87 protein-coding genes (1 of these 87 running past the window's edge) are annotated in these 115343 nt (G+C 72.5%); 41 read left to right on the top strand and 46 right to left on the bottom strand.

From position 1 onward, the window contains the following. Positions 1 to 817: the 3' portion of a serine hydroxymethyltransferase gene (gene glyA / locus Vau01_RS24565; RefSeq protein WP_203996744.1), read on the top strand. 518 nt of this gene lie to the left of the window's left edge; 817 of the gene's 1335 nt are visible here — the last part of the coding sequence; the start codon falls outside the window, past its left edge; it ends in the stop codon at positions 815 to 817. Here glyA and Vau01_RS24560 read toward each other — a convergent pair. The 5 genes from Vau01_RS24560 to Vau01_RS24540 are packed head-to-tail and all read right to left on the bottom strand — an operon-like array spanning position 807 to position 5992. Beyond that, positions 807 to 2558 (bottom strand): ankyrin repeat domain-containing protein, encoded by a 1752-nt coding sequence (locus Vau01_RS24560; RefSeq protein ID WP_203996742.1) that lies wholly within the window; start codon positions 2556 to 2558, stop codon positions 807 to 809. The genes glyA and Vau01_RS24560 overlap by 11 nt on opposite strands. 1 nt (position 2559) lies before the next feature. Further along, positions 2560 to 3171 carry a hypothetical protein gene (locus Vau01_RS24555; RefSeq protein WP_203996740.1) on the bottom strand — a complete coding sequence of 204 codons (612 nt, stop codon included), beginning with the start codon at positions 3169 to 3171 and terminating at the stop codon, positions 2560 to 2562. A 33-nt stretch (positions 3172 to 3204) separates the two neighbouring features. Beyond that, positions 3205 to 4302 (bottom strand): hypothetical protein, encoded by a 1098-nt coding sequence (locus tag Vau01_RS24550; protein ID WP_203996738.1) that lies wholly within the window; start codon positions 4300 to 4302, stop codon positions 3205 to 3207. Positions 4303 to 4335: 33 nt separating this feature from the next. Beyond that, a complete protein-coding gene (locus Vau01_RS24545; protein ID WP_203996736.1) occupies positions 4336 to 4764 on the bottom strand; it encodes a hypothetical protein in 429 nt (142 codons plus the stop codon). A 31-nt stretch (positions 4765 to 4795) separates the two neighbouring features. Continuing rightward, the gene (locus Vau01_RS24540; RefSeq protein WP_203996735.1) at positions 4796 to 5992 is read right to left on the bottom strand and encodes an NHL domain-containing protein; all 1197 of its coding nucleotides are present in this window, start codon (positions 5990 to 5992) and stop codon (positions 4796 to 4798) included. Between the two features lie 85 nt (positions 5993 to 6077). On the opposite strand from Vau01_RS24540, the gene Vau01_RS24535 reads away from it, so the two are divergent. Then, complete coding sequence (locus Vau01_RS24535) at positions 6078 to 6659, top strand: hypothetical protein (protein ID WP_203996734.1); 582 nt, start codon at positions 6078 to 6080, stop codon at positions 6657 to 6659. 202 nt (positions 6660 to 6861) lie between these two features. Here Vau01_RS24535 and Vau01_RS24530 read toward each other — a convergent pair whose 3' ends face one another. Beyond that, a complete protein-coding gene (locus Vau01_RS24530) occupies positions 6862 to 9135 on the bottom strand; it encodes an MMPL family transporter (RefSeq protein ID WP_203996843.1) in 2274 nt (757 codons plus the stop codon). 224 nt (positions 9136 to 9359) lie between these two features. Here Vau01_RS24530 and Vau01_RS24525 point away from each other — a divergent pair, with 224 nt between their 5' ends. Next, positions 9360 to 12764: a PQQ-dependent sugar dehydrogenase gene (locus Vau01_RS24525; RefSeq protein ID WP_239151815.1), complete on the top strand. Its 3405-nt coding sequence runs from the start codon at positions 9360 to 9362 to the stop codon at positions 12762 to 12764. Here Vau01_RS24525 and Vau01_RS24520 read toward each other — a convergent pair. Then, positions 12752 to 13303: a dihydrofolate reductase family protein gene (locus Vau01_RS24520; RefSeq protein ID WP_203996732.1), complete on the bottom strand. Its 552-nt coding sequence runs from the start codon at positions 13301 to 13303 to the stop codon at positions 12752 to 12754. The genes Vau01_RS24525 and Vau01_RS24520 overlap by 13 nt on opposite strands. Before the next feature lie 108 nt (positions 13304 to 13411). Here Vau01_RS24520 and Vau01_RS24515 point away from each other — a divergent pair, with 108 nt between their 5' ends. Then, positions 13412 to 14629: an alpha/beta hydrolase fold domain-containing protein gene (locus Vau01_RS24515; protein ID WP_203996731.1), complete on the top strand. Its 1218-nt coding sequence runs from the start codon at positions 13412 to 13414 to the stop codon at positions 14627 to 14629. A 3-nt stretch (positions 14630 to 14632) separates the two neighbouring features. On the opposite strand, the gene Vau01_RS24510 is transcribed toward Vau01_RS24515, so the two are convergent. Next, entirely contained in the window at positions 14633 to 16075 is a 1443-nt protein-coding gene (locus Vau01_RS24510; protein ID WP_203996730.1) for a glycoside hydrolase family 30 protein, read from the bottom strand. 81 nt (positions 16076 to 16156) lie between these two features. Beyond that, positions 16157 to 16438, bottom strand: a complete 282-nt coding sequence (locus tag Vau01_RS24505; protein ID WP_203996728.1) for a hypothetical protein — start codon at positions 16436 to 16438, stop codon at positions 16157 to 16159. Positions 16439 to 16535: 97 nt separating this feature from the next. Here Vau01_RS24505 and Vau01_RS24500 point away from each other — a divergent pair, with 97 nt between their 5' ends. Further along, a complete protein-coding gene (locus Vau01_RS24500) occupies positions 16536 to 16955 on the top strand; it encodes a hypothetical protein (RefSeq protein ID WP_203996726.1) in 420 nt (139 codons plus the stop codon). A gap of 39 nt (positions 16956 to 16994) precedes the next feature. On the opposite strand, the gene Vau01_RS24495 is transcribed toward Vau01_RS24500, so the two are convergent. Next, on the bottom strand, positions 16995 to 20144 hold the full coding sequence (locus Vau01_RS24495) for an AfsR/SARP family transcriptional regulator (protein WP_203996724.1): 3150 nt from the start codon (positions 20142 to 20144) through the stop codon (positions 16995 to 16997). A gap of 131 nt (positions 20145 to 20275) precedes the next feature. On the opposite strand from Vau01_RS24495, the gene Vau01_RS24490 reads away from it, so the two are divergent. After that, positions 20276 to 20881 (top strand): response regulator transcription factor, encoded by a 606-nt coding sequence (locus Vau01_RS24490; protein ID WP_203996722.1) that lies wholly within the window; start codon positions 20276 to 20278, stop codon positions 20879 to 20881. A gap of 6 nt (positions 20882 to 20887) precedes the next feature. On the opposite strand, the gene Vau01_RS24485 is transcribed toward Vau01_RS24490, so the two are convergent. Continuing rightward, positions 20888 to 23176 carry a sensor histidine kinase gene (locus Vau01_RS24485; protein WP_203996720.1) on the bottom strand — a complete coding sequence of 763 codons (2289 nt, stop codon included), beginning with the start codon at positions 23174 to 23176 and terminating at the stop codon, positions 20888 to 20890. Positions 23177 to 23417: 241 nt separating this feature from the next. Here Vau01_RS24485 and Vau01_RS24480 point away from each other — a divergent pair, with 241 nt between their 5' ends. Next, positions 23418 to 24575 carry an epoxide hydrolase family protein gene (locus Vau01_RS24480; protein WP_203996718.1) on the top strand — a complete coding sequence of 386 codons (1158 nt, stop codon included), beginning with the start codon at positions 23418 to 23420 and terminating at the stop codon, positions 24573 to 24575. Between the two features lie 55 nt (positions 24576 to 24630). Then, positions 24631 to 25221, top strand: a complete 591-nt coding sequence (locus Vau01_RS24475; RefSeq protein WP_203996716.1) for a TIGR03086 family metal-binding protein — start codon at positions 24631 to 24633, stop codon at positions 25219 to 25221. An 80-nt stretch (positions 25222 to 25301) separates the two neighbouring features. Here Vau01_RS24475 and Vau01_RS24470 read toward each other — a convergent pair whose 3' ends face one another. Next, a complete protein-coding gene (locus Vau01_RS24470; protein ID WP_239151814.1) occupies positions 25302 to 28097 on the bottom strand; it encodes an AfsR/SARP family transcriptional regulator in 2796 nt (931 codons plus the stop codon). Positions 28098 to 28346: 249 nt separating this feature from the next. On the opposite strand from Vau01_RS24470, the gene Vau01_RS24465 reads away from it, so the two are divergent. From Vau01_RS24465 to Vau01_RS24450, 4 genes are read left to right on the top strand one after another with little or no spacing between them, the layout of a single operon-like run. After that, the gene (locus tag Vau01_RS24465; protein ID WP_203996714.1) at positions 28347 to 29024 is read left to right on the top strand and encodes a response regulator transcription factor; all 678 of its coding nucleotides are present in this window, start codon (positions 28347 to 28349) and stop codon (positions 29022 to 29024) included. Continuing rightward, a complete protein-coding gene (locus Vau01_RS24460; protein WP_203996712.1) occupies positions 29014 to 30363 on the top strand; it encodes a sensor histidine kinase in 1350 nt (449 codons plus the stop codon). The genes Vau01_RS24465 and Vau01_RS24460 overlap by 11 nt, the downstream gene beginning before the upstream one ends. A 58-nt stretch (positions 30364 to 30421) precedes the next feature. Then, a complete protein-coding gene (locus Vau01_RS24455; RefSeq protein ID WP_203996710.1) occupies positions 30422 to 30760 on the top strand; it encodes a PepSY domain-containing protein in 339 nt (112 codons plus the stop codon). Positions 30761 to 30813: 53 nt separating this feature from the next. Next, positions 30814 to 31491 carry a DUF4232 domain-containing protein gene (locus tag Vau01_RS24450; protein WP_203996702.1) on the top strand — a complete coding sequence of 226 codons (678 nt, stop codon included), beginning with the start codon at positions 30814 to 30816 and terminating at the stop codon, positions 31489 to 31491. Here Vau01_RS24450 and Vau01_RS24445 read toward each other — a convergent pair. Beyond that, entirely contained in the window at positions 31463 to 34354 is a 2892-nt protein-coding gene (locus Vau01_RS24445; RefSeq protein ID WP_203996701.1) for an AfsR/SARP family transcriptional regulator, read from the bottom strand. The genes Vau01_RS24450 and Vau01_RS24445 overlap by 29 nt on opposite strands. A gap of 208 nt (positions 34355 to 34562) precedes the next feature. Here Vau01_RS24445 and Vau01_RS24440 point away from each other — a divergent pair, with 208 nt between their 5' ends. Further along, entirely contained in the window at positions 34563 to 35432 is an 870-nt protein-coding gene (locus Vau01_RS24440; RefSeq protein ID WP_203996700.1) for a hypothetical protein, read from the top strand. Between the two features lie 111 nt (positions 35433 to 35543). Further along, the gene (locus tag Vau01_RS24435) at positions 35544 to 36584 is read left to right on the top strand and encodes a glycoside hydrolase family 5 protein (protein WP_239151813.1); all 1041 of its coding nucleotides are present in this window, start codon (positions 35544 to 35546) and stop codon (positions 36582 to 36584) included. Between the two features lie 48 nt (positions 36585 to 36632). On the opposite strand, the gene Vau01_RS24430 is transcribed toward Vau01_RS24435, so the two are convergent. From Vau01_RS24430 to Vau01_RS24420, 3 genes are all read right to left on the bottom strand, one after another. Further along, complete coding sequence (locus Vau01_RS24430; RefSeq protein ID WP_203996699.1) at positions 36633 to 39839, bottom strand: Calx-beta domain-containing protein; 3207 nt, start codon at positions 39837 to 39839, stop codon at positions 36633 to 36635. Positions 39840 to 39970: 131 nt separating this feature from the next. Further along, a complete protein-coding gene (locus Vau01_RS24425) occupies positions 39971 to 40471 on the bottom strand; it encodes a hypothetical protein (RefSeq protein WP_203996698.1) in 501 nt (166 codons plus the stop codon). 60 nt (positions 40472 to 40531) lie between these two features. Beyond that, positions 40532 to 41635, bottom strand: coding sequence for a glycoside hydrolase family 53 protein (locus Vau01_RS24420; protein WP_203996697.1), 1104 nt, complete (start codon positions 41633 to 41635; stop codon positions 40532 to 40534). A gap of 243 nt (positions 41636 to 41878) precedes the next feature. Here Vau01_RS24420 and Vau01_RS24415 point away from each other — a divergent pair, with 243 nt between their 5' ends. Beyond that, positions 41879 to 43282 (top strand): hypothetical protein, encoded by a 1404-nt coding sequence (locus tag Vau01_RS24415; RefSeq protein ID WP_203996695.1) that lies wholly within the window; start codon positions 41879 to 41881, stop codon positions 43280 to 43282. A gap of 6 nt (positions 43283 to 43288) precedes the next feature. Here Vau01_RS24415 and murJ read toward each other — a convergent pair whose 3' ends face one another. Then, positions 43289 to 44836 (bottom strand): murein biosynthesis integral membrane protein MurJ, encoded by a 1548-nt coding sequence (murJ, locus tag Vau01_RS24410; RefSeq protein WP_203996841.1) that lies wholly within the window; start codon positions 44834 to 44836, stop codon positions 43289 to 43291. A 52-nt stretch (positions 44837 to 44888) separates the two neighbouring features. Further along, positions 44889 to 45392 carry a DinB family protein gene (locus Vau01_RS24405; protein WP_239151812.1) on the bottom strand — a complete coding sequence of 168 codons (504 nt, stop codon included), beginning with the start codon at positions 45390 to 45392 and terminating at the stop codon, positions 44889 to 44891. A gap of 261 nt (positions 45393 to 45653) precedes the next feature. Between Vau01_RS24405 and Vau01_RS24400 the strand changes: the two genes are divergently transcribed. Next, entirely contained in the window at positions 45654 to 47069 is a 1416-nt protein-coding gene (locus Vau01_RS24400) for a M6 family metalloprotease domain-containing protein (RefSeq protein WP_203996693.1), read from the top strand. Positions 47070 to 47077: 8 nt separating this feature from the next. On the opposite strand, the gene Vau01_RS24395 is transcribed toward Vau01_RS24400, so the two are convergent. Then, on the bottom strand, positions 47078 to 48298 hold the full coding sequence (locus tag Vau01_RS24395) for a serine hydrolase domain-containing protein (protein WP_203996692.1): 1221 nt from the start codon (positions 48296 to 48298) through the stop codon (positions 47078 to 47080). 199 nt (positions 48299 to 48497) lie between these two features. Between Vau01_RS24395 and Vau01_RS24390 the strand changes: the two genes are divergently transcribed. Continuing rightward, positions 48498 to 49202 carry a GbsR/MarR family transcriptional regulator gene (locus Vau01_RS24390; protein WP_203996690.1) on the top strand — a complete coding sequence of 235 codons (705 nt, stop codon included), beginning with the start codon at positions 48498 to 48500 and terminating at the stop codon, positions 49200 to 49202. On the opposite strand, the gene Vau01_RS24385 is transcribed toward Vau01_RS24390, so the two are convergent. Further along, positions 49162 to 50238, bottom strand: a complete 1077-nt coding sequence (locus Vau01_RS24385; RefSeq protein ID WP_203996688.1) for a sensor histidine kinase — start codon at positions 50236 to 50238, stop codon at positions 49162 to 49164. The genes Vau01_RS24390 and Vau01_RS24385 overlap by 41 nt on opposite strands. Beyond that, entirely contained in the window at positions 50235 to 50897 is a 663-nt protein-coding gene (locus Vau01_RS24380; protein ID WP_203996686.1) for a response regulator transcription factor, read from the bottom strand. The genes Vau01_RS24385 and Vau01_RS24380 overlap by 4 nt, the downstream gene beginning before the upstream one ends. Before the next feature lie 88 nt (positions 50898 to 50985). On the opposite strand from Vau01_RS24380, the gene Vau01_RS24375 reads away from it, so the two are divergent. From Vau01_RS24375 to rph, 3 genes are read left to right on the top strand one after another with little or no spacing between them, the layout of a single operon-like run. Then, on the top strand, positions 50986 to 52440 hold the full coding sequence (locus tag Vau01_RS24375) for a DUF1349 domain-containing protein (protein WP_203996685.1): 1455 nt from the start codon (positions 50986 to 50988) through the stop codon (positions 52438 to 52440). Next, on the top strand, positions 52437 to 53081 hold the full coding sequence (locus Vau01_RS24370; protein WP_203996683.1) for an ABC transporter permease: 645 nt from the start codon (positions 52437 to 52439) through the stop codon (positions 53079 to 53081). Before Vau01_RS24375 ends, Vau01_RS24370 begins: the two co-directional genes overlap by 4 nt. 20 nt (positions 53082 to 53101) lie before the next feature. Continuing rightward, entirely contained in the window at positions 53102 to 55603 is a 2502-nt protein-coding gene (gene rph, locus Vau01_RS24365) for a rifamycin-inactivating phosphotransferase (protein ID WP_203996838.1), read from the top strand. Positions 55604 to 55666: 63 nt separating this feature from the next. On the opposite strand, the gene Vau01_RS24360 is transcribed toward rph, so the two are convergent. From Vau01_RS24360 to Vau01_RS24350, 3 genes are all read right to left on the bottom strand, one after another. Beyond that, on the bottom strand, positions 55667 to 56653 hold the full coding sequence (locus Vau01_RS24360) for a pectate lyase family protein (RefSeq protein ID WP_203996681.1): 987 nt from the start codon (positions 56651 to 56653) through the stop codon (positions 55667 to 55669). 233 nt (positions 56654 to 56886) lie between these two features. Further along, positions 56887 to 57315 carry a hypothetical protein gene (locus Vau01_RS24355; RefSeq protein WP_203996679.1) on the bottom strand — a complete coding sequence of 143 codons (429 nt, stop codon included), beginning with the start codon at positions 57313 to 57315 and terminating at the stop codon, positions 56887 to 56889. Then, positions 57315 to 63542, bottom strand: a complete 6228-nt coding sequence (locus tag Vau01_RS24350) for a DNRLRE domain-containing protein (protein WP_203996677.1) — start codon at positions 63540 to 63542, stop codon at positions 57315 to 57317. Before Vau01_RS24350 ends, Vau01_RS24355 begins: the two co-directional genes overlap by 1 nt. 506 nt (positions 63543 to 64048) lie before the next feature. Here Vau01_RS24350 and Vau01_RS24345 point away from each other — a divergent pair. Then, positions 64049 to 65020: an alpha/beta fold hydrolase gene (locus Vau01_RS24345; protein ID WP_203996670.1), complete on the top strand. Its 972-nt coding sequence runs from the start codon at positions 64049 to 64051 to the stop codon at positions 65018 to 65020. Between the two features lie 25 nt (positions 65021 to 65045). Here the strand turns inward: Vau01_RS24345 and fxsT are convergent, their stop codons facing one another. Genes fxsT through Vau01_RS24315 form a run of 6 tightly spaced genes read right to left on the bottom strand, consistent with a single transcriptional unit; the run spans position 65046 to position 74103 of the window. Further along, the gene (gene fxsT / locus Vau01_RS24340; RefSeq protein WP_203996668.1) at positions 65046 to 68933 is read right to left on the bottom strand and encodes an FxSxx-COOH system tetratricopeptide repeat protein; all 3888 of its coding nucleotides are present in this window, start codon (positions 68931 to 68933) and stop codon (positions 65046 to 65048) included. Further along, entirely contained in the window at positions 68930 to 70159 is a 1230-nt protein-coding gene (locus tag Vau01_RS24335; RefSeq protein ID WP_203996666.1) for a TIR-like protein FxsC, read from the bottom strand. The genes fxsT and Vau01_RS24335 overlap by 4 nt, the downstream gene beginning before the upstream one ends. After that, the gene (locus Vau01_RS24330; RefSeq protein ID WP_203996664.1) at positions 70159 to 70824 is read right to left on the bottom strand and encodes a TIR domain-containing protein; all 666 of its coding nucleotides are present in this window, start codon (positions 70822 to 70824) and stop codon (positions 70159 to 70161) included. The genes Vau01_RS24335 and Vau01_RS24330 overlap by 1 nt, the downstream gene beginning before the upstream one ends. Positions 70825 to 70882: 58 nt before the next feature. Then, a complete protein-coding gene (locus Vau01_RS24325) occupies positions 70883 to 71653 on the bottom strand; it encodes an AAC(3) family N-acetyltransferase (protein WP_203996662.1) in 771 nt (256 codons plus the stop codon). 35 nt (positions 71654 to 71688) lie between these two features. After that, positions 71689 to 73929 carry an FxsB family cyclophane-forming radical SAM/SPASM peptide maturase gene (locus Vau01_RS24320; protein ID WP_239151811.1) on the bottom strand — a complete coding sequence of 747 codons (2241 nt, stop codon included), beginning with the start codon at positions 73927 to 73929 and terminating at the stop codon, positions 71689 to 71691. Positions 73930 to 73932: 3 nt separating this feature from the next. Continuing rightward, the gene (locus Vau01_RS24315; RefSeq protein ID WP_203996655.1) at positions 73933 to 74103 is read right to left on the bottom strand and encodes a hypothetical protein; all 171 of its coding nucleotides are present in this window, start codon (positions 74101 to 74103) and stop codon (positions 73933 to 73935) included. Positions 74104 to 74243: 140 nt separating this feature from the next. Here Vau01_RS24315 and Vau01_RS24310 point away from each other — a divergent pair, with 140 nt between their 5' ends. Continuing rightward, on the top strand, positions 74244 to 74846 hold the full coding sequence (locus Vau01_RS24310) for a hypothetical protein (protein WP_203996653.1): 603 nt from the start codon (positions 74244 to 74246) through the stop codon (positions 74844 to 74846). On the opposite strand, the gene Vau01_RS24305 is transcribed toward Vau01_RS24310, so the two are convergent. From Vau01_RS24305 to Vau01_RS24280, 6 genes are all read right to left on the bottom strand, one after another. Further along, the gene (locus Vau01_RS24305) at positions 74839 to 77070 is read right to left on the bottom strand and encodes an aminotransferase class III-fold pyridoxal phosphate-dependent enzyme (protein WP_203996651.1); all 2232 of its coding nucleotides are present in this window, start codon (positions 77068 to 77070) and stop codon (positions 74839 to 74841) included. The two genes, Vau01_RS24310 and Vau01_RS24305, sit on opposite strands and share 8 nt — an antisense overlap. After that, entirely contained in the window at positions 77067 to 78128 is a 1062-nt protein-coding gene (locus tag Vau01_RS24300) for a threonine aldolase family protein (protein WP_203996649.1), read from the bottom strand. The genes Vau01_RS24305 and Vau01_RS24300 overlap by 4 nt, the downstream gene beginning before the upstream one ends. Before the next feature lie 48 nt (positions 78129 to 78176). Then, the gene (locus tag Vau01_RS24295) at positions 78177 to 79433 is read right to left on the bottom strand and encodes an LLM class flavin-dependent oxidoreductase (protein WP_203996647.1); all 1257 of its coding nucleotides are present in this window, start codon (positions 79431 to 79433) and stop codon (positions 78177 to 78179) included. An 8-nt stretch (positions 79434 to 79441) separates the two neighbouring features. Next, entirely contained in the window at positions 79442 to 80554 is a 1113-nt protein-coding gene (locus Vau01_RS24290) for an LLM class flavin-dependent oxidoreductase (RefSeq protein WP_203996646.1), read from the bottom strand. Positions 80555 to 80630: 76 nt separating this feature from the next. After that, positions 80631 to 81425 carry a DUF1684 domain-containing protein gene (locus Vau01_RS24285; protein WP_203996645.1) on the bottom strand — a complete coding sequence of 265 codons (795 nt, stop codon included), beginning with the start codon at positions 81423 to 81425 and terminating at the stop codon, positions 80631 to 80633. 44 nt (positions 81426 to 81469) lie between these two features. Continuing rightward, the gene (locus tag Vau01_RS24280) at positions 81470 to 84196 is read right to left on the bottom strand and encodes an AfsR/SARP family transcriptional regulator (protein WP_203996643.1); all 2727 of its coding nucleotides are present in this window, start codon (positions 84194 to 84196) and stop codon (positions 81470 to 81472) included. A gap of 87 nt (positions 84197 to 84283) precedes the next feature. On the opposite strand from Vau01_RS24280, the gene Vau01_RS24275 reads away from it, so the two are divergent. The 6 genes from Vau01_RS24275 to Vau01_RS24250 all read left to right on the top strand — a co-directional run bounded on the left by Vau01_RS24275 (position 84284) and on the right by Vau01_RS24250 (position 91360). Continuing rightward, complete coding sequence (locus Vau01_RS24275; RefSeq protein ID WP_203996641.1) at positions 84284 to 86368, top strand: NPCBM/NEW2 domain-containing protein; 2085 nt, start codon at positions 84284 to 84286, stop codon at positions 86366 to 86368. 42 nt (positions 86369 to 86410) lie between these two features. Beyond that, positions 86411 to 87241: a DUF6597 domain-containing transcriptional factor gene (locus tag Vau01_RS64660; protein WP_203996639.1), complete on the top strand. Its 831-nt coding sequence runs from the start codon at positions 86411 to 86413 to the stop codon at positions 87239 to 87241. Positions 87242 to 87294: 53 nt separating this feature from the next. After that, a complete protein-coding gene (locus Vau01_RS24265; RefSeq protein ID WP_203996638.1) occupies positions 87295 to 88608 on the top strand; it encodes an FAD-binding oxidoreductase in 1314 nt (437 codons plus the stop codon). Positions 88609 to 88626: 18 nt separating this feature from the next. After that, the gene (locus Vau01_RS24260; RefSeq protein ID WP_203996637.1) at positions 88627 to 89220 is read left to right on the top strand and encodes a dihydrofolate reductase family protein; all 594 of its coding nucleotides are present in this window, start codon (positions 88627 to 88629) and stop codon (positions 89218 to 89220) included. Beyond that, positions 89217 to 90125 (top strand): NAD-dependent epimerase/dehydratase family protein, encoded by a 909-nt coding sequence (locus Vau01_RS24255; protein ID WP_203996636.1) that lies wholly within the window; start codon positions 89217 to 89219, stop codon positions 90123 to 90125. The genes Vau01_RS24260 and Vau01_RS24255 overlap by 4 nt, the downstream gene beginning before the upstream one ends. 188 nt (positions 90126 to 90313) lie before the next feature. Further along, positions 90314 to 91360: a calcium-binding protein gene (locus tag Vau01_RS24250; protein WP_203996635.1), complete on the top strand. Its 1047-nt coding sequence runs from the start codon at positions 90314 to 90316 to the stop codon at positions 91358 to 91360. A 45-nt stretch (positions 91361 to 91405) separates the two neighbouring features. On the opposite strand, the gene Vau01_RS24245 is transcribed toward Vau01_RS24250, so the two are convergent. Next, complete coding sequence (locus Vau01_RS24245; RefSeq protein WP_239151810.1) at positions 91406 to 93991, bottom strand: ATP-binding protein; 2586 nt, start codon at positions 93989 to 93991, stop codon at positions 91406 to 91408. A gap of 168 nt (positions 93992 to 94159) precedes the next feature. Between Vau01_RS24245 and Vau01_RS24240 the strand changes: the two genes are divergently transcribed. Together Vau01_RS24240 and Vau01_RS24235 are read left to right on the top strand one after the other, a co-directional pair. Further along, positions 94160 to 95215, top strand: coding sequence for a class I SAM-dependent methyltransferase (locus Vau01_RS24240; RefSeq protein ID WP_203996631.1), 1056 nt, complete (start codon positions 94160 to 94162; stop codon positions 95213 to 95215). A 27-nt stretch (positions 95216 to 95242) separates the two neighbouring features. Further along, positions 95243 to 95629, top strand: a complete 387-nt coding sequence (locus tag Vau01_RS24235) for a Rid family detoxifying hydrolase (protein ID WP_203996630.1) — start codon at positions 95243 to 95245, stop codon at positions 95627 to 95629. Here Vau01_RS24235 and Vau01_RS24230 read toward each other — a convergent pair. Genes Vau01_RS24230 through Vau01_RS24220 form a run of 3 tightly spaced genes read right to left on the bottom strand, consistent with a single transcriptional unit; the run spans position 95589 to position 98579 of the window. Then, a complete protein-coding gene (locus tag Vau01_RS24230; protein WP_239151809.1) occupies positions 95589 to 97094 on the bottom strand; it encodes a tripartite tricarboxylate transporter permease in 1506 nt (501 codons plus the stop codon). The two genes, Vau01_RS24235 and Vau01_RS24230, sit on opposite strands and share 41 nt — an antisense overlap. Before the next feature lie 19 nt (positions 97095 to 97113). Further along, positions 97114 to 97590, bottom strand: coding sequence for a tripartite tricarboxylate transporter TctB family protein (locus Vau01_RS24225; RefSeq protein ID WP_203996629.1), 477 nt, complete (start codon positions 97588 to 97590; stop codon positions 97114 to 97116). Next, positions 97587 to 98579: a tripartite tricarboxylate transporter substrate binding protein gene (locus Vau01_RS24220; protein WP_203996628.1), complete on the bottom strand. Its 993-nt coding sequence runs from the start codon at positions 98577 to 98579 to the stop codon at positions 97587 to 97589. The genes Vau01_RS24225 and Vau01_RS24220 overlap by 4 nt, the downstream gene beginning before the upstream one ends. Positions 98580 to 98674: 95 nt before the next feature. Between Vau01_RS24220 and Vau01_RS24215 the strand changes: the two genes are divergently transcribed. The 5 genes from Vau01_RS24215 to Vau01_RS24195 all read left to right on the top strand — a co-directional run bounded on the left by Vau01_RS24215 (position 98675) and on the right by Vau01_RS24195 (position 104492). Then, positions 98675 to 99571, top strand: a complete 897-nt coding sequence (locus tag Vau01_RS24215) for a LysR family transcriptional regulator (protein WP_203996627.1) — start codon at positions 98675 to 98677, stop codon at positions 99569 to 99571. A 61-nt stretch (positions 99572 to 99632) separates the two neighbouring features. Then, positions 99633 to 100547 carry a 5-dehydro-4-deoxyglucarate dehydratase gene (gene kdgD, locus Vau01_RS24210; RefSeq protein WP_203996626.1) on the top strand — a complete coding sequence of 305 codons (915 nt, stop codon included), beginning with the start codon at positions 99633 to 99635 and terminating at the stop codon, positions 100545 to 100547. A gap of 2 nt (positions 100548 to 100549) precedes the next feature. After that, the gene (locus Vau01_RS24205; RefSeq protein WP_203996625.1) at positions 100550 to 101872 is read left to right on the top strand and encodes an enolase C-terminal domain-like protein; all 1323 of its coding nucleotides are present in this window, start codon (positions 100550 to 100552) and stop codon (positions 101870 to 101872) included. Beyond that, positions 101869 to 102984 (top strand): L-talarate/galactarate dehydratase, encoded by a 1116-nt coding sequence (locus Vau01_RS24200; protein WP_275423955.1) that lies wholly within the window; start codon positions 101869 to 101871, stop codon positions 102982 to 102984. Before Vau01_RS24205 ends, Vau01_RS24200 begins: the two co-directional genes overlap by 4 nt. Beyond that, entirely contained in the window at positions 102984 to 104492 is a 1509-nt protein-coding gene (locus Vau01_RS24195; protein WP_239151808.1) for an aldehyde dehydrogenase (NADP(+)), read from the top strand. Before Vau01_RS24200 ends, Vau01_RS24195 begins: the two co-directional genes overlap by 1 nt. Before the next feature lie 4 nt (positions 104493 to 104496). Here Vau01_RS24195 and Vau01_RS24190 read toward each other — a convergent pair whose 3' ends face one another. From Vau01_RS24190 to Vau01_RS24175, 4 genes are read right to left on the bottom strand one after another with little or no spacing between them, the layout of a single operon-like run. Then, positions 104497 to 105105: a hypothetical protein gene (locus tag Vau01_RS24190; RefSeq protein ID WP_203996621.1), complete on the bottom strand. Its 609-nt coding sequence runs from the start codon at positions 105103 to 105105 to the stop codon at positions 104497 to 104499. Between the two features lie 25 nt (positions 105106 to 105130). Further along, on the bottom strand, positions 105131 to 106213 hold the full coding sequence (locus Vau01_RS24185; RefSeq protein ID WP_203996619.1) for a hypothetical protein: 1083 nt from the start codon (positions 106211 to 106213) through the stop codon (positions 105131 to 105133). After that, positions 106214 to 106786 (bottom strand): methyltransferase family protein, encoded by a 573-nt coding sequence (locus Vau01_RS24180; RefSeq protein WP_203996617.1) that lies wholly within the window; start codon positions 106784 to 106786, stop codon positions 106214 to 106216. Positions 106787 to 106807: 21 nt separating this feature from the next. Beyond that, positions 106808 to 107404, bottom strand: coding sequence for a CGNR zinc finger domain-containing protein (locus Vau01_RS24175; RefSeq protein ID WP_203996615.1), 597 nt, complete (start codon positions 107402 to 107404; stop codon positions 106808 to 106810). Positions 107405 to 107425: 21 nt separating this feature from the next. On the opposite strand from Vau01_RS24175, the gene Vau01_RS24170 reads away from it, so the two are divergent. Together Vau01_RS24170 and Vau01_RS24165 are read left to right on the top strand one after the other, a co-directional pair. Beyond that, positions 107426 to 108538 carry a DNA glycosylase AlkZ-like family protein gene (locus Vau01_RS24170; protein ID WP_203996613.1) on the top strand — a complete coding sequence of 371 codons (1113 nt, stop codon included), beginning with the start codon at positions 107426 to 107428 and terminating at the stop codon, positions 108536 to 108538. Between the two features lie 4 nt (positions 108539 to 108542). Further along, entirely contained in the window at positions 108543 to 109208 is a 666-nt protein-coding gene (locus Vau01_RS24165; protein WP_203996611.1) for a response regulator transcription factor, read from the top strand. Here Vau01_RS24165 and Vau01_RS24160 read toward each other — a convergent pair. Then, a complete protein-coding gene (locus Vau01_RS24160; protein ID WP_203996609.1) occupies positions 109193 to 109426 on the bottom strand; it encodes a hypothetical protein in 234 nt (77 codons plus the stop codon). The two genes, Vau01_RS24165 and Vau01_RS24160, sit on opposite strands and share 16 nt — an antisense overlap. 56 nt (positions 109427 to 109482) lie before the next feature. Here Vau01_RS24160 and Vau01_RS24155 point away from each other — a divergent pair, with 56 nt between their 5' ends. The 4 genes from Vau01_RS24155 (at position 109483) to Vau01_RS24140 (ending at position 115075) form a co-directional block, all read left to right on the top strand. Further along, on the top strand, positions 109483 to 110829 hold the full coding sequence (locus Vau01_RS24155) for a sensor histidine kinase (protein ID WP_203996608.1): 1347 nt from the start codon (positions 109483 to 109485) through the stop codon (positions 110827 to 110829). 69 nt (positions 110830 to 110898) lie between these two features. Next, positions 110899 to 111759 (top strand): PrsW family glutamic-type intramembrane protease, encoded by an 861-nt coding sequence (locus Vau01_RS24150; RefSeq protein ID WP_203996606.1) that lies wholly within the window; start codon positions 110899 to 110901, stop codon positions 111757 to 111759. Beyond that, entirely contained in the window at positions 111756 to 112763 is a 1008-nt protein-coding gene (locus Vau01_RS24145) for a lysylphosphatidylglycerol synthase domain-containing protein (RefSeq protein ID WP_203996603.1), read from the top strand. Before Vau01_RS24150 ends, Vau01_RS24145 begins: the two co-directional genes overlap by 4 nt. Then, a complete protein-coding gene (locus Vau01_RS24140) occupies positions 112760 to 115075 on the top strand; it encodes a phosphatidylglycerol lysyltransferase domain-containing protein (RefSeq protein ID WP_203996598.1) in 2316 nt (771 codons plus the stop codon). Before Vau01_RS24145 ends, Vau01_RS24140 begins: the two co-directional genes overlap by 4 nt. On the opposite strand, the gene Vau01_RS24135 is transcribed toward Vau01_RS24140, so the two are convergent. Further along, on the bottom strand, positions 115012 to 115343 hold a 332-nt coding region (locus tag Vau01_RS24135), incomplete at its 5' end, for a response regulator transcription factor (RefSeq protein ID WP_203996594.1). The two genes, Vau01_RS24140 and Vau01_RS24135, sit on opposite strands and share 64 nt — an antisense overlap.

Genomic DNA, 115343 nt, shown 5'->3' with positions numbered 1-115343 from the left:
GGACCGCCACACCATCGACGTCGACGCGCTGGCCGACCTCGCGCGCACCGTCCGCCCGACACTGATCACCGTCGGCGGCAGCCTCAACCTCAACCCCCATCCGGTCCCGGCGGTCCGCGAGATCGCCGACTCCGTCGGCGCGAAGGTCCTCTTCGACGCCGCGCACCTGTGCGGCCTCATCGCCGGCGGCGCCTGGCCCAACCCGCTCGACCAGGGTGCGCACCTGATGTCGATGAGCACCTACAAGAGCCTCGGCGGCCCGCCCGGCGGCCTGCTCCTGGCCAACGACGCCGACCTCGCGCAGCGGATCGAGGCGATCGCCTACCCCGGGCTGACGGCGAACTTCGACGCCGGCAAGACCGCCGCCCTGGCGCAGACGATGCTCGACTGGACCGTGGCCGGCAAGGCGTACGCCGACGCCATGGTCCGGACCGCCGCCGCCCTCGCCGACCACCTCACCGCCGCCGGCGTCCCGGTGTACCGGCCCGGCGGGTCCGCGACCCGGTCGCACCAGTTCGCCGTCGAAGCCGCCCGCTACGGCGGTGGGCAGACCGCGGCCGCGCGACTGCGCCGCGCCAACCTCCTCGCGTGCGGCATCGGCCTGCCCGTCGCGCCCGTTGCCGGCGACCTCAACGGGCTGCGCCTGGGCACCCCGGAACTCGCCCGCCTCGGCATGACCGCCACCGACATGCCCGTGCTCGCGGGGTTCGTGGCCCGCGCCCTCACCGGCGCCCCGGAGGCGGTCGCGGACGAGGTCACCGCGTGGCGCGGCCGGTTCCGCGACGTCCACTTCACCACCGACCGGCCTACTGTCTGACGGTTCCGGTGGCCGGATCCAGGTGGACCAGGCCGTCGCGGCGGCCGACCGCGATCAGGCGGCCGCCGTCGACGAAGTGGGCGCCGCGCGGGGTGGCCGGGTGTCGCGGCGACCGGCCGGCGCGGGCGTCGACGCCGACCGACCACACGGGCGTGCGGGTCTCCCGGTCCAGGAGGGTGACCCGCTCGGGTTCGCGGGTGTGCGGGAGCGAGGTGAACGACGTCGGTCCGGACACGACGAGCCGGCCGCCGGCGGCGAAGTCCATCGTGTGGACGCGGTGGTCGAGGGACCCGAACGTGTCGATCTCGGTCAGGTCGGCGCGCAGGGTGTCGAGGACGCTGACGTCGTCGTCGACGATCCAGGCGACGACGAGGGTGCCGTCCGGCGCGAAGCCGACCCGCTCGACGCCGTGGTAGCCGCCGGTCTCGGCCACGATCCGCCGCCCGGTGACGTCGACGACGGCCAGCCCGTCGCCGCCGCCGGGTGACCACCAGCCGACGGCGAGCAGCCGGCCGTCGGGCGAGAACGCGACCGAGTCGGAGGCGGGGATGCCGTCGAACACGGCGACGAGGTCGTCGAGGCGGTCCCAGCGACGCAGTTCCGGCGGCTGGTTCTCGCCGGCGCCGAGGGCGAGGAGGGTGCCGTCGGGCGAGGCGTCGAGCGCGACGAAGTAGGGCCGGTCGGTCGCGGTCGGTTCTGCCGTGTCGTGGGACCAGCGGACGAGAACGCCTCCGCTCGTGGCGGTCACCGCTTCGGCGCGGTGGGGGTGCCGGGCGCAGGCGAACTGCGGCCCGTCCGTTCCACTGACGCGGAGTGCGTCGGGCGGCAACGCGTTCTCGGCGACCTCGCGCATCCGGGCGCGGAGGGCGAGCCTCTGCTCGTTGTCGCGCAGCACGCTCGGCGGGCGCCGCAGTCGGTGGATCGGCGCGGTCCCGTCGACGTCGCGGTGCGCCACGTCGGCGCCCGCGGCGATCAGCACCTCGACGACCCGGACGGCCTCGTCGTGGTCCTGGTACGGCTCGGACAGGAAGTGCGTGCGCTCGGCCAGCGGCGTCCACCCCCGCCGGTCGGTCGCGTCGACCGGGATGCCGGCCGCGATCAGCGTCCCGATCACGTCGGGCCGGGACGCGGCGTGCAGCGGCGTACGGTTCGCCCGGTCGGTCAGGTGCGGGTCGGCGCCGGCGGCGAGCAGCTCACGAACGGCCCCGACGCCCCGTGCGGTGAACAACGGCGTGCGCCCGTCGCCGTCGCGGATGTTCGGGGACGCGCCGGCGGCCACCAGCGTGCGGACCATCTCCGCGGACGTGGCGAGGTGCAGCGCGGTGCTGCCCGTTCGGCCGGGCAGGTGCGGGTCCGCGCCGTGCTCCAGCAGCACCGCCACGGCACCGACCCGGTCGCGCGGCACGAGCAGGTGCAACGGCGTCAGGCCACCCCGGCCGCCCGAGTCGACCACAGCCCGACCGGTCGGCGTGTCGAGCAGCAGCCGGGCGACATCGGCCGTCGCCGCGTGATGCAGCGCCACCCGTCCCCGCCGGTCCCGGCTCCGCGCCGGATCGGCACCGGCCGACAGCAGCAACGCCACGGTCGCCGCCGACCCGCTGTCCGCCGCGGCGCCCAGTGCCGTCTCCCCCCACGCGTTCCAGGCGTCGACCGCCGCGCCGGCGTCGAGCAGGCGGCGGACCTCGTCGACGTCGCCGGCGTGGGCGGCGCGGTGCAGCGGCGGATCGTCGGCGGTGAACACGTCAGCAGCGTTCGGGAAGCGTGTCGAGGGGGCGTCCGGTGGCCGGATCCAACCGCAGCTCGAACCGCTCGCGGTCGTGCCTCGGGTACGGCGACGGTGGACGGTCGGCCACCACCACGACCAGGTCACGACCGTCGAACGTCACCACCGGGTTGCCGCCCGGCCGGCCGAGCCCGCCGGCCACCCGCGCGCCCGGACCGCGGCCGGTCCAGGCGAACATGCACCGCGCCCCGCTGTCGGCCACGTGCACCACGACCGCGCGTTCCCCGTCGGGCGAGCGGGCCAGCTCCCGGTGGCGCGCCGCCGGCCACTCCGGCGACGCCGTGACCCAGAGCTGGACCGCGCTGAGGGCGACCGTGAACCCACCCACCACCCGCCTGCCGACCTGATGACCTGACCAACGCCCCACCGCGGCGACCGCGCAGCCGAACACGGCGCTCGCCGTCAACCCCACCGCCGGAAGGAACAGGACGCGCTCGACGACCACCAGGTGCCACGGATTCCAGATCGCGAGCCACCCCACCACGACGGTCAGGACGATCACGCCCGTCGCGATCCGCCCGGTCACCCGCCCGGCGGTGGATCGTGTCGGCCCCGTATCGACGTCCCCCATGACCGCATCGTGCCACGCGGCCGCATCGGCCTCCTACCGGTCCGGCGCCAGGGTGTTGTCGTTGAAGTCCCCGGCCTTGGCGGTGCTGATGTCGGGTCGCGGCACCACGTACGGGCCTTCGGTGTTGCTCGACATCGACGCCGACCGTGACGTCGACAGCTCGCCCCACATCTGGTGGAACATCGTCTGGACCTTGTGCTCGTCCCCGGCGGTCTTCGAGCTGATCCGGCCCAGCGCCTGGGAGACCTTCAGGGCGACCTCCTGGGCCGTCGGTGCGCTCACCTCGAACTGCGCGGCCGGATCCGGGGTGAAGCCCTGGGAGATCGTGCTGGTGACGATCAGGGCGATGCCGATCCACATGACGGGTCCGCTGGCGGCGGTCAGGATCGTGCCGACGGAGATGCCGATGAGGGTCGCCCAGGTGTGCGCCTCGGGATCCCGGGCGTTGTTGAGGGCCTGCACCGCCTTGATCGACGTGTCCAGGAGTTTGAGGACCTCGAGACGCTGCCTGACATAGACGGACTTCGCCAGCTCGAGTCCGTCGTGGGTGCCCTTGGCGACCCCGCTCATGTTGTGCGAGACGGTCTGCAGCGGGTTGACGAAGTTGTCGAGGAAGTTGATCTGGAAGGTTCCCTTCCATTCCTCCATGTCACCGCGCACCGAATCGATCCGGGCGATCGCGCTGCGTTGGGTGGAGCCGCTGCCGGGTCGTGCCTCGTCCTGGCTGCCACCGAACCAGCTCTCGATCTGGCGCATGTTGTCGATCATCGGGTTGAGGGCGTCGGGATCCGGCTCCCTGAACTGCTCGAAGGCGGGCACGACCCACTCGTAGTACTCGTTGCGGATCTGGTTGCGGTAGCCCTCCATCTCCGCTTCGGGGATCCGCGTGAGGGTCGGTGCCCCGCCCACCTGGCTGGGCTCCTGGTAGAAGCCGTCGTGGACGATCACCCCGGGCTTGCCGGCCAGGTCGGGGTGGGCCGCCGTCCACTCCTTCTCCAGGGCGTTCCGCCAGGACTCCAGATCCTCGATCGTCTGCCTGATCAGCTCGGCTTTGAGCTTGTGCGCCTGGGACATGAGCGTGCCCGTGTATGCCGCCCCGGCCACTTCCGCCGGTGTCTCGACCTGTCCCATGTGGACGGTTCCCTCCGTGTCGGGCCGACCGCGTCAACGGGGCAGGATCGGCGTGCCGGGGGCGTCGTCCCCGACGGGTGGACTGGACTCCGGGTTGGGCTTGTGCAGAGCCGGGTCGTTGAGGAACTTCGCCAGCTCGTCCGAGCCGTCGGTGTCGGCGGCGATGATCGCCTGCGTCCCCAGCCGCACACCGGCCGCCGCCTCCAGCACGGTCCCGCCGATCTGGGCGTACATCTCCTGGAGCTCGTCCCGCAACTGCGCCCACGCGGCACCGATCGCGCTGACCATCACGCTCGACCCGGGGTAGGCCGGTGCGTTGAGCCCGAACCCGCCCTCACTGCCGGCCGCGGCGCCGGCGACGAGCCGGTTCGCGTCGTAGTAGATGTCGGCGATCCGGGGCAGGTGCACCTCCGACACCCGCCAGAGGTGGTACAGCTCGCCACCGGTCACGTCTCCGGCCATCGTCTCCCCGTCCCCTCGTCCTGTGGTCCTTTCATCGGACCCGGTGCGCCCGCCGGCGCTGCGCGGCGACGACCACCGCGACGCCGACGACCAGAACCACCGCGCCCGCCGCCACCACCCACCACAACCACCACGGCGAACCGTTGTCGTCGCCGTCGGTCAGGGGTTCCACCCGCATGAGGTAGACCTGACGCAGGCGGCGGTCGGCGACGTAGACCTCGCCCGACGCGCCGACGGCGATCTGGTCGACCGAGTCGCGGGCCGGCACCGGCAGGGTCAGCGTGCCGTCGGCGTCCATCCGTTGGAGGCCGTGGTCACCGAGCAGATACACCGTCCCGCCGTCGGTCGCGACCCCGTACACCGACCGCAGCGGGGTCTCCGGCGGCGGCCATTGCGGCGTCGTGGCGGTCTTCCACCGGTGATCCCCCACCGGGCCCGAGTAGACGACGGTCGACAGCGTTCCGTTCGCCAGCCGGCGCACCGTACCGGCGTCGGTGATCCAGAGCGTTCCCGCCGCGTCGACCGCGAGGCTTTCCATCACCGGCAGGGCGACCTCGAGCGCGCTGCCGCCCGCGGCGTCCTGGGCCGCTTTCCCGCTGCCGGCGACGGTGGAGATCATTCCGTCCGGCCGCACCGCACGGACCCGGCCGTGCAGTTGATCGGCGATGTAGACGGTTCCGTCGGGACCCGCCGCGACGGCGCGGGGCGGGCCGATCCCGGCCCGGGTCGCCGGCCCGCCGTCGCCGGTGTCGCCGTTGACCCCCGTGCCCGCGAACACCGACAGCCGACCGTCCGGTGTGACCGCGAAGACGCGCAGCAGTGCGACGTCGGCGATGTAGAGCGTCCCGTCGGGACCCACGGCGAGGCTGTACGGCCGGCCCAGGGCCGCCTCGGTTGCCGGCACCGGACCGGTGGGCACGGCCGACGGCGACGGCGCGGGCAGTTGCGGGGCACCCGCGACGGTACGGATCCGGCCGTCGCGACCGATGGCGCGCACGTTGCGCGCCGTGGCATCGCTGACGTACACGGTGCCGTCGCGGCCGACGGCCACACCGGGCGGCTCGGCGAACGTCGCCTCCCGGGCCGGGCCGCCGTCGCCGGAACTGCCCGCCGCGCCGGTACCGGCGAAGATTTCCGGCCCGCCGGGCGCCCCCTGCGCCGTCCCCGGAATCAGCGCGGTACAGGCGCCGACAGCGGCGAACACGACGAGACGCCGAATAGGACGCACGTAAGCTGTGTAACACACGACAGCAAGAAACGCCGCCCCGTCGGGTACCGCTCGATACAGTGACCACGGTCATTGGAGGTGTCGGGTGGAGGACTACGGCGAACTTCTCGACAGAATGGTCATCACGGTCACCTCGCCCGACGGAAACATCCGGGCGACAATCAACAACGCCGTCCGGGTCGACGTCGAGTTCCTGCCCGGTGCCTTCCCGCGGTACGACGAGTATCGGCTCGGCCAGCAGCTCGCCCGCCTCGGCGTCAACACGTTCATCGGCTTCAAGCGCGGCCGCACGGAGGCGTACCGCCGGTCCTACGCGATGTCCGCCGAGGAGGCGGAGCGCGCGGGGCGGCCGAGCACCGATCCCCGCCGGGTCCGCTACGAGGAACAGCTCGACCGGCTCCGGGGTGAGGGCAGGTCCGCCGGCGGTGTCATTCAGGTGACCACGGTCGGAATGCTGCGCTGGTCGGTGGAGATCCGCCCCGGATCGATCCACCGGCTCGGCGAGGAACGATTCCTCGCCGAGATCCATTCGGCCCTCGATTCGTTGCTGACCGACCGCCAGTTGAAAATCATCATGTTGAAGGCCGATCATTTCGATCTCGGCATCCCCGGGCCGTTGCTCGAGCGGATGCGCCGCCTCCAGGCGCTGAAACAACGCGGACGCTGACCGCACCCACGCGTCGCCACCGGCGGACCACAACAACGTGTGGAACAGCTTGATGTCACCGCGACAATGCGGTTGTTCACGTGGTGGCTGTCGCAACCGTCCCAACGAGTCGATCTTGCAGTTGTGCCCGCCCTTTCGCCGGAATTCGCCCGTTTTTCGGCGAGCACAACTGCAAGATCGGCGACGTTGGGTCCGCTCGCGCCTAACGGAGTGCGCGGTACCTGGCCGGCGTGCGGGCGGCCGGGATCCGCGCGCCCGACGGCTCCGGACGCGATACGAACCAGTGCTCGTGCAGCCGGCGCAGTGGCGCCGGCGCCCACCAGTTCCACTCGCCGAGCAGGCTCATCAGCGCCGGCAGCAGCAGGCCGCGGACGACCGTGACGTCGAGCAGCAGCGCGACCGCCATCGCGAACCCGATCTCCTTGACCGCGATCAGGTCGCCGAGCAGGAAACCCAGGAATACCACGCCGATACACAACGCGGCGGCGGTGACCACCGGCCCGGACTTCTCGATGCCGGCGCGGACGGCGTGGTCGCTGTCCACCCCGGGGCCTGACTCTTCCTTGATCCGGGCGAGCAGGAACACTTCATAGTCCATCGAGAGCCCGAACACGAAAACGAACAGCAGAACCGGTGTGGTGACGTCGATCGCGCCCCACGACTCGAAGCCGAACACCGCGTCGCCGACTCCCCACTGGAATACGACGACCAGGACGCCGAGCGTGGCGAGCAGGGTGAGCGCGTTCATCAGCAGCGCCTTGAGGGGCAGCACCAGCGATCCGGTCAGCACGAACAGCAACACGGTCGTGGACAGCAGAATGACCAGCAGCGCGACGGGGAACCGGCCGGCCACCGAGTCGCGGTAGTCGACCAGTTCCGCGGCGGCGCCGCCGACGAGCACCGGGAACGGCGGGTCCAGCGCCCGGATCGCGCGCACGACGTCACGCGAGGTTTTGCCGGCGGTCTCGCCCTCCGGCGTGACGTCGATGATGGCCGCCGGCGCGACGATGTCGGGGCGCGGCTGCATCCGCAGGACGCCGTCCAGCGCGTTGAGCGCGTTCAGGAAGTCGCGGACCTGGGCGCCGGCCGGGTCGGCGTCGACCACCACGACGATCGGGTCGGCCCGGCCGCCGCTGAAGTCACGGTGGACCGTCTCCTGCACCTTGCGGGCCTCGGCCGAGGCGGGCAGTGCGCGGGCGTCGGAGTTCTCCAGGTTGACCCCGAACACGAACGGCAACGACAGCGCGAGCAGGCCGGCCGCGACGGCGAGCGCGACCGGCCCCGGCCGACCCTGTGCGAACGCGGCCAACCGCACGAGCAGACCCGCGCCGCGTTCAGGCAACGCGGCCGAAGACGCGCGGCCACGCGGCGCGGCCGCAGACGCACGGCCACCCGGCGCGGCGCCGCGGCCACGTAGCGCGGCAACGACCGTGCGGCGGAACGCGTGCACGCGGGTCGAATCGCCGGCGGCGGGGATGCGGCGGTGGGCCACGGCGATGAGGGCGGGGACGGCGGTCAGGCCCGCCAGGGTGGCCAGCAGCACCGCGACGGCGCCGCCGCGCGCCATCGCGCCGAGCAGGGGTTCGGCGAACGCGGACAGGCCGGCCATCGCCGTGGCGACGGCGAGTCCGGCGATGAGGACGGTGCGGCCGGCGGTCGCGGTGGTGCGGGCGACGAGGTCCGCGACCGGGGCTTCCGGATCGGCGTCGCGCTCCTCGCGGAACCGGGCGATGACCAGCAGCGCGTAGTCGACGGCGAGCCCGATGCCGAGCAGCGTGACCACGTTGACGGTGAACTCGCTGACGTCGGTGAGCGTGGTCAGTCCGAACAGGCCGAGCAGCGTCACCGACACGGTGGCCAGCGCGGCGACCAACGGGATCGCGCCGGCGACGAAGCCGCCGAGAATCAGCACGAGTACGACCAGGAGGACGACGATCGCGACCGACTCGCCGAGAGCCGCGTCGGCGATGGCCTGGTCGGCGAACGCGCGTTCTGCGAGCGTCTCGCCGCCGACCAGCACGACGGGTGCGTCGATGCGGTGCAGCGCGGCTGCCACCGCGTCCGCTATCTGCTCTTGCCGTTCCTCGGTCAGGTCTCGCGACAGCTCGACCCGGATCAGCGAACTCCGGTTGTCGGCGCCGACCCGCCCGCCCGGAGCGCTGTACAGGTCCTCGACCTCCGCGACGCCGTCCATCGCGCGGAGCTGGCCGGTGACGGCCGTGATGTCGTCGACCAGCGCCTGGTCGAACACGTCGCGGCCACCGACGACGGCGACGACCACCGGACCCTCGGGCTGCAACTGGTCGACCCGCCGGTCCGCGCGCTGCGACTCGGCGTCGGGCCGCAGGCTGTCGGTGGTGGTCAGCCGGTCGAAGACCCGACCTCCCAGGACCATTCCGGCGACGACCAGGACAAGCCAGGCACCGAGCACCGGCCACCGCCAGCGGGCGCACCGACGGCCGAGCGCGGTGAGCATCACCGGGGCATGCAAGCACCTTCGGATCCGGCGCGCCACCAGGCATCCGGGCGGCCACGGCCGCCGATCGACGGGCAGGTCCGACCGGTCGACGAGCGGTCGAGTCGGACAGCCGACGCTTTGGGGATTCTGAATCCCGTTAGCATTCCTCAACTTTCGGGGGTCACTCCGACCGGGGACCCGCGAATGGGAGGGGAATGCCCGTGTTTCGGCGTGGATTCGTCGTGTTGGCAACCGTTATCGCAATAGCGACGTTCGTCGGCCCGTCCCCCGCGTCCGCGGTCGCGTTGCCGAGCGGGTTCCAGGAGCAGATCGTCTTCAGCGGCCTCAGTTCGCCGGTCGACCTGGAGTTCGCGCCGGACGGGCGCATCTTCGTCGCCGAGAAGGGCGGCCGGATCAAGGTCTTCGACGACCTCGCCGACACGACCCCGACGGTGTTCGCCGACCTGTCGGCAAACGTGCACAACCAGTGGGACCGGGGTCTCCTCGGAATGGCGCTGCCGCCCAACTTCCCGGCCGACCCGTACGTCTACGTGCTGTACACCTACGACGCGCCGCCCGGGCAGACCGCACCGGTGTGGAACGACGTGTGCGTCAACGCGAACGACGGGCGCTGCGTGGTCACCGGGAGGCTCTCCCGCCTTTCAGCCAACGGAACCGAGCAGGTGCTGCTGCACGACTGGTGCCAGCAGTTCCCGAGCCACTCCATCGGTGACATCGCCTTCGGCGCCGACGGGATGCTCTACGTCGCCGCCGGTGACGGCGCGAGCTTCAACGTCGTCGACTACGGCCAGCTGCCGTCCGGGGCGCCGACCAACCCGTGCGCCGACCCGGCCAACGAGGGCGGGGCGCTGCGGTCGCAGGACATCCGCACGCCGGGCGACGAGACCCAGCTGGACGGCGCGCTGCTGCGGCTCGACCCGGTCACCGGCGCGGCGGCGGCCGGCAACCCGAACATGAGCTCCGCCGACCCGGACACCCGCCGGATCGTCGCGCACGGCCTGCGCAACCCGTACCGGATCACGATGCGACCGGGCACCAACGAGACCTGGATCTCCGACACCGGGTGGAACACCTGGGAAGAGGTCAACCGGGTGGTCAACCCGATCGCGGGCGTCACCAACTTCGGCTGGCCGTGTTACGAGGGCAACGCCCGGCAGTCCGGATACGACAGCGCCAACCTGCCGATCTGCGAGACGCTCTACACCGCGCCGGCGGGGACGACCACCGCGCCGTTCGTCGCCTGGAACCACGCCAGCAAGCTGGTCGCGGGCGAGGCCTGCCCGACCGGTAGCTCGTCGTCGACCGGCGTGGCGTTCTATCCGACGGCCGGCGGTCCCTATCCGGCCGCGTACAACGGCGCGGTCTTCTTCGCCGACTACTCGCGCCGGTGCATCTGGGCGTCGCTGCCGTCCACGCCGGGCGGCCTGCCCGATCCGGCGAACCTGCAGACGTTCGTCTCCGACGCCGCCAGCCCGGTCGACCTCCAGGTCGGCCCCGGCGGCGAGCTCTACTACGCCGATCTGGGCGGCACGATCCGCCGGATCCGGTACTTCCCGGGCAACCAGCCGCCGAGCGCGGTCATCCAGGCGACGCCCACGCAGGGCCCGACGCCGCTGACGGTGACGTTCAACGGGACCGGTTCCACCGACCCGGATCCGGCTGACGAGGGTCGCCTGCGCTACGCCTGGGACTTCACCGACGACGGGGTGACCGACTCCACGTCGCCGACGGCGACGTTCACCTACACCGCGGCGGGCTCGTACACCGCGCGGCTGACGGTCACCGACACGTTGAACGCGACCCACACCAGCACGGTGACCGTGACGCCCGGGAACGACGCGCCGACGGCGGTGATCGACACGCCGGCGGCGGGCACGACGTGGAAGGTCGGCGACACGATCGCCTTCTCCGGCCACGCCACCGATCCGCAGCAGGGCACGCTTCCCGCGTCCCGGCTCGACTGGGGCCTGGTGATGCACCACTGCTCGACGCCGGACAACTGCCACGCGCATGACATCCGCACCTGGACCGGCGTGGCGTCCGGGTCGTTCGTGGCGCCCGACCACGAGTACCCGTCGTATCTGGAACTCAAGCTCGTGGCCACCGACCAGGAGGGCCTGTCGCACACCGCGACGCGCCGGCTGGACCCGAAGACCGTCAACCTGACGTTCGCCACCGTGCCGGCCGGACTGCAGCTCGCCGTCGGCTCGACGTCGGGCGTCACGCCGTTCTCCCGCACGGTGATCCAGGGCTCGACCAACTCGGTGTCCGCGCCGTCGCCGCAGGGTTCCTCGACGTTCGCGTCGTGGTCCGACGGCGGGGCGCAGACCCACGTCGTCACCGCGCCCACCGCGGCGACCACCTACACCGCGACCTACACGACAACCCCGGCGCCGCAACGGATCGGCTACACCCAGGTCGGCGCGTCGACGGACACCGGCGACATGAACCACATGAACGGCTCGCGGTTCGTCACCGGGTCCGAGCCGGCGACGGTCACGTCGATGTCGGTGTACGCGAAGGCCGTGCAGGCGGCGCCGAACAACCAGTACCAGCTCGCCGTCTACGCCGACGCGAACGGCTCGCCCGGTGCCCGCGTGGCCACCAGTCCGTCGGGCACGCTGACGGCCAACTCGTGGAACACCCGGCCGGTCACGGCGGCGCTGGCGCCGAACACGGCGTACTGGCTCATGTACAACACCAACGGCGACAACAACATGAGCTACGACGCCGGAACGGCGAACCAGGGCGCGTGGAGCGCGTCCACGACGTCGTTCGGCACCTGGCCTTCCTCCTTCGGGGCCGCCAACCGGTGGACGGCGAAGTTCTCCATCTACGCGACGACCGGTGCGGACACCGCCGCGCCGACGGTGAGTTCGACGACCCCGGCCGGCGGCGCCACCGGGGTGGCCCCGACCGCGCCGGTCACCGTCCGGTTCAGCGAGGCCATGGCGGCGGGCACCATCACGCCGGCGAACCTGGAACTGCGCGGTCCGGGCGGCACGCTGGTCAACCGGACGGTCAGCTACGACGCGGCCAACCAGGCGGCGACGATCACGCCGGCGGCGGCGCTGGCCGCGTCGACCCAGTACACGGTGACCGTCCGCACGGGCGTCACCGATGCGGCGGGCAACGCGTTGGCGGCCAACCACCAGTTCTCGTTCACCACGACCGACCCGAGCGCCCCGCGGTTCGGCTACGACCAGGTGGGCGGCACGCTGGACACCGGCGGCATGAACTTCATGAACGGCTCGCGGTTCGTCAACGGCGCCACGGCGCTCACGGTGAGCCGGATCTCCGTCTACCTCCGGACGGTGCAGGCCGCCAACCAGTACCAGGTGGCGATCTACACCGACGTGAACGGCTCGCCGGGCACGCTGGTGGCGTCGAGCGCGTCCGGCACGCTGACCGCGAACTCGTGGAACAGCATGCCGATCGCCGCGACGCTGGCGCCGAACACGGCGTACTGGCTCATGTACAACACCAACGGCGACAACAACCTGAGCTACGACACCGGCAGTGCCAACCAGGGTGCCTGGAGCCAACCGCGGCCGTTCGGCACGTGGCCGGCGTCGTTCGGCACCTCCACCCGCTGGACCGCGAAATACTCGATCTACGCCTCGTAGTTCCGGGAGTAGTGGAGCAGGAGACAGCCGCCGGAGCGGTCGGCGTCGACGAGGCTGAAGCGACGCAGGTCTCCGTCGTCGTCGAACAGGCGGCGTCCGCGGCCGGCCAGGCTGGGCGCGACGACCAGGCGTAGCTCGTCGACGAGGTTCTCGCGGAGCAACGACCGCGCCAGGGTGATGCTGCCGTGGATGCCGATGTCGCCGCCGGCACGGCGTTTCAGGTCGGCGACGTAGCCGGCCGCGGGAGCGGTCACGTGGGTGGTCGCGGACCAGGCGTCGCCCGGAGCGGTGGCGGAGAACAGGATCTTCGGGGTGGTGTTGATGAAGTCGGCGAAGGGTTGCATCGTGGCGGTCGGCCAGTACGGGACCCACTTCTCGTAGGTCCGCCGGCCCAGCAGCACGGTGTCCTGCCGGGCGACGACCTGGGTGAGGTTGTCCATCAGACGTTCGTCGGCGTCGACGAACCAGTTGCCTTCGCCCGGTTCCTCCGCCACGCCGTCCAGGGACATCAACTCGTAGAGCACTACGTTTCGCGTCATGTCACCACCGTCGCCCGCGGTCACCGGAAGGGGAAGGTCGGATACCGCAAGACGCTGTTACCGGTTTCGCAAGACCGACCCGACCGGTTGTCGGTGATACTGGGGATCATGGCCGGTGTCCTGCCCTTCTCGCCGCGCACCGACGTGGAACTGAAGCACCTGCGGGCGTTCGTGGAGGTGGCGGACGGGCTCAGCTTCAGCCGCGCCGCGGAACGGCTGTACATCTCGGCACCGGCCCTGAGCCGGCAGATCCGGACGCTGGAACGGGTCGTCGGCTGCCAGCTGTTCCAGCGCTCCACCCATCAGGTGGAGCTGACCCTGGCCGGGGAGGCCCTGCTCGACAGCGCGCACCAGGTGCTCGCCACGCTGGAACGCGGCATTGCGGCGACCCGCGCGGTCGGCGGCCAACTCGACGCGCGGATGAGCGGGTTGTGGGAGCCGGTCGTCGACGCGCGTGGCCTGGGCGACATCTCCGCGCAACGGCTGGCGCTGGAAGCGATGATGGCGCAGTTCCCCCCGCCGCCGGAGACGTCCGTGATCCCGGTCAACGCGGGCGGCGTGCCGGGCCTGCGCCTGTCCCCGCCCGATCCACCCGACGACACGGTGCTGCTCTACCTGCACGGCGGCGGCTTCGTGATGGGGTCGGCGTTCGGCTACCGGGCCACCGTCGCGGCGCTGATCGCACAGACCCGCACGGCGGCGATCGTGCCCGACTACCGGCTGGCGCCGGAACATCCGTTCCCGGCCGCCGTGGAGGACGCGTACGCCGCCTACGGCTGGCTGCTGGGCAGCGGCGTGGACCCGGGCAGCGTCGTGGTGGCCGGCGACTCCGCCGGCGCCGCGCTCGTCACCCTGCTGCTGGTGCGCCTGGTGGCCGAGAACATGCCGCTGCCGGCGCTCGCCCTGATGCTGTGCCCCTGGCTGGATCTGAGCCGCAACGCGCTGACCGACCGGCCCGATCTGGGGGCCGGAAGCGGCCTCACCGCCGACCAGTTGCGCGGCTTCGTCGACTCCTACACGAACGGACACCCGCTCGACGATCCCGCCATCAGCCCCCTCTACGCCGACCTGTCCGGGCTGCCGCCGATGCTCGTCCAGGCCGGCACCGGCGACCCGCTCCTGGACGACGCCCGAAAACTGGTCGACCGCGCCACCGCCTGCGGAGTGGACGCGAGCCTGGAGCTCTACCCCGTCGACACCCACAACTTCCCGCTGTTCTGGTCGTTCCTGCCGGAGGCGACGGACGCGATGCGCCGCGCGGGAGAGCGGGTGGACGCCGCGCGCGCGGCCCGCGTCTCCCCGCACCGCCGCACCGACGCGTCGTGAGACCTACCGGAGCACCAGCGTCGTCAGCGATCTGGCCGGCAGCTGCGCCGACACGCGGTGTCCGCCGGGCACCCGGGATCCGCCGATCCGTTCCAGCGAGTGGGTCTCGTCGGTCAGATAGGTCGTCGCGTGGTGTATTCCGACGTCGGTGGTGAAAGTGGTATTCACGGTCGCGGTGCCGGCGTTGAGAAGCTCGACGACCATCGAGCCGTCGGCGTTGCGGAAGGCGGTCAGTTTCACGTCGGGGTCGGCGACGGTTGCCGGCACCCGCACGGCACCGGGCCGGACGAACCGTGAGTAGCCCGCGAAGGCCCACAACCGTTTCGAGACGCGGTACCCGTCGCCCGCTGTGGCGATCTGGATGAACGCGCGGGTGGCGCCGAGCGAGGCGCCGACCCAGGAGACGTACCCGGTGGCCCGGCCCACGGCGAACGCCTCGTGGATGCTCTCCGCCATGGAGAACCCGGACGCCGGTGTGCCGTCGTCCCACGCCTCGTTCCAGACGTTGCCGTTCGGGGTCCACTCCGACATCCACACCCGCGCGTCGGTAGGCAGCGGGCCCGAGGCCCGGCTGGCGTAGAAGTGCGCGGTGTGGGTCTTCACGTACCGGTCGGCGGCCGGGTCCGCCTCGATCGCGGCGCTGTACGGCGCCTGGTGCTCCCAGCCGAAGGAGTCGCAGCACACCAGCTGGGTGCCCAGACCCGACCGGCGCAGCGTCGGACCGAACACCTTGATGAAGTCGACGGCCTGCTCCGGGGTGAAGCGCATCGAGGCGTACGAGGCGGTCCAGTCCGGCTCGTTGGTGAAACCGATGTCGGTGATCCGGATGCCTTCCTGCCGGTAGAAGCGCAGATACCGCACCAGGTAGTCGGCGTACGCCGCACGCCAGTCGCCGCTGGCGCAGGCGGTGCCCGGCACGCCGCACAGTTCCCCGCCGTTGGCGTCGGTGCCGTTGGTCTTCATGAACCCGGGCGCGCTCCAGGCGTCGGCGAAGAAGCGCCGCACGCCGTACGCCTGTGCCTGCTTGACCAGCCACACCTGCGCGCCGTCGTCGCCGTCCCAGACGTACTGCGGGACACCCGCCGGTCCGCCCGGGTCGGTGGGAAGGATGGTCTTCATGTGGTCGTAGACGTCGTCGGTCGACGAGCCGACGCCGATGCGCAGGATCGAACTTCCGGCGCCCGTCTCGCGGCTGAACAGCAGGTCGAGAATGGCCCGCGTACTTTCCGGGGACAGGCCACGATCGCCGCGGATGAGCGTCGAGCGTTGGAACGGCGACGCGAAACCGAGCCCGTCGATCGGCTGGAGCCGCTGCCGGAAACCGATGGTGCCGGCGACCCCGCCGGCCGGCGCTCCGGCCGGCGTCGACGCTTCGGCCGGAGCCACGCCGAGGGCCAGAACCGTCGTGGACGCCAGAGCGCATGCGATCGTCGCGCGCACCTTCATCTCAACCCCTGCCGGTTGACCAATCCATCGAAAAGTTTCGATATCTTCTCGAAAGAGGCTATCCGCGGCCGGATCCGCTCGTCAACCTCGGGCCCGGCGGAGGGTCTGAATCAGGTCCCAGGTCGGCTTGAAACCCGCGCTGGCGGGGTCGAACGGATGGGCGGTGAACGCCGCCAGTTCGATCGTCCGGTGCGCCTCCTCCAGATCGCTGCCGCTGTGGGAGTGCCGGTGGCGCAGCACGAGCCCGACCGCGAGCATTCCCAGGAGGCTGGCCCGCCGCGGATCGTCGGGATGGGCGTCCGCCACGGCCTGGCGCAGCCGGGATACGCCCTCGTCCAACGGCCTCGCGCATCGCCGCGACATCCGCGAACCGGTTGTACCGCAGGTTCAGGGCGACGGCCAGGAGATAGGCCCGGCTCGCCCGGTCGGTGTCGGCGGCGCCGGCCAGCGCCGCCCGGCGTTGTTCCACGACCCGGTTCAGCGCCTGTACGCCCGGGTGTGCGTGGCCGGCGGCGTCGTGGTCGGTGCCGGTGCCGGCCTGGTCGCGGCGACCGTGGCAACGGCTCCGACGCGCCATCGGGTGGCGGTCGGCGTCGCGTACCTCTCCGCCCTGGTGATCGGCTGGATCTGGGGCCGGTTGCTGACGGCGACGGTCGCACCGCTGCTGCTGCGCAACGGTCAGCGGATGGCCAGGGTCGGCTACGTCGCCGTCCAGACGACGGTGTTCGCCGTCAGCGCCGCCGTCCCCTACGGCAGCACCGCGTGGGGGGTGGTCGCGGGTCTGCTGGTCGCGGCGCCGTGGTGGATCAGCGCCGCGGTGGAGAGCCGCCGGCCGGTGCCGGCGTACCCGGCGGAGTGGACCCGCTTCGACAGCGGCTGACCGTGCGCCTGCCGACCGGCTTCATCCGGCCGGCGGGGATCAAACCGCCGTGAAGCCACCGGTGCGCATGCTCGTCCCATGGATCCGGACGGCGGCCAGGACGCGGCGGGCGCCGGGCTCGACCAGGGCCTGGCCCCGCTCCCGGGCGAGCCGGAGCGCCGAACGGGCGTGGTCGCGCGCCAGGTCGACGGCGCCGAGGTCGAGGTGGGCGTGCGCCACCTCGCTCAGCGCGGCGGCCTCGACCAGGAGGTGGCCGCTGTCCCGGGCGGTGCGGAGGCCGACCTCGGCGTAGTGGAGTGCCGAGTCCGGGTCCCCGTTCCCGCGGTACGCGGCGGCCAGGACGAGCGCGACGGACGCCACGGCGAACTGGGCGTGGACGGTGTCCGCGAGCCGCAGTCCCTCGTGGCCGAGGGTGATCGCCCGGGGATGGTCGCCGAGCATGCTCCAGGCGGCGGCGGTGTACTCGTGGGCGCGGGCCTGTGCCCGGACGTCGCCGATCTCGCGGCCGCGGCGCAGTGCCTCGTCGGCATGGGCCATCGCCGGCCGGGGGCGGCCGGCGTCCACCTCGATCTCGGCGAGGTTGAGCAGCGACGCGGTCTCTCCGAAGCCACGGCCGGAGGCCCGGCAGTAGGTGAGGACGAGCGTGTGGTCGACGGTCGCGTCGTCGAGCATCCCGAGCGCCTGCCGGGCGTTCCCCCGGCCGTGGACGGCACGGTGCACCGCTTCGCGGTCGCCGGCGGTGCGGGCGAGGGTCAGGGCCCGTTCGTACCAGTCGACGGCGGTCCGCGGCCGGCCGCTGAAGAGGTGGACGGTCCCGGACAGGTTCAGGGCGGCGATCTCGACCTCGAGGTGACCCGCGGCGCGGCTGACGGTGAGGGCCTCGCCGTAGCAGCGGAGCGCCTCCGCGGGTCGACCCATCCGCCAGTACGCCCGACCCGTGTTGCACAGCGCGTCGCCCTCGGCGCGGGTGTCGCCCAGGTCACGGGCCGCGCGGAGCCCGGCGAGGTAGTGGTCGACGGCCGGGTCGTAGTGGTGCAGGTTGTACTGGATCGTCCCCAGCAGCGCGCGCAGGGAGGTTTCCGCGGACCGGTCACCGCGCTCCCGGGCGGCGTCGAGCGCGGCCGTGCAGGCGGTGACCGCCTCACCGGCGGCGCCCCGGCTGGCGAGGTAGCCCCACAGCGCGTCGGCGAGCCGCCAGGCGCGTCCGCACACCGCGGGACGGACGGCGGCCCACCGGATCGCGGCGACCAGGTTCGGCCGTTCCTGGTCCAGCCATTGCAGCGCGGTCGCCTCGGTGGCCAGCGGGAGGCCCCGGCCCCCCGGCGCCGACGGGGGGCCGGGGTGTTGGTAGAGCAGGCGGGCCGCGTCGGTCGCGGTGTCGATGAAGAAGTCGATCAGCGTGACGACGGCGTCCTCGGCCGAGCCGTCGGCGGCGGCGCATTCGGCGGCGTACTCCCGGATCAGGTCGTGGAGCTGGTAGCGGCCGTGCCGCGGACGGTGCACCAGGTTGGCCGCCACCAGCCGGTCGAGGGCGCGCCGCACGTCCGCGTGCGCCGCACCGGTCAACGCGGCCGCCGCCGGCACTCCGACGTCCGGACCCGGCACCGGACCCAGCAACCGGAACAGCCGCCGGTCGTCGTCGGACAGGCGTCGGTACGACAGGTCGAAGGCCATGCGTACGGCCGAATGCTCGTCGCCGTCGATGGTGAGTTCGGTGAGCCGGCCCGGCGTGGTCATCGCGGCCGTGTACTCGCCGATGCCCCGGTGCGGATCGGCGGCGAGGTTGGCGCCGGCGATCCGGAGGGCGAGCGGAAGGTGGGCGCAGGCCCGGGCGAGTCCGGCCAGCGCTTCGGGTTCGGCCGCGGCCCGGTCGGCACCGAGCAGGTCGGTGAGGACGGCCGCGGACTCGGTCTCGGTGAGCACGTCCAGCGGCACGTGGTCGGCGCCGGGATGCACGGCCAGGCCGCGCAGGTCGTTGCGGCTGGTGACGAGGACGACGCAGCCGGGCTGGCCGGGCAGCAGCGGACGCACCTGCTCGGCGTCGATCGCGTTGTCGAGCAGCAGCAGCATCCGCTTGCCGGCCACCGCGCTGCGGAACAGGGCCGCCCGGGCCTCGACGTCGCCCGGGACCGGGTCCGGCCGGATGCCGAGGGCGGTGAGGAAACGGGTCAACGCCGCCGCCGGGTCCATCGGCGGGTCGACGGCGAAGCCCTGCAGGTCGACGTGGAGCTGGCCGTCGGGGAACCGGGGCGCGATCCGCCGGGCGACGTGCACGGCGAACGCGGTCTTTCCGACGCCGGGCGGACCCGAGATCACCACTGTCCACGGCCGGTGCGGTTCGTCGGGCAGCGTCAGGAGCGAGGCGACCGGGTCGGTACGGCCGACGAACCGGTGGACGTCCGCGGGTACCTGGCAGATGGTGGTCGGCAGCGTTGTCGCGGCGGCGGCATCGGCGGCGTCGGCCAGCGCCAGGCGGTGCACGCGCTGGATCTCCGCGCCGGGTTCCACGCCCAGCTCGTCGGTGAACTTCCGGTAGACGTCGCGGTAGGTGTCCAACGCGTCCGCCCGCCGGCCGGACCGGTGCAGCGCGTGGATCAGGTACGCCCAGAACGTCTCCTGCCACGGCTGTTCGCGGGTGAGCTCGGTGAGTTCCCCGATGATCTCCCGGTGCCGGCCGAGGTCGAGGCTGAGCCGGACCACCCGTTCCCGGGCGCGGAGCCGGTCCTCGCCGAGTCGCGCCGCCTCTTCCCGCTGCAGGGCGGCCGACGGTACGTCGGCGAGTGCCGGGCCGCGCCAACACGCCAGCGCCTCGATCAGCAGCGCCAGTTCCCGCTCACCGGCGCCGGTGCTCGCCGCACCCCGGGCCGCCTCGGTGAGATCCCGGAACCGGAGCAGGTCGACGCGGTCGGGCCGCACCCGCAGCCGGTAACCGGTCGGGCTGGTTTCGATCACGTCGTCGTCGAGGACCCGGCGCAGCCGCAGCACGAGCAGCTGGACACTCTTGCGGGCGCTGGCCGGCAGCCGCTCGCCCCACAGGCGTTCGGCCAGCCGGTCCGTCGACACCGTGGTGTTGGCCTCCAGCAGGAGGCTCGCCAGCAGTACCCGCAGCTTTCCCCCACCGACGACGACGGGCGCGCCACGCCGCGTGATGTCGAGTGGACCGAGTACCCCGAATCGCAGATCCGCCATATCGGCGGCGACCGTACCAACGAACGCTTACGCGCCGCTGACGCCGCGCGGACGGGACCGCCGTTCGGAACGATCGCCAGGTCGGGAGGCACGTATGCTCAGGGCCACATGGAAACGAGAACGGAGCCGGCGTGATCCGGGTGCTACTTGCCGAGGACGTGCGCATGCTCCGGGACGCGTTGGTCGGCGTGCTGGGCCTCGCCGAGGACATCGAGGTCGTCGGTGCGGTCGAGGCCGGTGACGCGATCGTGACGACCGCGCTGCGGGTCCGCCCCGACGTGGCGGTCATCGACATCGAGATGCCCGGGCTCGACGGGATCAGCGCGGCCGTCCAGCTGCACCAGTGGTTGCCGGAGTGCCGGACGTTGATCCTCACCGGCGTCGCCCGTCCGGGCACCCTGCGCCGCGCGATGTCGGCGCAGGTGGCCGGCTTCATGGGGAAGGACGCCGCCCCGGAGGATCTGCTCGCCGCCGTGCGGACGGTGGCCGCCGGCGGACGGGTCCTCGATCCGCAGCTGGCGTTCGCCGCGCTCGACGTCGCCGGCAACCCGCTGACCGAGCGCGAGTGCGACGTGTTGCGACTGACCGCGTCCGGTGCCGAGCCGACGGAGGTGGCGGCGCAGCTGGGCCTGTCGTACGGCACGGTGCGCAACTACCTGGCCACGGCGGTCTCGAAGCTGGGCGCCCGCAACCGGGTCGACGCGATCCGGATCGCCGGCGAGGCCGGCTGGTTGTAACGCGTTTCAGGCGGCGACGGGCACCGCGGCGTCGGGCACCGGCCCGGCCGCCCCGTCGACACGGACCTCGGCGACGAGCGTGAACCGGTCGCCCTGCCGGTGGACGGTCAGCTCGCCGCCGGTCTCGCGCGTGCGTGCCAGCAGGTTGGCCAGGCCGTTGCCGGCCGGGTCACCGACGAGGGTGTCCGGGACGCCGTCGTTGCTGACGCGCAGCCGGATGCCACCGGGAACCGGTCGGGTCTCGATGTCGCACGTCGTGGCGCGGGAGTGCCGTACGACGTTGGTGACGGCCTCCCGGAGCACGATCGCCAGCGGCGACTCGGCCGACCGCCCGGGCGTGGCGTGCAGGTCGACCGCGACCGCGATCCCGGCGGCCGCGAGCATCGAGCGGGCGCTCTCCACCTCCTCGGCGAACGACAACCCGGTCGGCTCCGCCGTGATCGACCGCAGCGAGTTCAGCGCCTCCGCGGCGACCTCGCCGGCCTCGGCCAGCCGGACCCGCGCCGTGCCGGGATCGGTGCCGGCCAGCCCCCGGGCGAGCTCGGCCTTGAGCGCGATCGCGGAGAGGTGGAAGCCGAGCAGGTCGTGGGTGTCGCGGGCGATCCGCAGCCGTTCGCGGAGCACCGCGAGCCGCTCCACCTCCCGGCGGGCGGCGACCAGTTGCTCGGCCGCGAGGGGCAGGCGGCACAGCGCGGCGATCGCGACCATGGTGAGCAACCCCCAGGCCACGGTCAGTAGCGTCCACCAGGCCACCCGCCGCAGATCGGTGGTCAGGTCGACGCCCCACGTGTGCAGCTGGTAGAGCGACGTGCCGAGCACCAGCGCGCCGGCGAGCGCCCAGGACCACGGCCGGCGCACGTGGAAGAGCACGACGCCGGCGACCGGGCCCGCGTACTGGGGCACCGGGGCGACGGGGGTTCCGACGGCGGCGATCACGCAGATGAGCACGATCTGGAGGGTGAGCGTCCAGCGCCACCACGGCGGCGCGGCGCCCCCGCGCGGCCGGACGTGGTGCAGTTGCAGCAGGCTCAGCAGCACGACCAGGGCGATGATGAGGGCCAGCCGCGCCGGGTGGACGGCGTCGTAGAAATCCGACCATCCGCCGGTGACGCGCGAGATCGTGGTGACGAGGAGGTCGACCTCGAGCACGGCCATGATCGCCCACGCCAGCCAGGGTGCGGCGGCGACCGGTCGCGGGCTGCGCGGGCCGCTCGGGCGGCGTGCCTGCACCGGTATCCGCACGTCGACCTCGCCGGTGGCGGGCTCGACCCGCAGCACTCCCCCGAGTTCCCGGACCTCCCCGGCGATCCCGTCGGGATCCGGCGTGACGGGTTCGTCGCCGGCGACGGTCACCCGCATCGAGGCCGAGCCGTCCAGCTCGATCCGGCAGCTGCGCGGTGGCGTCCCGCGCAGCGCGGCGACCACCGTGCGGCGCAGGACCGCCCCCAGCAGAGCGTCGACCGGCCGCGGCAGGTGGTCCGGCACCGGCCCGACGACCACGTCGACGCCGGCGGCGGTGAGCACGGCGCGGGCGGCGGCGACCTCGCCGGCCAGCGAGCGGTCCCGGTAGTCGTCGGCGACGGTCCGGACCTGGGCCAGCGCCTGCCGGGCCGCGGCGGCCACCGCCCGGGCCCGGTCGCGGGTCTGGTCGGGCCCGGCATGGCGCTCGGTCTGCCGCAACGTGGCGAGGACCGACACCAGCCGGCCACCCACGGCGTCCTGCAGCCGGCGGCTGATCCGCAGCCGCTCCAGCGCCACCTCCAGCGACGCGCTGGCGGTTCGCGCGGCGTCCAGGTCCCGGACCAGGGCGCTCAGGCGGGACATGCCGAACAGCAGGAACCCGTTGGCGGTCGCCACGACGACGGCGTAGGCCACGCGCGAGGCGACGACGGCGCCGCCGGTGTCGACCACGCCGGGTTCGAGCGCGATCCGGACCAGCGCGTCGCACGCCACGGCGACGGCCGTCAACGCCCACGAGAGCCGGCCGGCAAAGGTCAGAAGCACCGCCGCGACGACGAAAGCCGCGGGCGGGTCCCAATAGGCACCGAACACCGGATAAGGCCCGTAGACCAGCAGAACCTGCACCGCCAGCAGCCCGGCGGCGCGGGCGCGGGACGGGCGGCGGAACGCGAAGTGGAGCTGCACGGCGCCCATCGCCACGATGACGGCGGCACCCAGCACCTGCTCGACCGGCGTGAACCCGGGGTCCCAGCCGCCCCAGGGAACGAGGTTGGCGGCGCGGTATCCGCAGTAGATCACGACACACAGCACGATCGGGACCGTCGCGAGCCGCATCGGCCTACCGCCGGTCGGAGACACGGACACGCACCACCCTCCTCGACCGACGAGCACACCGATGTTCGCAGCTATGTGCAATCTGCACGGCCGGCCGTGCATTGTGCGCCGGCCGGCCCGAGAATCGGCACCCCGCGGCCCTGCGAAGCGCAGCCCGAATCGTGCGGCAGACACTACCTCGCGCCGTTCGACTCTGTGAACGTCTATGCAGGTCAGACACACTCACCTGGAGGCGGCCGACATGACCGACCCGACCATCACGCCGTTCCGCGTCGCGGTACCGCAGGAGGACCTCGACGACCTGGCCGACCGGCTGGCCCGGGTCCGCTGGGCCGACGAACTGCCCGAGAAGGAGGTCATCGCCGGCGGCTCCGGCGTGCCGGCGCAGCCGGGGTGGGAGTACGGCGTTCCGGTCTCCTACGTGCGCGACCTGGTCGAGCGCTGGCGCACGTTCGACTGGCGGGCGAAAGAGGCCGAACTGAACGAATACCCCCAGTTCACCACCGAGATCGACGGGCAGCGCATCCACTTCGTCCACGTGCGCTCCGAGCAGCCGGACGCCATCCCCCTCGTCCTCACGCACGGGTGGCCGAACAGCTTCGTGGAGTACCTGGGGCTGGTGGGACCGCTGACCGATCCGGGCGCGCACGGCCGGCCGGGTGCGCAGGCCTTCCACGTGGTCATCCCGTCGCTGCCCGGGTTCACGTTCTCCGGGCCGACGCGCGAGCACGGCTGGAGCGCCTGGCGGACCGCTGCCGCGTGGGCGGAGCTGATGCGCCGGCTGGGCTACGACCGCTACGGCGTGCACGGCAACGACGCCGGAGCGATCGTCTCGCCGCTGCTGGGCGAGCTGGACCGGGCGCACGTCGCCGGTGTGCACGTCACCCAGATCTTCTCCTTCCCGCGCGGCGACGAGGGCGAGTTCGACGGGCTCACCGGCGAGGAGTTCGGCGCGCTGCAGTTCGGGCAGGCGTTCGTCGAGCACGCCGTCCACGACCGGTCCCAGCAGGCCCAGCCGCAGACGTTGGCGCATGCCCTGGCCGACTCGCCGGCCGGACAGCTGGCCTGGAGCGGGCAGCTGTTCGGCACCGCGCTCGGTCCCGAGGACGTCCTGACGAACGTCGCGCTGTACTGGTTCACCAACACCGCCGCGTCGGCCGCCCGGTTCTACTACGAGAACCACCGGGCCGCGAAGACCGCCGACACCGCACCCACGACTGTGCCGATCGGTCTCGCCTCGTTCGCCTGGGACATCCACGCCGTCCGCCGGTTCGCCGACCGCGACCACCGCAACATCGTCAGCTGGAACACCTACGACCGCGGCGGCCACTGGGCCACGCACGACGCGCCCGACCTGCTCGTCGACGACATCCGCCAGTTCTTCGCCGCACTCGCCTGAGCCGCCTGACCGTTCGGCCGTCGGGGCCGAGCGGAAACCACCGAAAGGAACCATCGTGACCTTCACCGTATTGACGACCGCTCTCGACGCGCTGCGCCGCGTCACCACCGTTGCCGTCGCCACCGGCCGGCTCGACGATCCGACCCCGTGCACGGAGTGGACCGTCGCACAGGTGCTGTTCCACGCCGCCGGCGACCAGCACGCCTGGGCGGCCACCGTCGGAGCCGGCTCGATGCCGACCTACAACCCGTTCGACCCGCCGCACCGGCTCGACGCCGGCGTCGAGGAGACGGTGACCAAGGCGGTCGAGGCGGCCACCGGTGTCTGGGCCGGCATCGACCCGGCCGCGGCGTCGGTGCCCACCCCGCTGCCGCCGGTGCCGGAGTTGGCGCCCGCGCTCGCGGCCGCCGCGTGCGCGCTCGACGCCGCCGTGCACGCCTGGGACGTCGCCGTCGCCACCGGTCAGCCCACACCGTTGACCGCCGCGCTGGCCGCGGACCTGATGCCGGCTGCCCGCGCGACGGCCGAACCGCTGCGCGGCTTCGCCTACGCCCCTGCCCTGCCCGTCCACGCCGACGACGATCCGGCCACCGCCCTCCTGCGCTACCTCGGCCGTGACCCGCAATGGACCCCCGACGGCCGCTGACCGACAACCGCGTCCCGGGCCGGCCCTCGCCGGTCCGGGACGTTCGTCGGGAATGGTGCCAGTCGGCGCTGTCGTCCCGCTCACGCGCCGCTGACGCTCAGGCCGGCCAGTTGGTCCTGGACCCGGTCGGCGTCGGCGTGGCCGATCTCGCGCAGGATGTCGACGGCCCGCTGCAGGGTGCGGCGACCGACGGCGGCATCACCGGCGGCGATGTGGGCGTCACCGAGATGAGCGAGCGCGTTGGCCTGGCTGTACCGCGCACCGACCTCGCCCAGCAGGTCGACCGCCCGCTGCAGGCAGGTGATGGCCTCGTCGTACTGGCCGAGGTGGTACCGGGCGAAGCCCAACGTGTCCCAGGTGACCGCCACGCTGTAGGCGCCTCCCCCGTCGGCCTGCAGCCGTAGGGACTCCTCGCAGTAGACCACCGCCTGCCGGTGCCGGCCGAGCCGCGAATGCATCCAGCCGAGCGAGTTGAGTGCCCTTCCCTGACCGGCCCGGTCACCCCCCGCGCGGAACAGCCGCATCGCGTGCGTGGCGTGGACGATCGCCTCGTCCACCCGGTCCTGCCGCCCGAGGATCCAGCTGATCGCCCGGTGGGTGTTGGCCCGGCCGATATCGTTGCCGCGTTCGCTGTACAGGTCCAGCGCCTCGTTGAGCATCGCGAGGGCCTCGTCGTACCGGCTGAGGAGACCGTAGCCCCGGGAGAGGTTGCGCCGGGACTGCGCGCCGGCGCGACGGTCGGCCAGCCGGTCCGCCGCCGCGATCGCGACGAGCTGGGTGTCGATGATCTCGTGCCAGAACCCCCGCCGGTCGAGCGCGTCGGCGAACACCCAGGCCAGCTGCCACGCGTGCACGTCGAAGCCTTGTGCCGCCGCCGCCGGGATCATCGCCAGCAGGACGGCGTGCTCGGCGACGAACCACTCGGACGCCCGGTGGTCGTCGTCGACGGGCTCCGGGGTGACCCCGGGCCGGTGCGGCGCCACCGTGATCGGGTCGCGCTGCGCGTTCAGCAGCCTCGCCGCGGTGTATCCGCTGTGGACGTAATGGTCGACCAGGCGACCCATCGCGTCGCGGCGTTGCGGTTCCGTCTCGTGCCGGCCGGCCTGCTCGATCGCGAACGCCCGTAGCAGGTCGTGGAATGAGTACCGCCGCGCCGACGACTCCGCGATCACGTTCGCCGTCGCGAGCTCGGCGAGCAGCGGTCGCACCTCGACGAGGGGCACACCGGACAGGCTGGCGGCGGCGCGCTCGCCGATGTCCGGGCCGGGGTGCAGCCCCAGCAGCCGGAACAACCGGGCCGCGGCCGGGCTGATCGTCTGGAACGACCAGGAGAACACGGCCCTCAGGTCGGCCGCCGGATCCGGGTCCTGGAAGACGCTCAGGTCCGCCTGCGCACCGCGGATCTGCGCGGCCAGCATGCCCAGGGAGGACTCGGGCTGGAGCGCGGCGCGCGCGGCGACGACGGTCAGGGCCAGCGGAAGCGCGGCGCACCGGCCGATGACCTCGGCGGTCGCGGCGGGATCGGCGTCGACCCGCCGCGCGCCGATCCGGCCGTTGAGCAGGTGGGTGGCGTCGGCCACGGACAGTACGTCGAGGGTGACCGGATGTGCGCCGTCGAGGGCGATCAGGCTGGTGAGCCGGTCCCGGCTGGTTACGACGACCATGTTGCCCGCCGACCCGGGCAGCAGCGGGCGGACCTGCTCGGCGTCGCGGGCGTTGTCGAGTACGACGAGCATCCGCCGGCCCGACAGCAGGCTGCGGTACAGGCCCGCCTGGGCGTCCGGATCGGACGGAATCTCGTGCGGCGGCACCCGCATCGCGCCGAGGAACCCGCGGAGCACCTCGGAGGCCGACCGCGGTGTCCCGCCCGGGTCGAAGCCGCGCAGGTTGGCGTAGAGGTGTCCGTCGGGAAACAGGTCGGCGACCCGGTGCGCCCAGTGCACCGCCAGCGTCGTCTTGCCGACGCCCGCCGGGCCGCCGATCACCGTGACCGCCGGAACGGTGGTGTCGCCGACGGGTGCGTCCATGGCGTCGAGCGCCGCCTCCCGGCCGACGAAGCCCCGGATGTCGGCCGGCAGTTGCCGGGGCGCGACCCACCGGGGGGCGGGCGCGGCGGGCACCGGCGGCCCGGCCACCTCGCCGGCCAGCATCGCCCGGTGCAACGCGCGCAGGTCGGCGCCGGGCTCGATGCCGAGGTCCGAACGGAGCTTCCGGTCGATGGCGCGGAACGCCTCCAGCGCCTCGGCCTGCCGCCCGCTCCGGTAGAGCGCCAGCATGAGCTGCTGCCAGAACCGTTCCCGCAACGGCTGCTCCACGGTCAGGCCGCGCAGCTCCGGGATCAGGTCGGCGTGCCGACCCGTGCTCAGCTCGGCGTCGACGCTGCGTTCGATCACCCGCAGCCGCTCCTCGTCGAGCGTCCGGGCGTACGCCTCCAGCGACGCGGACGCCACGTCGGCGAGCGCCGGCCCGCGCCACACGGCGAGCGCGGCGCGCAGATGGACCGACTCGGCCACCGGGTCGGCATCGAGCACGGCCTCGTCGGCCCGGCCGAGCAGGTCGCGGAACCGGTGCAGGTCGAGCGCGCCCGGTGGCACGTTGATGAGGTAGCCGTCACCGTCGGTGGCGATCAGGTCGGGCCGGCCGAACCGTCGCCGCAACCGGTGGACGTAGGTGTGCACCGTGCCCCGCGCACCGGGCGGCGGCTCCCCCGCCCACAGGTGGTCGAGAAGTGTCGACACCGGCACGACCCGGTTCGCCTGCAACAGCAACGCGCCGAGCAGCACCCGGTGCTTGGCGGCCGGCACGGGCACCGGCCGGCCGTCGACCGTCGCGCACAGCGGACCGAGAATGCCGAACTCGATCTCCTGCTGTGTCACCGGTTCCCGCCTCGATAGGGACGCCAAGCAGGCGCGACGGCCGACATACTACACCGGTGTGTCCCGCACCCGCTCAGAACGACGTCATCGGGCGGAATCCGTGTGTCTCCACCGGATCCTCGACGGCGAGCAGTTCCGCTCCCAGCCGGGCCCGTGACCCTGCTCCACCATGACCGTCCACGCGTCCGGTGAGGTTCCCGGTGACGCGTTCAGGGCGGGTTCAGCCGGCTCTGCGAGAATCGGTGCGTCGTGCGTGTGTTGGTGGTCGAGGACGAGCCGCGGCTGGCAGCGGGGCTGCGGGCCGGGTTGGTGGCGGACGGGTTCGCCGTCGACGTCGCCCTCACCGGCACGGACGGGCTGTGGCTGGCCCGCGAGGAGCCGTTCGACGTGATCGTCCTGGACCTGATGCTGCCCGGTGTCAACGGGTACCGGATCTGCCGGACGCTGCGGGACGAGGGGATCTGGACGCCGATCCTGATGCTCACCGCGAAGGACGGCGAGTGGGACGAGGTGGAGGGTCTGGACACGGGTGCGGACGACTACCTGACCAAGCCGTTCTCGCACGCCGTGCTCGTCGCCCGGTTGCGGGCGCTCCTGCGCCGGGGGGCGCCGGAGCGCCCGGTCGTGCTGTCGGCCGGTGACCTGCGGCTGGACCCGGCGGCGCGGCGGGCCTGGCGCGGCGCCACCGAACTCGCGTTGACCGGCCGGGAACTCTCGCTGTTGGAGTTCCTGTTGCGCCGCCGCGGCGAGGTGCTCAGCAAGCGGGAGATCCTGGCGCACGTCTGGGATTTCGACTTCGACGGCGACGCGAACATCGTCGAGGTGTACGTGCGGCACCTGCGCGACAAGCTCGACCGGCCGTTCGGACGGTCCGCGATCGAGACGCTGCGCGGGTCCGGCTACCGGCTGGCCGCCGATGGCGGCTGACATCGGGCGGTCCGTGCGGGGCTCGGTCCGGGTCCGGATGACGGGCGTCGCGGTCGCGGTCGTCGGGGTGACGCTGCTGGTCGGCGCGGTGGCGCTGGTCCTCAGCTTGAACGCGGCCCTGGTCCGGGAGGTCCGCGCGGCGGCCATGGTGCGCGCCGCCGACGCCGTCCGCGTGGTGGCGGCCGGCGGTGACCCGAGCGCGGCGGCGGCCGGGGACGACGACGTGGTGCTGCAGGTGCTCGGCCCGTCCGGTGCGGTGCTCGACGCGACGCCGAACGTGGCCGGGGAGCCCGCGCTGGTCCGGCTCGCCCCGGGCCGGTCCCGCCGGATCGACGTGACGTTCGACGACGACGATTTCCTGGTCGTGGCCGCGGCTGCCGCGGACGGCCGGACGGTGCTGGTGGGGCACAGCCTCGACACGGTCGTCGAGTCGACGCGGACGCTGGCGGTGCTGCTGGCGGTGGGGCTGCCCGTGCTGCTGCTGGTGGTCGGCGCCACGGCGTGGCGGGTGGTCGGCTGGGCGCTGGCCCCGGTCGACGCGATCCGCGTCGAAGCGGACACGATCACCGGCACGCAGTTGCATCGCCGGGTGCCCCGTCCGTCGTCGCGGGACGAGATCGGCCGGCTGGCGGACACGATGAACCGGATGCTGGACCGGCTCGAACTGGCCCGCGCCCGGGAGCGGCGGTTCGTGGCCGACGCGTCGCACGAGCTGCGGTCGCCGATCGCCGCCATCCGCCAGCACGCCGAGGTCGCGTTGGCCCATCCCGACGCCGTGCCGGCCGCGGAGCTGGCCCGGACGGCACACGCGGAGAGCCTGCGCATGCAGGCCCTCGTCGACGACCTGCTGCTGCTCGCCCAGGCCGATGAACAGACGCTGTCGGTGCGGCGCCAGCCGGTCGACCTCGACGACCTGGTGCTGGCGGAGGCGCGGCGGGTCCGGCACGAGGCCGACCACCTGCGGGTGGACACCAGCGGCGTGTCGGCGGCGCGGATCGACGGCGACCCGGCCGCCCTGCGTCGGGTGCTGCACAACCTGGGCGACAACGCCGCGCGTCATGCCCGGCACCGGGTCGCCTACGCCCTGCTCGACCGCGACGGGTTCGCGGAGCTGCGCGTCGACGACGACGGGCCGGGCGTGCCGGCCGCCGACCGGTCCCGCGTGTTCGACCGCTTCGTCCGGCTCGACGACGCGCGCGCCCGCACCGGCGGCGGCAGCGGTCTCGGGCTGGCCATCGTCGCGGAGATCGTCGCCGCGCACGGTGGCGCCGTCGTCATCGACGACGGTCCCCTCGGCGGCGCGCGCGTGACCGTGCGCCTGCCGCTGGCGCCGGACTGATCGTTCAGCCCGGGTTCAGCACCGCGGCGCCATTCTGTGCCGAACAGGAGGTGGAACCATGAAACGGAAGACACGCATCATCATCGTCGCGGCCGCCGCCGCGCTCGCCGCCTCGGCCATTGGCGGTGGAGTGGCCCTCGGCGGCCCGGCGAGTGACGACGAGACGCCCATCACCGGGCCGGCGCGCGCCCGGGCCGAGGCGGCCGCGCTCGCCTGGACCGGCGGCGGCCGGGTGACCGGAACCGAAGCCGGCGACGAGGAGAGCTACTACGAGGTCGAGGTCACGATGCCCGACGGAAGCCAGGTCGACGTGCAACTCGACGAGGCCTTCGCCGTCGTCGGCTCCGAAACCGACCGGTCGGACGACGAATCGGGCGACGAATCGGACCCGGCGTAAGATCCGCACACGTTCCGCACAGGATGCGCACAACGACACGCGAGGATCGCCGGATGACCATCGTCGGCACTGACCGCAGGGGGCGGCGGGTCGCGCGGTCCGTCGGGGCGTTGCTCGTGAGCGCCGGGCTGCTCGCCGGCTGTGCGCTGGTCGACGACGCCCGCCGCGAGTTCGGGTCGGACACCGACCCGGAGGCGGGATCGGCGCCGCGACCGGCAGTGTCGACGACGGGTTCCAGGTCGCGACCCTCGGCGAACCCGACACCTTCATGGTCCCCGTCCACGGCCGCGCCCGGCGTGTGTCCGCCGTCGGGGGTGCTCGTGCGGATGGGCGAGGTCGACGCCGCGATGGGATTGCGGGCGGCGGGAATCGAACTGGTCAACTGCGGCTCCGTTCCCGTCACGCTGAACGGGTATCCGGACGTGCGGGTCCTCGACGTCGGCGGGGCGGCCCTTCCGGTCGCGGTCGTCCACGGGTCCGCGGACATCGCGTTGCTCCCGAACTTCGACACCCCGCCCGCGCCGGTGACGGCCGCGCCCGGCGCGCGGCTGGTGGCGGGCCTCCTGTGGCGCAATCGGGTCGACATGGGTGGTGACGTGGTCAAGGGCACGTACCTGGAGATCGTCCCCGCTCCGGGCCAGCCGGCCCAGACGATCCGCCCGGACGGACCGATCGACCTGGGCACCACCGGCCGGCTGGGCGTCAGCGCCTGGACCGCCCCGCAACGCTGAACCGGACCGTCACCCGACGGAGTTTGGCGTGGACCGGTGCGACGTGCGGGTGGCCGAGCGCGGTCAGCAGGTCGGCGGCGCGCTGCCAGGCGGCGCAGGCGGCCCGGCGCGCGCCGAGGGCGGCGTACGCGTCGCCGAGGTGGTCGACGACCTGGGCTTCGACGGAGTGGTTCCGCTGGTCACGCATCAACCGGGCGGCCCGCCGGTATCCGGTGACCGCCTGGTGGTAGTCGCCCTGGCGGTACCGGGCGTAGGCGATGCTGTCCCAGCTCAGCGCCTCGCCGAACGGGTCGGTGAGGTGCCGATGGAGCGCGATGGCCCGCCGGCAGCAGTCGACGGCCTCCGCGTACCGGCCGAGGTGACCCAGGTGCCAGCCGAGCGCGTTCAACACCACCGCCCGGCCGTAGTCGTGTCCGGCCGCCTCGAACCGGGCCAGCGCCCGCCGGTCCTCCACCAGCGCCTCGGCCGGACGGCCCTCGACGGCGTGGACGCGGGCCAGTGCCCGGTGCGCGAAGCCCTCGCCGACCACGTCGCCGAGTCGCCGGTACGCGGCGAGCGCGTGGCCGAACTCCACCCGCGCCGGGTCGAACCGGCCCGAGGCGCCGTATCCGCGTCCCAGGCCGGTGTGGGCGTGCGCGAGCGCGGAGTCGTCGCCCAGGCGTCGCGCCGCGGCGACCGCGAGTTCGGACACGGCGACCTGGCCGGCCCCGTCGCCGCGCTGGCCCAACTGGTAGAGGCTCACCCAGGCCAGTTGCCAGGTCAGCCGGTCGGCGCCGACGCCGGCCGCGGACCGCACCGCCGCCACCAGGACCTGACACTCGGCCGCGAACCAGGCGGCAGCGGCGGCCCGGTCGGCGAAGCGCTCGGCCCGTACGCCCGCGACCGGTGGCGCCGGCACGGGCCGCCGGTCCAACGGCCGCAACAGGTCCAGCGCCGCGTGCGCGGTGTGCAGGTAATGCTCCAGCAGCCGGGTCAGCGCGCATCCGCCGTCCGCGGCGCCGGACACCTCGATGGCGTAGAGCCGCACCAGGTCGTGCATCCGGTACCGCCGCGGGCTGTCCTCACTGATCAGGTTGGCGTCGACCAACTCACGCAGGACCTTCCGGACCTCACCCGCGCCGTCGCCCGTGCCGGCGGCGCTCACCGCGGCGGCCAGGCCCGTGTCCGGCCCGGGTGCCGGACCGAGCCGGCCGAACATCCGGGCGGCCGGCGCCGACAGCGCGCGCACCGAGGTGTCCAGCACCGCACGCAGGCCGAGCGCCAGTTCGCCGGCGTCGAGCAGGTCCAGGCGCGTCTCCCGGTCGGTCAGGGCGCCGGCGAGGTCGGTGAGACCGGCGGCCGCGCCCGTGGCCGCCTGCGCGGCGACGATCCCCAGCGCCAGCGGCAGCCCGGCGCAGTGCGTCAGAAGCGCGTCGACCGCCGCCGGCGCGTCCGCCAGTCGGGCCGCGCCGAGCCGGATCCGCAGGACCTGCCGGGCCTCGGCATCGGTCATCAGGCCGAGCGGCACCGGGTGCGCTCCGTGCGCCGCGACCAGGGCGGTCAGCCGTCGCCGGCAGGTGACCAGCACCGCGCATCCGGACGAGCCGGGCAGCAACGGTTCCACCTGCGCGCTGTCCCGCGCGTTGTCGAGCACGACGAGGACCCGGCGGTCCGCCAACAGGCTCCGGTACAGCGCCACCTGGGCGTCCGGGTCGCCGGGCACCGCCGCGTCGGAGACGCCGAGGGCGGTGAGGAACGACCGGATCACGACGGCCGGCGCCAGCGGGCCACCGCCGGGGTCGAACCCGCGCAGGTTCACGTACAACTGGCCGTCCGGGAAACGGTGCCGGTGCCGGTGCGCCCAGCGCAGGGCGAGCCAGGTCTTGCCGATGCCGCCCGGTCCGCCGATCACCGACAGGACAACCGCGGTGGACGGCGCGGAAAACTCGAACGCGGCGGTCAGCTCGGCGAGCTCCGCCTCCCGTCCCACGAAAGACCCCGGACACGGCGGCAACTGCCGCGGAACCGGGGCCGGAACCACCGCCGGGACCACCGCCGGAACCACCGCCGGAACCACAGCCGGATCCATGGCCGGGACCACGGCCGGAGCCGGGTCGGTCTCCGGCGGTGACAGGACCGGATCGGCGCGCAGCATCTGCTGGTGCAGCCGGCGCAGCGGTTCGCTCGGTTCGGTGCCCAGCCCGTCGGCCAGCCGTTGCCGCAGGTCCTCGAAGTGGGTCAACGCCAGCGCCCGCTGGCCGCACCGGTACAGGGCGAGCAGCGCCTGGCCCGCCAGCCGCTCGTCCAGCGGGTCCCGGGCGGCGCGCACCAGCAGGTCGGACGCCACCACCTGGTGGCGGCCCAGCTGGAGAGCGAGGTCGTCGCGGGCGCGCTCGGCGACCCGCCGCCGGTGCGTGAGTTCGACGCGCAGGTCGTTCAGCCACGACGTCTCCAGGGCACCGAACGCCGGGCCGCCCCACAACGCCAGCGCCCGTTCCAGGTCGGCCAGGGCACGGCCGGCGTCGGGTGCGGTCCGGGACCGGCGAACCAGGTCGTCGAACCGGTGCAGGTCGACGTCGAGCGGATCGAGCTCCAGCGTGTACCCGCCGTGGCACCGCTCCAGCCGGACACCGGTGACGGCAAGGATCGAGCGCAACCGGGACAGGTAGCCGTAGAGCGCGTCGCGGGGCCGCCGGGGCAGCCGGTCGCCCCAGGCCCGGTCGAGCAGCACCGGCACCGGGACCGGGTGGTTGGCCTCGACCAGCAGGACGGCGAGCACACACCGCTGGCGGTCGTGCCCGAGGTCGAGCGGGCCGGCAGCCGGCCCGGCGTGGGCGTCCACGGTGCCGAGGAGGCGGAAGCGCGGTTCACTCGTGTCGCTCACATGCCTCCCCGGAGAACCGTCGGTACCGGACCGGCACCCAGTGTGCGGCAACCGGCGGCACGGTCGATCCCGCGGTCGATGTCACCTTGCCGACGCCCGGGCCACCGGAACCCCGCCGTCGAAGGTTTCCGCAAGAACCGTCGAAGGTCGCGCACCGACGCTGGGCTCCGCCGCGCCACATGGCGCACACCACTCAGAGGAGAACCCGTTGCGAAACTACTACCGGACCGCGGCGGTCCTGGCCCTGCTGGTGGCCGGGCTCGCCGTACCAGTCACCCCGGCCGTCGCGGCCACCGCGCTCAGCGGCGTACACGAGGAGATCGCCGAGAGTCTCAAGAACTCGGACCCGAGCAAGACCAAGGTGGCGACCTGCACGACCGGCACCGTGATCGGTGGCAATGCCACCATCGTCGATGGTGACGGCAGTGTGGCGATCTCGCAGATCGAGCCGGACATCTCGACCAACACCGTGACGGTCACCGCGAAGGAGACCGACAAGACCGACGCCGACTGGAAGGTCACCGCCCGCGCGCTGTGTGCCGACAAGCCGGCGGGCCTGGACCGGGTGCACCGCATCAGCCAGACGAACTCCGACCCGAAGACCCTGTTCCCCCATTGCTCCGGCGACCAGACGCTGCTCAGCGTCGGCTGGAAGGTCGAGGACGGCAACGGCGAGATCCTGGTGAACCAGGTCGGTGTGGGCACCGACGGCGACGCGGCGACGTCGGCGTCCGTGTCGGCGCGGGAGGACGGCGACTACGACGGCGACTGGACGCTCCACGCCTTCCTGCTCTGCGCCGACCCGATCGCCGGCCAGAACGTGACGTACGCGTCCACGGAGTCCAACTCGATCGACGAGCCGAAGGCGTTCGACGCGACCTGCTCGAACGGGCAGACCGCGACCGGCGGAGCCGCGATGGCCGTCAGCCTCGACGCGGCGACCCAGACGGAACTGCTCCTCGACTCGGTGTACACGCACAGCCTCGGCGGCACGTTCAACTCGTTCCAGGCAACCGCGTACGAGGAGGACACCATCAGCGACGACTGGTACCTGTTCGTGGTCGCCGTCTGCACCTGACGGTCTCATGTTCGTCTATGTCTGTTTGTGGGCGAATCGGTTCGACCGATCGCGCAACCGTTCACAGGGGGTTAACAAGGACGACACACCCCCGTGTGGAAGGACAAGACATTGACGAACGACAAGCCCCGTCGGCGATCACCGGGTCGCGTCCTCATCGGCGCCCTGGCCGCGCTGGCGCTGATCCCGGTCGCTGTCATCAGCGGCGCATCGCCGGCCGGCGCGGCCACCAACCAGTTCCGGGGCATGAACTGGGCCGTGCTCGGTGACAACTTCAGCACCGGTCCACTGGTCCTGAGTGGACTCAGCCAGTCCGACAGCAACGCGACCGTGCGGGCCAAGGCCAACGCCCTCTACGACGACATGGCGGCGATCGGGGTCAACACCGTAAGGCTGCCGATCAACACGCACACCGTCGGCACCACCTGGTGGAACGCCTACCGGGGCGCCATCGACGCCGCCACCGCCCGCGGCTTCAAGGTGATCCTCGCGTACTGGGAGGACGGCGCCGCCTCCGGCGGCCGGATCACCAACATCGCCGCGTGGAACACCATGTGGTCCAACGTGACCTACACCTACGGGTCCAACACCAACGTCTACTTCGAGCCGATGAACGAGCCGCACGGCTACAGCTCGTCGGAGTGGCGCACCGTCGCCGCGAACTGGATGAGCTACCACTACTCGGCGGTCCCGGCCCGGACGCTCATCGGCGGCACCGGCTACAGCCAGGACCTGCGCGACATCTGCAACGACAGCCGCTTCAGCGGAACGCTGCTGTCCTTCCACCACTACGCGTTCTTCTACAGCGCGATGACGTACGACGCGTTCCGGAGCCACATCCAGACCCGCCTCGGCAACTGCGCCTCACGCGCGGTCGTCACCGAGTTCGGCGCGCCGATGTCCACCGGTCTCAACTACGCCAACGCGAGCAGCACCGACAACTTCGTGCGGCACATCCGCGCCGTCACGCAGGTCATGCGCGACAACCAGATGGGCGGCACGTACTGGCCCGCGCTCGGTGGCAAGCCCACCGGAAGCTCCGGCTACGACTACTACTCGATGTTCGCCCTCAGCGGCAGCGGCACCAATCTCAACCTGACCGTCCGCAACGCCTCCGGCCGCGACCGCATCCGGTACGGCTGGGGACTGTGACGCACCGGCGGTGGCGGCTCTCCGGCCGCCACCGCCGCGGAACCCGTGTCACGGGTCGTCGTCGACGATGGTCACCCCGGCCACCCCGAACCCGCCGACGGTGGCGTTGGTCGGCTCGGTGAACGCGATGAGCGCTGCTTCGTCGGCCTCGTCGACCGTGTCGCCCTTCACGGTCAGCGCGATGGTCTTCGACGTCTCCCCCGGCTGGAACGTCAGCGTGCCGGTCGGCGCCTCGAAGTCACCCGGGAAGACCGCGTAGCCGGGCTGCGTGAACGGCGCGTACCGCACCGTGACCGGTCGCCCGCTCGGCGCCGACAGCGTGACCGGCACCTGCACCACCGTCGTACCCGCGTCTCCCTCCACAATGGACGGTGCGAAGCCCGGCTGGACCGCGGGAAGCGCGTCGTCGTCCACAATGGACACTCCACCGACCCCACCGAACCCGCCCACCTTCGCGTTGCTGGCGGCGTAGAAGTGCACCAGCGCCATTTCGTCGTTCTCGTCCAACCGGTCACCGCGGATCGTCAGCGAGACCGTCTTGGCCGTCTCGCCGGGCAGGAACGTCAGGCGGCTCCACACCGCGTCGTAGTCCTCCGGCCAGGTCGCGCTTCCGGGTTGGTTGGTCGAGACGAACTCGGCGGTCACCGGCACGTTGACCCGCTCGGAGAGCGTCACCGGGAACTCGACGGTCTTCGTGCCGGTGTCGCCCTCGACCACGGTGGCGGCGGCCGGTACCACCAGCGCGGGCCGGAACGCCGTGTACGCGTACGCCGTCGTCGCTGCCGTGGCGGGCACCTGGGCCTCGATGACACCGGTTCGCGCCAGCGTCAGGTCGACCAGGTGGTAGGGGCCGTTGCGGGCCGCCGCGTACAACACGGCGCCGCGGAACGACAGCCGCAACTGCCGCGCGCCGGCGGCCAGCGTGCCGGTGACCTCGGCCGTGCCGAGCAGCGTGCCGTCGGCCGTCGCGAGGCCACCGGACAGCGTGTACTCGCCGGCCTGGGCCACCGTGACGTTCACGTCGAGGTTCAGGGCGTCGGCGAGCCCGTCGGGTCCGGTGGCCAACCCGGCCGTGTACGTGCCGGGCAGCGTCGCGCCGCCCGCGCCGACCGGCAGCCGGGCGAAGGCGAGCCGCTGGGTGGCGCCCTCGTGGGTGACGCTGACCGCGTGCTCACCGGTGACGGTGGGCGTGTGGGTGGCCACCGCGTCGGACCCGGACGCCGTGAACGTCAGCGGCGTCTCGGTGCCGTCGGGTGCGGTGACCGTCCCCACCAGACCGGCCGCAGCGGCGTTGACCACGCGGATCTGCCGCGCCTGGTTGGGGGCCGCGACCGGCGGTGTCACCTGCACGGCCAGCCTCGCCGCGGCGGCGCCGAACACCATCACGAGCGCGTCGGCCGGCTGGCTTCCCGGGTTGGCGAGCACCAGCGGCTGGTTCGACGCGCTCTGCACCGTGCCGCCCAGCGCGCGTCCGATCGGGTGGCTCTCGGCCCCCAGCGCGGTTCCGCCGACGGACCCGGTCAGCGCCGTCTGGTCGGTGAGGACCGCCACGTTCACCGACCCGCGACCGCCGATCGGCAGCGTGACGGTCGCCGAACCGCCGGCCGGCACGGTGACGGCCTCGAAGTGCAGCAGCGCCTGCGGATTGTCGGCGGCCGCCCGCGCCCCCGACACGCCACCGGGTACCGCGCCACACGGCCCGTAGTCGCGACCGCGCGGGACGAGGCTGCAGTACGCCCGGTCCGCCACGTCGCCGGAGGTGAGGAGGCCGGAATGGGTGGCCGGGAACTGACCGGCGGAGACGTGCCCGCGGCCGGCCAGGTACTCGACGCTCGACACCGGCACGAGGCCGTCGTTCGGGCCCACGAACGCGCCGTAGGCGAGGCACAGGATGCAGTTGGAGTCGCCGGCGATCGTCCGGTACACCACGTTCGGGTTGTCCTGGACCGACGCGTTCAGCCGGTTCTGCACGAAGTCACTCGTGAGGCCCCACAACGCGTCCTGCTCCCCCCGGCAGGGGCCGAACCGGTTGACGATCCGGCGCATGATGGTGCGCGCGGCGAGCCGCCTGGCGTACCCGGTGGGATCGGTGCTGAGGTCGCCCAGCGACAGGTTGTAGGCGCCGCACCCCACGTCGGCGATCATCGTCCCGCCGTTCGGGGTCGCGATCATCACCAGGTTGCGGACCAGCGGCGAGCGCTCGATCGCCGCGCGGGAGTCGAGCCCGCCCTTGGAGTGGGCGATGATGTCGATGGGCGTCACCCCGAGGAAGGTCGCGATGTCGGCCAGCCGTTGCTGTATCAATGACGCGTTCGCCGCGCTGCTCGCCTGCGACCCCACCCCGATCGGCCAGAGGAACGCCGTCGCGCACGGGGCCGCCTCCTCGATGGTGGCACCGGCCTGGCGGAACTCGGCCACGAGCCGGTCGAGCAGGAACGCGCGCAGCGTGTCGAAGTCGGCGGACGAACCGCCGAATCCGTGCACCAGCGCGATCGGCTTGACCCGTCCGGACACGCACGCCGGGGGCAGGGGCACCGCGGCGTGGATCAGCCGCAGCGACATGGTGCCGGCGGCGGGCTCGGCCGTGAACCGGTCGACCTCGATCCGGTACCGGCCGGTCTGGGTGAGCCGGCCCAGCGCATGCGAGATCGATCCGGTGTGGCAGCCGCTGTTGGGCAGCATCGTGCCGTCGGGTTTCCGGATGCTGACGAACGCCCAGCAGCCCGCCGTGGTCGACGACGTCGTCAGCAGGTTCAGGTTCTGGCCCGCCACCCCGTCGAACGTGACCCAGGCCTCGTCGGTGCGGCTGGCGAAGGTCAGGTTCAACGCGGTGCCCGCGACGGTGATCGCGCCCGTGTGCGTGGGCGGCACCGAGTCGAGTTCGATCGTCACGAACCCGCCGATGCCGTCGTTGTTGCGGTCGGCCTCGAACTCGATCCGCACCGGGCCGATCGCCCGCGGCGTGCCCGGATCGAAGTCGGCGCCCCACGGCACCGCGGGAGGGCCCGAGCACCCGAGCCCCCGGCTGTAGCCCTCGCCCCAGACCAGGTTGAAGAACATGTTGGAGCAGTTCGTGAACTTCAGCCGGACCCGGGCGGCGCCGTCCCACTGGAACGTCAGATCGGTCTTCTGGTGCGAGGCCAGGGTCACGGTGACCGGCGGCCCGTCGACGACGATGGTGCCGGCGGCGAGCGGTGCGGGCGCCGCGGTTGCGCGTCGCGGAACAACCGCCGCCTGGATCAGGCCTGCGACCAACAGAAGGACCGCTGAACGGACCGCGAACCGACGAGCACGCATCGACATGCGGGGATACTCCCAGGCGTCACCCCACCGGGTCCGCATGTTCGGAGACCCTTTAACAAAGGCTTAGCGTTGCCCGCGCCGGCTCAGTAGACCACGAAGATCAGGTCGTGTTCCCGGCAGAACTCGAGCCCGGCGAGCACCTCGGTCTCGAGGAACTCGCGGTCCGCCAGCTCCTCGTCGTCGGCGAGCCGCTTGCGGAGGGCGGCCAGCGTCGCCTCGATCGGGACGAAGTACATCCCGTCGGCCCACGAGTCGCCGGCCTCGACGTTGCCGGCCCCACCGGCGGTGCAGTTGGGGACGTGCAACTCGTCGTCCAGCGCCGACGGCCAGTCCCGCAGGGCGTCGCCGAATCCGCCGCCGTGCGCCAGGATCGGGGCGGCCTCCGCGTCGTCGAGCCACCGGACGGCCACCTCGCCGCTGTAGTAGGTGAACTCGACGACCCGGTCACCGACCGTCTCCCGGAACCGCCGGGTCAGGCCGAGCGCCGCGAACTCCGCCAACCAGGCCACCGCCGGCTCGGCCGGCCCCTCGGCCAGCTCGGCGTCGGCGATCATGTGGAGCATTCCCGTTCCGAAGCTGGTCACCGTTGTATCCCTTCCGGACGCCGCACGCGCGTCCGGAACTGTAGGTGATCAGCGCACGGGTCAGGGTGTCCAGACCACCGACGGGTTGACCTGGCCGGACCAGTTGAAGATGGCCATGTTGTCCCAGCCGTTGCCGCTGCCGTTGATGTTCCTCGGATCCCAGCCGTTGCCCGGCACCGCGTACCAGGTGGGCTCCCAGTAGAAGACGCCGATCGCGCCGGCGTTGCGGGCGGTGTTCTGGGTCCAGGTGAACTGCTGGGCCTGGCCGGCCCAGGTGGCGGGGATGTTGTCGCAGAGCACGGTGCCGGGGATCGAGTTGCCCGTGCCGTCGGCGTTGCCCGTGGTGAACTGGTACGCGGTCTCGGCGATGACGACCGGCTTGCCGTACCGGGTCCGCACGTCGGTGATGACGTTGTGGAGGTTCGCCAGCGTGCCGTGCCACATGCAGTAGTAGGACAGGGCGGTGACGTCCCACACCACGCCCTGCGCCCGGATCCCGTCGTAGAACCAGCGGGCGTTGGCCATGCTGTCCGCGTCGGCGGTGTGGATCATCACCTGGGTGCCGCCGTTGCACGCCTTCGTCGCGTTGTAGCCCTGCTTGAGCAGGCTCGCCAGCGGCGCGAAGTTGTTGTTCGTCACCCGGCCCTGCGGCCACAGCATGCCGACGTTGATCTCGTTGCCGATCTGCACGCTGTCCGGCGTGGTGCCCTGCGCCTTCAGCGAGGAGCAGATGTCGTACGTGTAGTTGTAGACGTCGGTCTGCAACTGGCTGAGCGAGTGTGACGCCCACGCCGACGGCGGGGTCTGCACGCCCGGATCGGCCCAGGTGTCGGAGTAGTGGAAGTCGATCAGAAGCCGCAGGCCCTTGGCCTTGACGGCCCGCGCCTGCTGGAGCACCTTGGCCTTGTTGTTGTATCCGCTGACGGGGTTGTTCCAGATCCGCAGCCGGGCGTAGTTGACGCCCTTCGACTTCAGGATGTCGTACGGGTCGGCCGCGACACCGGACGCGTTGTAGTACCTGGCGCCGAGGTCGAGCGCCCGCTGCAGGGTGGACACGTCCGCACCCAGCATGGTGAGGGGCGCCGCGCTCGCGGGCACCGGAGAGATGACCACCACGGCCGCGAGAACCACGACGGTTGCGAGGGCCCGGATCGACGGTCTCATGCCACTTCCCCACGGGTCGGTCCGGGCGGCACCGGCCGGCCGGAACTGACGGTTCGGCCCGGGGAGGAGGGGCTCGGAATCCGGACCTGGCGGGACCCGGCCGAGCCCACAAGGCCCATCGTATCGATGGACTACTATACATATCGCGCCGAAGTTGTTGTGTGCCAACGTTTGCGCGACCCTGTGACACAGTTCGTACTGCTGCGTCACGCATCAACGGCGGGCCGCCGTGCCGTTATGGGGATGCGGCCGGTCCGGGAGCGCGGGACGCTGTCGGTCGTGGCGTTCGATCTGACCGCGGTCCGGCGCGGCCTCGCGGAGAATCCCGCCCTGCCGTTCGATCTGCTGCGGCCGCTGTTGGACGCGCCCGACCGGGTGACGTGGGCGGCGCTGGCCGGCCGGTCCGACCTGACCCGGGCGGCCGTCCGCCGACTGGCCACGACCGACTCGCCGGCGGTGCGGATCGCGCTCGCGCGTAACCCGGTCGGTGCCGCGCACGGCTGGGATCTCCTCGTCGACGACGCGGACGTCGACGTCCGCACGGCGTTGGCCGATAATCACTGGCGACACGGTGACATCCCGAGGGACTTCCCGCTGCCGGAACCGGCCCAGGTACGGCTGGCCGACGATCCCGCCGGACGGGTGCGGCGCATGATGGCGTTCCGTCGGGACCCCGCGCCGGCCGTCGGCCGCCGCCTCGCCGCGGACCCGTCCGCCGACGTCCGGTGCGAGGTCGCCCGTCATTGGCGTCGGGCGCCCGCCGACGTGGCCCGAACCTGGTTCACCGACCCCGATCCGGGGGTCCGCCGCGCGGCGCTGTTCCGCCACCTACCACCCGCCGAGCTCGTCGCCGGGCTGCTGGCCGATCCGGAGACGCGTGCCGAGGCGGCCGGGCGGGTCCGGCTGGTCCCCGACACCGCCGAGGACCTCGCCAGCGATCCCGATCCGGAGGTGCGCTGGGCGGTGGCGCGCAATCCGACCCTTCCCGCGCCGCTCGTCGTCCGCCTGGCCGACGACCCCGATCCGGAGGTGCGTGCCGAGATCATGCTCCGCCGGGACCTGCCTGACGACGTGCGCGCCCGGGTGGCGGCCTCCGTCGAGCCGCAGGATTACCACGTGGCGGGCTGGCTCGTCGACGCCGCTCTCGACGTGCGCCTGGCCCACGTCGACTCGCCGTTCGCGTTCTGTCGCCGGGCCGTGGCATCGTCGAAATGCCTGCCCGCCCCGGCGATCGCCCGGCTCGCCACCGACGAGGACTTCTCCGTCCGGCTCCTGCTCGCCGAGAACCATCCGGAGGTTCCCGGCGCCGTGTTCGCCACCGTGCTCCCCCGCACCGGGCACGCCGCCTGGCTACTCGGCTCGCATCCCAGCATCCCGACCGACCTGCTGGTCGCCATGGCCGGGTCCGACGACGAGAGGGACCGCAACGTCGCCGCCATCAGCCCACACCTGCCCGCGCCCAATGCCGTCGATCTGGCCGAGCACCGCGTCGCCACGACCCGCCGATGCGTGGCGGCAAACGTGGCCCTGCCGCTGTCCGCGATCCTCCGCCTGTTGCACGACCCCGACAGTGGCGTGGTGACCGCCGCTGCCAGCAATCCACGGCTCCCGCCGACGGCCGCCCGCGACCTGCTGGCCGCCGGGTAGCGGCCGTCAGCCGGTTCGGAGGCCGGCGAGGGCCGCGAGTTGCCGCAACTCGCCGAGGTGCACCAGGCGGGCGACCGCGACATACACCGCCGTGCCGACGACGCCCGCCGCGGTGAGCGTGACGAGCGCGGCGCCGTGGCCGGGGCCGGCCAGGGGCGTCACAGCAAGAGCGGCGACGGCGCCGGCGGTCCCGGCGGCGACCGCCACCCGGGCGTGGGTGCGCAGCAGCCGCCGTCCGTCGATGCGGCCCAGCCGGCGGCGCAGGATCGCGGCGGCGGCCACGAGGCCCGCGGTGTAGGCGAGCGCGTAGGCGAGGGGAATCCCGACGACGATGTCGGAGCGCGGCAGCAGCCGGGTCGCGGCGAGGCAACCGGCCACGCCGACGACGGTGACCGCGGTGGTGATCAGCGCCGGCGTCCTGGTGTCCTGCAGGGCGTAGAACCCGCGCTGCAGGATCATGTAGCCGGTGAACGGCACCAGGGCCACCCCGAACGCCGCCACCACGGCGCCCAGCAGGGCGATGGCGGGCGCGGAACTGCGGCCGTGGCCGAACAGCAGCGTGGCGATCTGCGGACCGAGGACGAGCATGGCCGCCCCGACCGGAGCGAGCGCCGCGACCGCCAGCCGCACGGCCCGGGACAGGTCCTCGGTGATCCGGGCGTGGTCGAGTCGGGCGGCGTTTCGGCTGAGCCGCGGCAGCATGGCGGTCATCACCGACACGGCGATCACCGCGAACGGCATCTGGAACACCGCGAACGCGTTCTGGTACGCGCTGACCCCACCCGGTCCGCTGATCGACGCCGCCCGCGTCGCGACCACCAGCAGGACCTGCGCGGCACCGACCGACACGAGCACCCAGCCGCCGAGGCGGCCGATCCGGCGGATCCCGATGCCCCGAGGGTCGAGCCGGGGTCGCACCCCGAATCCGCTGCGGGCCAGTGCCCACACCACCAACGCCATCTGCGCGAACACGCCGACGGTGGTGCCCACCGCCAGCAGCAGCAGATGCGCGGTCGTCAACGACGCGATGTCGGTGGCACCGCCGATCACCAGATAGGCCACGCCGACGGCGATCACGACCAGGCTGTTGACCAGCGGCGCCCACATCGGAGCGGCGAACCGGCCCCGGATGTTGAGCACGGCACCGGCGGTGGCGCTGACCCCGTAGAACAGGATCTGCGGCAGGAAGAACCGGCTGAGCACGACCGCCAGGTCACGCTCCTCGTCGGTGAAGCCGGGCGTGTAGACGCCCACCAGCCACGGCGCCGAGACCATCGCCACCACCGTGACCGCCCCGAGGCCGTACACCATCAACGACAGCAGCCGCTGGGCGTAGACCACACCGTCGTCCGGTTCCCGGAGCGCCGCCCGGGCCAGCAACGGCACCACCACACTGGCCATCGCCCCGCCGACGACGAGTTCGTAGACGGCGTTGGGAATCGTGTTCGCCACGTTGTAGCTGTCGAGCAGCCCGCCACCCAGGCCCAACGCCGAGGCCAGCACCACCACCCGCACGAACCCGGCGACCCGCGACGCCATTGTCGCCACCGCCATGCCGCGGCCCGCACGCCCGGCCGAAGAAGCCTTCGCCATGCCGACCTTCATATCAGCCCGGCGCATCCAGCATGTCGGCGTAGCCGGTCACGCGCGAGACGTGGTGCACCACCTGACGCAGCGTCCAGCCGCCGTTGTCCGGGGCCGTGTCGAGCAGCGCTGTGTCCACTGTGGAGAGTCGTGACCGGTAGCAGGCCGCGAGCCGGGTCAGGCGGCTGGTGGCCTCGTCGAGGTCGATCTCGGTGAAGCGGGCGAAGTCCGCGTCGGTGGTGACCATCCGGCCGTGCCACCGGTCCGGGACGGTGGGCTGGCCGGCCAGCCGGCACTCCAACTCGGCGAGGTGGTCCAGGAGGTGGTCGGCGACGCGGCGCATCACCTTGTGCGGGGTCCAGGCGTTGCCGCCCTTGGACACCGGCCGGCCGTCCCAACCCAACCAGTGTTCGGCCCGCGCCAGAATGTCGGCGACCGCGTCGTCGACGAGCGTCGCCGGATCGCGCCCGTCGGTCGCGGGAGGGGTGTCGTAATCGAACGAATCGACGGTCAGGTATCGAACCATGTCCCGACCATAGACGCACGACACTTCGGCGCCCGCCTTCCGATCCGGTGGGTACCACCGGCCGCCGGAGACGGGACCGGAAGCGGGTGACAGACAACAACCCGACAAAGCCACACTCCCCTGCGCGCGCGGGTCACCGGGATCTACCGTGAATTGACGTTTCGGGCGCGCCCATTCGGAGCGGATCACTGTGGACGGTGTGACGCATGAGGATCGGCGCGGGGAACTCGCGATGACCACCTGAGGAAGGACGTGTCCACCATGCGTACCCACGGAAATCACCGGTGTCTCGTACCACCGTCGCCGCAGGCGCTCGCGCAGCTGTACAGCCGGTATCTCGAACTCGTGAAATCGCGCCGGCTGCCGCCGGACATGACGTTCGAGCAGTATTTCTGGGTCTGGCGTTCGGGGCGCCGAGGTGAGAACGTCGTCGGCCTCGACGACGGTGCGGTCACCGAGGGCCCGAGCGCCGGCGCGCAGCTCATCGACCGGCCGCCCGCGAAGCTGCGCGGCGAGGTGAAGACGATGGTGCTGCTGGTCGACTTCCCCGACCTGCCGCACGCCCGCGACCACGGTACCGGCTACTACGAGTCGATGCTGTTCAGCAACGGCGAGTTCCCCACCGGCAGCATGCGTGACTACTACCGGCTGGTGAGCGGATTCGACGCCGGCTCCGATTCCGGCATCGACGTGACCGGTGAGGTGCACGGGTGGTTCCGGATGCCGCAGCCGGCGAGCTACTACGTCAACGGGGAGTCCGGCATGTCCACGCAGTTCCCGCGCAACGCGCAGGGACTGGCCCGCGACGCGGTGAGCGCGGCCGTCGCGGAGGGCGTGCGGTTCGATGGGTTCGACGCGCTGGGCGAGAAGCTGGTCACCGCGCTCTTCGTGGTGCACGCCGGTCGTGGCGCGGAGGAGACCATGTCCCGCGACGACCTGTGGAGCCTGAAGTGGAACATCCCGCAGGGCGGCGTCGACGTGGGTGACGACCTCCGGGTCAGGACGTTCCTGACGGTGCCGGAGGACTGCCAGGTCGGCGTGTGCGCCCACGAGTGGGGTCACCTCGCCGCCCGGTGGGCCGACTTCTACGACACCGGAGACGTTGCGGCGAAGAAGTCCAACGGTCTGGGCGACTACTGCCTGATGGCGTCCGGAAGCTGGGGCAACGGCGGGCTGACGCCGGTGTACCCCAACGGCATGCTCCGGATGTTCCACGGCTGGGCCGAGCCGCAGGTCATCACCGCGACGACGCAGGGCATCAAGCTGGGGCCGGCCGCCGAGGGCGGCGGGATGCTGCTCGTGCAGAACCCGGACACGATGACCGACACCCAGTACCTGATCGTCGAGTACCGCCGTCGACGCGGACAGGACGCGTACCTGCCCGACGAGGGGGTCGCCGTGTACGTGGTCGACGAGTCGATCGCCGACGTCGACGACGAGCGGCGGCTGGCGATCCAGCTCCTGCAGGCCGACGGCAGGAACGACCTGGCGAAGGTCTTCCGCCAGGGCAACCGGGGCGACGCCAACGACCTGTACCCGTCGCTGGGCAACAACCGGATCGGCCGGTCGACCACGCCGGCGCTCGACCTGCCCGGCGGTGGCTGGTCGGGAGTCACCATCGGGGTGTCCGGCCAGCCCGGCGACGAGGTCATGACCGTCGACGTCACCTTCGGATAGGCCCGACGTCAGTCGTCGATCACCTGGTAGAGCGTGGTCCAGAAGTCGTGGAACGCCCGGGCCGAGTCCGGGACGGTCATGCCGACCTGGGTGAGCAGGATTCCGACGACCTGGTTCTCCGGGTCGGCGTAGGCCGAGGTGCCGGCTCCGCCGTCCCACCCGAACTGGCCGACGGGCGCGTAGTCACCGCGGTAGGTGCGCACCGCCATCCCGAAGCCCCAGCCGCCGTGCTGCCCCTGGCCGAACGAGATGTGCACGTTCTCGACGGCCTGGGCGTGCCGGGCGGCCTGCTGCTCGGGCGTGAGGCGGTTGGTGGTCATCAGCTCGACGGCGGGCCGGGACAGGATCCGCGTGGACCCGTGCGTCCCCTTGTCGAGCAGCATCCGGAAGTACGCGTGGAAGTCGTCGACGGTGGAGTTCAGCCCGCCGCCGCCGCTCGGGAACACCGGGGGTTGGCTGTGGCGGCCGCCCTCGGCCGGGTCCCACACGTGGAACTCGCCGGTCTGCGGGTCGGGGGCGTACAGGGGCGGCAGCCGGTCGAGCTGGTCGGCCGGCACGGAGAAACCGGTGTCCTTCATGCCCAGCGGGCCGAAGACGCGGTCCTGGAGGAACGCGTCGAACGGCTGGCCGGTGACCCGGGCGACGAGCACGCCGAGCAGGTCGTTGCTGATCTGGTACTGCCAGCGCTCGCCGGGCTGCTGCATCAGCGGGAGCGTGCCGAGGCGGCGCAGCCACTCGTCCGGCCCGGGCATCGGCTCCGGCAGGTTGGGCGTGAGGCCCTGCTCGAAGATCGCGGCCATGATCGGCGTGCCCAGCGCCGTCATGTCCATGCCGAGCCCGAACGTCGACGTCAGCAGGTCCCGCACGGTGATCGGCCGGCGCGCCGGCACCGTGTCGTCGAGCGGGCCGTCGATCCGGGCCAGCACCCGCCGGTCGGCGAGCTCCGGCAGCCACTGCTGCACCAGGTCGTCGAGCCGCAGCCGGCAGTCGTCGAGCAGCGCCATCGTCGCCGCGACCGTGACGGGCTTCGACGTCGAGGCCATCCGGAAGATCGTGTCGCGGCGCATCGGCGGGCCGCCGTCGTGGCGCATGGTGCCGAGCGCTTCGACGTGCGTCTCCTCGCCGCGGCCGACCAGGGCGACGAGCCCGGGTATCTTCCCCGACTCGACGTGGCGGGCCAGCACGTCGCGCAGCCTGCGCAGTCCGGCCTCGGAGAAGCCCTTCCCCATGATGTTTCTCCTTGCGTTCGGCATCGTTCGGGAATCACTGAACGATGGGAACGCTACGTTGCGTTCAGAATTTCGTCAACGAAAGCGACGTGCGACACACGTTCGCAACAAACAACATTCGTCGACATTGCAATGGATATGCGGCTGAACGCAACGAGGGATATTGCAATGACGTGCGACTGAACGCATACTGGCGGCCATGCCCGGAGGCAGGCTCACCGCAGACGACCGTCGACGCATCGCCGACGGGCTGGCCGACGGCCTCGGTTACGCCGAGATCGGCCGGAGCCTCGGGCGGCCCGCCTCGACGATCATGCGGGAGGTCACCCGCAACGGCGGGCCTGCCGGCTACGCCGCCGACCGCGCGCACGACGCCACCCGGCACCGGGCGCGCCGGGTCAAGACGGCCCGGCCGCCGGCGCGGCCGATCGCCGACAGCGACCACGGGCGTGATCCGCACGCCGTGCGGGCCTTCACCGAGTCGTTCATCGCGCTGCTCGTGCAGCAGGGCCTGCCCCGGATGGAGGCGCGGGTGCTGACCTGCCTCTACGTCACCGACTCCGGCGCCCTCACCGCCGCCGACCTGGTCGAGCGGCTCCGCGTCAGCCCGGCGTCGGTCTCGCACGCCGTCGGGTTCCTCGAACAGCAGGACATGATCCGGCGCGACCGGGTCCCCGGCGAGCGGCGCGAACGCTACGCCATCGACGAGGAGGTCTGGCTCCGGTCCCTCGCCGCGTCCCTGCGGATGAACGACGCCCTGGCCGACGCGTCCCGACAAGGCGCCGAGATCCTGGGCGCCGCGACCCCGGCCGGCGCCCGCTTCGCGTCCTCCGTCGACCTCCTGAATCTCCTGAGCGAGGCGTTCAGGCAGGTCCTGGACCAATGGAGGGGAAGTCGACGGTGATGTGGAGGCCGCCGCCCGGTCGCGGATAGGCCGTGACCGGTGCGCGGTGGGCGTGGGCGATCGCGGCGACGATCGCCAGCCCGAGGCCGTGTCCGTCGGTCCGGTCGACGCGGTCGGTGCCGAGCCGCTGGAACGGTTGGAACATGCGGTCGAGCTCCGATCCGGGGATCGGATGGCCGCTGTTGCTGACCGTGAGCCGCCCGGGCGGCATCGTGGCGATCTCGACGGTTCCGCCGGAGACGTTGTACCGCAACGCGTTGTCGACCAGATTGGTGACGAGGCTCGCGGCCAGGCGTGCGTCGCCCGGCACGGTGACCGGGTCGAGGGTGGCGGCCACCCGGATGCCCCGGCGCTCGGCTTCCGCGTGGTGGTTCAGGACGGCGTTGCGGGTGACGTCGGCCAGGTCGACCGGTTCCCAGCAGTCGATCGGCCGGTAGCCGGCGGCCAGCGTGAGCAGCGCGTCGATCAGGTGCTCCTGGCGTTCGCCGAGGGCCAGCAGGTCCTCGCAGGCCGATCGCAGGGTGCCGGCCGTCGCGTCGGGGTCGGCGAGGGTGAGCTGGAGCAGGGTCCGCTGCACGGTCAGCGGGGTGCGGAGTTCGTGGGAGGCGTTGGCGACGAACTGCCGCTGCGCGGTGAACGACTCGTGCAGGCGCCGCACCAGGCCGTCCAGGGTGTCGGCCAGGTCGGTGAACTCCCGGTAGGCGGCCGGGACCCGCATGCGGCTGTCGAGGGTGTCGGCCGACATGGTGCGGGCGGACGCGGTGATCAGCCGGATGGGCCGCACCGCCCGCCCGGCGATCAGCCAGCCGAGCCCGACCGACACCCCCGCGATGACCACCAGCGCGACCGCCGAGTACCGCAGCACCTCCGCGACGTTGGTCGTGGCGCCGGTGGAGGGTCCGGTGCCGGGTTTGTGGGTGGTGTTGCCGGTGACGATCAGCGGCAGGTCGACGAACGCCAGCAGCAGCACCCCACAGGCGAACGCGAGCCCGGCGTGCAGCAGCGCCAGCCGGGTCCGCAACCGGCGGCCGGTCACGGCGCGCCGATGCGGTAGCCGCCGTCGCGGACGGTGTGGATGGCCGGTGGTGGGCCGAGTTTCCCGCGCAGCCGCCCGATCGTCGTCTTGACGGTGGTGGTGAACGGGTCGGTCGCCTCGTCCCAGACCCGGTCGAGCAGTTCCTCGGTGGACACGACCCGGCCGCCGGCGGCGAGCAGGTACTCCAGGACCGCGAACTCCTTCGGACCGAGGTCCAGCCGCCGGCCGGCCCGTAATGCGACCAGCCGGTTGGGGTCCAGGGTGAGATCGCCGTTGTCCAGCACCGGGGGCAGCGGCGGCGTGCAGCGGCGCGCCAGCGCCCGGACCCGCGCCACCAGTTCGGCGAAGTCGAACGGCTTGGGCAGGTAGTCGTCGGCGCCCAGGCCCAGGCCCTCCACGCGGTCGCGGACGGTGCCGGCCGCGGTGAGCATCAGCACCCGGCTGCCCGACCCGCCGGCCACGATCCGGCGGCACACCTCGTCGCCGTGCACGCCCGGCAGGTCGCGGTCGAGGACCACCACGTCGTACCGGGTGGCGGCCACCCGGTCCAGCGCGGCGTGACCGTCGAACGCGACGTCCACCGCGATCGCCTCGCGGCGCAGGCCGGCCGTGATCAACGCGTTCAGTGTCCGATGATCCTCCACCACCAGCACCCTCATGGCGCCCACGATGTCAGCCGGCAGGTGACAGCCCGGTGACAGCCGGACGTACCGGGCCGGCACCGGCGCCGGCGTAGACATCCGGGCCATGAGTGACGTGCTGCGCCTGCTGCGCGCGGAGTGGACGAAGTTCCGGTCGGTACCCGGCTGGGCGCGCGGCAGCGCGGTCGCGGGCCTGCTGATCCTGCTGTTCCCGGTCACCGGCCTCGGCGGCGGCGGGCCCGGGCAGGCGAAGCCGATCCCGATCGGGCCGGCCGGCGAGCCGGTCAGCGACGCGTTCTACTTCGTCCACCGTCCGCTCGCCGACCACGGCCGGATCACCGTCGCGGTCACCTCGCTGACGTCGTTGAGCGCGCGCGACAGCGGCGGCACCGCACCGTGGGCGAAGGCCGGCCTGATCGTCAGGGCCGGCCCGGAGCCGGGCGCCCGCTACGCCGCGATCATGGTGACGGGCGGGCACGGAGTGCGGATGCAGCACGACTACCGCCACGACCGGGCCGGGCAGGCCGGCGCGGGCTGGCTGCGGCTGACCCGCTCCGGCGACACGATCACCGGCGAGGACTCGACCGATGGCACCCGGTGGAAGCCGGTGGGCACGGTGCGGCTCCCCGGGTTGGCCGGCACCGTCGACGCCGGCCTGTTCGTGGCCTGCCCGCAGTACGTGCACGGGATCCAGACGGCCGGCGACGTCGCCACCGCCGGCTTCGGCCCGCCGCAGCTGGCGGGCGACTGGCCCGCGGCGGCCTGGACCGGTGACCAGATCGGGGCGCGCACCGCCACCTTCGCCGGCCAGCCGCCGGACAGCCCGGGCGGGTTCGCCGTGACCGGCGCCGGGTTCACCGTGACCGGAGCCGGCGACCTGGCCCCGGCCACCCGCGGCGACATCGTCCCGGCGGCGGCCGTGAACGACCTGCTCCTCGGCACGTTCCCGGCGCAGATCGTGATCGTGGTGGTGGCCACCCTGATGATCACCTCCGAGTACCGGTACGGCCTGATCCGCACCACGCTGAGCGCCGGCGCCGGCCGGATCCGGATGCTCCTCGCCAAGGCCGTCGTCATCGCCGGAGTCACGTTCGTCACCGGCCTGGTCGCCACCGTCCTCGCCGTGACGCTCTGGACGCGGCTGGTCCGCGCCCTCGGCCTCTACCTGTTCCCGGCCACGTCCGGTGCGCTGCTGCGCGTCGAGATCGGCACGGCGGCCATGCTCGCCGTCACCGCGGTCTTCGCCCTCGGCGTCGGCACGATCCTGCGCCGCAGCGCCCCCGCCGTGACGACCGTCGTCGCGGCCACCGTGCTGCCGTACCTGCTGGCGCTGACCCCGTTCCTGCCGCCGTCCCTGGCCCAGTGGCTGACCCGGGTCACCCCCGCCGCCGCGCTCGCCGTGCAGCAGACCCTCGTCCGCCACCCGCAGGTCGACGGCCTCTACACGCCGGCGAACGGCTACTTCCCGCTGCCGCCCTGGGCCGGCGTGGCCGTGCTGTGCGGCTACGCCGCGCTCGCCCTCACCCTGGCCGCCGTCCTGCTGCGCCGGCGGGATGCGTGAACATCGTCCGTGCGGAGTGGACCAAACTGCGCACCACACCCGGCCCCGCCTGGCTGCTCCTGGCCACCGTGACCGGCACCGTCGCGCTCGGCGCCGCCGTCTGCTCACCTGGTGGCTGCGTCGATGCCACCCGGCTCGCCCTCAGCGGCGTGTACCTGGGCCAGGCGCCGGTCGCGGTGCTCGGCGTGCTCTCCATCAGCGGCGAGTACAGCACCCGGCTGATCCACGTCACCCTGACCGCGATCCCGAACCGGCCGGCCGTGCTGGCCGCCAAGGCACTGGTGCTCGCCGTCGTGGTCGCCGCGGCCGGCAGCCTCGCCGTGCTCGGGTCGCTGCTGGTCGCCGGGGTCGGCCTGCGCGACGGATGGGTCGGCGCCGGCACGGTCGCCTACCTGGCCCTGGTCGCCGTCCTCAGCCTCGGCACCGCCGCGCTCGTGCGGGACTCCGCCGCCGCGATCGGCACCGTGCTCGGACTGCTCTTCCTGCCGCCGGTCCTCACCCAACTGGTGACCGACGAGCACCTGCGCCGGCTGCTCGACGGGGCCGCACCAGGCCCCTCTGCCAGAATCGGCGTGGTTGCCGCGTGGTCGGCCGGAGCGCTCCTCGCCGGAACCCTCCGGCTGCGGTTCCGCGACACGTGACGAAATGGGGGCGGTCGTTCATGTACGTGGTGGGTCTGCACGAGATCGACGAGGCACAGGCCGCGGATGTCGGCGGCAAGGCCGCGAATCTGGCGGTCCTGCTGCGGCTCGACGGCGTCAGCGTGCCGCCCGGCTTCTGCGTGACCACCGACGCCTTCCGCCGGGTCCTGGCGGAGACGCCGTCGATCGGGGCACTGCTCGACCGGCTCGACGAAGACGGGGAGGACGTCGGGGCGGAGCTTCGCCGCGCCATCGAGGAGGCCGCCGTGCCCGCCGACGTCGCGGCGGCGATCACGGCCGCACTCGCGGAGGCCGGCGAAGAGGCCGCCTACGCCGTCCGGTCCAGCGCGACGGCGGAGGACCTGCCGACGGCCTCGTTCGCGGGCCAGCAGGATTCGTACCTGGACGTCGTGGGACCGGCGGAGATTCTCCGGCACGTCAGCCGGTGCTGGGCGTCGCTGTTCACCGAGCGGGCCGTGGTCTACCGCCGGCGCAACGGCTTCGACCACCGGAAGGTCCACATGGCCGTGGTGGTGCAGCGGATGATCCACCCGCACGCCGCCGGCGTCCTGTTCACGGCCGACCCGGTCACGGGCGACCGGACGGTCGCCACCGTCGACGCCGGTCTCGGCCTCGGCGACGCGCTGGTCTCCGGCCGGGTGAACCCGGACGTCCTGACGGTCCGGGACGACACGGTCGTCGCCGCCCAGCGGCAGGAACAGCCGGCGATCACCGATGCGCAGGCCGTGGAACTCGTCCGCCTGGGGCGGCGGATCGAGGCGCACTTCGGCCGCCCGCAGGACATCGAGTGGTGTCTCGACGACGACGGCTTCCACGTCGTCCAGAGCCGGCCGATCAGTACGCTCTTCCCCGTTCCCGAGACCGGTGACGGGGCGAACCACGTCTACCTCTCCGTCGGTCACCAGCAGATGATGACCGACGCGATGAAGCCGCTCGGGCTCTCCGTCTGGCGGTTGACCGCGATGGCGCCCATGCAGGAGGCCGGCGGGCGGCTGTTCGTCGACGTCACCCCGCATCTGGCCACGCCCGCGGGCCGCGCCGGACTGCTGGCGCTCGCCGGCCGGTCCGATCCGCTGATCCGGGACGCGCTGGAGACAGTCCTCGACCGGGGCGACTTCGTGCCGTCGCTGCCGGATCCGGGTCCCGGCGAGCCGTCGGTCCGCAGCGGGCCGGTGCACGGCGCGCCCGTTCCGATCGAGACCGACCCGGCCATCGTCACCGGCCTGATCGAGCGCAGCCAGGCGTCCATCGCCGCCCTGCGCCGCGACCTCGCGACGGTCACCGGCGCGGCGCTGTTCGACTACCTGCTGGTGGCGTTCGAGGAGCACAAGCGCGCCCTCCGCGATCCGCAGAACCTCCCGGCGATCATGGCGGGGATGGAGGCCACCTGGTGGCTCAACGACAACCTGCGGGAGTGGCTGGGCGAGAAGAACGCGGCCGACACGCTCACGCTGTCGGCCCCCGGCAACGTCACGTCGGAGATGGGGCTGGCGCTGCTCGACGTCGCCGACGTGGTGCGCCGCCACCCCGAGGTGATGGCGTACCTGGAGGGCGTCAAGACCGAGGACTTCCTCGACTACCTGCACCTGTTCGCCGGCGGCGCCGAGACACGCGACGCCATCGTGGCCTACCTCGACCGCTACGGCATGCGCTGCGTCGGCGAGATCGACATCACCCGGCCGCGGTGGAGCGAACGGCCGACCACGCTCGTCCCCCTGATCCTCGACAACGTCCGGAACTTCGAACCCGGCGCCGCCGCGCGGCGCTTCGAACAGGGGCGGAAGGCCGCGGAGCAGAAGAAGGCGGACGTGCTGGCCCGGCTCCGGGAACTCCCGGACGGCGAGCAGAAAGCCGACGAGACCGAGCGGATGATCGACCGGGTGCGCACGTTCATCGGCTACCGGGAGTATCCGAAGTACGCCATCATCACGCGCTACTTCGTCTACAAGCAGGCCATGCTGGCGGAGGCCGGGCGGCTCGGCGTGTTCGCCGACAAGGAGGACATCTTCTTCCTCACGTTCCCGGAACTCCATGACGCCGTGCGCACCCGCACCGTCGACGACGGGCTGATCCGGCGCCGCAAGGAGGAGTTCCGGTCCTACGAGGCGCTCACGCCGCCGCGGGTGCTCACCTCCGACGGCGAGTGCCTCTCCGGGGCGTACCGCCGCGACGACGTGCCGGCCGGTGCCCTGGTCGGCCTGCCGGTCTCCGCCGGAACGGTCGAGGGTCGGGCCCGCGTCATCCTCGACCTGGCCGACGCCGACCTCGAACCCGGCGACATCCTCGTCACCCGGTTCACTGATCCCAGTTGGTCGCCGCTGTTCGTCGCCGTCGCGGGCCTGGTGACGGAGGTCGGCGGCCTGATGACCCACGGCGCCGTGATCGCCCGGGAGTACGGCCTGCCGGCCGTCGTGGGTGTGGACCGGGCCACCGGGCTGATCCGGGACGGGCAGCGGATCCGCGTGCACGGGACCGACGGGTACGTCGAGCTCCTGTCCTGACGCCCTGTCCTGACGCCCTGCCCCGGCCGCCCGGCATCGAGAGCCGGGCGGCCGGGCGTCCCCTCAGATCTTGCCGGTGCCGGCGCCGGCCGTGACCGTCGCCTTCACGGTGTTGTTGGCCTGCGGGGTGTAGGAGTACGGGATGGCCGCGACGCTCGCGCCGTTGCGGACCTGCTCGGTGCCCGAGTTCACCTTGTAGTTGTTCAGCACCTTGAGGTTGCCCGGGTCGGAGTCGCCGGTCTGGGTGATCGTCGGCGAACCCACGTTCTCGAAGTAGTTCCGCTCGACGAACACGCCGGCGTTCATCGTCGAGCAGACGCCGTACGAGCCGATGTTGCTGTAGTAGTTGTTCAGCACGTGCACGGGGTTGGCGAAGCGCACCCGCGGGTGCCGCTGGCCGGTGCCCTCGAACCAGTTGTGCACGTACGTCACCCGCAGGTGGCCCAGGTCCTGCGACGCGTTGCCGTCGTCGTGGCCGAGCAGCATCGACTTGTCGTGGTTGTGCAGCCGGTTCCACGACACCGTGATGAAGTCCGAGCCGCGCTTGATGTCGATCAGGCCGTCGTAGCCGCTGGCCAGGTCGTTGTGGTCGATCCAGACGTTGGTGGTGTTGGTCTGCACGTTGATCGAGTCGTCGTTCGCGTTGCGGAAGACCAGGTTGCGGATGATGATGTTGCGCACGCCCGACAGGTTGAAGCCGCCGCCGGTGATCCCGGATCCGCTGCCGACGCCGATGATGGTCTTGTTCGACGCGACGTTGTACATGCCCGAGATCGAGATCAGGCCGTTGATCCGCACCGTCTGCGAGGTGCCGGAGCTGAGCGCCGACTGCAGCGCCGACGCCGACGACACGGTGACCACGGTGCTGGCCGAGCCGCCGCTGGTGCCGCCGTTCATGCTCGCGTAGCCGACCGGGCTGGTCTCGAACGCGGCCTGCGCCGAGCCCTGGCCCAGCAGCACCGCGCCGGCGACGCCGACCGCGCCCGCGGCGGCCCCGCCGAGGAGCCGGCGACGTGACACGGCGGCGGCCGGAACGTCCAGTTCAGACATGGGAGTCCTTCCCTACGTGGAGCGCCGGTGGGTGTCCGACCACTGGCGGGTGGTCGGCCCGGCGCGCGGGGGTCGGTGACCGCGGACGCGCGGCACCGGCTTGTCACCGAACCGGGGAGGAGTGCGCCGGGTGCGCGGCCGCGCGCCGACGGCGGATTCGGCTATAGGAAAGCGCTTTCCTGCCTGGGAAGGCTAGGCGGGTTATCGAATTGTGTCAATGCATCGGGCCGATGTCAGGCGCGGTACGGCGGGTAGCTCACCTCGCGCCGGACCGCACGCAGGCACAGCCCGTCGCGGGTGCTCACCGTGATCGCCGCCGGGCCCGTGCCGACCCGGGCCTCGGCGCGGCACGGTGTACCGGCCCGGCTCCACACCGACTCGGTGACCGCGCCGGCGAGGAGGTCACCGACGGTGGACCGGCAGCTCTCCGCGACCGCCGCCCGGTCGGCGGAGGCGAAGTGCGCCACGGAGAGCACCCCGAACTCGATGGTGACCTCGTCGTCGCTCTCCAGGTGCACGATGAACGGGCAGGGGCCGTCGGCGACCGGTCGCACCCGGATCTCGAAGTCGAGGGCGGCACCGGCGGTCTCCACGACGGCGGATCCGCCGGCGCGTTCCCGGATCTCGTCGGTGAGTTCGGCGAGAAACGTCGTGAGGATCATCAGAACCAGTCCCAGTGGACGCGCGGGAACTTTCGCTTGAACCAGTTGGTCTGCTTGTGCTTGGGCCAGCCGGTGTGGATGCCGAACCGGTTCCGCTGTTGCTTGGCATTCCAGGTCCACCCTAGCCGCACCGGGCCGCGGTTCAGGATTCCTTTCCGACCGTACTTCGCCCTGCCGAACAGCCAGCTCTTCTTCCCGAAGGCCCAGCTGGCACCCTTCTTGATGCCACCCCACGCCTTGCGGCCGCCCCACTTGATGCCGCGCCAGGCGTGCTTGCCGCCCCACTTGATGCCGCGCCACGCCTGCTTGCCGACCCACTTGCCGGCCCGGACGCACCACCGCTTGCCCAGCTTGCAGGCGGCCGCGGCCCCGCGCAGGACGAGCCCGATCCACTTGCCGTCGAGGTCCTCCGAGTTGACCGGGTCGGCGCACGTGTACTCGTAGGCGTTGCAGCTGCCGCCGAACACCGGGTCGACCTGGAGGAACCGCCCGGTGGCCGGGTTGTACAGGCGGACGCCCATCAGCACGATCCCGGCCGGTGCGTCGGCGGCCCGCTGCTTGCCGCCGAGCCAGCCGTAGCGCACCGCGCCGACGGTGTCCGAACCGTTCGGCAACCCGTACTCGGTGCTCTCGCCGGTGGTCGACAGGCCGGCGTCGCCGTGGTGGATGGTCGCCACCACGTCGCCGTGGAGGTTGGTGATCTGCCACTCGGGGGCACCGCCCGCGCTGTCCCAGATCGCCGCCATGCCGCTGACCCCGCTGACGACGCGGGTGTAGCTGTCGGCCGACTCCTGCGTCCACGCGGGGTTGTCGCCGTCGTCGTCGTAGTGGTGGGTGCGCTGGACACCGTTGTCGGTCCACGACCGCACCCGCTCCCCCGTGACGTCGAGGGTGTAGTCGGTGGTGCGGCCCTGCTGCGTGATCGTGTCGACGAGGTCGGAGGCGTGGTAGGTGACGGCGATGTCGCCGGCCGCCGGCACCGCGGTCTGCGCGGCCGGCACGATCGTGGTGCGGCCGAGCCGGTCGTAGCCGGCCAGCCCGATCCGGTTGGCGGTGTCGTACGTCAGCGACGTGGTCGCGGTCGCGGTCGCCGTCTGGCAGGAGCCGTCGGCCGCCGCGGCGTACTCGGCCAGGGTCCGGCGATCGGCCGCCGCGTCGACGCCGTAGGTGCGGGTGGTGCACTGCTCGCCGGCCGAGTCGCGCACGCTCGTCAGGCGGCCACCCGCGTCGTACCCGTAGACCCGGTTCGACAGCGTCGACGACTGCCGCCGCCACTGGCCGTGCACCGACTCGACCACCGACTCCTTGAAGAGCGTGCAGTCGGTGGCGCCGCAGTTCGGCTGCGCGTAGGTGACGCCGACCGCCGCGCCGGTCTCGTCGAGGTCGTTGGTCACCACGATCCCGTTCGGCCACGTGGTGGTGACGGCCGCACCGTCGGCGTCGTAGGCGGCGGTGAACGTGCCCACGTGGCTGTCGTGCACCGACGTGGCCAACCCGCGCCGTTCGGTTCCGCCGTCGTAGGTGACGGTGCGGGTCGCCTTGCCGTCGCTGCTGGTGGCCACCCGGCCCAGCAGGTCGTAGGTGGTGGTGGAGACGTTGCCGTCGGCGTCGGTGTACGACGTCTGCCGGCCGAGCGTGTCGTACGTGCTGCGCAGCTCGGCGGCCACCAGCCCGGCGACGATCGACTGGGTGCGCAGCAGGTTGCCGGTCGCCGGGTCGTACACCTTGCGCTCCACCGGCACCGCGGTGCCGAGCCCGGCCGCGACGGTCACCGACGACTCGTACTCGCGGCCGGCCGCGTCGTAGGTGGTGGTCGTGGTGCGCTGGACGCCGGCGCTGGTCTTCTCGGTGACCGTGCGGTCGTTGTTGTAGATGTCGTAGGTCGTCACGGTGACGGGCAGTTCGGGTCCGCTGGCCGCCTGGCCGCCGGGCTCGATGCGGCAGACCAGGTTCGCCCATTCCGGCCGCAGGTCGCACTCGGCCGCGCCCGACCCGCTCGTCGCCCGGTAGTAGATGGTCCTCCGGGTGGCGGGCGTGTTCGTGCTGGTGCCGCCGGCCGGGCCGGTGAGCGTCGCCGCCTGGCCGGAGACCGGGTCGTGCGTGGTACGGGTGGTCAGGTTCAGCCCGCCGGGGTCCACTGTGGACACCACCGGCTCGCGCAGCGTCCAGTCGTAGGCGGTGGTGCTGCGCCGGACGTCGGCCTCGGCCTCGACGCCGTTCGCGGCCCGGTACCAGACCAGCGTCTCCTCGGTGGTGACGAGGTTGTACGGGGCACCGGTGGTCGGCGCGCCCTGGTCGTAGGTGTAGCGGGTCACCTTGCGTCCGCGCACGGTGCTGCCGTTGTCGAGCATCACGTCGTGCACCGGGTCCATCGTGAAGCTCAGCCGCCGGCCGTCGTCGGAGTAGACGCTGCGGCTGGACAGGTCGAACGCCCGTTCCGTCTCGGTCTTGGCGTCGTCGGTCGGTGACGCGCCGAGGGCCGCCGCCCGGTTGCCGGCCGACAGCGTGCGCGTCACGTTGTTGAAGCGGTCGCGCCACGTCGCGCTGATGTGGCCGCCCGGCGCCGCCGTGTTCGTCTCCTGGCCGTTGGCGTCGAGATAGGTGACGACGGCGCGCGTGTACGACGACGGCAGCGTCCCGGTCGCCGGGTTGCCGGTGGGCACCTGGTCGGCGGGGAAGATCGCGGTCGCGTCGGTGGGCGCCTCCGGCTGTCCCCACCGGACGGTCTGCCCGGGCGACAGATCGTACGGCGCACCGGTTCCCGCCGTCGGCACCCGGTAGACGACCGTGGTGGTGGCGGTCCCCGCCGCCAGCGCCGACCGCGTCACCTTGTGCAGGCGGCCGGCTCCCGGGTCGTTCGGAACGGTGGTGTAGGTGAGCTGCCACGGCTCCTCGCCGGCCGGGCGGATCGTCGACAGCACGCCGGCGGCGTCGTAGTCGTAGGTCTCCCACTGGTGGCGGTCGGCGCCGTCGGCGGTGTAGTCCAGCCGCGGGTCCCAGGTGGCGCGCAGCCGGCCGGTGCCGTCGTACAGGTACTTCACCATCGGGACGACGCGCATCCCGGGCGTCGCCGCGTCGGGGTCCCACGCGACGAGCGAGATCTCCTGCACCCGGCCGGCATAACTCCCCCAGCCGACCTGCTCCGTGCCGGTGGCGCTGGTGGCCGTGGCGTACTTGAAGGTCAGCGCGCGGCAGCCACGGGTCAGCGTCGCGCAGTTCACGCCGTCGGCCACCGGGGCGACCATCCGGGTCGGTCGCACGACCTCCTTGCCGTCGACCGTCACCTTCTCCCAGCTGAGCGTCGTCGTCTGCGCGTTGCCGGGAACGGTGACCGACGTCGGGAAGTACTTGCCGACGGCGGTGTTCGCCACCCGCGTGAACACCACGGTGTTGCCGTCGACGTCGCTCAGCGAGTACGAGTCGTTCGTGGTGTTGTAGACGAGCTTCAGGAACTCCATCCCGGGCTCGGGATCGAACTCCGTGGTGGTGAGTTTCGTGAAGCCGATGGTCTCGCCCTCCGGCAGCCCCACCTGCACCAGCGAGTCGTAGCGGGTCAGCGACGTGTACGGGGTGTCGGCCTCCTCGACGATCGCGCCCGACACCCAGCCCGGCCCGAACATGGTGGCCGCGTCGGTCGTCTGCGCCAGCCGCGTGTTGTACGAACGGACGACAGTGAGGTCGGTGCCGTACGAGTCGACGGACACGTCGGTGTCCTGGATCGTCATGTTGCCGGTGAGCAGGTTCACCGAGCCCGGCCCGATCTCCTCGCCCTCGGCGGCGGCGAGGTTGCGGTCGAACGTGAACCTGACCGGCGTCGAACTCGGGTTGCTGCCACCGGTGAACACGGCGCGCACCTGCAACGGCCCGTCGCGCGGCACGGCCACGGCGTCGACCGCGGCGAGCGTGGCGGCCACGTCCCAGTTGAGGTTCGCGAACGCGCCGGACCCGGTCGTCGGCAGCGGCCAGGTGACCGCGCCGCCGCCCGCCGACACGGTGACGTGCCCGGTCGGGATGTTCGTCCACGCGTCGGCGTCGGCGCGCCGCCACTGGTACGTGACGCCGGTGGCCGATCCCTGTCCGAGGGCGGACAGCACCGTCTTCTCGGCGGTGATGTGTCCGTCCTTCGGGCCGACGACGGCGCCGCCGCCGACGGCGAACGGGTACGCCCGCACCGCCGACTGGTTGCCGGCCCGGTCCCGCGAGCGCACGAACAGCGTCTGCGGTCCGTCGGTGGTGGGGGTGATGGTCACCGTGGCGTTCGCGCCGGCGCCCGGCGCGGTGACGGTCTGGTCGGGCGGGTTGGCGTTCAACCCGTACTCGTACGCGACCACGTCGGAGACGCCGGACGCGCCGAACGTGAACGAGCCACCCGTGCCCGCCCCGCCGCTCCACACGCCGGACGGGTACGCCGTCGACGCGACGGTGGGCTGCGCCGACGGCTCGACGGTGTCGACGGTGAACTCGCACCACGCCGACCACGGCCCGTCGACGGTTCCGTCGCTGCCGCGCACCTTCCACGAGTAGGTGCCGTTCTCGGTGAACGCGCCCGCCGCGACCGGCGCCGCGAGCCACGAGCCGGACGCGCCGGGGCCGACGGTGGCCGAGCCGAGCGGCGCCGACCCGCCGGTGACCCACCATTCGAAGGTCGCGGTCACCGCCGCGCCCTCGCCGTCGGTGACCCGCGCCCGCAGTTGCGGCGTCTTCGAGTTGATGTACGGCCGCGCCGTCCCGGTGACGCACGACGTCGACGGAACGGTGGCCTGTGCCGTGGTGACCGGACGCGACTGGTAGACGACGGTGACCTGCGGCGGGTTCGACGCCGCCTCCCGCGAGTTGAACCGCTTCCAGCCGGCGTTGGCGGTCTCGCTGGTGGCCCGGATGCCGACGGTGGTGTTGTTGGCGCGGGCGTCGGCGGCCTTCTGGAACGCGGTCGCGACCGGGACGGTCACCCAGCCGTCGCCGCAGGTGCTGTTGTAGCCCTTGGTCTGCGTGGAGGTGCCGATCTTCGCGTTCCACGCGGGCTGGTTGGTCCAGCGGGTGGCGCTGCTCACCGGGCCGACCCACCACGCCTCCCAGGAGGCCGCGTCGCACGACCACGAGTGCTGGTTGTACAGGCTCAACGTGGCCGACTGGATCTGCGCGTTCGGCAGCCAGGTCAGGCCGCCGAAGGTCAGGAACGACCGGGCCACGTTCGCGCCGCCGTCGTAGGTGCCGAGCTTCAGTTCGGTGGCACCGGACTGGTCGGAGGAGTAGCCGGTCTGCACGAACGCGTCGAAGCTCGCGCCGATCGTCTGCGACGGGTCGATCGTCACCGGGTAGGTGGTCTTCTCGTCGGCCAGGAACGTCTGGTCGGGGGTGAGCACCAGGCCCTGTTTGTCCACCGCCATCCCCACCGGGGCGCGGCGGACGTTCTCACCGGAGGCGGCGTCGACCGTGGCGTCCCACATGATCGGTGCCGGAACGGCCGAGACCTCCGCTCCGGCGGCCGACCGCAGGCTCAGGCCGCCCGCGCCGTCGGCCTTGGTGGTGACGCCCTCGGTCTTCCAGGGCAGCCGGACGTTCGTCACCTGCGTGGCGGCCGCCCGGTTCTTCACCACGAGGAACTGCTCGTACCCGGTGCGGGTCGCGGTGACGACGAGGTCGACGCCCGGCAGCACCTCGGCGTACGTCGCCTTCGGGCCGGTCAGCACCGGCTCCGGAAGCCGGCCCGTCCAGCCGAGCATGGACCGTTCGCCGGCCTTCCCCAGCGTGACGAGCGTGTGCTCACCCGGTCCCGCCGCGCCCGAGAGCGTGAGCCCGTACGGGTGCGCCTTCGGCGCGACCGACCCGTCGGCCGCGCGCACCAGGTTCACGTCGACGGCGGTCCACGAGCCGTCGGCGGCGCGGGTGCGCACCGGTCCGGCGCTCGCCTCGACCTCGATCGCACCCGACGGCAGCGCCCACGCCTGTTCGGTTTCCGTGGTACGGCCGGTGATGAGCACCCGCTTGCCGGTCAGCCGCGCGGTGATGACGGCGGCCTTCTCGTCGGGCCGTTCGAGCGGCCCCGCGTCGGCGGGCTCGGCCGGTGTCCTCGCCACCGGCGCCGCCGACGCCGGTGCGGACACCCACCCGACCATGGAGGCGACGAGGATCGTCGAGGTTCCGGCGGCGAAGACCCGCCCACCCGGCGACCGGATCAGTCTTCCGATGCGTTGCACGAACTGGGATCTGAACGCGCGCTTACCCATCGATCGCACTCCCCCGTCGGCGATGTTGCGGCACATCGTAGGGGACAGATCGATGGTGAGCAATGGAACGATATGGAACGGATCAAGGACATGCCGGCATCTGGATCGTCCCTGGCGACGAACTCGAACCAGCACCAACCGTCGTACGGCGGACCCAGCGCCCGGGCCTCGCTACCACCACGAGCAGCGAACAAACGTACGAAAACGTCCGTCGATGGATAACCCATATTGCAGGATTAGGTGAATGCGAAAAGACAGTTTTCCCGACGCTAAGATTCAATTCAACAGGTTGACGTCGTACCGGTGGCCGCCTGCCATATTTTCCCTTGTCAACGCCCTTTTGGGCAGATGACCGAATTCTTTGCGCCACCTCAGTACACATTGATAACACAAGCTCGCTGTGACAACTTTCCGGCCACAATCGTGACCCGCCCGGGCATGTGGCGTTAACATTGTCGTCCGGGCATCATACGGCAGCGTCGAGTCGCTATCCCTCGGGAGGGTGAGTGTCCCAGCAGCGGGCTTCCGAGCACCCGGTGGTGGTCGACGATCGTAGCCTGGCGGTAGACGACTCGGGTGACCCCGGCGGAGAGCCGGTCTTCCTGCTGCACGGCACCCCGGGTAGCCGCAGCGGTCCGCGCCCGCGCGACAGCGTGATCTACCGGCTGGGCGTCCGCCTGATCAGTTACGACCGTCCGGGCTACGGCGGTTCGACGCGGCACGAGAAGCGCGACGTGGCGAGCGCCGCCCGGGACGTCGCGGCGATCGCCGACGCCCTCGGCATCGAGCGGTTCGCCGTCGTCGGGCGCTCGGGAGGCGGTCCGCATGCCCTCGCGTGCGCCGCGTTGCTGCCCGATCGGATCACCCGCACCGCTGTCCTGGTGGGCATCGCGCCGCGCGACGCCGACCTCGACTGGCTCGACGGGATGACCGACGCGAACGTCCACGACCACACGCAGGCCTATGACGATTCGTCGAGACTGGTGGAGCGCCTGCGACTGCGGGCCGACCGCACGATGAGCGATCCCGACAGTTTCCTGCGCGTACTCCGCGAGCAAATGCGCCACGTCGACCGCCAGATCGTCGACGACGTGGTGATGCAGCGCCTGCTGTCGGCGACCTATCAGGAGGCGCTGCAGCACGGGCCGTACGGTTGGATCGACGACCTGCTGGCGTTCCGCGAGCCGTGGGGTTTCGAGATCGAGTCGATCAAGAGCCGCGTCCTCCTCTGGCACGGCGCCGACGACAACTTCTCGCCGGTGAACCACACCCGGTGGTTGGCGTCCAAGCTGCCCAACTGCGACCTGCGCATCCAGCGCGGCGCCGCCCATTTCGGGGCGATGGAGGTCCTTCCCGAGGTGCTGGTCTGGCTGATCGACGGAGACGCCACCGACGCCGACGACCCGGCGGCGCTCGACTCGGCCCTCGACCGCATCGGCACCCCCGGTCTCGTCCCCGCCGAGTCCGCCTCCCCCTGACCCGCCGTTTGCTGACAGGGCAGCGTCAGAACGGGTGCGGGTCGATCGTGCGGTGCAGGAACCGCCGGTCCCGCAACGCGTCCGTGGCCGGATGCCGCGCCCCGATCCGGCGGGCCAGCCGTTCCAGCACCTGGCCCTCACGGGCCATCGGCTCGTCGCGGCCGAGGTTGGTCAGGATGATCGCCAGGTTGGCTTCACAGCGCAGCGTATCGGGGTGGTCGGGGCCGAGCGTGTCCAGGAGCCGGACGGCGGCGTCGCGGCTGAGCTCGAGCGCCAGTTCCCGCTCGTCCTGCTCGGCGAGGACGATCGACAGGTTCATCTGGCTGGCCAGCGTGTACGGATGGTCGGCGGTCAGCACCTCGCGCATCTCGTCGAACGCCTCCTTCGCCAGGTCGTAGGCGCGGGAGTAGTCGTGGTCGGCGCGGGCGATCGCGGCCAGGTTGTTGACGCAGACCAGGGTATGCGGGTGTGACCTGCCGAGCGTGTTCTGGTACGCCGACCGAACCGCCTCCATCTCCCGCCGGGCCCGGTGGTAGTCCTCCTGGCCCAGCAGGTTGACCGACCGGCTCAACCGGCACGCGAGCGTGTTCGGGTTGGCCGGTCCGAGCGTATCGGTGAGCGCCTCGTAGGAGTCCTCCAGCAGAACGGCGGCGTCCTCGGCCCGGCCGGTGCTCCGCAGGGAGACCGCGAGATTCGTCTGTTCGTTGAGGAGCGCCCGCCGGTCGGGTTCCTGGCTCGCCCGCAGCTTGTCGAGGATCGACTGGAGCAGTACCACGGACTGCTCGTAGTCGCCGGCCTCACGGATGTCGCGGGCGAGGTTCGCCGCCGAGGCGAGCGTGGCCGGGTGACTGTCGCCGAGCACCTGGATGCGGGTCTGGTAGGCGAGTTGGTCGCGGGCCCGCGCCTCCCGGAAGTCGCCGACGAGGCGGTACGACGTCGCCAGGTTGTTGAGCGACGCGAGGGTACGGGCGTGGTCCTCCCCCACCTCACGGGCCCAGGACGCATAGGTCTTCTGGTCGCGATCGAGCGCCTCACCGTACCGGCCGAGGGCGCGCAGGTCCGCAGCGAGGCTGCCGGCCGTCATCAGCGTGTTGGGGTGGGTCTCGCCGAGCAGTTCACGCTGTTCGGCGTGGACGTCCTCGTCGAGCCGGAGCGCGTCCTCGAACTGGGCCTCGTCGCGCATGAGGTTCGCGAGGTTGAACCGGAGCTGGAGCAGCTGGCGGCGTAGGACCTTCGGGTTGTCGACCTTCACCTTGGCATCGCGTTCGGTCCAGATCCGCTCGATCCGCTCGGTGAGCTGGCGGGCCTGCTGGATGCTGCCGCCGTTCCACACGTACCGGACGCGTTCGATGAGCAACTGCCGTACCGGCTCCGCCACGCAGTTGACCGCTTCCGACGGCTCCAGGTGCGGCCACAGCATCCGGAACTTCGGCCAGGTGACCGGGTCCTCGACCTCGCCCTCGGGGCGGAACCGGGCGAGCACGAGGTGCACCTGGTGCCGGATCTCCTCCAGCTCCTCGTCGTTCATCCGCGACCGCACCACGTGCTGGAGCACCCGGTGCACCTGGATCTGCTTGGGCCGGCCGGTGATGTCGAGCTTCAGCAGCGCGAGCCGGTTGATCTGCTGCACCAGGCTGGCCCGGACGGTGCGGTCGGACAGTGACGGATCGATGGGTCGCAGGCTCCGGGCGAAGTCGTCGCTGTAGACGAGGTCAAGGGCGATCTCCGGTGCGAGCACCGAACACAGCTGGAGCAACCGGAACGCCGCGGCCGACTGCTGCTGCAGCCGCTTGAGCGACAGGTCCCAGATCGCGTTCACGTATTCGTCGGCGACGCCGCGCTGCTCGATCTCGGTGATGTACCGGCCGACGTCGTCGCCGGTGTCGGCCAGCCATGCGCCGGCCGCCGAGATCGCGATCGGGAGGTCGCCGAGGAGGTCGGCGAGCCGGTCGGCGTCCTCCCGCCGGATCGAGGGCACCCGCCGGCGCAGGTGCTCGACGCTTTCCCGGCGCTGGAACACGTCGACCTCGACGACGTTCGCGGTGCGGCCCCATTCGGCGTTGCGCGACGTGATGAGGACGTGGCCGTTCTCGCTCTGCGGAACGAACTCCAGCACGCGGTCGACGTCTTCGGCGTTGTCGAAGATGAGCAACCACCGCCGGTGCGGATCGCCCGCCTGCAGGGCGTTGACGAGCACCTTCATCTTCTCGCCGATGTTCGGCTGCGGTGCCAGGTCCAGCTCCTCACCGAGGTCGGCGAGCTGGATGTCGATGAACGTCACCGGGTCCGAGTCGATCCACCACACGACGTCGTACGCCGACCGGAACCGGTAGGCGTACTCGATCGCGAGCTGGCTCTTGCCGATACCGCCGAGTCCCTGCAGGGCGACCGGCAACGACTGCGGGCCACCGGCCAGGACGGCCGTGGTTCGGCCGGTACGTAGTCGTTCACGAAGCTGTTCGAGGTCCTTCTCCCGACCGGTGAACCGCGCGTTGCGGGACAGGGCCTTGAACACCTTCGGCGCCGTGCCCGGGAACCGGGCGCCGACGCTCGGGTCGAGGTCGACGAACGGACCGGCGCGGCCGACCAGTTTGAGGATCTGTTCGGCGACCGCGCCGGCCGGCTGGTTGGCGACGAACACCGACGAGTCGCGCGGGAAGCTGCGCGGTTGGCGGACGTCGGCGACGAACACGGCGAGCGGCGACCGGCTTCCCCGGTCGACCGGTGACGAGTCGCTCAATGCCTCGACGTTGGCCGCGGAGACGATCGTGAGCTGGCGGGCCGCCGCCGACGCCCGGTCGGCCGACCGGTCGCCCGGGCCGGTGTTGTTGACCTGCACCCCGTTCGCGACGAGGACGTACTCGATCCACTCGGCCCAGACCTGGTCCTCGCCCGCGTAGTGCAGGGTCACCTCGCTCTCCGCCACGGTCAGCCGGCGCACGAACTTGTCGCTGTACCGCCGGCGTTCGTCGGGCGGGATCGAGGGGAGCCGGACGACCGCGCCCTCGGTGATGTAGCTGACCAGGCGCTCGTAGGCTGCCAGCAGCGTCGTCGGCTGCCCGGGCTCGTCGCCGAGGGTCGCCAGCATCTCCTCGTAGGCGTAGAACGGCTGGTACGGAACCTGGACGGCGGCCCAGTAGAAGGACCGCTCCTCGTCGGTCATGCCGGCCGGCAGACCGCCGAACCGGCGCATCGCGACCGCCCGGCTCACGTCGGCCTTCTGCTTCTCCGCCTGGTCGACGCGCATCGCCACGGGCAGAATCCGGATGCCCCGTCGCTTGTACCGGCTGCGGATCTCCCGGGCCAGGTTGGCCGCGCCGTCGATGCCCTGCTCCGAGAACGTGAAACAGTCGATCAGGACGTCGGGCAGCTGGTGGGTGCAGATCTGCGCGATGTCGCTCAGCCCGGTGCGGCTGTCGATCAACGTGTAGTCGTAGTGCTTGCGCATGTTCTGGCGCAGCGCGTCGAGGAACTGCCCGCCACCCGAGCGGCGGTAGAAGTTGTCCCAGTCCAGGCCGTTGAGTGTGGTCGCGTAGTCGTTGTTCTGCCGGCCCGCGGGCAGGAAGTCGAGGGTGCCGTTGCCGGGGAACGTGTGCCGCAGCGAGAACGCGGCGCTCTCGACCTTGGCGTGCAACTCGTGCCAGTTGTCGTCGCGGGCGCCGCCCTTTGTCGTCTCCCACTCGAACTTGCGCACGAGGTCGATGACGCCGTCGGTGGCCTCCAGCACGCCCGGGTCGATGAACGGGCTGAAGAACCGGTGCAGGCCCGGAGCGTCGAGGTCCCAGTCGACCACCAGCACCCGCTTGCCGTTGGCGGCCAGGATCCAGGCGACGTTCGCCAGGGCCATGGTGCGGCCCGTGCCGCCCTTGAACGAGTAGAACGTCACGATCCGGCCGGATGCGCTGCTGTTCATGAGTCAACTTCCTTGGGGGGCGGGGCAGTCGAGACGCCGTGGCCGGACATCGTCGGACGGGGAACGTGGGCGCCCTTGGGGGGAAAGACGGGGGCCTTACGGAGGAACTCGCGCCGCGCTTCGGTGATGAGGGCAGGCATGAGCTGCACGAATTCCTCTACCTCGCCGACGCGCTTGACCCGGTTGGCTCCGGGCTCGCCGAGTATCCTAAGCAGTCGTTCGCGCAGCGCGGCGCCACGCGCGTCACCCGCGGGGTCGTCGCGGTCGGCGACCACGAGCAGGGTCACCCATTCAGGTAGCCGTTCCAGCGCGCCGTTCCCCGCCACGAACGTATGCCGTTCGGCGGCCGTCGCCGGGTCGATGAGCAGCAGCCCCGGACACGAGTCGTACATCGAGCCGACGGCGTCGAGGTCGACCACCCTCGTCGGCAGGCCGAGGCGTTCGGCGACGGTCGCCGCGTACTGCGCGATCGGCAGTGCCTGCGCCTCCGCGAACGGCCGCCACTGGGCGCCGGCCGACGACCCGGCCGGCACGGGCGTCGGTCCGTCCGGGCAGAGGACGCCCACGACGAAAGGCGTGTCGGTGGTCGACCGTGAGGTGTCGGGGACGTCGCTGGGTGACGGCGCCGGCGACCTGCCGACCGGGTGCAGCTCCGCGGCGTCGACGATGCGGCGGGCCAACCGGTCGACGATGTGACGGTAGTCGGCGCGGTAGGTGCTGAGCATCAGCAGGGCCCGCAGGCCGTTCTCCGTGTACGCGGGCACGTTGACGCCGAGGTCCAGCGCTGCGTCGCGGTCGGAGACCGTTCCCCACGACGTGATCGGGAGCCAAAGCACCGGGGCGACGTGCTGGTGCGGATGGACCAGCCCGCGGCAGGCGTCGAGGCGCCGCTGGAACGCGGTGCGCTCGCGCATCGGCCACGACCGGTTGAGATACCCGGGCGAATACAGGGCGACGAACACCTCGGCACCGCCGAGCGCGTTCGCGAGTTCGGCGTTCCAGTCCGATCCGGGGCGGATCTGTTCGTCGAGGAACCCGACGCTCATCGCCGTCGACGCGCGGGCGCGATGCGAAACCGCCTCGGAGAGGTCGGCGAAGAACTCACGGACCCAGTAGTCGGCGTCGCTGCTCGCCGCGTCGGGCGGCCACACCACCGGCGCCGAGTGGGCGTAGCTGAGGAAGAAGTAGTACCTGGGCGACCGTCCGCCGGCCGGGTCCGTCGACATCATGCTCCTCTCGGGCCGAACGCCGTTCGAAACGTCTCCTTGCCGGTGAGTTGCAATGGCTCGACCCAGTAGCGCTGATGGATCCGGAAGACCGTCATCGCCAGGCTCCAGACGATCGGTCGGTACGCGTCGTCGCCCGCCGCCATCAGACCGAACAACCCCTGCGACTGGTAGAGATCGACGTTCTCCGGGGTGCACAGGTCGGTGGGCACGAACCGGTTGACCTCGTCGATTTCCGCCGGCACGTCGACGGTGTACGGAGCCCACAGGATCGGGATGATCGCTTTCGCGTTCGCCGGCTTGCCGTCGTCTCGCGACAGCACCCGCCGTCGGGTGAACAGATCCCATTCCATCGCGCACCATTCACTGCGGATCAGATACGGCGTCGAGATCAGGCAGATCAACACCTGACACGTGCTCGCCTTCTCCAGCAATTGTGGTCGCCACAGGTCGCCCGCCTCCATGGTTATGTCCATGAATCCGGGATCTTCACCCGGAAAGGCACCGACGAGCTGTCCGAGATGCTCGGAGACGTCACGGTACAACCGCTTGACGTGCTGATTGATCGGCTGCGGCGGCGCGGCCGGCCGGTGCAGCTGACGCTGACGGGCGTAGCTGAGAAAGAACACCGGTGCCCGCGGATCATCGTTGATCTCAACAGTCACGAAATGGTCTCCCCGTCGATGTCGCGCGGTACGCCAAGATTAGGTGTCCGCACGGACTTCATCCAAGCGCCCGTTTTTTCGTCAACCATCCGACGGCGAAATCGACGCTCGCCCGGACGGGAAGCACCCGCGTCGGCGCGGCCCCGACGCGACCGTGCCGCACGAACGCCTCCCGGTCGAGATCCGCGCCGAGCCGGTCGAAGTCGGTCGGATCGAGGTCGAGATCCTCGAAGTCGCGTCGGACCCGCCGGCCGTCGACCGACACGAAACACCGGTACGACCGGCTCGGCCGGGGCGGCGGAAGGCGGTACTCGGCCAGGTGCAGCGCCGTGCAGCCCGCGTATCCGACGCCGAGCAGCAGGATGTCGGCGTCACCCGCGTACAGGCCGCCCAGCGGCGACTGCTCACCGAGATGGCAGTCGAGGTCGTGCCGGCGCATCAGGTCGGCGGCGCGCGCTCCGACCGCGGCGAACGACGTCTGCGGATGCGCGCTGCGCACGGCGTCCGGACGGGTCCGGACGTGTTCGGCGAACAGGCCCATGTGCTGCGACGGGGTGGTGTCGACGTCGAATCCCGGCATCCGCTCTTCGTACGCCTCGCGTTCGGCAGGCGTCATTCCGGCGGTCGTCCGCCGATATGCCGCCGAACTGACCGAGTTTTCGGTGGTCTGCGCCGGAACCACGATCGTCGCGTCGGTCCCGACAACGGCGGTCAACGCGGCGAGCAGCGTCGCCGGACCGCCGTCGACGCGGCCGATCCGGCGCATCGCGCAGTGCACCAACAGGTCCCGGCCCAGGCGCACGCCGGCGGCCCGCAGGGCGTTCTCCATCCCGGCGACGGTGACGGCAGGGTCAGTCGCGCCACTCAGTCGCGCCACGAGGCAAGGGCCTCGCCCATCCGCTGGACCAGTCGCCGCCCGGCGGCGGTGAGCGCGTCCGTGCCGAGCAGACCCTCGATCGCGGTGGCCGTCCAGTCCCGGTAACGCCGGTACTTCGCCCGCGCCTCCGCCGGGTCCGTGCCGGTCGTCGGGTCCGTGCCGGCCGTCTCGACCCGTGCCCGCCAGATGTCGGCGACGGCGAGGTGGGCGTACGTGCCCTGCAGCACGCCCTCGACCGGCCGCGGGTCCTTGCGCCAGCCGACCGTCATCGTGCCGGGGGCGGCCGGGTCGAACAGGTCACCGACGTCCATGACGGCACCGAGCTTGCTGTGCTGGAACTCGTGCACGATGATCTCGGCCAACATGTCCTCGTCGGCAACCGGAGCGGTCGCCACGGCGCCGAACGCGTGCCGGGAGGTGGCGCTGCGCACGCCGCCATCGCCCGGCAGCAACGGCACGACGGCCCGTAGGCCCTGCCGCAGGGCGGGCAGGTGGTCGGGGGTCTCCCGGCCGATCGTCCGCCAGGCGGCCCCGATGAGCCGCTGCCAACCGTCGGCGGTGGCCGCGTCGACCGGATCGGCGACGGGCACGTCGTAGCAGTCCCGGAACGGGTCGGCGTCCTCCAGCAGCACCTCGATGTCGGCGGGCAGCAGGTGCCGGGTCGGGTGGCCCACCCGCAGCCCGGCCGTGCGCAGCACCGTGACTCCGGAGCCGTCGTCGGCGACCTCGACCATGCCCAGCGTCGGCAGGTGCACCCGACCGTCGCGGACGGGAACGGGCAGCGCCACGTCGACGTCGGCCCGGACGGCGGCGGCCGTGGCGATCGCGCACAGCCGGGCCGGATCACCCTTCGACCCGTCGAGGCAGCGGACCGCCCAGGCCCGGACGCACGGATGGGCGAGAACCGCGCGCACAGCCGCGCCGGCCCGCTCGTCCAGATCGGCGAGGACCTCCCAGCCCTCGGCGGCCGCCCCGCCGAACTCGTCGGCGACCGTGAAAACCAGCGCCCGGGTGATGGCCTCCTGGTTGGCCAGGAGGTACCCGATCGTCGCGGCGGAGCCGAAACCGGTGCCGAGGTCGTCGATCAGGTCGTCGGTGAGGTCGTCGAGCGGTGCGGCCGGCGTCGGGTTCGGTCGGGTGTTCATCGAGGTGATGAGCTCCTTGAGGTCTGAGCAGTACACAGACGGGTTGTCGAACCCGGAACCGGTCCGGTACCGGTGCGCGTACAGGCCGCCGCCGCACTGGTGGACCACCGGGCAGGCGCGACAGGTCGCGCTGAGCGCCGCCAGGCCCTGCTTGCGGGCGGCCAGCGCGGGGTGCCGGGCCGCCTCGTCGGCGCTGTGCCGGAAGACGTCCAGGCCGGTTTCCGGCGCGCCGTCGTAGGCCGTTTTCAACGAGTCGGCCTGCTCCCAGCTGCCGTCGGCCTCGACGACGACGAGGTCGACCGGGTCGAGGCCGACCGCCTCCGTGCCGCTGGCCCGACCGGCCCGGGTCGCCTGGAGGGAGTCGAACAGCCGCACCGACATCGGCCGGCCGTCGGCCACCCACCGATCGTGGACGGCGAGCAGCCACTTCGCGTACGGCGCGGGCCCCTGTCCGGGCGGCGGGTCGTCCCACGTCGCGTGCGGGAGCAGCAGGTCGATCCGGGGCGGCCGCTGGTCGCGGAGCGCCTCGTACACGGCGACCGGATCGTTGGCCACGTCGACGGTGCACAGCAGACCCGCGTAGATGCGGCGGTAGACCGGCCGACGCAGCAGGGACAGGCCCGCCAGCACCGCCGCGTGGCTGCCTCCGCCGTGCGCGTACCGACGGTGCCGGTCGTGGGCGGCGCGGTCGCCGTCGAGCGAGACGCCGACCTTCACGTCGTTTTCCAGGAACAGGTCGCACAGCGCCTCGGTAAGCTGCACGCCATTGGTCTGCATCCGCAGGTCGAGCCCGGTGACCGGTTCGATCCGGGCGCGGAGTTCGGTGAGGATCGCCGCCAGCCCGGCCTGCCCGACGAGCAGCGGCTCGCCGCCGTGCAGCACCACGTGAACAGCGCCGAGGCGGTGCGTCCGGGCGTGCTCGGCGATTCGTTCGGCGGCCGCGCGAACGGTGTCCGGCGCCATGACGACCGGACGGCCACGCCAGCTCTGATCGGCGTGCTCGTAGATGTAGCAGTGGTCGCAGGCCAGGTCGCAGCGACTGTGGATCTTGAGGACGAACTGACTCAGGTGCTGATGCGTCACCGGTCAGATCGAGGACTGGAACAGCGACACGAGGGTGTTGCTGTTTCCGAGAATCCGGCTGCGGATGCGGCGGGCGCGTTCGCGATCGATCTCGCGAAGAGACTCCGGCCTGGTGGGCAGCGCGGTGCCTGTGATGCCGGCTCGGTCGGTTCTGCCGGCGGCGACGGGTTCCATGCGTTCCTCCAGGAAGGGCGATTACCTAACAGAGCATAGAGAACACTCGACGTAATGTCACCGGTGTTACCAGGCCCAGCAGGGAGCAATCCATCCACCATTCTGAATGGTGAATTGACTCCCGCTGTCACTCTGTTGCCATGGTGACGGGGGAACGACGTCTGTCGTTGTCGTCGGGTGGGGTGAACGCCCGGACGGCGAAGATCATCTGGTGGGTGGTCCTCATCGGGCCGGTTCTCACGCTGGTCAGCTTCGCCGTCGGGGCCTTCGTCGTCGTGATCATCGGTGATGTCGCCGACCTGTCCGAGTCCGCGACCAGCGGGTGGGCCGCGGTCGGCGCGGGGCTCGCGTTCGTCGCGGCGGCGGCGTTCGTGCTCTACCAGATCCTGGCGCTCGCCCGCACCGCGGCCTGGCTGGAGGGCAGCCGGCTCACGGTGCGACGGGTGCGGGCCCGCACCGTCGACCTCGCGTCCGCCCGGATCGTCAGCCTGAGCGCACACAACGAGCGGCACCGGCCGCTGCAGGGCGCCGTCAGCACGCCGATCCGCACCCCGTACCTCTCGGCCTCCGACGACGCGACCACCGTGCACCTGCGGTTGCGGGACCCACATGGCGGGCTGCTGCCGCCGGAGGAGATGCGGGCCCTCGCCGACGCGGTCTCGGTCGCCCGCTGCCCGGGTGCCGAGGACGTCGCGTCCTGGTTCCGGGCGATCGCCGCCGACCCGCGGAGCCTGTTCAGCTGACGGCCGCGCCGGGCGCCGCACCGACAGCCGCCCCGAACGCCGCCAGGAACGTCCCGACGTGCTCGTCGGTCCAGATCAGCGGCGGCCGCACCTTCAGCGTCGCCCCGCCCGGCCCGGTCGTGCCGACGAGCACACCCGCCTCCCGCAGCCGCTCCGCCACCTCTCGCGCGGTCAGCCACGCCGGATCCAGTTCGACCCCGATCATCAGCCCCGGGCCGCGCACGTCGACGATGCCCGGCAGCCCCAACGCGACGATGCCTGCGCGCAGCGCGGCGCCGACCCGCCCGGCGTTCGCGACGAGCCCGTTCTGCTCGACGATGTCGAGCACGGTCAGCGCCGCGACGGAGGAGACCGGGTTGCCGCCGAACGTGCTGAAGTACTCGTCGACGGCGGCGAACCGCTCCGCGACGTCGCGGCGGGTGATCAGCGCGGCGACCGGGTGGCCGTTGCCCATCGGCTTGCCCAGCGTCACGAAGTCGGGCTCGATGCCGAAGTCCCGGAACCGCCACAGGTTCCCGCCGCCGCGGCCGAAGCCGGCCTGCACCTCGTCGGCCAGGAACAGGCCGTTGCCGTCGTGCGTGGCGGCGACCAGGCCGCGCATGTAGGCCGGGTCGGGTTCGCGGATGCCGGCGGCGCTGAACACGGTGTCCACCACCGTCAGCGCCACGTCGTGACCGGCCCGCCGCAGGGTCGTCCGGGCGGCCTCGACCGCGGCGCCGGCGTCGGCGCCGTCCGGGCCGGGGCCGGGCGGCGTGAAGACCGCCACGTGCGCCGGCCGGGCGTCGGGCGGATAGGTGTTCGTCGACAGGGCCGAGGTCGCCGCGCTCACGCCGTGGTAGGCCAGGTCGGCGGCGATCGCGCCGGTGTTGCCGGTGTACACCGTCGCCATCCGCCAGGCCAGGTCGTTGACCTCGCTGCCGGAGTTGGCGAACACGCACGTGTCGAGCCCCGCGGGCATGGTGGCCAGCAGCCGCTCGGCCAGTTCGACGGCGTGCGGGTGCAGGTACCGCGAGTTCAGGTTCAGCACCGCGCTCTGCCGCGAGATCGCCTGCACCACGGCCGGGTGCGTATGGCCGAGCACCGGCACGTTGTTGTAGGCGTCGAGGTAGCGGCGTCCGTCGGCGGCGTGCACCCACGGCCCCGCTGCGCGCGTCACCTGAATTGGTTTTCTGTAGAACATGGGCGCGAGGTTGTCGGCACCGAGGGCGCCACGGCGCCGCGCGGCGAGATCGGCGTGGTTTTTCGGTGACGGGCGTGAGCGCCCCGTTCCGCACATCCGGTGGAACCGGTCGGCCAGTGCCGTGGGCTCCAGCGGGCTCAGCAGGTCCAGCAGCCGCCGGTTGACGTCGTCGCTCTGGGCCAGGTAGGCGCCGTTGGCCGGGTGGCGGGCCACCATCCGGGCGGAGATGAGCAGGCCGGCCACCGTGCGCGCGAGCACCAGTTCACCGACGACGTCGACCTCCTCCGGTTCCAGCGGGGTGAGCCGCTGGTACCCGTCGAGGAGGCCGGCCGCTGCGGCCCACGGGTCGGCCGCCTGCCGCATCAACGCGGCCAGCCCGATGGCGAGGTCGGCGACGCGGGCATTGTGGTGCATGTCGCCGAAGTCGATCAGCCCGCTGACCTTTCCCCGGTCGACCAGCACGTTGCCGAGGTTCAGGTCGCCGTGCTGCACGCCGGCGGGCAGCGCCCGGGTGGCCGCGCGCAGGTCGACGAAGCGGCTCGTGTCGAGGCCGGGCCCCAGGCGGCTCACGTCGCGCGGGTCCCAGTCGAGGTCGCGGGCGGCGGCCGGGTGCGTGAAGCCGCGCAGCGCGCGCGACATCCGGGCGCAGGCGGCGCCGAACTCCGCCGCGAACGCCGCCGGTTGCCGCTCCCGGTCGGCGGGTGTGCCCGGCATGCCGGTGATCAGCCGCACCAGGTGGGTCCGCCCGTCGACCGCGGTCATGGGGACGGTTTCGCCGTGGATCCGCGGCACCGGCAGGCCGGGGTCGACGTCGGCGATGTGTCGCATCGCGGCGCACTCCATGTCGAGCACCCGCGGGTCCTCGGCCGAGTTGGCGACCTTGAGCACGAAGGTCCGCCCGTCGGCGGCGTGGACGAGGAAGTTGCGGTCGCGCTCCGCGGGCAGGCTCGCGGCCGCGGCCACCTCGAGGCCGAAATGCTCGGTGACGATCGCCGCGGCCGCCGCCTCGTCGACCAGCGGCGCCGGTTCGTCGAGCACGATCATCCGACCTCCTGCTTTGTTGCCACCTTGACGGCGTCGATCATCCCGTCGACGTCGTCGGGCGTGGTGTCGAACGAACACATCCAGCGCCGCACGTCGTCCTCCCAGTCGTGGAAGGCGAACGCCTGACGCACCCGCGCCGCCACCGGCTCCGCCAGCGCGACGAACACCGCGTTCGACTCGACCGGGTACCCGATCCGGACCCCGTCGAGCCCGGTCAGGCCGTCGGCGAGACGGGCCGCCATGGCGTTGGCGTGCGACGCCAGCCGCAGCCACAGGTCACCCTCGTAGAGCGCGACCAGCTGCGCCGAGACGAACCGCATCTTCGACAGCAGCTGCGTGGCCCGCTTCTGCAGGTACGGCAACGCCTTCACCGCAGCCGGATGGTCGTCACCGCGCGGCACCACCACCGCCTCCCCGAACAACAGCCCGTTCTTCGTGCCGCCGAGGCTGACGATGTCCACGCCCGGCTCGGTGATCAGGGTCCGCAGGTCGACGCCGAGGTACGCGGCCGCGTTCGCCAGCCGCGCCCCGTCGACGTGCAGGACCAGGCCAAGCTCGTGGGCGCAGTCGGCGAGCGCTTTGAGTTGCTCCGGTGTGTACGTGGTGCCGCACTCGGTCACCTGCGAGACCGACACCACGCTCGGCTGCGCCGCGTTGATGTGCCCGATGCCGGTGGCGTGTCGGCGCACCAGGTCCGGCGTGAGCCTGCCGTCCGGCGTCGGCACGCCGATCACGTGCAGCCCCGCGACCGACTCCGGTGCGGTCCCCTCCGAGGTGGCCAGGTGCGCGGACCCGGCACAGATCACTGCCCCGTACGGTGGCGACATCGCCTGCACGGCAAGGACGTTGGCGCCGGTGCCCGTCAACACCGGAAAGCTGGCGGCGGCAGGCCCGAAATGCCCTTTCAGCACCTCACCGAGCCGGGCGGTGTGGTCGTCGCCGCCGTAGGCCCGCTGATGCCCCCGGTTCGCGTCCACCAACGCCGCCAGCACCGCGGGATGCCCACCGGCCTCGTTGTCGGACGCGAACCCGCGCCGGTCGCGGTTCTCAGTGCTCACGACGGGGAACCGTACCGGCAAGGTCACGGGTCGCGCGACCTGCGCCCGTTACGGGAGGTTCAGGTGCTCGCGCAGCGTTCGGCCCTCGTACGCGGTGCGGTAGACGCCGCGTTCCTGCAGTTCGGGCACCAGCCGGTCCACGATGTCCTCGACGGTGCCGGGCAGCAGTTGCGGCAGGATGTTGAACCCGTCGACGGCCCGGGTGGTCACGAAGCGGGTCCACTCGTCGGCGATCTGGCCGGGCGTGCCGACGAACCAGCTGTGCTGCGGGGTGACCGCCACCACGAGGTCACGGATCGACCATCCGCGGTCGGCGGCCAGCCGCCGCCACTCGGCGATGCGGGCGAGCTTGCCGGTGCGCCAGGCGATCGGGAGCGTGCCGCGCGACGGGTCCAGTTCGTCCGGGGTGGGCTCGACGTCCGGCAACGGGCCGTCCGGGTCGTAGCCGGACAGGTCCTTGCCCCAGTGCTGTTCGAGGAACGCGATGGCCCGCGGACCGGTGGTCTGCTCCTGCCGGATCCACGCCGCCTTCTCCTCGGCCTCCGCCGGGGTGGCGCCGAGCACGACCGACGCGCCCGGCAGGATCCGCACCGAGTCCGGCGACCGGCCGTATCCGGCGAGGCGCCGGCGCAGGTCGGCGGCGTAGGCGGCCGCCTTGTCGTAGTCGGTGTTGGCGGAGAAGACCACGTCGGCGTGCCGGGCGGCGAGGTCCCGGCCGCCGTCGGAGTCGCCGGCCTGGAAGAGCACGGGACGCCCCTGCGGGCTGGGCGGCACGGTCGACGTCGCCTCGACGTCCACCAGATCGGTGTGGACGGCCGCACCGCCCGACCACAGCGCCTTCGCCGCCTCGACGAACTGGCCGGCCCGTTCGTAGCGCCGCTCGTGCGGCAGCCAGCCGCCGTACCGGAAGTTCTCGCCCGTCCAGGCGTTGTCGGTGGTCACGACGTTCCAGCCGGCCCGGCCGCCGGAGACGAAGTCGAGGCTGGCGAGCCGGCGGGCCAGGTCGGCCGGGAAGTTGTAGGTGGCGTTCTGGGTCGCCACCAGCCCGATCCGCTCGGTCTCCGCCGCCAGCGCCGCCAGTTGCGTGATGGCGTCCGGGCGGCCGGCCACGTCGAGGTCGTAGACGCGCCCCTGGTTCTCCCGCACGCGCAGGCCCTCGCCGAGGAAGAACGCGTCGAACAGGCCGCGTTCCATGGTCTTCACGGTGGCGACGAACGTGTCGATGTGGGTGTGCGAGGCGAAGTTCGGTGCGGTCCAGATGAGGTTGGGCCCGACGCCGGTGAAGAACACCCCGAGGTGCAGCATGTTTCCCCCTACGCGAACTGGTTGGCGGGCCGGGGCAGGCCGAGCGTGTCGCGCAGCGTCGGCCCGGTGTCGGGCCGGCCCGGGAGCGCCGCGGCCAGCCGGGGCAGGTCGACGGCCAGCTTCGCCGGGTGCAGGCGCACGCCGTCGACGACGCCGGCCAGCCGGTCGAGCAGTGCCCGGAACCCGTCGGCATCGCCCACGTGTCGCAACCGACCGGACGGTGCCCACGGCGTCACCGCATCGCGGTCCGTCCCGAGCTGGACCTCGACCTCGGCGAAGACCAGCCGGGCACCGTCCGCGCGGGCCTGCCGGGCCCGCTCGGCCGTTTCGTCGACGGTGGACGCGGCGACCAGCGCCACGTCGAGCCGATCGGTGACGCCGAGCGTGTCCGCACCGATCACCACCACCTGCCCCTGCGGCGGGCGCGGGGTGATCAGCGGACCGGTCACCGCGAACCGGGCGCCGGTGAAGTTGACGTGGTGCACCCGGTCGGCGTCGAGGAACCGGCCGGCGGCCCGGTCGCGGATGATCGCGTCGTCCTCCCACGAGTCCCACAGCGCCCGCGCCACGTCGACGACGTCGGCGATCTCGCGGCGCAGCCCGGCGTCGTCGAGCGGCCGGTCGCCGACGGTGGCCAGCGCCGCCGCGGAGTTCTCGGCGCCGATCACCCAGGCGGCCCGGCCGAGCGAGGCGTGGTCGAGCGAGGCCAGCTGGGTCGCCAGGTGAAAGGGCTCGGTGACCGTGACGTGCAGGGTCGGCGCCAGCCCGATCCGCCGCGTGCGTCGCGCCAGATACGCCGCCCGGACGCCGGCCTCGACCCGCGCCGCCCCGCCCGCGCCCGCCTCGACCCCGCCGACCCCGACCCGCACCGCCCCGCCGGCCTCGACCCGCGCCGCCCCGCCGACCCCGACCCGCGCCGCCCCGCCGGCCTCGACCCGCGCAGTCCCGGCCCCCGGTGGCAGCGGCGAGTCGGCCAGGGTCACGAACGCGAACCCGGCCGCCTCGGCGGCCAGCGCCGCCTCCAGGCCGACGGCGTCGGCCGGTGTCGGGTCGCCCGCGGGCCGCGGTCCGGGGTGCGCACCGGCGCCGTCGATCTCCACCGCCAGGTGCAGACCGGTCATGACGGGTCCCCACTCCGTGGTGACCCGCCCTGACCGGGAGGGCTCAGCTCGATGATTCCCTCGCACAAGTGCTCGGTCATGCGACGGCCAGGTGCTCGTACGGGATCTTTTCGCCTGCCTCGACGGCGACCGGCAGCCGGTTCTCGGGCGGCGGCAGCGGGCAGGTCGCGAACTCGGTGTAGGCGCAGGGGAGGTTGGTCGCCCGGTTGAAGTCGAGCACGACCACGCCGTCGGCGTCGGGTGGGTCGATGGCCAGGCTGCGGTTGGCCGCGTACGTGGTGACGCCGGACGTCTCGTCGGTGAACAACGCGAACAGCTCCCCGGGCGCCCGGCCGTTGAAGACGGTCAGCGCCAACGGCGTCCCGCGCACCTCGAACTCCACCCGGCCCGGCGACTCGTAGACGTGCTCCAGCCCCTCCACCGCCGCACCGACGGTGACCTGGCGCGGGGTCCCGGACGGCACGTACCGGCCGGCGACCACCCACGCCGCGGTCGGCTCGTACGCCGGCACGCCGCGGAACCGCGTCCGCAACGGGTGGTCGGGATGCCGCGGCCGGACGATGTCGAAGCCGCCGCGCTTGGCCACCTCGATCACGGCGTCACCGGAGACTGCGTCGATCCCGGTGCGCTCCGCGAGAACGCCGAACGAGTACCGCCCGGTGACGGTCGCCCCGTCGACGGTGAGCGTCTCGCCCTCGGCCAGGTCGACGACGACGCCGTCGGGGCCGGTCGACCACGAGCCGGGTGCGTCGGCGAAGCGTTGCGGCTCGTCGGTGAGGAAGTTCAGGCTCGTAACGGCCAGGAAGCCGTGCGGGTCGGCCAGCCTGCGTTCGTGTTCGGCATGCCACTGCTTCCACTGCTGCGGGTCCATCACCCGAGGTTAAGCCTATTTATCCGATAGGAGAGAGGTGACTTTCAACACGCGCTGATCTGGTCGCGGATCGCCGCCGCCCGCCGGCTGGCGTCCCGGGCGCCCGCCGGATCGCCCGCCGCCCGGCAGGTGTCGGCGAGCCGGGCCAGCGTCTCGGCCTCGCGGTACCGGTCGCCGTTCTCGCGGTGCAGGTCGATGGCGTGGCGGTAGCTCGCGGCGGCCCGCTCGTGGTCGCCCAGCTGGTGGTGCGCGTAGCCGAGGCTGTGCCAGGTGCTGGCCTGCCCGTACCGGTTGCCGGTCGCGCGTTGCAGGCGCAGGGCCTCGTCGCAGTGGATGATCGCGGACGCGTGATCGCCGAGCTGGGCGTGGTACCACCCGATCTGGTTCAGCGCGCTGGCCTGTCCGGCCCGGTGGTCGGCCGTCCGGTAGAGGTCGAGCGCGTCCCGGGCGTGCCGGAGCGCGTCGGGGTGGTTCCGCCGCTGTTCGCTCAGCCAGGCGAGGTTGAGGTGCGTGTGCGCCCGGCCGACGTGGTCGGCGAGCTGACCGCACAGCGTCAACGCCCGGCGGTAGTGCTCCTCGGCGGCGTCGTGGCGGCCGAGCCGGGTCCAGGCCCGGCCGAGGATGCGGTGGGTGTACGCCTGCCCGGGGACGTCGGCCAGGCGAACGGCGGCCGCCAGCCCGACGCGGTGGGTGTCGGCCAGCTCCTGCCAGTACGTCCGGTAGTCGAGGAAGCTGGCCAGCGTCCACGCCAGTTGCCAGGCGTAGACGTCGCAGTCGGCGTCGGCGGCGGCCGACACGGCGGCGACGAGCACCGCGTGCTCGGCGGTGAACCACGCCAGCGCCTGCTCCTTCCCGGTGATCGGCGCGACCACGACGCCGGGACGGACCGGCGCGACGGTGATCGGGTCGCGGTGCGGGTTGACCGCGCGGGCGGCGGCGCAGCCGGTGTTGAGGTAGTGGTCGAGCACGCGGCACAGCGCCGCCCGCCGCTCGTCGGCCGTGTCGTGCTGCCGCGCGAGCTCGGCCGCGTACGCCCGCAGCAGATCGTGCGACGCGTACCGGCCGGGCCCGGGTTCGTCGACGAGGTTGGCCCGCACCAGTTCACCAAGCGCCGCCCGGGCCGCCGCCGCCGGAACGCCGGCCAGGCTGGCCGCCGCCCCGACGCCGACGTCCGGACCCGGGTGCAGCGCGAGCAGGCGGAACAGGTCCGCCGCCGGGGCGCTCAGCGTCCGGTACGACCACGAGAACACCGCCCGCACGTCGGCGACGGGGTCGGCGTCCCCGAACGCGCCGAGGCCGTCACCGCGCAGCTGCGCCGCGAGGCCGGTGAGATCGGACGCCGGTTGCGCCGCCGCCCGCGCCGCCACGACTGCCAACGCGAGCGGCAGTCCCGCGCACCGGTCGACGATCTCGTCGACGGCCGACGGCTCGGCGGCGATCAGGGCGGCGCCGACGCGCGCGCCCAGCAACTGGCGGGCCTCCTCGGCACCGAGCAGGCCGAGCGTGAGCGGGTGCGCGCCCTCGACGGTGACCAGGCCGCTGAGGTGGTTGCGGCCGGTGACCACCACGACCGAGCCGGGCGACCCGGGCAGCAGCGGCCGGACCTGGTCGACGGTGGCCGCGTTGTCGAGCACGACCAGCACCCGCTTGTCCGCGACCAGGCTGCGGTACAGGTCGACCTGTGAGTCCGGGTCGACCGGGCGGTCCTCCGGCCGCACGCCGAACGCGTCCAGCAGCCGGCGCACCGCCTCGGCGGGCGTCATCGGTGCGCCGGACGGGTCGAACCCGCGCAGGTTCAGGTACAGCTGCCCGTCCGCGAACCGGCCGGCGATCCGGTGCGCCCAGTGCACGGCGAGCGCGGTCTTCCCGACGCCGGCGGTCCCCCACAGCGCGACGACGAGCACGGCGGTCGGCTGCGCGCCGCCGGTGGCGAGGATGGCGTCGAGCTCCGCGAGATGGCCGCGCCGGCCGGTGAAGCCGTGCACGTCCAGCGGCAGTTGCGCGGGGGTCGGCGCGGCCGGAACGCGATGAAGGATCGACCCGTGCAGGCGGCGCAGCTCGAACCCGGGCTCCACACCGAGTTCGGCGGCGAGCCGGCCCCGGACCTTGGCGTACTCGTCGAGCGCCTCCGCCGAGCGGTCGTCGGCGCACAGCGCCTCGATCAGCAGGGCCGCCAGCGGCTCCACGAGCGGGTGCCGGGCCGACGCCTCCCGCAGCGGACCGATGACGGTCGACGCGCGGCCGAGCCGCAGGTGCGACCGCGCCCACTGCACTGTCACCTCCAGCCGCTGCTGGGTGAGCGCGTCCCGGGTGCGGGCCGCCCACTCGCCGGTCGCGTCGGCCAGCGCCTCGCCCCGCCAGAGCCGGATCGCCTCGTCCAGTGCGGCGCAGCGGCGCTCGTCGTCGGTTTCGGGCCGGCGGGCGTGGTCGGCCAGGTGCCGGAACCGGAGCAGGTCGAGGTGGGCGGCGTCGACGTCGATGCGGTACCCGCCCGGCACGTGCTCCAGCGCGACCGGCGGGTCCGCGCCCGGATCCGCGCCTGCGGCCTTTCGCAGCACCCGCCGCAGCCGCGTCACGTAGCTGTACAACCCGCTGCGCGCACCGGCCGGCGGGTCCTCGCCCCACACCCGCCGGATCAGCGTCGACGTGGCGACCACCTCGCCGGCGTCGACGAGAAGCGCCGCCAGAACCGTTCGCTGCTTCGCCGGACCCAGGTCGACCGGCCGGCCCGCCGCCCACATCCGCACGGGGCCGAGGACCTCGAAGGTCACCGTTTCATGGTAAGGGCCCCTTGCGCCGCCACGGGATCAACGGTAGATATCTAGAACGGTCGATCGGCTTTGCCTACGGGGGCTCGCATGAAAATCCGATCCGTGCTGACCATGCTGGGCGTGGCCGCGGCGTTCGTCATCGTCGTGGGGCCTACAGCGCCCGCCGTCGCGTCGGCGACGCCCGCACCCGGGCCGATCTCCGCACCGGTGATGGGCTGGAACAGCTGGAACAAGTTCGGCTGCAACATCGACGAGAACCTGATCAAAGCCACCGCCGACGCCATCGTCAGCACCGGCCTGCGCGAGTCCGGCTACACCTACGTCAACATCGACGACTGTTGGATGGCCTCGACCCGCGACGCGCAGGGCCGCCTGCAACCGCACCCGACCCGGTTCCCCGGCGGCATCAAGGCCCTCGCCGACTACGTACACGCCCGCGGCCTCAAGCTCGGCATCTACTCCTCGGCCGGCAACAACACGTGCCAGGGCCTGCCCGCCAGCCTCGACCACGAGGTGGTCGACGCGCAGACCTGGGCGTCCTGGGGAATCGACCTGCTCAAGTACGACAACTGCGGCAACCCGGGCCGGCCCGCCCTCGAGCGGTACAAGGCGATGGGTGACGCGCTGAAGGCGACCGGCCGCCACATCGTCTACAGCATCTGCAACTGGGGGCGCGAGGACCCGTGGGTCTTCGGTCCCAACGTCGGCGGCAGCCTGTGGCGCACCACCGGCGACATCAGCGCCTCCTGGGCGAGCGTCGTGTCGCTGCTCGACCAGCAGGTGGGGCTGGAAGCGTTCGCCCGCAAGGGCTACTACAACGACCCGGACATGCTCGAGGTCGGCAACGGCTCGCTCACGGCGACCGAGAACGCGGCGCACTTCTCGCTCTGGTCGGTGCTCGCCGCGCCGCTGATCCTCGGCAACGACCTCCGCTCGGTGCCCGCCGCCACGCTGTCGGTGCTGCGCAACGCCGACGTGATCGCGGTCAACCAGGACTGGGGCGGCTCGCAGGGCCGCAAGATCGCCGACGCCGGCGACGCCGAGGTGTGGGCCAAGCCGATGAGCGACGGCTCGGTGGCCGTCGTGCTGTTGAACCGGGGCGCCGCGACCGCCACCGTGAGCACCTCGGCCGCCGCGCTCGGCCTCGGCGGATCCAGCGCGTACGGGCTCCGCGACCTGTGGACCGGTGCCACGTCGACCTCCACCGGCGCGATCAGCGCGTCGGTCCCGTCGCACGGCGCGGCGATGTACCGCGTCTCGCGGTCGGGCGCCCTGGCCGCCCCGCCGGCCGCCGGGACCCACCAGGTGAGCGACCTGCCCTGGCTCGCCTCGTCGAACGGGTACGGGCCGGCCGAGCGCGACGAGTCCAACAACACCACCGCCGCCGGCGACGGCGTCCCGCTGAAGATCGGCACCACGTCGTTCGCCAAGGGGATCGGCGCGCACGCCGACTCGGCCGTCCACGTGTACCTGGGCCGGGCCTGCCGGACCTTCACCACGCAGGTCGGCGTCGACGCCGAGTCCGGTACGGCCGGGTCGGTCCGGTTCCAGGTCTACGGCGACGGGCGGTTGCTCGCCTACTCCGACGTCAAGACCGGTGGCCAGGCGCCGACCAGGATCACCGTGGGTACGGCGGGATACACGACGCTCGAACTGCGGGTGACCGACGGCCGCACCAACGGCATCACCTCCGACCACGCCGACTGGGGCTCGCCGACGCTGACCTGCGGCGCGGCCGGCACCGGCTCGTCGGTCAGCGACCGCACGTGGGCGTCAGCGGTCAGCTATTTCGGCCCGGCCGAACGCGACCGGTCCAACGGCGAGCGGCCCGCCGAGGACGGCAGCGTCATCACCGTCAACGGCGTCCACTACCCCAAGGGCATCGGGACGCACGCGGCCAGCGATGTCGCCGTCGCGCTCGACGGAGCCTGCACCCGGTTCACCGCCGTCGCCGGCATCGACGCCGAGACCGCCAACCGTGGCACCGTGGTGTTCTCCGTCGTCGCCGACGGGGTGACGCTCTACACCAGCCCGACCGTGACGTCGACGACCCCGGTGGCGGTCGACGTCGACGTCACCGGACGCACCACGCTGCACCTGGTCACCGCCAACACCGCCGACGGCACCACCTACGACCACGCCGACTGGGCCGACGCCCGCCTGCTCTGCTGACGCGTCGGCCGGTCGGCCCGCCCGGGTGCGAGGATGATCCCGATGGAGTCCTACCTCGAGCGCCCGCCGGTGCCGCAATTGTCGGGGGTGGTGCGCACTGTCTGGATCCAGCGCACCGGTGACGCGGCGTACGTGCAACGTCACCTGCCCACCGGCGGGGTCGAGCTCCATTTCCCGGTCGGTGGCCGTCCGCAGCTGGTCGGTCCGCTGACCGGTCCGAAGATCGAGGTGATCCCGGCGCGCACCACCGTCGTGGGTGTGCGGTTCCATCCCGGCGCCGCGCCGCCCCTGCCGGCGGTGCTCGACGACCTCGTCGACCAGCACGTGGGCCTGGCGGACCTGTGGGGCGGCCTGGTCGACCGCCTGCTGGAGGCGATGGCCCGGGCCGGAACGCCCGAGCGGGCGCTGGCGTTCCTCCAGGCCCACCTCGTGCGGGAGTTCCGGCGTGCCGGCGTGGATCCGGTGGTGGGCGAGGCCGTGCGGGCGCTGATGCCCTGGCAACCGGTCAATATCGACGGCCTGGCCGCCCACCTGGCGCTCTCGCCGAGTCAACTGCGCCGTCGCTGTCTCCACGCGGTCGGCATCGGCCCGAAGGTTCTCCAGCGGACGCTGCGGTTCCAGGGGTTTCTCGCGCTGGCTCAGGCCGGCGCGGTGGCCACCGGTCGGCGCGGTGCCGACGGCATGGCGGGACTCGCGGTCGACGTGGGGTACGCCGATCAGGCCCACCTCGGCCGGGAATGTCTGCGCCTGACCGGCCTCACCCCGCGTCAACTTCTCGGCGGCGACCTCGACCGGTGCGCCTGCGGCCACGAGCACTCCGCGTCCTACCGGCCGTTCCTCGCCACCCGGAACAGGCCGCCGCTGCGGAGCTGACCCGTGCGCGTTTTGTTCAAGACCGGCCGGCCCGCCGGCCGTAGCTTCGACCCGTGCACGACCTGGCCAGACTCCGCGACTCGCTCGACGGCGAGCTGTTCGGTCCCGACTCGCCGGGCTACGACGCGGTCCGCGGTCCCGCCTTCCCGGACATACGGCCCCGGCTCGTGGTGGCCTGCCGCTCGGTCTCCGACGTCGTCGGCGCCACGAGGTACGCGGCCGCCACCGGTGACCGCCTCGTCGCCCGTGGCGGCGGGCACTGCTTCGCCGGCCGGTCGGCCACGGACGGGATCGTCCTCGACATGTCCGGCCTCGACCGCGTCTCCGTCGGCGCCGACGGGACCGCCACGATCGGCGCCGGCGCCCGCCTGGCGCAGGTGTACGCGGCGCTGCACGCCGCCGGCCGGACCCTGCCGGCCGGGTGCGGTCCCACCGTCGGCATCGCCGGCCTGACCCTCGGTGGCGGGATCGGTCTGCTCGGACGCGTGCACGGGCTCACCTGCGACCGCCTGGTCGGCGCCCGGGTCGTCCTCGCCGACGGCAGCGTCGTGGACTGCGACGACGTCCGCGAACCCGACCTGTTCTGGGCGCTGCGGGGCGCGGGCGGCGGCCAGTTCGGCGTGGTCACGTCGCTCCGGTTCGCCACCGTCGCGGAGCCGGTGACCACCCGCGTCGAGGCGCACTGGTCGACCATCGGGTCCGGCGAACCGGTCGCGGCCTGGCAGTCGTGGGCGCCGGACGCACCCGACGAACTCACCCTCAACCTCACCCTGGTGTCGGAGCCCGGGGCACCGACGCGGGCCACCCTCTTCGGCGCGGCCGTTCTCGCCGAGGGACCCACCCGGGACCTGCTGCGCCAGTTCCTCGACCGGGCCGGTGGCTCGCCCACGGTCGACGTCCGTGCCGGCCTCCCGTTCGGCGACCTGAAGAGCAGTTTCACCGACCCGCGGGACGCAACGGCAGGTGCCCTGCGGAACCGGTCGGAGTTCTTCTCCCACCCGATCGCCGACGGCACCCTCGCCCCGCTCCTGACCGAGCTGGGCGCCCCCCGCGGCACGGGCGCGCGGCAACTCGCGTTCACCGCGATGGCCGGGGCCTACAACCGGGTCGCCGCGGACGCCACCGCGTTCGCCCACCGCGGCGAACGCTTCCTGCTGGAGCACATCGGCGCGGCCGACGACGCCTGGGTCGACCGGTCCTGGTCGACCGCGCACTCCGCCGGGTCCGGACGCGTCTACCCCAACTTCCCCGACCCCGCCCTCGACGGGTGGGCAGCGGCGTACCACGCGGGCAACTACTCCCGGCTGGCCGCGGTCAAGGCGGCGTACGACCCGCACCGGTTCTTCGACTTCCCCCAGGCAATCTGATCATCGACGAGGAGTGACATGAGCAAGGTGTTGACCGCGCTGTCGGTCTCGGTGGACGGGTACATCACGGGGCGCGATCCCGGTGCCGGGCGCGGGCTCGGCGACGCGCCGATGCTGTTCGACTGGTACTCCGACGGCGACACCCCCAGCACGGTCCTCGACGGGTTCACGCTCAGCGCGCCCAGTGCCCGCCTGTTCGACTCCCTGGCCGCCCGCGTCGGCGCCAGTCTCGCCGGACGCAACACCTACGACGACTCCGGCTGGGCGACCGGCGGCGCACCCCACCCGACGGCCCCGCTGGTGGTGCTCAGCCACCGCCCGGCGCCGCGGCGCAACGAGCGGCAGACGTTCGTCGGCACCGGCATCGAGGACGCGGTCGCCGTCGCCCGCGACCTCGCCGGCGACAGGGACGTCGCGCTCATGGGCGGCGGCGTCGTGACCGCGGCACTGGCGGCCGGGCTCGTCGACGAAGTCGTCCTGCACCAGGTGCCGATCCTGCTCGGCGGCGGCCGGCCGTTCTTCCAGTCCCTGCCCGGGCACGTGCGGCTGCGCCTGGTGGAAGCGGTGCCGGCCCCCGGCGTCACCCACCTCCACTACGAGGTGGCGAAGTGATCCTCGTGACCGGCGGACTCGGCACGATCGGCGCGCAGACCGCCCGCGCGCTCGTCGACCTCGGGCACGAGGTCGTCGTCACCACCCACCGCCGCACCGAGGTCCCGTCGTTCCTCGCCGGCCGGGTCACCGTGGCGGCCCTCGACGTCACCGACTCGGATGCGTTCCTCGCCCTCGGCCGCCGCCACGACATCAGCGACATCGTCCACCTCGCCGGCAGCATCCCCGGCGACGACCCGGTCGCCTACTTCCGCACGGACACCACCGGCCTGCTCAACGCCCTGGACGCCGCGCGCACCTGGGGCGTGCGCCGGTTCGCGGTCGCCAGCAGCATCGGCGTGTACATCGGCCGGTCCGAGAACCCCTGGCACGAGGACCTCGACCTGCCGACCGCGGACCTGCCGATCCTGATCATCGCGTTCAAGAAGGCCGTCGAGCCGATCACCACCCACAGCCTGCGGGACAGCGGCGTCGAGCCGGTCGTGCTGCGGATCGGCAGCGTGTGGGGACCGCTCGCCGACCCGGAGTCGCCGTTCATGCCGTACCCGGCGTTCGTCAGCGCCGTGCTCCGCGGCGACGAGCCGCCGCCGTTGCGCGCCGGCGACGGCGGTGACCGCTGCTACGCACCCGACGCCGGCCGCGCGATCGCCCTCCTGACCACTGCGGCGACCCTGCCGCACGACACCTACAACGTCTCCTCCGGCGTACCGGTCACCCATCGCGAGTTCGCGGACGCCCTCGAGGCGGTCACCCCCGGGCTGCGCCTCGACCTGCCGCCCGGCGGCACGGCCGACCCCCACCTCGACATCACCCGGCTCACCCGCGACACCGGCTTCACGCCGACCTTCGACATCGCCACGGCGGTGGCCGACTACGTCACCTGGCGCGCCGACAACGCCCGCTGAATTCGGGCCGCGTGCCGGTCTCGGCGGCGAACCACGACGGGTCGGTAGTGCGGGCGGGCGAGTTGGGTAACCGGCACCGACGTCGCGACGGCCGTGGCTGCCTAGAACTTGAGTGGAGAGCTCCCGCGTCCGTGCCGCGACCCGCGTCGGGCAGTTGGTGGCGATCGACCCGAGATCGAGGGACAGACATGCGAAGACAATGGGTGCAGGGTCTCCTGGCCGCCGGATTGCTGACCGCCGCGGCACTGGCGGCTCCGGCAGCCGCCCTGGCGGCTCCCGCGGCCGCCCTGCCGACAACGTGCAGCTTCCTGCGGGCGACGATCGTGGGCACGGACGGGAACGACGTCATCACCGGCACGCCCGGCAACGACGTGGTCGTCACCGGAGCGGGCAACGACACCGTCATCGGGAACGACGGCAACGACACGGTCTGCATGGGTACGGGCAACGACCGCTTCGACGGCGGCCCGGGCAGCGACTTCTTCGTGTCCGAGTCCGTGACCGACGGCGTCGACGTCTTTGTCGGCGGCGGCTTCCCGGAGTTCGGCGGCGACATCTTCTCGTACGCCAATCGCACGACGCCGGTCACCGTCACCCTCGACGGGCTGGCCAACGACGGCCAGGCCGGTGAGCGGGACAACATCGACATCAAGTCCTACGTCCAGGGCGGGAAGGGAGCCGACCTGCTGACCGGCTCGGGCGGGCACGACTTCCTGAACGGCATGGGCGGCGACGACACGCTGCGCGGACTGGGCGACAACGACGAACTGTGGGGCAATGTGGGCTCCGACCGGATGTTCGGCGGACAGGGCGACGACTACCTGGTCGGCGGACCCGGCAACGACGTCTCGATCGCGGAACCGGTCCTCGACGGCGCGGACTTCTTCGAGGGCGGAGGCGGCAAGGACGAGGCCCAGTACAAGACCCGGACGATGCCGCTCTTCCTGTCGCTGGACACCGTCGCCAACGACGGCGCGCAGGGTGAAGGCGACAAGATCTGGATCGACGTCGAAGACCTCAGCGGCGGTTCGGCCGGCGACGTGCTCCGCACCTCGGGTGAAAGCGCCCACCCGAACAGCATGCCGGCCAACAACTTGTTGAGCGGCGGCGACGGCAACGACATCCTCATCGCGTTCGAGAACGACGTCACCGTTGACGCCGTCGACGGGAACGCGGGCTCCGACGTGTGCCAGACCGACTTCGGCTCCGACGTGACGCAGAACTGCGAACTCTGATCAGCGACCGGCCGCCGGGAGGACCACATGGCCTCCCGGCGGCCGTCACGGCTGTGGGGGGAGGATGCCCAACCCGGCGGCGCGGGCCACGGCTTCCTGGCGGGTGCGGACGCCCAGCTTGGTCAGCGCCGCCGCGACGTGGCTGTCGACCGTACGCACGGACAGGACCAGCTGGCCGGCGATCTCGGCGTTGGTCAGGTCCTGGGCGAGGAGCTGGACGATCTCGGCCTGGCGTTCGGTCAGCCCGGCCGGGTTGACGCGGGTCGTGGGTACCGGGCCGCGCGGGACCCGGGCGCCGAGCCTGCGCAGGCTCGTCCGGACGAGCCGGGCCTGCGGCTCGGCCCCGAGGGCGTCGAGCCCGGCGAGAGCCGCCAACTGGTCGTCGGCGTCGGGGCTTTCGGCCAGGGCGACCGCGTGCTCGTACCGGCAGCCCGCGGTGTGCCAGGCATCGGCGGCCTCCCGCCACCGGCCGTCGGCGAGCAGCGCGTACGGGTGGTCCAGGCCCTGCCCGCCGACCGGGCGACCGGCGCGGCCCAGCCAGTACGCCAGCTCGGCCCGGACGGCGACGGTACCGAACCGGCGGGCCAGCTCGTCCGCCTCGCTCAGTTCGGCGAGGGCGGTGCCGGCGTCGCCGGCGAGCATGGCGGCCTCGCCCAGGGCCGCGGCGGCCGGGCCGATCCACTGGCTCTCGCGCAGCGGCAGCGCGATCTGCCAGGCCTCGCGCAGCGTATCGATCGCGTCGGGCTCGCCGCGGCGCAACCGGGTGCGGCCGATGACGGTCAGCGCGGCGCAGCGCACCGGCGGGGACGCGTCGAGGGCGTAGGCCGCGGCCGGCACGACCTCGTCCCAGTCGGCGGTCGCGAAGTGCAGCGCGCCCTGGGCGACCTGAAGGTACCGCCAGTACATCAGGAACTCCGAGCGCTCGGCGAGCTCGATCGCCTCGGCGAGGCGGCGCCGCACGTCGTCGAGGCGCAGCAGCTCCAGATCGTCCCAGATGAGGTTCACGTAGGCCCGGCACGCGTGCTCCGTCTCGTTGGCGGCGAGCGCGACCCGGAGACTTTCCTCCATTGTGGACAGTGCGGCCGCGCCACCTTGCCGGTGCAGCGCCATGCCGAGATTGTTGAGGGCGTGCGACAGGGTCGCCGGTGTGTCCCGGCCGAGTGCGATGGCCCGCTCGGCCGCGACGATGGTCTCGGCGTCACGTCCGGCGAGCGCGTGCAACTGCGCCTTGTTGCTCCACGCCATCGCCAGCAGATCGTCGGCGCCGGCGGCGGTGAGGACGGCGATCGCCTCGTCGGCCGCGGCGCCCGCGCCGTCCGGGTCCCCGGCCCACCAGCAGATCCGCGACAGCCACCGCAGGGACGCCCCGAGGGCACGCGGGTCGTCGCCGCGCCGCAGTTCGACCGCCCGCCGCTGGGCCGCCCGCACGTCGTGGGCCGGAGCGTTGATGGTGTAACTCTCGACGGCGAAGCTCTCCCACAGCTCCGCCTCGGCCCGCGGGGCGAGGACCGGGTGCTGGTCGAGCAGCAGCCGCAGGTGGGCGACCGCTTCCCGGTGCGCTCCGGCCGCCGTGGCCTCCCGGGCCGCGATCGGCCCGTACTCGAGGATGACGCCGGTGTCGGCGGCCTCGGCGGCGTGGTGCATCACGCGGGACACGTCGATTCCCGGCCGGTCGAGAAGCGCGGCGAGCACCCTGCGGTTCGCGGCCATCCGGCGCGCCGCGGGCATCGAGTCGACGACCGCGCGGCGGGCGAGTTCGTGGCGGAAGCTGACCCGGCCCGGCGCGACCGTGAGCAGGCCGTGCTGCTCGGCCGGCGCCAGTGCGGCCGGACCGGCCGGTACGAGCGCGTCGACGAGCCACGGTTGCAGCGCCGACGGCACGACGGCGAGCTGTTCGAGGGTCTCCACCGTGGCCGGGTCGAGCTTCGCCAGCCGGGCCTGTACGGCGTCGGCGATCGTCAACGGCACGGCGGCCGGGTCTCCGGCGGCCAGGACCTCGGCGACGAAGTAGGGGTTGCCGGACGTGACCGCGAAGACCTCGTCGACGTCGATGTCCACCGCGGCGCTCAGCCGGCGTACCGCCGACACGGTGAGACGGGCCAGCCGCAGCCGGCGGACCCGCTCCACCCGCGAGGCCACCCCGAGGAGCTGGCGCAGCGGATGATCGGTGCCGAGCTCGTCGTCGCGGTAGGTCAGCACCAGCACCAGCGGCATCTGCGCGGCCCGGCGGACCAGGTAGCGCAGCACGTCGAGGGTCGCCTCGTCGGCCCAGTGCACGTCCTCGACGGCGAGCACCGTCGGATGTTTCGCCCAGCCGAGTTCGCTACGCAGCGCCTCCAGCACCTCGCCCCGGTCGCCGCGCTCCAAAGCCCGCGTCAGCCCGGTGCCGACGCTGCCGATGAGATCCCGCAACGGACCGAGGACCCGGGGGGTGGCCAGGTCGTCGCAGTAGCCGACGAGGAGCCGGCCCTCGGCCGGCAGCACGCCCCGGATCGCCTCGACGAGGCTGGACTTTCCGATACCGGCCTCGCCGTGGATGAGGGCCACCGCTCCGGCCCCGTCGCCGGCGTCGCGGGCGGCTTCGCCCAACACCGCCAGTTCCGCTTCGCGTTCCAGCATCGTCCGGCCCATGGGCCCAAAGTCTGGCATGTGGCGCCGGACCGACACCGATCCGCCGGCACCCGTCCCCGATCTCGGTACCGCGCGGCCCGGCCTCGGTAATCGGCGCGGATGTCGCGGGCGCCGGCGGGTCGTAGAACTGAGCGGAAGGTTCACGCGAGAGCACAGGAGCGGACCACGATGGCGATCGACGAGGCACGACTGACGACGTTCATGAACCGGGTCATCGGCGATCTGGGCGCGACGATGGCCGCCGGCAACATCGTCGTCGGTGACCGGCTCGGGCTGTACCGGGCGCTCGCCGAGGGACCGCAACGCCCGCAGGACGTCGCGATCCGTACCGGGACGGCGCCCCGCTATGTCGACGAGTGGCTGCGCGGGCAGGCGGCCGGCGGCTACGTCGAGTACGACCCGAGGACGGGGTACTACTGGCTCACCGAGGAGCAGGCCTTCGCGCTGACCGATCCCGACGGGCCGGTCTTCGCACCCGGAGCGTTCGAACTGGCCGTCGCCGCGCTGCGGGCCGAGCCGGACGTCGCCGACGCGTTCCGATCCGGCGACGGCGTCGGCTGGCACACCCACGACGAGGGCGTGTTCGCCGGCTGCGAGCGGTTCTTCCGTCCCGGCTACAGCGCCAGCCTGGTCAGCGCCTGGCTACCCGCGCTCGGCGGCGTCCTGGCGAAGCTGCGCGACGGCGGGCTCGTCGCCGACGTCGGTTGCGGGCACGGGGCCTCGACGGTCCTGATGGCCGCCGCGTTCCCGAACACGACGGTGTCGGGCTCCGACTACCACGCCGGGTCGGTGGCGATCGCGCGCAAGCGGGCGGCGAAGGAGGGGGTCGACGACCGGGTGCGGTTCGAGGTCGCCACCGCGCAGACCTTCACCGGCGGCCCGTTCGACCTCGTCACGACGTTCGACGCGCTCCATGACATGGGCGACCCGCTCGGTGCGGCCCGCCACGTACGGCACCAACTCGCCGACGGTGGCACCTGGATGATCGTCGAGCCGTTCGCCGGTGCCACCGTCGGCGACAATCTCAACCCGGTCGGTCGGATCTACTACTCGTTCTCCACATTCCTCTGCGTACCGAACGCGCTCTCCCAGCCGGGGGGCTACGCTCTCGGCGCCCAGGCCGGCGAGGAGCCGATCCGCCGGATCGTCACGGATGCGGGGTTCGGTAGTTTCCGGCGGGTCGCCGAGACACCGTTCAACATCGTGTACGAGGCGCGCCGGTAGACGGCCGGCGCTCGGAGGAGGGCACCGATGATTCGACAGGCAGTCTCGACGGACAACGCTCCGCCCGCGATCGGGCCCTACAGCCAGGCGATCGTCGCCAACGGGTTCGTGTTCTGCTCCGGTACGGCGGGCATCGACCCCGCCACCGGCGTCGCACCGGACGGCATCGCGGAACAGACCGAGCTGGCGCTGCGCAACCTCGACGCGGTCCTCACCGCCGCCGGCGCGTCGCTGGCGACCGTGGTCAAGACCACCATCTTCTACACCAACGTCGACGACTTCGCGGTGATCAACGAGATCTACGCGCGGTACATGCCCGACCCACCGCCGGCCCGCTCGGCACCGGCCAACGTCAAACTCCCGCGCAACCTCCTCATCTCGATCGAAGCGGTCGCGGTTCTGCTCGCCGCCTGAGCCGACGGTGGAGCAGCACCGCGCGACCGGCGGGCAGCACGGTGACCGCGACGAAGCACGCGAGCAGCGTGCCCGAGATCGGACGGGTGAAGAAAGCGAGCGGGTTCCCGTCGAACAGGAGCAGTGACCGGCGCACCGAGGATTCCAGCAGCGAGCCGAGCACGAACGCGAGCACGAGCGGCCCGGGGTCGAAGCCGGTCTTCTTCATGAGGTAGCCGAGCACGCCGAACGCGATGACGAGGCCGATGTCGAACACGGCGTTGTTGACCGTGTAGGCGCCGATCAACGTGATGAGCGTGGTGACGGGTGCGAGGATCGCCGGACGCACCCGCAGGATGCGCACGAAGACCCCCACCAACGGCAGGCTCATCACGAGCAGCAGCACGTTGCCGACGTACATGGAGTTGACGACGCCCCAGAACAGGTCGGGGTGTTCGGTGACGAGCTGCGGGCCGGGCGTGATGCCCTGGATGAGCAGCGCGCCGAAGATCACGGCCATGGTGGCGTTGGCCGGGATCCCCAGCGACAGCAGGGGAATGAACGACGACGTGGCGGCCGCGTTGTTCGCGGTCTCCGGAGCGGCGACGCCCTCGATCGCGCCGCGGCCGAACCGCTCGGGGTGGCGGGAGCGGCGCTTCTCCAGCGCGTACGCGGCGAGCGACGCGAGCACGGCACCGCCGCCGGGCAGGATGCCGAGCGCGAAGCCGAGCACGCCACCACGGCCGAACGCGCCGCTGGCCTGCTTCAGGTCGGCGCGGCTGGGCCAGACGTCGGTGACGGGCGCCGGCGCCGGAGTGGCGCGATGGCGCTCTTCGAGGTTGTAGAGGATCTCGCCGAGTCCGAACAGGCCCATCGCGATGGGGACGAAGTCGAGCCCGTCGGCGAGGGACAGGCTGCCCACCGTGAACCGCTCGGTGGAGGTGAAGTCGTCGCGGCCGACCGTCGCCAGCAGCACACCCACGACGGCGGCGATGAGCGCCTTCAGCCTGCCGCTGTTGGAGACGGTGGCCACGAGCAGGATGCCGAGCAGCGCGAGTGCGGCGTACTCGGGCGGCCCGAAGTCGAGCGCGAACCCGGCGACGAGCGGCGCCACCAGCGTCAGCGCGACGACCGACAGTGTGCCGCCGAGGAACGAGCCGATGGCGGCGATGCCGAGCGCCGTTCCGGCCCGGCCCTGCCGGGCGAGCGCATGGCCGTCGAAGACGGTGACGACCGACGACGCCTCGCCGGGCAACCGCAACAGCACCGAGGTGATCGTGCCGCCGTACTGCGCGCCGTAGAAGATTCCGGCCAGCATGATGATCGCGGTGACCGGCTCCAGGTCGAACGTGAACGGCAGCAGGATCGCGATGGTGGCGGCCGGCCCGAGACCGGGCAGCACGCCGATGAGCATGCCGACGACCACGCCGATGAGGCAGTACAGCAGGTTCGTCGGCTCGAGGACGACGGCGAAGCCGTCGATCACCGAGGACAGGATGGCCTCCTCACAACAGATGCGGGATGGTGACGTCGAGCGCGCCGACGAACAGCGCGTAGAACACCACGGTGGCGCCGACGCTGATGCCGATGGAGGTGCGCCACCCCTCCCGGCCGAGGAAGCGCAGCCATACGAACGCCAGCACCGCCGTCGGAATCTCGAAGCCGATCGTGCCGACGACGGCGACGAACGCCACCATGCTCGCCACGGCGACGAGCACCAGCAGACCGGCGCGGGTGAACGGTTCGGCGTCGTCGGTGCGCCGGAAGCGGGCGGCGAGCACGACGCCCAGAATCACGAGAACACCACTGACGACCGCCGGCCAGGTGCCCGGCCCGGGCGCGGAGGCGCTTCCCACCCCCAGGCGCAGCGATCCGACGAAGGCCACCCCACCGAGGACCACGACCACGGCCGCCGTGACCAGGTTCGTCACCGGCCCCGCCGCCGGCCGATCCGGCTCAGCCGGCTCGACCGTCTCGCTCATGCCTTGCCGCTCAGGTTGAGGTTGTACTGGTCGACGAGTCTGCGGTAGGTGTCCAGCGATCCGGTCCATTGCTTCAGCAGCGCCGGGCCGTCGACCTCGTTCGCGGTGAGCATGCGTTGGGTGTTGAAGTCCTTGTACCGGGTGTCGGCGAACGACTTCTGGAATGCGGTACGCAGCCGGTCGAGCACCTCCGTCGGCGTGCCCTTCGGTGCCACGATCGCCCGGGACTGCTGCACCGGCGCGTTGTAGCCGGCCTCCTTCGCGGTGGGCGTGTCGGGCATGTACGTCGGCCGCTGGTCGGCGAACGTGACGACCGGCACGACCTTGCCGGCCTTGATCTGCGCCTGCGCCTCGCCGAGTTGCACCGACGCGACGTCGACCTGGCCGCCGAGCACCGCGGTGAGCGCGGGTGCGCCGCCGTTGAACGGCACGGCCGTTGCGGTCACCTTCGCCTGTGCGAACAGCAGTTGCTGGCTGAGCTGGCTGCCGGTGCCGACGCCGGTGGTGGCGTACTTGACCGGCCGGTTGGCGTCGACGATGTCCTTGACCGTCTTGAAACCGCTCTGCGTGCTGGCGACGAGCACGTAGTCGTCCTGGGAGACGCCGGTGACGACCTCGTAGTTGTTGATGTCGACGGCGTCGGCCGGCGCCACGGCCAGCGGCGTGATGTAGGCGAGGGAACCCACGAAGATCATGATGGTGTAGCCGTCGGCCTTGGCGGAGGCCAGTTCCTTGGCCGCGAGCGCGCCGTTGGCGCCGGCCTTGTTCAGCACGGTGATCGACTGCTTGAGGTCGGTACCGGCGGGATCGGCGAGGGCGCGGGCGATGAGGTCGGTGCTGCCACCGGCGTCCTGCCCGACGAGCAGGCTGACGGCCCGCTCCGGGAACGACGCGGCGGCGTCGGATTCGTCGTCGCCGAGGTTTCCGCCGCAGGCGGTGAGCGCGAGAACGGCAGCCAGTAGCGCTGCGCGACAAAGGTTCGGAGGCATGATGTCTCCTCAATGGGTGAGGCGGGTCACGAGCGTATGACCGGGCTTTCATGCCTGTCCAAATCTCTTATTGCATTGATTGATACCTTCCGTGCATGGCCTACACGCTGGAACAGCTGCGCGGGCTGGTGGCCGTCGCGGAGGAACTTCATTTCGGACGCGCGGCCGCACGGCTGCGGATGACCCAACCACCGCTGAGCCGCCAGATCCAGAAGCTGGAGGCGGCGGTCGGCGTCCACCTGCTCGACCGCGACAACCGGCGGGTCGCGCTCACGCCGGCCGGCGAGGCGTTCCTGCGCGAGGCGCGCCGCATCCTGGCCATCGCCGAGGCCGCGCCCGATCTGGCCCAGCGGGTCTCCTCCGGCAGCCGCGGGCTGGTGCGCATCGGGTTCACCGCCGGGTCGACGTTCGGCATCCTCGGCAGGCTGCTCAACGAGCTCGAATGCGACCTGCCCGACGTGCGGATCGAGCTGACGGAGATGGTGACGCGCGAGCAGGTCGCCGCGCTCGCCACCGAGGACCTCGATCTCGGCCTGGCCCGGCCGCCGTTCGACCCCGACCTGTTCCGGTCGCGGCTGCTGCACCGGGAGGCGCTGCTGCTCGCCGTTCCCATCGGCCATCGGCTGACCAGGATCACCGGACCCGTGGACCCGGCCGAACTCGTCACCGAGCCCTTGATCTTCCACTCGCAGCAGCAGGCCCGGTACTTCTACGACCTGGTGGTCAGCCTGGTGCAGGTGGCGCCGGAGCGGGTGGTGCACAGCGTCAGCCAGATCCTCACGATGCTCTGGCTCGTCTCGGCCGACCGCGGCATCGCTTTCGTGCCCGCCTCGGCCGAGCGCCTCGGCATCCCGAACGTCGCGTTCGTGCCGCTGGCCACGCCGGTGCCGAAACCGGTGGAGCTGCACCTGCTCTGGCCGCGGCAGTCGCACAACCCCGCGCTGGCGAGGACGCTCGCGGTCCTCGAGGACCGCATCCCCGATGCCGAATAGGTATCACGTGATGCGGAAACACTCTTGGACAGGCATCGTGGTGGGTCCATACCGTGACCGCGTGACGCAGATTCCGCCCACTGAACTCGCCGCCCGACTCGCCACCGGTCTGCTTTCGTTTCCGGTGACGCACTTCGACGACAACCTCGCCTTCGCCGAGGCCCGCTACCGCGAACACCTCGCGTGGCAGGCCGGATTCGGCGTCGCCGGCCTGTTCGCCGCCGGTGGTACCGGCGAGGGCTTCTCGCTCACCTCGGCCGAGATCGGATCGGTGGTCCGGGCCGCGGTCGGTGAGATCGGCGACGTGGTGCCGGTGGTCGCCCCGGCCACCGGCAGCACCGCGCAGGCCACCGAACAGGCGCTCGCCGCGGAGAAGGCGGGCGCCGCCGGGTTGCTGCTGTTTCCGCCGTACCTCACCGAAGCGACGCAGGCCGGGCTGATCGCACACGTCTCCGCCGTATGCCGGGCGACCACGTTGGGCGTCATCGTCTACAGCCGGGCCAACGCGGTCCTCGACGATGTGACCGTCGCCGAGCTCGCCGACCGGAACCCGAACCTGGTCGGTCTCAAGGACGGTGTCGGCGACATCGAACGGATGACCCGTACCTACGCCCGGCTCGGCGACCGGCTGGTCTACATCGGCGGGCTGCCCACCGCGGAGACGTTCGCGTTGCCGCTGCTGCAGCTCGGGGTCACCACGTACTCGTCGGCGCTGTACAACTTCCTGCCCGAGTTCGCGTTGCGCTTCTTCGCCGCCGTACGGGCGCAGGACCGGACGACCGTCTACCAGTTGCTGAACGACTTCGTCATCCCGTACCTCGACATCCGCGACCGGGCCCGCGGCTACGCCGTCTCCATCATCAAGGCCGGCCTCACCGCGGTCGGCCGCGACGGTGGCCGGGTCCGTCCCCCGCTCACCGACCTGACCGACACCGACCGCTCCGATCTGGCGGCGCTAGTGGACAAGGTGCGTTGACGATGCCCACCATCGCGCACGTCGAGGTCGTCCCGGTGGCGGGGCACGACAGCATGCTGCTGAACCTCAGCGGTGCGCACGGTCCGTTCTTCACGCGGAACGTCACGATCGTCACCGACGACGCCGGCAACATCGGTGTCGGCGAGGTGCCGGGCGGCGAGCCGATCCGGCTTGCGATCACGACGGCGGCCGAGCACCTGGTCGGCGAGCCGGTCGCCCGGTACGCCTCGCTGTTGCGCGACATCGCCGACCGGTACGCCGAGCTCGACTTCTTCGGCCGTGGCCAGCAGACGTTCGACCAGCGCGTCACCGTGCACGCCGTCACCGCGCTGGAGACCGCGCTGCTCGACCTGTTGGGCCAGCACCTCGGCGTCCCGGTGGCCGAACTGCTGGGCGACGGGATCCGGCGCACCGCCGTACCCGTCCTCGGTTACCTCTTCTACGTCGGCGACCATGCGCAGACCGACCTGCCCTACGCCGTCGAGCCGCACCCGGTCGACGACTGGGAACGGCTACGCCGGCAGCCCGCGCTCACGCCCGACGCGATCGTGGCCCTCGCCGAGGCCGCGCGGGCGCGGTACGGCTTCACCGACTTCAAGCTCAAGGGCGGCGTGCTGGCCGGCGAGGAGGAGATCGCCGCCGTGCGGGCGCTCGCCGCGCGGTTCCCGCAGGCCCGCGTCACCATCGATCCGAACGGGGGGTGGCTGCTGCCCGACGCGATCGCCCTGTGCCGGGACCTGCACGGGGTGCTCGCCTACGTCGAGGATCCGGTCGGTGCCGAGGGCGACCTGTCCGGCCGCGAGACGATGGCCGAGTTCCGCCGCGCCACCGGTCTGCGCACCGCCACCAACATGGTCGCCGTCGACTGGCGGCAGTTGGCCCACGCCGTGCGCGCCGACGCCGTCGACATCCCGCTCGCCGACCCGCACTTCTGGACGATGCGGGGCTCGGTCCGCGTCGCCCAGGTCTGCCGCGACTTCGGGCTCACCTGGGGCTCGCACTCCAACAACCACTTCGACATCTCGCTGGCGATGATCACCCATGTCGGTGCCGCCGCTCCGGGCGAGATCACGGCACTCGACACGCACTGGATCTGGCAGGACGGGCAGCGTCTCACCCGCGAGCCGCTGCACATCGCCGACGGCCACATCGCGGTCCCCGACCGGCCCGGCCTCGGCGTGGAACTCGACCGTGACGCGCTCGACGCCGCCCACGAGCTGTACCGGGAACGCCGCCTCAACGTCCGCGACGACGCCGTCGCGATGCGACAGCTGCTGCCCGGCTGGCAGTTCAACCCCAAGCGACCATGTCTGGTTCGATCGTGATCGCCCGGATCACGCTGTCGTCGGTGACGCTGCCGTTGAAGCAGGCGATCAGCGACGCGAAGGTGCTCACCGGCCGGCAGCGCCCGATGACCGAGGTGGCGTTCCTGTTCGCCGAGGTCCGCACCACCGACGGCCTCGACGGTCTCGGATTCGGCTACAGCAAACGGGCCGGCGGCCGGGCCCAGTACGCCCACGCGGCCGAGGTCGCCCACGAGCTGATCGGAGAGGACCCCAACGACATCGGCCGGCTCTGGACGAAGCTCGCCTGGGCCGGTGCGTCGGTGGGTCGCAGCGGCGCGGCCACCCAGGCGATCGCCGCGATCGACGTGGCGCTGTGGGACCTCAAGGCCAAGCGCGCCGGCCTGCCGCTCGCCAAGCTGCTCGGCGCGTACCGCGACTCGGTGCGCTGCTACGACACGAGCGGCGGGTTCCTGCACGAACCCGTCGAGCGGGTGCTCGACAACGCCGAGGCGGCGCGCGCGGCCGGCATCGGCGGCGTCAAGATCAAGGTGGGGCACCCGTCCCCCGCCGTCGACCTCGCCCGCGTCCGGGCCGTGCGCGATCGGCTCGGCGACGACGTGCCGCTGATGGTCGACGCCAACCAGCAGTGGGACCGGCCGGTGGCGACGCGGGTCGGGCGGGCGCTGGAGGAGTTCGACCTGACCTGGATCGAGGAACCCCTCGACGCCGACGACGTCGACGGGCACGCGGCTCTCGCCCGCTCCCTCGACACGCCGATCGCCTCGGGCGAGATGCTCACCAGCGTCGCCGAGCATGTGCGGCTGCTCGACGCCGTCGACGTCATCCAGCCCGACGCCCCACGCATCGGCGGCATCACCCAGTTCCAGCGGCTCGCCGCCCTCGCCGAGCACCACCACCTCACGCTGGCGCCGCACTTCGCGATGGAGATCCACGTCCACCTCGCCGCCGCCTACCCGCACGAGCCGTGGGTGGAACACTTCGACTGGCTGCATCCGCTGTTCAACGAACGGCTGGACATCCGCGACGGTCGCATCCACCTGTCCGGCCGCCCCGGCCTCGGCGTCACCCTCAGCGAGCAGGCCCGCGCATGGACCGTCGCCCACACCGTCATCCAGAAAGGGCCGGAATGATGGACGTTCCGAGCATCGATCCCCGCACCGGCGCCACCGTCGAGATCGTCACCACCGAGACCACGACGGCACAGGTCGACGAGCATTGCCGGGCGGCACTCGCCGCCGCCGGACCGCTCGACGCGCTGGGCCGCGAGGGACGCGCCACGCTGCTCGACGCGCTCGCCGAGGCGCTCGAGGCACACCGCGACCCGATCGTCGCCGTCGCCGACCGGGAAACGGCCCTCGGAAACCCCCGCCTGACCGGCGAGCTGACCCGCACCGCCTACCAACTCCGGCTCTTCGCCGAGGTCCTCCGCGACGGCGGTTACCTCGAAGCCACCATCGACCACGCCGGCGACACCCCGATGGGTCCCCGCCCCGACCTGCGACGCATGCTGGTGCCGCTCGGCCCGGTCGCGGTGTTCGGCGCCAGCAACTTCCCGCTCGCGTTCTCGGTTCCCGGCGGCGACTCCGCCTCGGCACTGGCTGCCGGGTGCCCCGTCGTCGTCAAGGCACACGGCTCGCACCCGGCGACGTCACAGCTGTGCTTCGACGTCCTCGACGCCGCCGCGCGCAAGGCCGGCGCGCCCGACGGCACCCTCGCCATCGTGCACGGCGTGCGGGCCGGTGCCGACCTCGTCGCCCATCCGGCCGTCCGCGCTGTCGGCTTCACCGGCTCCACCGCCGGCGCCCGCGCGCTGCTCGCCGTCATCGAGGGGCGGCCCGACCCGATCCCGTTCCACGGCGAGCTCAGCAGCCTCAACCCCGTCGTCGTCACCCCGCTGGCCGCCGCCGATCGGGCCGACCGCATCGGCGCCGACCTGGCCGGCTCGTTCACCCTCGGCGCCGGGCAGTTCTGCACCAAACCCGGCCTGGCCTTCGTGCCGGCCGGACCCGACGGCGACACCCTCGTCGCCGCCGTCCGCGCGGCCGTCGCCGGCATGACCCCGGCGGTGATGCTCAACGCCGGCATCGCCGCGTCGTACGAACGCGGCACCGCCCGGCTCGCCGCCGCCACCGGGCAATCCGTCGGGGAAATCGCTGGGGAGACCGCAATCGGCACCGGCCTCCCGCTGCTGCTCACCACGACCGCCGCGGACCTTCCGCCCGAGGCCACCGACGAGTGCTTCGGTCCCGTCGCCGTGATCGCCCGCTACGCCGACGACCGCGAACTGTTCGACGCCCTCGACCGGCTCCCCGGCTCGCTGACGGCCACCGTGCACCGCGGCCCCGGCGAGACCGACCTGCCCGGCCGGCTCACCCGGCGGCTGCTCCCCCGCGCCGGCCGGATCGTCTTCGACGGGTACCCCACCGGCGTCGCCGTCGCGTGGGCGCAGCACCACGGCGGGCCGTGGCCGGCCACCAACACGCAGCACACGTCCGTCGGCACCACGGCCATCCGCCGGTTCCTGCGCCCGGTCGCCTGGCAGAACGCACCGTCCGACCTCCTGCCCGCCGAACTCCGCAACGGCTACCGCCGCATTTCCCGCCGGGTCGACGGGGTGCTGCACCCGGCGGGGACGTGATGCGTCAACCGCCGGGGCCGGACATCTGGATGCCGCGTCGACGGCCGGCCCGGCATGAGCGCTGAGAACCGCGCCGGCCGGCGTCCACCGGACGCAGCGAGGCCGGAACCTCGCCCCACGCGCCGAGCGTGTCCAGCGGCGGCTCACCCACCACCAGGGCGCAGGTCGGCGTCTCCCAGAGCTGAAGCACACCGGTCTCGTAGTTGATCTCGCACACGTGACGCCAGGCGTCCGGGCTGTCGCGCAGTGGCTCGCCGACCCACACCGCCGGCAGCACCCCACCCGCCGGGACCGTCGTGTCCACCGCCACCCACTCGACCCAGACCTCCAGGCTCTCGGCCGTCTCGTTGCCGATCGTGAACGCGTGCGTCGGCCGGGCCGGATACGCCGCCAGGTCGGCGGGCCAGCCCTGCTCGACGACCTGGTCGCCGTCGGCCGCCCAGGCGCGCAACGCCCCGCCGACCTCCGGATCCACGATCAGGCCACCGGGGGTGCAGCGCAGCGCCAGCCCACCGGCCGCCTCGACGCGAAGACCGCCGGCGAGGGACACGGTCGTGCCGGCCACGACGGCCGCGGCGGGCCGTTTCGCGGACGTGTGCAGGGTGAAGATCAACGAGCTGAGGGAACGTCGTCAGCGGTCACAGCACCGGACGGTACCCGGGCAACGGCTCGACGACGAGGTTCGGCAGCAACGCCTGAACGGCGTCCCGTTGGCCTGTCATCTCGGCAACCGCGAGCTGTTCCAGGTGGGCGAACCGGGGCGCCAACCTGGCCACCCGATCCATCGAGTCCCAGCCGTCTTCACCGGTGTCGAGGCTGGTGACTCCGAGGAACCGCAACTGGGGCAGTACCGGCCAGTGGGCGACGGCCTCGAACTCGGTGACCCACGCGCAGGCCGGAAAGGCGCCGAAAGCCCCGTCCGCCAGCACATCGAGGACGTCCCCGCCGGCGGGGACGGACACGGTGCCGTGGTCGAAGACGGAACCCCGCAGGTCGAGCCGGCGCAGCCGGGGGAACGAGACCGGCGACGGGCGAATCCGGACCGCGGACGCCGCGCCGCCGGCGGAGTCGGCACCGCTGATCAGGTTGAACGTCGTCAGTTGCGGCAGCCAGGTCGCCTCCGGCGCCGGCGAATCGACCCACATCGCGTCGAACGGCGCGCCGTGCAGCCACAGCGTTGTCAGCGTCTCGTGGCGCAGGTCGTCGAACAGGTGGGTGCCTTCCAGATACAACCGGCGTAGCGCCGGCAGCGCGTCGGACAGCCGCCCGGCCGTTCCCGGGTCGACCAGCGGGAAGGACAACTCCTCCGCCACGAGCATCGTGGTCAGGTCGCGTCCGGTCGACGTGGTCAGGCTCATGTCGAGCATGCCGCCCTCGTCGTAGCCCAGGTACAGCGCCTCCAGCCGCGGACGCGGCAACGCCACCAGGCCCGCGACCGCCCGGCCGGTCGCGTGGTGGTAGTCGACCATCCGGATCCGGGCGGTCCGGATCGTGCCGGTCTCCGGTCGCCGCAGCGCCGCCGCGATCAGGATCGCCTCCCACTGCTCGGGATCGGCCGGATCCCCCGGATCCGGCCCGGCGGCCCCGGTCTCGACCAGCCGCCGGGCGAGGGCGCCACGCTTGCGATCCGGATCGGGGACGGGCTCGAACTCCAACGCCCCGTCCCGCGTCACCCGCAGCGACCCGTCGGCGAGCAGGGCCGCCCAGTCCTCGCCCGACATCTACCACAGCCCCGGTACGAGGCGACGCGTCGCGCGCTGGTAGGCGCGGTACCGCTCACCGAGGACGCGGACCAGTTCGGACTCCTCGACCGTGATGCGCGGCACCAGTCCGAGAGTCGTGCCGGCGACGCAGACCGCGAGGGACAGCCAGTTGCCGGCGCTCAGGCCGAGTCCCAGGGCGATCAGCAGCAGGCCGGTGTAGGAGGGATGCCGCACCCACCGGTACGGGCCGCGGGTGACGACGGCCTGGTCGGCGTCGACCTGGATGAAGGTGCTGAACGATCCGGCGAGGGTCAGCACCGCCCAGACGCGAACGGCCAGGCCCATCCAGATGACGACGACGCCGACGACGGCGAACGCGTCCGCCGCGGGCGTGTCCAGCGCCGGGGCCCAGCGGTGCAGCAGCCACCCGATCAGGATCGAGAGCACGAGGGTGAGGGAGACGATCGCGCGGGTGCCGCGGTCCCGACCCCGGCGATCCTTCCGGTTGGCCAGGTCGCGCGCGAGCAGGCCGACCTCGAACGCGAACCAGCAGAGGATCGACACTCGGAGCGGCCAGGACAGCGCGGGCACGCCTCGCAACGTAGACCACGGTCACGCATCGGTGGCGCGGCGGGTACGCAGCGCCCGGACCTTGTGACGGTTGCCGCAGCGCTCCATCGTGCACCAGCGCCGGGCGCCGGGCCGGGACGAGTCGACGAACACCAGCGGGCAGTTGTCGCCCGCGCATTCGCGGATCCGGTCGGCGAGCGGGCCGGCCAGCAGGTCGATCATCTCCCGCGCCAGCATGGACAGGGCCTGCGCCGCCCGTACCGGGGAGGCCCACGCCGCGGCGCCGTCAACCAACTCCGGTACCAGTGGCGACACCGCCGCGGCCCGGTTGATGACCGCGACCGCGTCCGCCGGAAGACGCCGGCCCGCCGCCCGCGCGTGCGCCGCGTCCCAGATCGCCTGGCGCAACGCCTTGGCCGCGACCAGGTCCCGGGTCGTCACCGGCACCGTCATGACCGCGGAAAGCGGTGGCGAAGCCAGCCAGTCGCCCAGATCGGCGGGTTCGTGGAGGGACTCGTAGATCGCGTACTCGCCCTCGCCGCCGGTGTGGGCGAAGTCCAGGCATACCGCGCCGGCGTCGAACCGGAACGAGCCTCCCCGGGGGGAGTGCAGGATCCGTCCGGTTGCGGCCGCTCGCATGTAACCACTATAACTGGTGTCATGAAGGTCACGTGGCAACAGGTGTGCGCGTGGCGGATGCGACGGCAGTACCTGCACCCGCGCACGAAGGGCACCGCGAGCGACATCGTCGGCCGGCTGTGCGGCGTGCAGGCGCAGGTCCGGAGCGCCGCCGAAACGGCCGTCGCGCTGCGCCAGGTGACACCCGACAAGGACGCCGTCGACAAGGGCTTCGCCGATCTCTCGGTGCTGAAGACCTGGGCGATGCGGGGCACCCTGCACCTGCTGACGCCGGGGAACGCCGGCGCCTACCTGTCGCTCATGGAGACCACCGGCTTCTGGCTGAAGGCATCCTGGCAGCGGGTCTCCGGGGTCACCCCGCGGCAGATCGACGAGCTGACCGAGACGGTGGCGGACGTCCTCGACGGGTCCGTCCTCACCAGGGACCAGTTGGTGACCCGGATCGTCGCCGACAAGCGGTTCGCGGGCATCGAGGACCGGCTGCGATCGGGCTGGGGCCAGGTGCTCAAGCCGTTGGCGTGGCGCGGCGTCCTGTGCCACGGCCCGAACCAGGGCAACAAGATCACCTTCATGTCACCGGCGAACCGGTTCCCCGACTGGGGAGAGCGACCGGACCCCGACGAGGCCGCGCCCACGGTGATCGCCGCCTATCTGGGTGCGTACGGTCCGGCCACTCCCGCGGTGTTCGACCGCTGGTTGTCGCTCAACAGCACCAGCAAGCCGCGACTGCGCCGATGGTTCGAGACCATGGGGGACGCGCTGACCGAGGTCGAGGTCGACGGGCGGCCGGCGGTGCTGCTGACCGAACACGTCGACGAGCTGGCCGGCGTCGCCCCGGTCCCGGGCGTCCGGTTGCTCGGCGGATTCGACCAGTACATCCTCGGCCCCGGCACCAACGACGAGACGCTGCTCCCGAAGGAACACCGGGCCGCGGTGAGCCGGACGTCCGGCTGGATATCCCCCATCGTCGTCGTGGACGGCCGGGTCGTCGGCGTGTGGGAGATCCTCGGTGCCGAGGTGGTGGTGACCCCGTTCCCGAACGGTGCCCGCCTGCCGTTGACGGAGCTCCGGAAGGAAGCGGCCCACGTCGCACGCGCGAGCGGTGTGGGCAGGCTGACGGTCCGCATATCGTGATCGCATGAGGTTGCTCGTGGTCGAGGACGACGAGGCGATGTCGAGCATGCTGTGCCGGGGGCTGCGCCGGGCCGGGTACGCCGTCGACGCGGTCGCCACCGGAACCGACGCGGTGTGGAGCGTCACCGAGACCGACTACGACGCGGTGGTGCTCGACGCGATGATCCCGCCGCCCGACGGTTTCGAGGTGTGCCGGCGCGCCCGCGCCGCGGACCGGTGGGTGCCGATCCTCATGCTCACCGCGCGCGACGCCGTCGACGACAAGGTGCGCGGGCTCGACGCCGGCGCCGACGACTACCTCACCAAGCCGTTCGCCCTCGACGAGTTGCTGGCCCGGGTGCGGGCACTGATCCGGCGCGGGCCGCAGCAGCGCCCCACCGTCCTGCGCGTCGACGACCTCGTGCTGGACCCGGCCGGGCACACCGTCCACCGGGCCGACACCGCGATCGACCTGTCGCCGCGGGAGTTCTCGCTGCTGCACGAGCTGATGCGGCACGCGGGCGAGACGTTGAGCCGCACGCACCTCATCGAGCACGTATGGGACTTCGCCTACGACGGCGGGTCCAACATGGTCGACGTGTACATCCGGCACCTCCGCGACAAGGTCGACCGCCCGTTCGGCCGGTCGACGATCCAGACCGTCCGGGGCGCCGGCTACCGGCTCGGGTGACGCCCGCGTTCGGTCCGGGCCCGTTCGGTGAGAGCGGCGAGCATCGCCACGTCGCGGTGCAGCCGGTCCAGTTCCTCGGCCAGTTCGGCCGTTGCCGCGCCGATCCGCCGCAGCCGGTCGTCGGTGCGGCGCGCGGTGGCCCGGGCGGCCCGGGCCGCTCGGACCACGACGGTCACGGTGACGACCATCCCCACAAGAGCCACAAGAACCGGTGCCATGGACCGAAACTAGGGCCGGCGAGATGACAGGATCGTGAAAGGAGGCGGGTGATCACATGGTGCGGGTGCTGCCGCGGTCGGTCCACGCCCGGCTCGTGACGCTGTTCGCCGCCCTCACCACGCTCGCCCTGATCGGCTGCCTCGGCGTGCTGTACCTGGTGATCCAGCACCGGCTCGACGTGGCGCTGGACACCTCCCTGGCCACCCGCAGCGACGACCTCACCGCCGCGGTCGCCGCCGGTGACCTGGCCGCGGTCGCCGGTGACCCGCTCGCGCAGTTGTACTCGCCGGACGGCGACGTCCTCGCCGGCGCCACCGGTCACCGCCTGCTCTCGCCCGCCCAGGTCCGTGCGGTCGACGGCCGCGACTACGCCCGGCGCGCCGTTCCGATCGAACGCGACGGCGGCCGGGCCGACCTGCGGCTGCTGTCGCGGCAGCTGCCCTCCGGTGACGTGCTTGCCGTCGCGGCCCGGTACCGGGTGATCGACCAGGCCAGCGGCGACACCCTCCTCGTCCTCGCGGTCGCGACGCCGCTGCTGGTGGCCCTGGTGTCGGTGGCGGGTTGGCTGGTGGTGCGGGCCGCGCTGCGTCCGGTCGACCGGTTGACCCGCGAGGCGGCCACGATCTCGACGCTGGACACCGGCCGGCGGCTGCCGGCGGTACCCGGCGACGACGAGATCGCCCGGCTGGCCCGCACCCTCGACGCGATGCTCGACCGGCTCCGGGTCGCGTTTGACCGGGAACGGGCGTTCGTCGACGACGCCAGCCACGAACTGCGGACCCCGATCGCGGTGCTCCGCGGCGAGATCGACCTGGCCCTCGGCGCGCTCGACGATCCGGCCGAGGTGGAGCAGTCGCTGGTCGCCGCGCGCTCGCAGGCGATCCGGTTGACGAGGCTCGCCGAGGACCTCCTGCTGCTGGCCCGGGAACGGGCCGGCGCGCTGGCGGTCCACCGGCAGCCGGTCGACCTGCGCGACCTGGCCGAGGCCGAGGCCCGGCTGCTCGGTCCGGTCACCGAGATGCGGCTGGAGGTCCGCGGCGAGCCGGTGACCGTCGACGCCGATCCGGACCGGTTGCGGCAGGTCCTCGCCAACCTGGTCACGAACAGCGCGGCCGCCGGCGCGCGGACCGTGCGGATCGACATCCTGCGCGACGGCCGCGACGGCGTCGGGTTGCGGGTCGCCGACGACGGTCCCGGCTTCCCGGACCACCTCCTGCCGTCGGTCTTCGACCGGTTCGTGCGCGGCGCGGCGGCCCGGTCGGGCAGCGGTGCCGGGCTGGGCCTGTCGATCGTCCGCGCCGTCGTCACCGCACACGACGGCACCGTCGACGCGTCCAACGGGCCACCGCTCGGCGGCGCCCGGGTGACGGTGCGGCTCCCGGCGCGGACCGGGGACATGTGACGGGCATCGCGTCGCCCTGACCCGGTCGCTTTCATCGAGCCGTCATGATCCGGCGGACATCGTGAACGCATGACCATCGACACCGCACCGTTCCCGTACACCACACCCACCACGACCGTCGCCCCGGTCTGGCCGCCGGCACCAAAGCCGCCACGCCGCCCGCGCGCCCGCCGGTTCCTGGGCGCCCTGCCCGCCACGCTCGCGGTGCTGGCCAGCGGTCTGGCGCTGTACTACCTCGTCTACCGGGCGCTGCTGGCCACCGGCGACATCCTGTACCTGCCGGCCCTGTTCGTGGTCGGCGCCACCACCACACCGGCCGCGTTCGCCGTCTACATGTCGCGCCTGGCCGGACCGATCCGGGTCAACGCCCGCGCGCTGGGCCTGTTCGCGCTCTGGGGCGGCGTGGTCGGCACGGTCGTCGCGGGGATCCTGGAGACCGACACGGCCCGGATCCTGGGCGGCCTGCCCACGCCGATCATCGGCATCGTCGAGGAGTCGGCGAAGCTGCTGCTCCCCCTCGCGGTCGTGCCGTTCGTCCGCCGGCTGGGCCACACCGCCGCCGACGGCCTGGCCATCGGCGTCGCGATCGGCGTCGGCTTCGCCTCGCTGGAGACGATGGGCTACGCGTTCGCGGTGCTGCTGCAGAGCCACGGCAACCTGCACGCCATGGACCAGTTGCTCCTCATGCGCGGCCTCCTCGCCCCCGCCGGACACGCCGCCTGGACCGGGCTCGCCGCGGCCGCCCTGTGGCGCGTCGGCCTGAACCGCACCGGCCGGTCGCTGCTGGCCTTCGCCGGAACGTTCCTCGGCGTGGTCACCATGCACGCAATCTGGGACACCGTCGGCAGCACCTGGGCGTACCTCGCCCTGGCCGTCCTCAGCCTCGGTCTGCTCCACCGCAGCCTGCACCGCGCGGTCCAGGGCCGGTGACGGTGCGGGGTGTGCTCGGCCTGGCCGCCGCCGGGGTGCTGGTCGCCCTGGTCGCGGCCGACCGGGCCGACGTTCCGGCGGCGGCGCGGGCGCTGCGGGACGCCCACCCGGTCTGGCTGTCGGCCGGCGCGGCGGCGCTGCTGGTGTGGTGGGCCGCCTGGGTGCTGCTGCACGCGACCAGCCGCCAGGCCGCCGGGATCAGCGGCGGCGCCGCGGAATTGGCGCGGCTGGTGCCGTTGGCGCTGGGCGCGGTCGCGGTGAACTCGGCGGTCAAGTCGGGTGGGTTGGCCGGGGTGGCGCTGTTCGACGGCGACGGCCGGGCCCGCTCGCTGTCGCGGGGACGGGTGCACGCCGGCTACCTGTTGGCGCTGGCCTTCACGGAGGTGGCGTTCCTGGTGACGCTCGCGCTCGGCGTCGTGCTGGCCCGGTGGAACGGGCAGCTGACCCGCGGCGAGTCGGCCGCGGTCGCGGTCTTCCTGGTGTTCCTGGTGGTCCGCGGCGCGGCGCTGGTGGCGGCGGTGCGCAGCCGTGAGGCGTTGCGGCGGACGTGGTCGGTGCCGGCGCGCCTCTGGGACCGGGTGCGCCGCCGGCCGGCCCGCGACCACGACGTGGCGGCGGCCGACGAGTTCTACGCGGCGGTCGCGCTCCTGCGTTCGCGCCCGGCCGCCGCGGTGGTCCCGCTGGTCGCGGCCGTCGCGGTGGATTTCGCCGGCGTCGCCATGGTGTGGACCGCGATCGGCGCGGTCGGTGGCGGCAGCCGACCGGGGACGGCGCTGATCGCGTACGCCGTCTCGGCGGTGTTCGGCATCGTCGGTGTGCTGCCCGGTGGGCTGGGATTCGCGGAGGTGGGCGTGGTGGCGGTGCTGGTGTCGGCGGGGACGCCCACCGGAGTGGCCGCGGCGGCCGCCGTCGTGTTCCGGGTCTGGGAGTTCTGGGTGCCGCTGCTCGTGGGGGCGCCGCTGGCCTGGTGGTCCCGGCGGGCGCAACCGGTGGACGCGTCATGAGCGCGGTGAGCGTCACCGGTTACCTGACCCGGCGGTTCGCGGCCGGGGCGGTCCTGCTGCTCGGCGCGATCGACCTCGTCGGCGCCGCGGCCACCGTTCCGGTGCGCCGGCCCGGCGTGCTCGGGGTCGACTACGCGGTCGCCGCCGTGATCGGCGCCCACTACGTGCTGCTGGCCGCCGGCGTCACCGCCGTGGTGACCGCCCGCGGCATCTGGCGCGGCAAGCGGACCGCGTGGTGGCTCGCGGTGGCGGCCGCGGTCGTCTCCCTGCCCGGTCACCACGTCCGCGACCCGCACGGCCGGCCGGTCGTGGCCTCGGCGCTGGTGGTGCTGGCGGTCCTCGTCGCCGGAAGGCGGGCCTTCACCGCCCGCGCGGACCCGGCCCTGGCCCGGCAGGGACTGGCGGTGCTCGCCGCCGGGCTGGTGTCGGTGCTGGGCTACGCGGTCATCGGGCTGTACCTGCTGGACTCGCAGTTCCGCGAGCCCACCTCGCTGACGGCGTCGATCCGGGGCGGCGTCCGGCTGCTGTTCCTGCTGCCGGTCCGGTTCGAGCCGGCGACGCGGCACGAGCGGTTCTTCGTCGACTCGGTCCGGGTCGCGGCGCTGACCGTGGTGGCCGTCGCGCTGACCCGGCTGGTCGCCTCCGTCGTCGGCACCCCCGGCCACGACGCGCAACGCCGGGTCGTCGCCGGGATCCTGGCCCGCCACGGCAGCACCGCGCTGGCCCACTTCCACCTGCTCGACGACAAGAACTGGGTGATCAGCGACGACCACGAGGCGTTCGTCGGCTACACCGTGGTCGGCACCAGCGCCGTCGCCCTCGGCGAACCGGTCGGCGCGCCCTGTTCCCGCGACGAGGCCGTGCGCCGGTTCCTGGAGTTGTGCGCGCTCAACGGGTGGACACCGGTGTTCCACCAGGTCACCGCCGCGGGATGCGAATCGCTGACGGCGCACGGGCTGCGCGTCCTCAAGATCGGCGAGGAGGCGGTCGTCGACCTGGCGTCGTTCACCCTCGACGGCCGCGACCGCAAGGGGCTGCGCTCGGCGGTGCGGCGCTGCGAACGCGCCGGCTACCGGATCGTCGACCTGCCGCACCCGCTCGACGACGCGCACCTGGCCCGGCTCGCCGAGGTCTCCGACGCCTGGCTCGCCTCCGGCGGGCACCGGGAACGCACGTTCACCCTGGGCCGGTTCGATCCCGGCTACCTGCACGAGACGCCGGTGGTCGCCGTGGTCGACGACGCGGGCACCGTCTGGGCGTTCGCCAACCTGCTGCCGCCCTACCGGGGCCGGGACGCCTCCTTCGACCTGATGCGCCGCCGCCCGGACGCGGCCAACGGCGTCATGGAGTTCCTGTTCGTCGCGCTGATCGAACGCTTCCGCCGGGACGGGTACAGCGGGATGAACCTCGGCCTGGCTCCGCTGTCCGGTGCCGGCACCGGCGACACCGTCGCCGACCGGGTCATCCGGACCCTGTACCGGCGCGGCGGCGCGGCGTTCAACTTCGCCGGCCTGCGCGCGTACAAGGACAAGTGGGGACCGCGGTGGGAACCGCGGTACCTCGCCTACCGGTTCGACGCCGACCTGCCGAAGGCGGCAGTCGCCGTTGCCCGGGCCGGCGAACTCCCCGACCCGCGCAGCCCGCTCACCCGGGCGGTCGGGCTGGTCCGCCGCTATCCGGCGTCGATCGCCTTCGCCGCCCTGCAACTGTGGATCATGGCGGCGACCGCCGCCGACCCGCACCTGCACCACGTGCTGCTCCGCCACTTCGGCCTGGCCTGGGCGGACCTGCGGCACGGCCAGGTCTGGCGACTGGTCACCGGTCCGTTCGTCCAGACCCGGCCGGGCTTCGTCTGGTCCAACCTGGCCCTGGTGTTCCTGGTGTTCCCGGTGGCCGAACGGCGGCTGGGTACCCGCCGGATGGCGGCGGTCTTCCTCGGCGGCGACTGGGTGAGCACCGTCCCCGTCCTCCTCGGCGTCCGGATCGCCGTCGCCGCCGGAGTCGCCGGTGCCGCCGCGACCCTCGCCGAACGCGACGCCGGCTCGTCGAGCGGATCGTTCGCCCTGATCGCCGCAACCCTGCTCACCGTGGCCGCGCCCCGCGTGCGGTGGTCGCTGATCGCCGTGCTCGTCGCCGCCCTCACGGTCACACTGGCCGTCGACCAGCGGCTGTTCGACCTCCAGCACCTGATCTCCGCCGTGGCGACCGTGGCCGTCCTGGCAACCGCCGCCCGGTGGCGCCGCCCGCCTCAGCGGTCCCGGTCGAGCGCGGCGCGCAGCTCGGTGCGGTTGCGGACGCCCAGCTTGCGGTAGACGTTCTGCAGGTGGTTGTCGACCGTCCGGGCCGAGACGACCAGGCTCGCCGCGATCGCCTGGCTGGTGGTGCCCGGCGCGGCGAGCCGCGCGATCTCCCGCTCCCGCGGGGTGAGCCCGGCCGTGCCGGCGCGGCGCAGCCCGGCCAGGTCCGGGGTCCGCACGCCGACCAGGCGCTCGGCGACCGGGCGGCCGGCGCGGGCGGCGCCCACCGCCCGGCGGGTGGCGCCGCGGCGGTCGGCGGTGGCCGCCGCGACGGCGTAGGCCT

The organism is Virgisporangium aurantiacum (assembly GCF_016863635.1).
Taxonomy (GTDB): domain Bacteria; phylum Actinomycetota; class Actinomycetes; order Mycobacteriales; family Micromonosporaceae; genus Virgisporangium; species Virgisporangium aurantiacum.
Note: the sequence above shows the minus strand (reverse complement) of the source record. Positions and strands in the feature narration are given on the sequence as shown.

Bases quoted from the DNA above. Each gene is read 5' to 3' on its own strand.
- Vau01_RS24510 (WP_203996730.1), bottom strand. From the start codon at position 16,075: ATGAAGGTGCGCGCGACGATCGCATGCGCTCTGGCGTCCACGACGGTT.
- Vau01_RS24150 (WP_203996606.1), top strand. From the start codon at position 110,899: ATGACCATCGACACCGCACCGTTCCCGTACACCACACCCACCACGACC.
- Vau01_RS24325 (WP_203996662.1), bottom strand. From the start codon at position 71,653: ATGGAGAACGCCCTGCGGGCCGCCGGCGTGCGCCTGGGCCGGGACCTG.
- Vau01_RS24305 (WP_203996651.1), bottom strand. From the start codon at position 77,070: ATGATCGTGCTCGACGAACCGGCGCCGCTGGTCGACGAGGCGGCGGCC.
- Vau01_RS24195 (WP_239151808.1), top strand. From the start codon at position 102,984: ATGGACGTTCCGAGCATCGATCCCCGCACCGGCGCCACCGTCGAGATC.
- Vau01_RS24275 (WP_203996641.1), top strand. From the start codon at position 84,284: ATGAAAATCCGATCCGTGCTGACCATGCTGGGCGTGGCCGCGGCGTTC.
- Vau01_RS24480 (WP_203996718.1), top strand. From the start codon at position 23,418: ATGACCGACCCGACCATCACGCCGTTCCGCGTCGCGGTACCGCAGGAG.
- Vau01_RS24530 (WP_203996843.1), bottom strand. From the start codon at position 9,135: ATGCTCACCGCGCTCGGCCGTCGGTGCGCCCGCTGGCGGTGGCCGGTG.
- Vau01_RS24355 (WP_203996679.1), bottom strand. From the start codon at position 57,315: ATGATCCTCACGACGTTTCTCGCCGAACTCACCGACGAGATCCGGGAA.
- Vau01_RS24140 (WP_203996598.1), top strand. From the start codon at position 112,760: ATGAGCGCGGTGAGCGTCACCGGTTACCTGACCCGGCGGTTCGCGGCC.
- Vau01_RS24420 (WP_203996697.1), bottom strand. From the start codon at position 41,635: ATGAGACCGTCGATCCGGGCCCTCGCAACCGTCGTGGTTCTCGCGGCC.
- Vau01_RS24395 (WP_203996692.1), bottom strand. From the start codon at position 48,298: ATGGGGAAGGGCTTCTCCGAGGCCGGACTGCGCAGGCTGCGCGACGTG.
- Vau01_RS24185 (WP_203996619.1), bottom strand. From the start codon at position 106,213: ATGTCGGGCGAGGACTGGGCGGCCCTGCTCGCCGACGGGTCGCTGCGG.
- Vau01_RS24360 (WP_203996681.1), bottom strand. From the start codon at position 56,653: ATGTCTGAACTGGACGTTCCGGCCGCCGCCGTGTCACGTCGCCGGCTC.
- Vau01_RS24155 (WP_203996608.1), top strand. From the start codon at position 109,483: ATGGTGCGGGTGCTGCCGCGGTCGGTCCACGCCCGGCTCGTGACGCTG.
- Vau01_RS64660 (WP_203996639.1), top strand. From the start codon at position 86,411: ATGGAGTCCTACCTCGAGCGCCCGCCGGTGCCGCAATTGTCGGGGGTG.
- Vau01_RS24515 (WP_203996731.1), top strand. From the start codon at position 13,412: ATGGCCGGTGTCCTGCCCTTCTCGCCGCGCACCGACGTGGAACTGAAG.
- Vau01_RS24175 (WP_203996615.1), bottom strand. From the start codon at position 107,404: ATGCGAGCGGCCGCAACCGGACGGATCCTGCACTCCCCCCGGGGAGGC.
- Vau01_RS24250 (WP_203996635.1), top strand. From the start codon at position 90,314: ATGCGAAGACAATGGGTGCAGGGTCTCCTGGCCGCCGGATTGCTGACC.
- Vau01_RS24215 (WP_203996627.1), top strand. From the start codon at position 98,675: ATGGCCTACACGCTGGAACAGCTGCGCGGGCTGGTGGCCGTCGCGGAG.
- Vau01_RS24550 (WP_203996738.1), bottom strand. From the start codon at position 4,302: ATGGGACAGGTCGAGACACCGGCGGAAGTGGCCGGGGCGGCATACACG.
- rph (WP_203996838.1), top strand. From the start codon at position 53,102: ATGTACGTGGTGGGTCTGCACGAGATCGACGAGGCACAGGCCGCGGAT.
- Vau01_RS24415 (WP_203996695.1), top strand. From the start codon at position 41,879: ATGCGGCCGGTCCGGGAGCGCGGGACGCTGTCGGTCGTGGCGTTCGAT.
- Vau01_RS24295 (WP_203996647.1), bottom strand. From the start codon at position 79,433: ATGCTGCACCTCGGGGTGTTCTTCACCGGCGTCGGGCCCAACCTCATC.
- Vau01_RS24165 (WP_203996611.1), top strand. From the start codon at position 108,543: ATGAGGTTGCTCGTGGTCGAGGACGACGAGGCGATGTCGAGCATGCTG.
- Vau01_RS24285 (WP_203996645.1), bottom strand. From the start codon at position 81,425: ATGGACCCGCAGCAGTGGAAGCAGTGGCATGCCGAACACGAACGCAGG.
- Vau01_RS24450 (WP_203996702.1), top strand. From the start codon at position 30,814: ATGACCATCGTCGGCACTGACCGCAGGGGGCGGCGGGTCGCGCGGTCC.
- Vau01_RS24240 (WP_203996631.1), top strand. From the start codon at position 94,160: ATGGCGATCGACGAGGCACGACTGACGACGTTCATGAACCGGGTCATC.
- murJ (WP_203996841.1), bottom strand. From the start codon at position 44,836: ATGGCGGTGGCGACAATGGCGTCGCGGGTCGCCGGGTTCGTGCGGGTG.
- Vau01_RS24220 (WP_203996628.1), bottom strand. From the start codon at position 98,579: ATGCCTCCGAACCTTTGTCGCGCAGCGCTACTGGCTGCCGTTCTCGCG.
- Vau01_RS24310 (WP_203996653.1), top strand. From the start codon at position 74,244: ATGGTGACGGGGGAACGACGTCTGTCGTTGTCGTCGGGTGGGGTGAAC.
- Vau01_RS24380 (WP_203996686.1), bottom strand. From the start codon at position 50,897: ATGAGGGTGCTGGTGGTGGAGGATCATCGGACACTGAACGCGTTGATC.
- Vau01_RS24400 (WP_203996693.1), top strand. From the start codon at position 45,654: ATGCGTACCCACGGAAATCACCGGTGTCTCGTACCACCGTCGCCGCAG.
- Vau01_RS24205 (WP_203996625.1), top strand. From the start codon at position 100,550: ATGCCCACCATCGCGCACGTCGAGGTCGTCCCGGTGGCGGGGCACGAC.
- Vau01_RS24315 (WP_203996655.1), bottom strand. From the start codon at position 74,103: ATGGAACCCGTCGCCGCCGGCAGAACCGACCGAGCCGGCATCACAGGC.
- Vau01_RS24405 (WP_239151812.1), bottom strand. From the start codon at position 45,392: ATGGTTCGATACCTGACCGTCGATTCGTTCGATTACGACACCCCTCCC.
- Vau01_RS24455 (WP_203996710.1), top strand. From the start codon at position 30,422: ATGAAACGGAAGACACGCATCATCATCGTCGCGGCCGCCGCCGCGCTC.
- Vau01_RS24170 (WP_203996613.1), top strand. From the start codon at position 107,426: ATGAAGGTCACGTGGCAACAGGTGTGCGCGTGGCGGATGCGACGGCAG.
- Vau01_RS24260 (WP_203996637.1), top strand. From the start codon at position 88,627: ATGAGCAAGGTGTTGACCGCGCTGTCGGTCTCGGTGGACGGGTACATC.
- Vau01_RS24495 (WP_203996724.1), bottom strand. From the start codon at position 20,144: ATGGCGGATCTGCGATTCGGGGTACTCGGTCCACTCGACATCACGCGG.
- Vau01_RS24160 (WP_203996609.1), bottom strand. From the start codon at position 109,426: ATGGCACCGGTTCTTGTGGCTCTTGTGGGGATGGTCGTCACCGTGACC.
- Vau01_RS24555 (WP_203996740.1), bottom strand. From the start codon at position 3,171: ATGGGGGACGTCGATACGGGGCCGACACGATCCACCGCCGGGCGGGTG.
- Vau01_RS24545 (WP_203996736.1), bottom strand. From the start codon at position 4,764: ATGGCCGGAGACGTGACCGGTGGCGAGCTGTACCACCTCTGGCGGGTG.
- Vau01_RS24335 (WP_203996666.1), bottom strand. From the start codon at position 70,159: ATGTCGACGGACCCGGCCGGCGGACGGTCGCCCAGGTACTACTTCTTC.
- Vau01_RS24375 (WP_203996685.1), top strand. From the start codon at position 50,986: ATGAGTGACGTGCTGCGCCTGCTGCGCGCGGAGTGGACGAAGTTCCGG.
- Vau01_RS24290 (WP_203996646.1), bottom strand. From the start codon at position 80,554: ATGACCGGTCTGCACCTGGCGGTGGAGATCGACGGCGCCGGTGCGCAC.
- Vau01_RS24245 (WP_239151810.1), bottom strand. From the start codon at position 93,991: ATGGGCCGGACGATGCTGGAACGCGAAGCGGAACTGGCGGTGTTGGGC.
- fxsT (WP_203996668.1), bottom strand. From the start codon at position 68,933: ATGAACAGCAGCGCATCCGGCCGGATCGTGACGTTCTACTCGTTCAAG.
- Vau01_RS24225 (WP_203996629.1), bottom strand. From the start codon at position 97,590: ATGAGCGAGACGGTCGAGCCGGCTGAGCCGGATCGGCCGGCGGCGGGG.
- Vau01_RS24235 (WP_203996630.1), top strand. From the start codon at position 95,243: ATGATTCGACAGGCAGTCTCGACGGACAACGCTCCGCCCGCGATCGGG.
- Vau01_RS24485 (WP_203996720.1), bottom strand. From the start codon at position 23,176: ATGCGGCTCGCGACGGTCCCGATCGTGCTGTGTGTCGTGATCTACTGC.
- Vau01_RS24505 (WP_203996728.1), bottom strand. From the start codon at position 16,438: ATGTCGCGGCGATGCGCGAGGCCGTTGGACGAGGGCGTATCCCGGCTG.
- Vau01_RS24350 (WP_203996677.1), bottom strand. From the start codon at position 63,542: ATGGGTAAGCGCGCGTTCAGATCCCAGTTCGTGCAACGCATCGGAAGA.
- Vau01_RS24460 (WP_203996712.1), top strand. From the start codon at position 29,014: ATGGCGGCTGACATCGGGCGGTCCGTGCGGGGCTCGGTCCGGGTCCGG.
- Vau01_RS24390 (WP_203996690.1), top strand. From the start codon at position 48,498: ATGCCCGGAGGCAGGCTCACCGCAGACGACCGTCGACGCATCGCCGAC.
- Vau01_RS24520 (WP_203996732.1), bottom strand. From the start codon at position 13,303: ATGACGCGAAACGTAGTGCTCTACGAGTTGATGTCCCTGGACGGCGTG.